This is a genomic window from Microbacterium sp. TS-1, assembly GCF_000509385.1.
In the GTDB taxonomy this organism is placed as follows: Bacteria; Actinomycetota; Actinomycetes; order Actinomycetales; family Microbacteriaceae; genus Microbacterium; species Microbacterium arborescens.
In genome coordinates this window covers 446,517-559,536 of sequence record NZ_BASQ01000002.1, presented here as the reverse complement: position 1 = coordinate 559,536, position 113,020 = coordinate 446,517, and the positions used below count along the sequence as shown (strand labels likewise).

General features: G+C 69.4%; 104 protein-coding genes (2 of these 104 only partly in view). 52 read left to right on the top strand and 52 right to left on the bottom strand.

The genetic code is table 11. The annotated features are described in order from the left end of the window. Together MTS1_RS15320 and MTS1_RS15315 are read right to left on the bottom strand one after the other, a co-directional pair. Nucleotides 1–642 carry the beginning of an amidohydrolase family protein gene (locus MTS1_RS15320; protein WP_023955590.1) on the bottom strand. 951 nt of this gene lie to the left of the window's left edge, so only the first 642 of its 1,593 coding nucleotides appear in the window; it begins with the start codon at nt 640–642; the stop codon falls past the left edge of the window. Beyond that, entirely contained in the window at nt 639–2,018 is a 1,380-nt protein-coding gene (locus MTS1_RS15315) for an MFS transporter (protein ID WP_023955588.1), read from the bottom strand. The genes MTS1_RS15320 and MTS1_RS15315 overlap by 4 nt, the downstream gene beginning before the upstream one ends. Nucleotides 2,019–2,202: 184 nt before the next feature. On the opposite strand from MTS1_RS15315, the gene MTS1_RS15310 reads away from it, so the two are divergent. Then, entirely contained in the window at nt 2,203–2,886 is a 684-nt protein-coding gene (locus MTS1_RS15310) for a transcriptional regulator (protein ID WP_023955586.1), read from the top strand. A gap of 14 nt (nt 2,887–2,900) precedes the next feature. On the opposite strand, the gene MTS1_RS15305 is transcribed toward MTS1_RS15310, so the two are convergent. The 3 genes from MTS1_RS15305 to MTS1_RS15295 are packed head-to-tail and all read right to left on the bottom strand — an operon-like array spanning nt 2,901 to nt 5,673. Next, the gene (locus tag MTS1_RS15305) at nt 2,901–4,121 is read right to left on the bottom strand and encodes a putative amino acid aldolase or racemase (protein ID WP_023955584.1); all 1,221 of its coding nucleotides are present in this window, start codon (nt 4,119–4,121) and stop codon (nt 2,901–2,903) included. After that, nucleotides 4,118–4,738: a bifunctional 4-hydroxy-2-oxoglutarate aldolase/2-dehydro-3-deoxy-phosphogluconate aldolase gene (locus MTS1_RS15300; protein ID WP_023955582.1), complete on the bottom strand. Its 621-nt coding sequence runs from the start codon at nt 4,736–4,738 to the stop codon at nt 4,118–4,120. The genes MTS1_RS15305 and MTS1_RS15300 overlap by 4 nt, the downstream gene beginning before the upstream one ends. Continuing rightward, nucleotides 4,735–5,673 (bottom strand): sugar kinase, encoded by a 939-nt coding sequence (locus tag MTS1_RS15295; protein ID WP_023955580.1) that lies wholly within the window; start codon nt 5,671–5,673, stop codon nt 4,735–4,737. The genes MTS1_RS15300 and MTS1_RS15295 overlap by 4 nt, the downstream gene beginning before the upstream one ends. Nucleotides 5,674–5,849: 176 nt before the next feature. Between MTS1_RS15295 and MTS1_RS15290 the strand changes: the two genes are divergently transcribed. Genes MTS1_RS15290 through MTS1_RS15280 form a run of 3 tightly spaced genes read left to right on the top strand, consistent with a single transcriptional unit; the run spans nt 5,850 to nt 8,472 of the window. Then, nucleotides 5,850–6,791: an ABC transporter ATP-binding protein gene (locus MTS1_RS15290; RefSeq protein ID WP_023955578.1), complete on the top strand. Its 942-nt coding sequence runs from the start codon at nt 5,850–5,852 to the stop codon at nt 6,789–6,791. After that, nucleotides 6,788–7,648, top strand: coding sequence for an ABC transporter permease (locus tag MTS1_RS15285; protein ID WP_023955576.1), 861 nt, complete (start codon nt 6,788–6,790; stop codon nt 7,646–7,648). The genes MTS1_RS15290 and MTS1_RS15285 overlap by 4 nt, the downstream gene beginning before the upstream one ends. Further along, nucleotides 7,645–8,472: an ABC transporter permease gene (locus MTS1_RS15280; protein ID WP_036305956.1), complete on the top strand. Its 828-nt coding sequence runs from the start codon at nt 7,645–7,647 to the stop codon at nt 8,470–8,472. The genes MTS1_RS15285 and MTS1_RS15280 overlap by 4 nt, the downstream gene beginning before the upstream one ends. 22 nt (nt 8,473–8,494) lie before the next feature. On the opposite strand, the gene MTS1_RS15275 is transcribed toward MTS1_RS15280, so the two are convergent. The 9 genes from MTS1_RS15275 to MTS1_RS15235 form a co-directional block, all read right to left on the bottom strand. Next, entirely contained in the window at nt 8,495–9,475 is a 981-nt protein-coding gene (locus tag MTS1_RS15275; protein ID WP_023955572.1) for an NADP-dependent oxidoreductase, read from the bottom strand. 123 nt (nt 9,476–9,598) lie between these two features. Continuing rightward, nucleotides 9,599–11,041, bottom strand: coding sequence for an MFS transporter (locus tag MTS1_RS15270; RefSeq protein WP_023955570.1), 1,443 nt, complete (start codon nt 11,039–11,041; stop codon nt 9,599–9,601). A gap of 222 nt (nt 11,042–11,263) precedes the next feature. After that, entirely contained in the window at nt 11,264–11,614 is a 351-nt protein-coding gene (locus MTS1_RS15265; RefSeq protein ID WP_023955568.1) for a hypothetical protein, read from the bottom strand. Between the two features lie 40 nt (nt 11,615–11,654). Then, nucleotides 11,655–12,128, bottom strand: a complete 474-nt coding sequence (ribH, locus tag MTS1_RS15260; protein WP_023955566.1) for a 6,7-dimethyl-8-ribityllumazine synthase — start codon at nt 12,126–12,128, stop codon at nt 11,655–11,657. Then, nucleotides 12,125–13,444 (bottom strand): bifunctional 3,4-dihydroxy-2-butanone-4-phosphate synthase/GTP cyclohydrolase II, encoded by a 1,320-nt coding sequence (locus MTS1_RS15255; protein WP_023955564.1) that lies wholly within the window; start codon nt 13,442–13,444, stop codon nt 12,125–12,127. Before MTS1_RS15255 ends, ribH begins: the two co-directional genes overlap by 4 nt. Further along, on the bottom strand, nt 13,441–14,073 hold the full coding sequence (locus MTS1_RS15250) for a riboflavin synthase (RefSeq protein ID WP_023955562.1): 633 nt from the start codon (nt 14,071–14,073) through the stop codon (nt 13,441–13,443). The genes MTS1_RS15255 and MTS1_RS15250 overlap by 4 nt, the downstream gene beginning before the upstream one ends. Beyond that, entirely contained in the window at nt 14,073–15,155 is a 1,083-nt protein-coding gene (ribD, locus tag MTS1_RS15245) for a bifunctional diaminohydroxyphosphoribosylaminopyrimidine deaminase/5-amino-6-(5-phosphoribosylamino)uracil reductase RibD (protein WP_023955560.1), read from the bottom strand. The genes MTS1_RS15250 and ribD overlap by 1 nt, the downstream gene beginning before the upstream one ends. A 260-nt stretch (nt 15,156–15,415) precedes the next feature. Then, complete coding sequence (locus MTS1_RS15240; RefSeq protein ID WP_023955558.1) at nt 15,416–16,279, bottom strand: Fpg/Nei family DNA glycosylase; 864 nt, start codon at nt 16,277–16,279, stop codon at nt 15,416–15,418. 69 nt (nt 16,280–16,348) lie between these two features. Beyond that, nucleotides 16,349–16,912 carry a GNAT family N-acetyltransferase gene (locus tag MTS1_RS15235; RefSeq protein WP_023955556.1) on the bottom strand — a complete coding sequence of 188 codons (564 nt, stop codon included), beginning with the start codon at nt 16,910–16,912 and terminating at the stop codon, nt 16,349–16,351. A 388-nt stretch (nt 16,913–17,300) separates the two neighbouring features. Between MTS1_RS15235 and MTS1_RS15230 the strand changes: the two genes are divergently transcribed. Beyond that, nucleotides 17,301–18,182 carry an endonuclease domain-containing protein gene (locus MTS1_RS15230; protein WP_052007920.1) on the top strand — a complete coding sequence of 294 codons (882 nt, stop codon included), beginning with the start codon at nt 17,301–17,303 and terminating at the stop codon, nt 18,180–18,182. 180 nt (nt 18,183–18,362) lie between these two features. Here the strand turns inward: MTS1_RS15230 and MTS1_RS15225 are convergent, their stop codons facing one another. The 8 genes from MTS1_RS15225 to sdhC form a co-directional block, all read right to left on the bottom strand. After that, a complete protein-coding gene (locus MTS1_RS15225) occupies nt 18,363–18,893 on the bottom strand; it encodes a hypothetical protein (RefSeq protein ID WP_023955552.1) in 531 nt (176 codons plus the stop codon). Then, nucleotides 18,886–19,890: a tryptophan--tRNA ligase gene (gene trpS / locus MTS1_RS15220; RefSeq protein ID WP_023955550.1), complete on the bottom strand. Its 1,005-nt coding sequence runs from the start codon at nt 19,888–19,890 to the stop codon at nt 18,886–18,888. The genes MTS1_RS15225 and trpS overlap by 8 nt, the downstream gene beginning before the upstream one ends. A 75-nt stretch (nt 19,891–19,965) precedes the next feature. Then, nucleotides 19,966–20,835, bottom strand: coding sequence for an exodeoxyribonuclease III (locus MTS1_RS15215; RefSeq protein WP_023955548.1), 870 nt, complete (start codon nt 20,833–20,835; stop codon nt 19,966–19,968). 3 nt (nt 20,836–20,838) lie between these two features. Then, on the bottom strand, nt 20,839–21,999 hold the full coding sequence (locus MTS1_RS15210) for a YihY/virulence factor BrkB family protein (protein ID WP_023955546.1): 1,161 nt from the start codon (nt 21,997–21,999) through the stop codon (nt 20,839–20,841). A 57-nt stretch (nt 22,000–22,056) separates the two neighbouring features. Then, on the bottom strand, nt 22,057–22,827 hold the full coding sequence (locus MTS1_RS15205) for a succinate dehydrogenase iron-sulfur subunit (protein ID WP_023955544.1): 771 nt from the start codon (nt 22,825–22,827) through the stop codon (nt 22,057–22,059). Continuing rightward, a complete protein-coding gene (gene sdhA / locus MTS1_RS15200; RefSeq protein WP_023955542.1) occupies nt 22,827–24,653 on the bottom strand; it encodes a succinate dehydrogenase flavoprotein subunit in 1,827 nt (608 codons plus the stop codon). Before sdhA ends, MTS1_RS15205 begins: the two co-directional genes overlap by 1 nt. 46 nt (nt 24,654–24,699) lie before the next feature. Next, complete coding sequence (locus MTS1_RS15195; protein ID WP_023955540.1) at nt 24,700–25,143, bottom strand: succinate dehydrogenase hydrophobic membrane anchor subunit; 444 nt, start codon at nt 25,141–25,143, stop codon at nt 24,700–24,702. After that, complete coding sequence (gene sdhC / locus MTS1_RS15190; protein ID WP_023955538.1) at nt 25,143–25,577, bottom strand: succinate dehydrogenase, cytochrome b556 subunit; 435 nt, start codon at nt 25,575–25,577, stop codon at nt 25,143–25,145. Before sdhC ends, MTS1_RS15195 begins: the two co-directional genes overlap by 1 nt. A 189-nt stretch (nt 25,578–25,766) precedes the next feature. On the opposite strand from sdhC, the gene MTS1_RS15185 reads away from it, so the two are divergent. The 9 genes from MTS1_RS15185 (at nt 25,767) to MTS1_RS15145 (ending at nt 36,329) form a co-directional block, all read left to right on the top strand. Then, nucleotides 25,767–26,882, top strand: coding sequence for a mannose-1-phosphate guanylyltransferase (locus tag MTS1_RS15185; RefSeq protein WP_023955536.1), 1,116 nt, complete (start codon nt 25,767–25,769; stop codon nt 26,880–26,882). Between the two features lie 127 nt (nt 26,883–27,009). Continuing rightward, entirely contained in the window at nt 27,010–28,122 is a 1,113-nt protein-coding gene (locus MTS1_RS15180) for a BMP family protein (RefSeq protein WP_023955534.1), read from the top strand. Between the two features lie 85 nt (nt 28,123–28,207). Beyond that, nucleotides 28,208–29,722, top strand: a complete 1,515-nt coding sequence (locus MTS1_RS15175) for an ABC transporter ATP-binding protein (RefSeq protein ID WP_023955532.1) — start codon at nt 28,208–28,210, stop codon at nt 29,720–29,722. After that, nucleotides 29,719–31,053 (top strand): ABC transporter permease, encoded by a 1,335-nt coding sequence (locus MTS1_RS15170; RefSeq protein ID WP_023955530.1) that lies wholly within the window; start codon nt 29,719–29,721, stop codon nt 31,051–31,053. Before MTS1_RS15175 ends, MTS1_RS15170 begins: the two co-directional genes overlap by 4 nt. Beyond that, nucleotides 31,053–32,330, top strand: coding sequence for an ABC transporter permease (locus MTS1_RS15165; protein WP_023955528.1), 1,278 nt, complete (start codon nt 31,053–31,055; stop codon nt 32,328–32,330). Before MTS1_RS15170 ends, MTS1_RS15165 begins: the two co-directional genes overlap by 1 nt. A 7-nt stretch (nt 32,331–32,337) precedes the next feature. Next, nucleotides 32,338–32,739 (top strand): cytidine deaminase, encoded by a 402-nt coding sequence (locus MTS1_RS15160; RefSeq protein WP_023955526.1) that lies wholly within the window; start codon nt 32,338–32,340, stop codon nt 32,737–32,739. After that, nucleotides 32,736–34,046: a thymidine phosphorylase gene (locus tag MTS1_RS15155; RefSeq protein WP_023955524.1), complete on the top strand. Its 1,311-nt coding sequence runs from the start codon at nt 32,736–32,738 to the stop codon at nt 34,044–34,046. The genes MTS1_RS15160 and MTS1_RS15155 overlap by 4 nt, the downstream gene beginning before the upstream one ends. 92 nt (nt 34,047–34,138) lie before the next feature. After that, on the top strand, nt 34,139–35,254 hold the full coding sequence (locus MTS1_RS15150) for an adenosine deaminase (RefSeq protein ID WP_023955523.1): 1,116 nt from the start codon (nt 34,139–34,141) through the stop codon (nt 35,252–35,254). A gap of 166 nt (nt 35,255–35,420) precedes the next feature. Then, on the top strand, nt 35,421–36,329 hold the full coding sequence (locus MTS1_RS15145) for a hypothetical protein (protein ID WP_023955522.1): 909 nt from the start codon (nt 35,421–35,423) through the stop codon (nt 36,327–36,329). Nucleotides 36,330–36,419: 90 nt separating this feature from the next. Here MTS1_RS15145 and MTS1_RS15140 read toward each other — a convergent pair whose 3' ends face one another. From MTS1_RS15140 to MTS1_RS15110, 7 genes are all read right to left on the bottom strand, one after another. Next, a complete protein-coding gene (locus MTS1_RS15140; protein ID WP_052007918.1) occupies nt 36,420–37,223 on the bottom strand; it encodes an alpha/beta hydrolase in 804 nt (267 codons plus the stop codon). Then, nucleotides 37,220–38,386, bottom strand: a complete 1,167-nt coding sequence (locus MTS1_RS15135) for a mannitol-1-phosphate 5-dehydrogenase (RefSeq protein ID WP_023955520.1) — start codon at nt 38,384–38,386, stop codon at nt 37,220–37,222. Before MTS1_RS15135 ends, MTS1_RS15140 begins: the two co-directional genes overlap by 4 nt. Next, the gene (locus MTS1_RS15130; RefSeq protein WP_023955519.1) at nt 38,383–38,820 is read right to left on the bottom strand and encodes a PTS sugar transporter subunit IIA; all 438 of its coding nucleotides are present in this window, start codon (nt 38,818–38,820) and stop codon (nt 38,383–38,385) included. The genes MTS1_RS15135 and MTS1_RS15130 overlap by 4 nt, the downstream gene beginning before the upstream one ends. An 86-nt stretch (nt 38,821–38,906) precedes the next feature. After that, nucleotides 38,907–40,556, bottom strand: coding sequence for a PTS mannitol transporter subunit IICB (locus MTS1_RS15125; protein WP_023955518.1), 1,650 nt, complete (start codon nt 40,554–40,556; stop codon nt 38,907–38,909). A 47-nt stretch (nt 40,557–40,603) separates the two neighbouring features. Further along, nucleotides 40,604–42,259: a phosphoenolpyruvate--protein phosphotransferase gene (gene ptsP, locus MTS1_RS15120; RefSeq protein WP_023955517.1), complete on the bottom strand. Its 1,656-nt coding sequence runs from the start codon at nt 42,257–42,259 to the stop codon at nt 40,604–40,606. A 50-nt stretch (nt 42,260–42,309) separates the two neighbouring features. After that, nucleotides 42,310–42,582: an HPr family phosphocarrier protein gene (locus tag MTS1_RS15115; RefSeq protein ID WP_023955516.1), complete on the bottom strand. Its 273-nt coding sequence runs from the start codon at nt 42,580–42,582 to the stop codon at nt 42,310–42,312. After that, nucleotides 42,579–42,932, bottom strand: coding sequence for a PTS sugar transporter subunit IIB (locus tag MTS1_RS15110; RefSeq protein WP_023955515.1), 354 nt, complete (start codon nt 42,930–42,932; stop codon nt 42,579–42,581). Before MTS1_RS15110 ends, MTS1_RS15115 begins: the two co-directional genes overlap by 4 nt. 107 nt (nt 42,933–43,039) lie before the next feature. Between MTS1_RS15110 and MTS1_RS15105 the strand changes: the two genes are divergently transcribed. Beyond that, nucleotides 43,040–44,959, top strand: a complete 1,920-nt coding sequence (locus MTS1_RS15105; protein ID WP_023955514.1) for a transcription antiterminator — start codon at nt 43,040–43,042, stop codon at nt 44,957–44,959. Nucleotides 44,960–44,969: 10 nt separating this feature from the next. Here MTS1_RS15105 and MTS1_RS15100 read toward each other — a convergent pair whose 3' ends face one another. From MTS1_RS15100 to MTS1_RS15090, 3 genes are all read right to left on the bottom strand, one after another. Continuing rightward, nucleotides 44,970–45,539 (bottom strand): GNAT family N-acetyltransferase, encoded by a 570-nt coding sequence (locus MTS1_RS15100; RefSeq protein ID WP_023955513.1) that lies wholly within the window; start codon nt 45,537–45,539, stop codon nt 44,970–44,972. A 149-nt stretch (nt 45,540–45,688) separates the two neighbouring features. Beyond that, the gene (locus MTS1_RS15095; RefSeq protein WP_036306178.1) at nt 45,689–47,389 is read right to left on the bottom strand and encodes a phospho-sugar mutase; all 1,701 of its coding nucleotides are present in this window, start codon (nt 47,387–47,389) and stop codon (nt 45,689–45,691) included. A 26-nt stretch (nt 47,390–47,415) separates the two neighbouring features. Then, nucleotides 47,416–48,249 (bottom strand): purine-nucleoside phosphorylase, encoded by an 834-nt coding sequence (locus tag MTS1_RS15090; protein WP_023955510.1) that lies wholly within the window; start codon nt 48,247–48,249, stop codon nt 47,416–47,418. 68 nt (nt 48,250–48,317) lie between these two features. Here MTS1_RS15090 and MTS1_RS15085 point away from each other — a divergent pair, with 68 nt between their 5' ends. Beyond that, the gene (locus tag MTS1_RS15085) at nt 48,318–49,781 is read left to right on the top strand and encodes an NAD(P)H-quinone dehydrogenase (RefSeq protein WP_023955508.1); all 1,464 of its coding nucleotides are present in this window, start codon (nt 48,318–48,320) and stop codon (nt 49,779–49,781) included. 108 nt (nt 49,782–49,889) lie between these two features. On the opposite strand, the gene MTS1_RS15080 is transcribed toward MTS1_RS15085, so the two are convergent. From MTS1_RS15080 to MTS1_RS15070, 3 genes are all read right to left on the bottom strand, one after another. After that, nucleotides 49,890–50,342, bottom strand: a complete 453-nt coding sequence (locus MTS1_RS15080; RefSeq protein ID WP_023955506.1) for a hypothetical protein — start codon at nt 50,340–50,342, stop codon at nt 49,890–49,892. Between the two features lie 16 nt (nt 50,343–50,358). Next, entirely contained in the window at nt 50,359–52,125 is a 1,767-nt protein-coding gene (locus MTS1_RS15075) for a biotin carboxylase N-terminal domain-containing protein (protein ID WP_023955504.1), read from the bottom strand. A 98-nt stretch (nt 52,126–52,223) separates the two neighbouring features. After that, the gene (locus MTS1_RS15070) at nt 52,224–52,880 is read right to left on the bottom strand and encodes a nucleoside triphosphate pyrophosphatase (RefSeq protein ID WP_023955502.1); all 657 of its coding nucleotides are present in this window, start codon (nt 52,878–52,880) and stop codon (nt 52,224–52,226) included. A 44-nt stretch (nt 52,881–52,924) separates the two neighbouring features. Here MTS1_RS15070 and MTS1_RS15065 point away from each other — a divergent pair, with 44 nt between their 5' ends. The 4 genes from MTS1_RS15065 to MTS1_RS15050 are packed head-to-tail and all read left to right on the top strand — an operon-like array spanning nt 52,925 to nt 57,187. Then, nucleotides 52,925–54,220, top strand: a complete 1,296-nt coding sequence (locus MTS1_RS15065) for a class I SAM-dependent RNA methyltransferase (RefSeq protein WP_023955500.1) — start codon at nt 52,925–52,927, stop codon at nt 54,218–54,220. 9 nt (nt 54,221–54,229) lie between these two features. Beyond that, a complete protein-coding gene (locus MTS1_RS15060; RefSeq protein WP_023955498.1) occupies nt 54,230–54,886 on the top strand; it encodes a response regulator transcription factor in 657 nt (218 codons plus the stop codon). After that, nucleotides 54,876–56,114 carry a sensor histidine kinase gene (locus MTS1_RS15055; RefSeq protein WP_023955496.1) on the top strand — a complete coding sequence of 413 codons (1,239 nt, stop codon included), beginning with the start codon at nt 54,876–54,878 and terminating at the stop codon, nt 56,112–56,114. Before MTS1_RS15060 ends, MTS1_RS15055 begins: the two co-directional genes overlap by 11 nt. Next, nucleotides 56,111–57,187: a hypothetical protein gene (locus MTS1_RS15050; RefSeq protein ID WP_023955494.1), complete on the top strand. Its 1,077-nt coding sequence runs from the start codon at nt 56,111–56,113 to the stop codon at nt 57,185–57,187. The genes MTS1_RS15055 and MTS1_RS15050 overlap by 4 nt, the downstream gene beginning before the upstream one ends. A gap of 220 nt (nt 57,188–57,407) precedes the next feature. Here the strand turns inward: MTS1_RS15050 and MTS1_RS15045 are convergent, their stop codons facing one another. Together MTS1_RS15045 and MTS1_RS15040 are read right to left on the bottom strand one after the other, a co-directional pair. Further along, nucleotides 57,408–57,659: an acyl-CoA carboxylase subunit epsilon gene (locus tag MTS1_RS15045; protein WP_023955492.1), complete on the bottom strand. Its 252-nt coding sequence runs from the start codon at nt 57,657–57,659 to the stop codon at nt 57,408–57,410. Further along, a complete protein-coding gene (locus MTS1_RS15040) occupies nt 57,656–59,245 on the bottom strand; it encodes an acyl-CoA carboxylase subunit beta (RefSeq protein WP_023955490.1) in 1,590 nt (529 codons plus the stop codon). The genes MTS1_RS15045 and MTS1_RS15040 overlap by 4 nt, the downstream gene beginning before the upstream one ends. 129 nt (nt 59,246–59,374) lie before the next feature. Here MTS1_RS15040 and MTS1_RS15035 point away from each other — a divergent pair, with 129 nt between their 5' ends. The 10 genes from MTS1_RS15035 to MTS1_RS14985 all read left to right on the top strand — a co-directional run bounded on the left by MTS1_RS15035 (nt 59,375) and on the right by MTS1_RS14985 (nt 71,518). Then, the gene (locus MTS1_RS15035) at nt 59,375–60,163 is read left to right on the top strand and encodes a biotin--[acetyl-CoA-carboxylase] ligase (RefSeq protein WP_023955487.1); all 789 of its coding nucleotides are present in this window, start codon (nt 59,375–59,377) and stop codon (nt 60,161–60,163) included. Nucleotides 60,164–60,225: 62 nt separating this feature from the next. Further along, a complete protein-coding gene (locus MTS1_RS15030) occupies nt 60,226–60,780 on the top strand; it encodes a PH domain-containing protein (protein WP_023955485.1) in 555 nt (184 codons plus the stop codon). A gap of 74 nt (nt 60,781–60,854) precedes the next feature. Beyond that, the gene (locus MTS1_RS15025) at nt 60,855–61,982 is read left to right on the top strand and encodes a 5-(carboxyamino)imidazole ribonucleotide synthase (protein ID WP_023955483.1); all 1,128 of its coding nucleotides are present in this window, start codon (nt 60,855–60,857) and stop codon (nt 61,980–61,982) included. Nucleotides 61,983–62,093: 111 nt separating this feature from the next. Continuing rightward, nucleotides 62,094–62,561 carry a 5-(carboxyamino)imidazole ribonucleotide mutase gene (gene purE, locus MTS1_RS15020; RefSeq protein ID WP_023955481.1) on the top strand — a complete coding sequence of 156 codons (468 nt, stop codon included), beginning with the start codon at nt 62,094–62,096 and terminating at the stop codon, nt 62,559–62,561. Next, the gene (locus tag MTS1_RS15015) at nt 62,558–64,000 is read left to right on the top strand and encodes an LCP family protein (RefSeq protein ID WP_023955479.1); all 1,443 of its coding nucleotides are present in this window, start codon (nt 62,558–62,560) and stop codon (nt 63,998–64,000) included. Before purE ends, MTS1_RS15015 begins: the two co-directional genes overlap by 4 nt. A 3-nt stretch (nt 64,001–64,003) precedes the next feature. Beyond that, nucleotides 64,004–65,089 carry a glycosyltransferase gene (locus MTS1_RS15010; RefSeq protein WP_023955477.1) on the top strand — a complete coding sequence of 362 codons (1,086 nt, stop codon included), beginning with the start codon at nt 64,004–64,006 and terminating at the stop codon, nt 65,087–65,089. A gap of 250 nt (nt 65,090–65,339) precedes the next feature. Beyond that, nucleotides 65,340–67,823, top strand: a complete 2,484-nt coding sequence (locus tag MTS1_RS16200; RefSeq protein ID WP_023955475.1) for an FG-GAP-like repeat-containing protein — start codon at nt 65,340–65,342, stop codon at nt 67,821–67,823. A gap of 86 nt (nt 67,824–67,909) precedes the next feature. Beyond that, on the top strand, nt 67,910–68,812 hold the full coding sequence (locus MTS1_RS14995) for an ABC transporter permease (RefSeq protein ID WP_036305948.1): 903 nt from the start codon (nt 67,910–67,912) through the stop codon (nt 68,810–68,812). Beyond that, nucleotides 68,809–69,546, top strand: a complete 738-nt coding sequence (locus tag MTS1_RS14990; protein WP_023955471.1) for an ABC transporter ATP-binding protein — start codon at nt 68,809–68,811, stop codon at nt 69,544–69,546. Before MTS1_RS14995 ends, MTS1_RS14990 begins: the two co-directional genes overlap by 4 nt. Nucleotide 69,547: 1 nt before the next feature. Further along, a complete protein-coding gene (locus MTS1_RS14985) occupies nt 69,548–71,518 on the top strand; it encodes a DUF6541 family protein (RefSeq protein WP_023955469.1) in 1,971 nt (656 codons plus the stop codon). On the opposite strand, the gene MTS1_RS14980 is transcribed toward MTS1_RS14985, so the two are convergent. Further along, the gene (locus MTS1_RS14980) at nt 71,515–71,982 is read right to left on the bottom strand and encodes a DUF2304 domain-containing protein (protein ID WP_023955467.1); all 468 of its coding nucleotides are present in this window, start codon (nt 71,980–71,982) and stop codon (nt 71,515–71,517) included. The two genes, MTS1_RS14985 and MTS1_RS14980, sit on opposite strands and share 4 nt — an antisense overlap. A gap of 2 nt (nt 71,983–71,984) precedes the next feature. Beyond that, entirely contained in the window at nt 71,985–72,683 is a 699-nt protein-coding gene (locus MTS1_RS14975; RefSeq protein WP_023955465.1) for a glycosyltransferase family 2 protein, read from the bottom strand. A 56-nt stretch (nt 72,684–72,739) separates the two neighbouring features. Here MTS1_RS14975 and MTS1_RS14970 point away from each other — a divergent pair, with 56 nt between their 5' ends. Genes MTS1_RS14970 through MTS1_RS14950 form a run of 5 tightly spaced genes read left to right on the top strand, consistent with a single transcriptional unit; the run spans nt 72,740 to nt 78,461 of the window. Beyond that, nucleotides 72,740–73,918 (top strand): glycosyltransferase, encoded by a 1,179-nt coding sequence (locus MTS1_RS14970; RefSeq protein ID WP_023955463.1) that lies wholly within the window; start codon nt 72,740–72,742, stop codon nt 73,916–73,918. 47 nt (nt 73,919–73,965) lie between these two features. Continuing rightward, nucleotides 73,966–74,571 carry an acyltransferase gene (locus tag MTS1_RS14965; RefSeq protein WP_023955461.1) on the top strand — a complete coding sequence of 202 codons (606 nt, stop codon included), beginning with the start codon at nt 73,966–73,968 and terminating at the stop codon, nt 74,569–74,571. Beyond that, complete coding sequence (locus tag MTS1_RS14960; RefSeq protein ID WP_023955460.1) at nt 74,568–75,668, top strand: DegT/DnrJ/EryC1/StrS aminotransferase family protein; 1,101 nt, start codon at nt 74,568–74,570, stop codon at nt 75,666–75,668. Before MTS1_RS14965 ends, MTS1_RS14960 begins: the two co-directional genes overlap by 4 nt. Beyond that, the gene (locus tag MTS1_RS14955) at nt 75,665–76,648 is read left to right on the top strand and encodes a Gfo/Idh/MocA family protein (RefSeq protein WP_023955458.1); all 984 of its coding nucleotides are present in this window, start codon (nt 75,665–75,667) and stop codon (nt 76,646–76,648) included. The genes MTS1_RS14960 and MTS1_RS14955 overlap by 4 nt, the downstream gene beginning before the upstream one ends. Beyond that, on the top strand, nt 76,611–78,461 hold the full coding sequence (locus MTS1_RS14950) for an ABC transporter ATP-binding protein (RefSeq protein WP_233494955.1): 1,851 nt from the start codon (nt 76,611–76,613) through the stop codon (nt 78,459–78,461). The genes MTS1_RS14955 and MTS1_RS14950 overlap by 38 nt, the downstream gene beginning before the upstream one ends. Here the strand turns inward: MTS1_RS14950 and MTS1_RS14945 are convergent, their stop codons facing one another. Continuing rightward, the gene (locus MTS1_RS14945; RefSeq protein ID WP_144083425.1) at nt 78,462–79,382 is read right to left on the bottom strand and encodes a glycosyltransferase family 4 protein; all 921 of its coding nucleotides are present in this window, start codon (nt 79,380–79,382) and stop codon (nt 78,462–78,464) included. A 118-nt stretch (nt 79,383–79,500) separates the two neighbouring features. Here MTS1_RS14945 and MTS1_RS14940 point away from each other — a divergent pair, with 118 nt between their 5' ends. The 3 genes from MTS1_RS14940 to MTS1_RS14930 are packed head-to-tail and all read left to right on the top strand — an operon-like array spanning nt 79,501 to nt 83,076. Further along, nucleotides 79,501–80,574 (top strand): glycosyltransferase family 4 protein, encoded by a 1,074-nt coding sequence (locus MTS1_RS14940; protein ID WP_158497472.1) that lies wholly within the window; start codon nt 79,501–79,503, stop codon nt 80,572–80,574. Continuing rightward, nucleotides 80,567–81,745, top strand: coding sequence for a glycosyltransferase (locus MTS1_RS16195; protein ID WP_158497471.1), 1,179 nt, complete (start codon nt 80,567–80,569; stop codon nt 81,743–81,745). The genes MTS1_RS14940 and MTS1_RS16195 overlap by 8 nt, the downstream gene beginning before the upstream one ends. 29 nt (nt 81,746–81,774) lie before the next feature. Then, nucleotides 81,775–83,076 carry a nucleotide sugar dehydrogenase gene (locus MTS1_RS14930; RefSeq protein WP_023955448.1) on the top strand — a complete coding sequence of 434 codons (1,302 nt, stop codon included), beginning with the start codon at nt 81,775–81,777 and terminating at the stop codon, nt 83,074–83,076. Nucleotides 83,077–83,088: 12 nt separating this feature from the next. On the opposite strand, the gene MTS1_RS14925 is transcribed toward MTS1_RS14930, so the two are convergent. Genes MTS1_RS14925 through rfbA form a run of 3 tightly spaced genes read right to left on the bottom strand, consistent with a single transcriptional unit; the run spans nt 83,089 to nt 86,382 of the window. Further along, on the bottom strand, nt 83,089–84,510 hold the full coding sequence (locus MTS1_RS14925; protein WP_023955446.1) for a bifunctional dTDP-4-dehydrorhamnose 3,5-epimerase family protein/NAD(P)-dependent oxidoreductase: 1,422 nt from the start codon (nt 84,508–84,510) through the stop codon (nt 83,089–83,091). 4 nt (nt 84,511–84,514) lie between these two features. Next, on the bottom strand, nt 84,515–85,513 hold the full coding sequence (gene rfbB, locus MTS1_RS14920) for a dTDP-glucose 4,6-dehydratase (RefSeq protein WP_023955444.1): 999 nt from the start codon (nt 85,511–85,513) through the stop codon (nt 84,515–84,517). Continuing rightward, nucleotides 85,513–86,382 (bottom strand): glucose-1-phosphate thymidylyltransferase RfbA, encoded by an 870-nt coding sequence (rfbA, locus tag MTS1_RS14915; protein WP_023955442.1) that lies wholly within the window; start codon nt 86,380–86,382, stop codon nt 85,513–85,515. The genes rfbB and rfbA overlap by 1 nt, the downstream gene beginning before the upstream one ends. Between rfbA and MTS1_RS14910 the strand changes: the two genes are divergently transcribed. The 4 genes from MTS1_RS14910 to MTS1_RS14895 are packed head-to-tail and all read left to right on the top strand — an operon-like array spanning nt 86,306 to nt 90,837. After that, nucleotides 86,306–88,444, top strand: coding sequence for a DUF6541 family protein (locus MTS1_RS14910; RefSeq protein WP_338036765.1), 2,139 nt, complete (start codon nt 86,306–86,308; stop codon nt 88,442–88,444). The genes rfbA and MTS1_RS14910 overlap by 77 nt on opposite strands. A gap of 24 nt (nt 88,445–88,468) precedes the next feature. Continuing rightward, nucleotides 88,469–89,203 carry a glycosyltransferase family 2 protein gene (locus MTS1_RS14905; RefSeq protein ID WP_023955437.1) on the top strand — a complete coding sequence of 245 codons (735 nt, stop codon included), beginning with the start codon at nt 88,469–88,471 and terminating at the stop codon, nt 89,201–89,203. A gap of 1 nt (nt 89,204) precedes the next feature. Then, nucleotides 89,205–89,600 carry a DUF2304 domain-containing protein gene (locus MTS1_RS14900; protein ID WP_023955435.1) on the top strand — a complete coding sequence of 132 codons (396 nt, stop codon included), beginning with the start codon at nt 89,205–89,207 and terminating at the stop codon, nt 89,598–89,600. Continuing rightward, nucleotides 89,587–90,837: a hypothetical protein gene (locus MTS1_RS14895; protein ID WP_144083423.1), complete on the top strand. Its 1,251-nt coding sequence runs from the start codon at nt 89,587–89,589 to the stop codon at nt 90,835–90,837. Before MTS1_RS14900 ends, MTS1_RS14895 begins: the two co-directional genes overlap by 14 nt. Here MTS1_RS14895 and MTS1_RS14890 read toward each other — a convergent pair. Together MTS1_RS14890 and MTS1_RS14885 are read right to left on the bottom strand one after the other, a co-directional pair. After that, nucleotides 90,819–91,877: a glycosyltransferase family 1 protein gene (locus tag MTS1_RS14890; RefSeq protein WP_267879195.1), complete on the bottom strand. Its 1,059-nt coding sequence runs from the start codon at nt 91,875–91,877 to the stop codon at nt 90,819–90,821. The genes MTS1_RS14895 and MTS1_RS14890 overlap by 19 nt on opposite strands. Nucleotides 91,878–91,971: 94 nt before the next feature. Then, nucleotides 91,972–92,862 carry a glycosyltransferase gene (locus tag MTS1_RS14885; protein WP_023955429.1) on the bottom strand — a complete coding sequence of 297 codons (891 nt, stop codon included), beginning with the start codon at nt 92,860–92,862 and terminating at the stop codon, nt 91,972–91,974. Between the two features lie 90 nt (nt 92,863–92,952). On the opposite strand from MTS1_RS14885, the gene glf reads away from it, so the two are divergent. From glf to MTS1_RS14865, 4 genes are read left to right on the top strand one after another with little or no spacing between them, the layout of a single operon-like run. Then, a complete protein-coding gene (glf, locus tag MTS1_RS14880; protein ID WP_023955427.1) occupies nt 92,953–94,089 on the top strand; it encodes a UDP-galactopyranose mutase in 1,137 nt (378 codons plus the stop codon). Continuing rightward, nucleotides 94,086–96,110, top strand: a complete 2,025-nt coding sequence (locus tag MTS1_RS14875) for an acyltransferase family protein (RefSeq protein ID WP_052007910.1) — start codon at nt 94,086–94,088, stop codon at nt 96,108–96,110. The genes glf and MTS1_RS14875 overlap by 4 nt, the downstream gene beginning before the upstream one ends. 24 nt (nt 96,111–96,134) lie before the next feature. Next, complete coding sequence (locus MTS1_RS14870; protein WP_023955423.1) at nt 96,135–96,926, top strand: ABC transporter permease; 792 nt, start codon at nt 96,135–96,137, stop codon at nt 96,924–96,926. Next, on the top strand, nt 96,926–97,669 hold the full coding sequence (locus MTS1_RS14865; protein WP_023955421.1) for an ABC transporter ATP-binding protein: 744 nt from the start codon (nt 96,926–96,928) through the stop codon (nt 97,667–97,669). The genes MTS1_RS14870 and MTS1_RS14865 overlap by 1 nt, the downstream gene beginning before the upstream one ends. Here the strand turns inward: MTS1_RS14865 and MTS1_RS14860 are convergent. Next, entirely contained in the window at nt 97,666–99,582 is a 1,917-nt protein-coding gene (locus MTS1_RS14860) for a glycosyltransferase (RefSeq protein WP_023955419.1), read from the bottom strand. The genes MTS1_RS14865 and MTS1_RS14860 overlap by 4 nt on opposite strands. Nucleotides 99,583–99,674: 92 nt before the next feature. Here MTS1_RS14860 and galE point away from each other — a divergent pair, with 92 nt between their 5' ends. Beyond that, nucleotides 99,675–100,670 carry a UDP-glucose 4-epimerase GalE gene (gene galE, locus MTS1_RS14855; protein ID WP_023955417.1) on the top strand — a complete coding sequence of 332 codons (996 nt, stop codon included), beginning with the start codon at nt 99,675–99,677 and terminating at the stop codon, nt 100,668–100,670. Between the two features lie 4 nt (nt 100,671–100,674). Here the strand turns inward: galE and MTS1_RS14850 are convergent, their stop codons facing one another. The 4 genes from MTS1_RS14850 to MTS1_RS14835 all read right to left on the bottom strand — a co-directional run bounded on the left by MTS1_RS14850 (nt 100,675) and on the right by MTS1_RS14835 (nt 105,909). Next, nucleotides 100,675–101,646 (bottom strand): glycosyltransferase, encoded by a 972-nt coding sequence (locus MTS1_RS14850; protein WP_023955415.1) that lies wholly within the window; start codon nt 101,644–101,646, stop codon nt 100,675–100,677. A 10-nt stretch (nt 101,647–101,656) separates the two neighbouring features. Next, a complete protein-coding gene (locus tag MTS1_RS14845) occupies nt 101,657–103,003 on the bottom strand; it encodes an O-antigen ligase (protein ID WP_023955413.1) in 1,347 nt (448 codons plus the stop codon). Further along, on the bottom strand, nt 103,000–104,334 hold the full coding sequence (locus MTS1_RS14840; protein WP_158497470.1) for an O-antigen ligase: 1,335 nt from the start codon (nt 104,332–104,334) through the stop codon (nt 103,000–103,002). Before MTS1_RS14840 ends, MTS1_RS14845 begins: the two co-directional genes overlap by 4 nt. Nucleotides 104,335–104,484: 150 nt before the next feature. Further along, nucleotides 104,485–105,909, bottom strand: coding sequence for an O-antigen ligase (locus MTS1_RS14835; protein ID WP_023955409.1), 1,425 nt, complete (start codon nt 105,907–105,909; stop codon nt 104,485–104,487). Between the two features lie 71 nt (nt 105,910–105,980). Between MTS1_RS14835 and manA the strand changes: the two genes are divergently transcribed. The 4 genes from manA to MTS1_RS14815 all read left to right on the top strand — a co-directional run bounded on the left by manA (nt 105,981) and on the right by MTS1_RS14815 (nt 111,936). Continuing rightward, nucleotides 105,981–107,153 carry a mannose-6-phosphate isomerase, class I gene (gene manA, locus MTS1_RS14830; protein WP_023955407.1) on the top strand — a complete coding sequence of 391 codons (1,173 nt, stop codon included), beginning with the start codon at nt 105,981–105,983 and terminating at the stop codon, nt 107,151–107,153. Nucleotides 107,154–107,297: 144 nt separating this feature from the next. After that, nucleotides 107,298–107,618, top strand: a complete 321-nt coding sequence (locus MTS1_RS14825; RefSeq protein WP_023955405.1) for a WhiB family transcriptional regulator — start codon at nt 107,298–107,300, stop codon at nt 107,616–107,618. Between the two features lie 89 nt (nt 107,619–107,707). Beyond that, nucleotides 107,708–110,548 (top strand): glycosyltransferase family 2 protein, encoded by a 2,841-nt coding sequence (locus MTS1_RS14820; RefSeq protein ID WP_023955403.1) that lies wholly within the window; start codon nt 107,708–107,710, stop codon nt 110,546–110,548. Beyond that, nucleotides 110,545–111,936: a DUF5719 family protein gene (locus MTS1_RS14815; protein ID WP_023955401.1), complete on the top strand. Its 1,392-nt coding sequence runs from the start codon at nt 110,545–110,547 to the stop codon at nt 111,934–111,936. Before MTS1_RS14820 ends, MTS1_RS14815 begins: the two co-directional genes overlap by 4 nt. A gap of 8 nt (nt 111,937–111,944) precedes the next feature. On the opposite strand, the gene MTS1_RS14810 is transcribed toward MTS1_RS14815, so the two are convergent. Further along, entirely contained in the window at nt 111,945–112,385 is a 441-nt protein-coding gene (locus MTS1_RS14810; RefSeq protein ID WP_023955399.1) for a metallopeptidase family protein, read from the bottom strand. A gap of 80 nt (nt 112,386–112,465) precedes the next feature. On the opposite strand from MTS1_RS14810, the gene MTS1_RS14805 reads away from it, so the two are divergent. Then, complete coding sequence (locus MTS1_RS14805; RefSeq protein ID WP_036305938.1) at nt 112,466–112,672, top strand: DUF3499 family protein; 207 nt, start codon at nt 112,466–112,468, stop codon at nt 112,670–112,672. Here the strand turns inward: MTS1_RS14805 and MTS1_RS14800 are convergent. After that, nucleotides 112,644–113,020, bottom strand: the 3' end of a protein-coding gene (locus tag MTS1_RS14800) for an RDD family protein (protein ID WP_023955395.1). It continues 484 nt past the right edge of the window; 377 of the gene's 861 nt are visible here — the last part of the coding sequence; its start codon lies beyond the right edge, outside the window — the gene reads right to left on this strand; it ends in the stop codon at nt 112,644–112,646. The two genes, MTS1_RS14805 and MTS1_RS14800, sit on opposite strands and share 29 nt — an antisense overlap.

Here is a 113,020-nt window from a genome sequence, read left to right as displayed (position 1 = left end):
CGGAAGCCGGTGCTCGGACAGCGGCGCGCACAGGGCGGCGATCTCATCGGTGCTCGCGAACAGTCCCGGCACGTAGTCCAGGCCCGTCGACAGCCCGACCGCGCCCTCGGAGATGCCCTCGGCGACGAGCGCCACCATCCGCGCCCGCTCGTCGTCGGACGCGGGGCGGTCGCTGTCGCCCATGACCTCGTGGCGCACGGTGCCGGCAGGCACGAGGTACGCCACCCGCAGCGGGATCGCCCCGTCGTACGACGCGAGGAGCCCCGCGACACCACCGCCGCGGTAGCGCGGGTGGGGCCCGTTGATCGCCGCGAAGTAGCGGCTCGCGTGGCGGCCGTCGCCGGGTGCGAACGAGATGCCGTCCTGACCGCCGATCACCGACGTCACACCCTGGCGGAGGAGCGCGAGCTGCACGTCCCGGTCGAAGACGGCACCCTCCGCGTGCGAGTGCGCGTCGACGAAGCCGGGCATCACGACGCGTCCGCCGGCGTCGAGCACCTCGAGGTCGTCACGCTCCGCGAAGGATGCGCCGGGCGCCGTCACCGCTCGGATGCGCTCCCCGTCGACGAGGACGTCGGCGGGGACGGGCTCTGCGCCCGATCCGTCGACGACGACCCCGCCGGTGATGAGCAGACCGGTCATGCTGCGGTGTTCCGGGGTGCGTGGATCCGCCCGGCGTCGGCGGTGTCGGGGCGGATCGTCGCCGTCATGGTGGCGATGGCGCCGATGACGCAGATGACGGCGGCGTAGATCACGACCGGCCAGATGGCGCCGCTGGCCCAGCCGACGAGCGCCGTTGCGATCAGCGGCGCCAGTCCGCCGCCCAGGGTGTTGGAGAGCTGGTACCCGATGTTGACGCCGGTCGTGCGCTGCTCGACGTCGAACATCTCGGTGAGCATCGTCGACAGGGTGGCCTGCATCGCGACACCGGGGATCACGAAGCCGATGATCATGCCCAGCCAGATGAGCCAGGGCATGTGCGTGCCGTAGAGCATGAACGTGGGCCAGATCAGCAGGGCGAAGCCGAGGCAGCCGGCGACGTAGACGGTGCGACGGCCGATCCGGTCCGAGAGCGCGCCGTAGGCCGGGGCGACGAACACCTGCAGGAGCCCGACGATCATGGTCCCGATGAACCCGACCTGCGCCGCCGTGCCCGACGAGACCATGAACGACAGGCCGTAGGTCAGCACGATGTAACCCGCGATGGACTGCGGAAGGCCGATGAGGATGCCGAGCAGGGTGTTCTTCGGGTGACGGAAGACCTCGATCAGGGGAGAGCGGGGCTTGAGCCCCTGGGCGCGCACGGTGCGGGTGTGCTCGGCGAACTCGTCGGACTCTTCGAGCTTGCGGCGCAGCAGGATCGCGATGACCGCGAGGACGAGCGCGAACACGAACGGGATGCGCCATCCCCACGTCATGAAGAACGAGTCGGGGGTGAGGCCCAGGGCGGCCATCGCGCCGGCCGACGCGACGTTCGCGATGCCGGCTCCGGTGATGAGGAAGGCGCCGAAGAAGCCGCGTCGTCCCACCGGGGCGTGCTCGACGACCATGGTGGCCGCCCCGCCCATCTCGCCGCCGACGAACAGACCCTGCAGCGACCGCATCGTGATCAGCAGGATGGGAGCTGCCGCGCCGATCATCGCGTCCGGCGGGATCAGGCCGATCGCGGCGGTCGTCAGGCCCATGCCGATGACGGTGATGAGGAGGGTGATCTTGCGGCCCATGCGGTCGCCGATGTACCCGAAGACGATGCCGCCGAGCGGGCGGAACAGGAAGCCGACCGCGAAGGTCGCGAACGATGAGAGCTGGGCGATGAAGGGGTCGTTCGCCGAGAAGAACACCGCGGGGAACACGGCGGCGGCCGCGAGACCGTACAGGTAGTAGTCGAAATACTCCATCAGAGTGCCGATGGATCCGCCGGCGATGGCTCGCCGCTGCGCCTTCGTCAGGGGCTGTCCGGCGGTGCGGGTGCGGGTCGCGCCGCTGCGGGGCGGTGCGGTCGGTGTCGTGTTCACCATGTTCTCCTCGGTATGACCGCAACGTCGCGGCTGGCCTGCATCGGGGTGGAGCTTCCCGGATACGAATCTCGGGCGTCGAAACGCTAGCACGATGCTTACTGCGATTCTATGTGGTTAGCAGAAATTATTAATACACGCGTAACGACCGTGACACAATGGGCGCACGACAGACGGGAGATCCACCGTGAACAAGCTCCTCCCCGCCGAAGGAGCGGTCTTCGCCGACATCGAGGACGCCCATCGGACGCTCGCGCCGCTCATGACCGCCATCGCCGCGGCCGTCGGCGACCACTGCGAGGTCGTGCTGCACAACCTCACCGCGGGCGACCTCGAGCACTCGGTGTACGCGATCGTCAACGGGCATGTGAGCGGGCGCGGTGTCGGCGGCCCGTCGACGAACCTCGGGCTCGAGGTGCTCCACGACGAGACCGCCGATCACAACGCGTTCGGATACCGGGCGCGCACGCACGACGGCCGCGACCTGCTCAGCTCGTCGGTGTACTACCGCAATCCCGAGGGGCGCATCATCGCGGCCTTCTGCATCAACATCGACCTCACGCCCATGCAGCGCGCCGCAGACCTCGTGGCGTCGTTGGTGCCCGCGCCCCGCGCCGCTGCCGACGCGGCTCCCCAGGAGCTCGTCGGACAGGACGTCTCGAGCGTCCTCGACGAGATGATCACCGACGCCATCGCCATGGTCGGCAAGTCGCCCTCGTCGATGTCGAAGGCGGATCGCATCGAGGTGCTGCGTCTGCTCGAGACCCGCGGTGCGTTCCACATCAAGCGCGCAGCCGACAAGGTGTCGTCGCGTCTCGGCGTCTCGCGTGTCACCGTGTACGGCTACCTCGACGAGGTGCGTCGCGGCTGACGCCGCCGCCGCGCTCAGAAATACGTCTCGACGGCCTCCGTCACCGCCGCCGCGCCGTCGGTGACCGGGACGAGTCGCCATTTGTCGAACGCCGTGCAGGGATGCGACAGCCCGAGCCGCACCACCTCGCCCACCTGGATGCGCTGTTCACCCGTCCAGCGGAGGAAAGCGTGCTGATCGTTCATCGCGCTGATCTCGGCTCGCAGCGGCCGTTCCGGGGCGCCCAGTTCGCCGGCGATGCCGAGGGGTACCGGCAGGCCCTCGTCGAAGGGCAGATCGCGCTTCCCGCCGTCGAGGAGGGCGAGGCCGGGCTCGGGCTGCGAGACCACGCGCGCGTAGGCGAACATCGCGGTGCGCAGCGGGATGTCGTCGTCTCGCACGCGGTCGGGGTCGAGAGGCGAGATCGACCGGTAGAAGCCGCTGTCGTGCGCGAGGTACGCGCCGGAGCGCAGGATCGCGCGCGCGTCCGGCATCCCGCCGATGCCCTCGGCGACGAGGTCGAAGAACGCGCTGCCGCCCGCTGTCACCCAGGGCACCTCGGGCATGAGCGGACGCACGCGCTCGACGAGGTCGCGCATGCGCGAGCAGAAGGCGCGGACGGCCGCGAGGGCGACCTCCGAGCGGTCGTGGGCGAGAGCGCCTTCGTACCCCGCGATTCCGCGCAGGGTGAGCCGGTCGGATGCGGCGATCGCCTCGGCCGTCGCGATCGCCGAGGCGTCGTCTCGGGCGCCCGTGCGTCCGTGCGCTGCGCCGATCTCGGTGAGGACGCCCCAGCGCGCGCCCGCCGGCAGCTCCGCGGTCATCCGGGCGACGACCTCGCGCGAGTCGGCCCAGCTGACCACCTCCTGATCCGGGTGCTCGTCGAGCCAGTCCGCGATGCGGCGCAACAGGGCCCCGTCCGTGCACGCGTTCGCGATCTGCACGGTCGGCACGCCGGCGCGCAGCGCCACTTCTGCCTGCCATCCGGTGGCGACGGTGATGCCGGTCGCCCCGGCCGCGAGCTGACGCCGCCACAGCTCCGGCGCCATCGTCGTCTTGCCGTGCGGCATCAGCTCGAGGCCCCGGCGCTGCGCCCAGGCGGCCATCGTGTCGATGTTGTGCTGCAGGGCGGGGCCGTCGAGCACGAACAGCGGGGTCGAGAACGAGCTGAGGGGAGTGTCGAGGTCGTCGATCGGGCGGCCGTCGAGGCCGGCCGGGAACGACTTGTCGCGCCACGAGACCGTGCGGGCGCTCACTTGTTCATCACCTCGGCGAGACGCGCCAGTTCGGCAGCATCTGCGAGGGCGGATCCGACGGCTACGACGCGCGCGCCTCCGTCGAGGAATGCCGGCGCGTTTCGCGCATCCATCCCGCCGGTCGCGACGAAGGACACGTCGGGGAAGGGGCCGCGCATCATGGTGAACCACGACGGGCCGAGCGCGGCCGCGGGGAACGCCTTCAGCCAGCGCAGACCGGCGCGTCGCGCCTGGTGGATCTCAGACGCTGTCGCGACTCCCGGAAGCGACGGCATCCCCGCGTTCTCGCTGGCTCGCACCACCTCGAGGTCCCAGCCGGGGCTCACGGTGAACGTCGCGCCGGCCGACGCGGCGTCGCGCACGGTCCGCGCGTCGACGATCGTTCCCGCTCCCACCTGCTTGCCGCGGGCGCGGCCCGCCTCGACGACGGCGGTCAGCGCATCGAGGTCGACGGCGGTCTGGATCGGCACCTCGACCGCGTCGATACCGAGGTCCCAGGCGGTCTCGGCCAGCTGCAGGCTGCGCTCGACGCCCATCCCGCGGAGGATCGCCATGATGGGTGAGCCCGCGAACGCGTGGTCGAACCACGAGCCGGCGGTGTCTGCGAGGGTGTTCATGCTCGTCCTCTCGACGATGGTGACGGATCGGGCTGGGGAACGTCGGATGTAGCCGCGAGAGCGCGGGCGGCGGTCGCGTGTCCGTTCTCGAGGCGGCGCCGGGCATCGCCGCCGCGGATCAGCTCGCCGAGCCATCCCGCCGCGAACGCGTCTCCGGCTCCCACGGCCTCGACGACCTCGACGCGGTGGGCGGGCACGGTGACGACGTCGACCGGTCCGAACTCCGTCGCCTCGACGTCGGCGTCTTTCACGACGAGGTGCGGGACGTGCGGGAGATGCGAGCGGATGTCGGCCGCCGTGCTCGTGCCCCACAGCCGTTCGGCCTCGTCCCGGCCGACGAAGACCGCGTCGGCGCGCGCCGCGGCGTCGGCGATCGTTCGCGCGGCCGCCTCCGCATCGGGCCACAGGGCGGGTCGATGGTTCACGTCGAAGCTGACTCGAACGTCGTGCGAGCGCGCGGCGTCGATGGCGGCGTGGACGAGATCGCGGCACGAGGGGGAGAGGGCGAGCGTGATGCCCGTCAGATGGACGGTGTCGACCGTGGACCAGTCCACGACATCGAGCGCCGCGGGCGACAGGCGGGATGCCGCTGAGCCGGCGCGGTAGTAGTGGACGCCGTGGCCGGGGTCCTTGATGTAGACGCCGGTCGGTGCGCCGTCGTCGATGACCACGCCGTCCGTGCTCACACCGTGGCTCTCGATCCGACGCCGGATGCGGCGTCCCAGCGGGTCGTCGCCGAGGGCGCTGAACCATCGGGCGCTCAGCCCGGCGGCGGCGAGGTGGCAGGCGAGGTTCGACTCCGCGCCGCCCGCCTCCAGGCGGAAGTCGTAGGCGGACTCGAGCGGCTCGGCTCGCGCCGGGGCGACGAGAGCCATCGTCTCGCCGATGCTCAGCACGTCGATCGCCCGAGACCGCGGGTTCGCCGGTTCGCTCACGCGACCCCCCTTCCGCGGGCGGGCCCGCTTCACGTTGGTTTGACTCTTCCGCGGGCGGGCCCGCTTCACGATGGTTTAACTCGAATTATGCGGGGTTGACGAAAATCTTGCAAGAGTGGTCCGCTGGTGGTCTCCGGCGCCCCGGCGATGTCCGGCCGCATCGCTAGTGTTGTCGCGTGCCAGAATCCGTCATCTCCGCTCGTGGGCTGCGCAAGACCTATGCCGTGAAGGGCAAGCCCGACTTCGTCGCCGTCGACGACCTGTCGTTCGAGGTGGCGCCGGGCGAGTCCTTCGGGCTGCTCGGCCCGAACGGTGCCGGCAAGTCGACGACGATGAAGATGATCGGTGCGGTGTCCACCCGCAGCGGCGGCGACCTGGAGATCCTCGGGCTCGATCCCGATCGATACGGACCCGAGATCCGGTCGCGGCTCGGCGTCGTGCCCCAGCAGGACAACCTCGACGGCGAGTTGAACGCCCGCGAGAACCTCTACATCTACGGGCGGTACTTCGGCCTGCCGGGCAAGGTGTGCCACGAGAAGGCCGACGAGCTCCTCGCCTTCGCGCAGCTCGAGGACAAGGCGAAGAACAAGGTCGACCAGCTCTCGGGCGGCATGAAGCGGCGCCTCACGATCGCGCGCGGTCTCATCAACGATCCGCGCATCCTGCTGCTCGACGAGCCGACGACGGGCCTCGACCCCCAGGCCCGCCACGTGCTGTGGGACCGGCTGTTCCGGCTGAAGGAGCGCGGCACGACGCTCGTGCTCACGACGCACTACATGGACGAGGCCGAGCAGCTGTGCGACCGGCTCATCGTCGTCGACAAGGGGCGGATCATGGCCGAGGGCACCCCGGCCTCCCTCATCCGCGAGCACTCGAGTCGCGAAGTGCTCGAGGTGCGGTTCGGCTCCGACCGCAACGAGTCCGCAGCGGTGCAGCTGCGAGGCATCGGCGACCGCGTCGAGGTGCTTCCCGACCGCATCCTCGTCTATGCGCACGACGGCGAGGCCGCCCTCGAGCGCGTGTCCGCAGCCGGCCTCACGCCGCTCACGAGCCTCGTGCGCCGCTCGAGCCTCGAAGACGTCTTCCTGCGCCTGACCGGACGGTCGCTGATCGAATGAGCACGCGAACCGCGCACCCCACACTCGACGAGCTGCGCGCCGAGGCGCTCGCCGGCGGTCGCAGGCCCCGGCGCTACGGCACCTGGTACGTCGCCGAGCACATGATCCGCGCCATGCGCGCCTACGGCTGGACGATCGTGGTCGGCGCCGTCGGGCAGCCGATCATGTATCTGCTCGGGCTCGCGGTAGGCCTCGCGGCCCTCATCACCGCGCCGATCTCCTCCCACGGGCAGGAGGTCGGGTATCTGCCGTTCGTCGCGCCGGCGCTGCTCGTCACCGCCGCGATCGCGGTGGCCTCCGAAGAGATGACCTATCCGGTGATGGCGGGCTTCAAATGGCGCCGCTACTTCTACGGATTCAACGCGTCGGCACTGTCGAGCCCCCAGATCGCGAACGGCGTCATCATCGGTGCCACGGCGCGGATGATCGTCGCCGTCTCCGCGTACTACCTCTTCATCTGGCTCCTGCCGTTCGGGGCGGTGCCGAATCCCGCCACGGGGTGGCTGTCGATCCTCGCGGGCGTTGCGGCCGGTATCGCCTTCGGCATCCCGCTCATGGCGTACGCCGGGTCGATCCAGGACGACAAGGGGCAGTTCGCTCTCGTGCAGCGGTTCATCTTCATGCCGATGTTCCTGTTCTCGGGCACGTTCTACCCCGTCGAGACCCTGCCGATCGGCCTGCAGTGGATCGCGTGGATCTCGCCCTTGTGGCACGGCGCCGAGCTGGGGCGCGCGGCGACCTACGGGGCCGACATCGGTGCCGGGATGATCGCCGTGCACGTGCTCTACCTGCTCGCGCTCGCCGCCGTCGGGTACCTCTGGGGCCGGCGCGTCTTCACCGAGAGGCTCGCGAAATGAGCGCCATGATCGAGCGGGGTGCACCGGCGGGACGGCGCGGCGGCGTGCGGGCGCTGTGGGCGGGCAACCCCGGCGCAGTCGTGCAGCGCGGTCTCATCGCGGCGCGCTCGTCGAGCTGGATCGTCGTGCTCTCGGGCTTCTTCGAGCCCGTGTTCTATCTCGCGTCTCTGGGCATCGGGCTCGGGGCCCTCATCGGCGAGGTCGAGACCTCGTCGGGCGCTGCGGTCCCGTACGCCGCCTACATCGCTCCCGCGCTCCTCGCGGTCTCGGCGATGAACGGCGCCGTGTACGACTCGACGTGGAACGTCTTCTTCAAGCTCAACTACGGCAAGCTCTACGAGGGCATGCTGTCGACCTCGCTGGGCCCGCTCGACGTCGCCCTCGGCGAGATCCTCTACGCGCTGCTGCGCGGTCTGGTCTACGCCACCGGATTCATGATCATCATGCAGGTGCTCGGCCTCAATCTCGCGTGGACCGCCGTGCTCGCGCTCCCGGCGGTGCTGCTCATCGCCTTCGGGTTCGCGAGCGTCGGAATGGCGGTCACGAGCTATATGAAGACGTTCCAGCACATGGACTGGATCAACTTCGTGCTGCTGCCGATGTTCCTGTTCTCGGCGACGTTCTACCCGATCACGGTCTATCCCGAGTGGGTGCAGGTGATCGTGCAGGCGCTGCCGCTGTGGCACGGTGTCGAGCTGATCCGCGGCCTGACGACCGGCATTCTCTCCGCCGGAATGCTGTGGCACGTGCTCTACTTCGTCGTCATGATCGCGCTCGGTCTCGTCTTCACCACGAAGCGGTTACGCGCCCTGTTCCTCGGCTGACCGTGCCCGGGCGCGATCGGCGCTACGACTCGATGACCTCGCGGGCCTTGCGGATCCGCCGAGGGTTCACGGGGTGCGTGGCGAGCACGACCTTGCCCCGGGAATGCAGCTTCTGAAGGTCGTCGTACGCCTCGGCGACATCGGCGAGCGGGTAGAAGCCCGACACGAGCGGAGAGACCACCCGCTTCTCGGCGAGCTCGACGACCTTTCGCAGTTGCGCCGTGCCGTGGGCGACGGCGTCGGGGCTGTCGGAGAGCAGGGCCACCTCGCGATCGCGACGATCGGCGCTCGACCGGAACCGTCCCGCGGGCACGCCGAGAGCCTCCGCTATCTCGTGCCCGTCCTGCCCGAAGTTGTCGATGAACGCTGTCACGCCCCCGGGTGCGATGGCGCGGATTCGCTCGACGATCCCCTCGCCGTAGCGAACCGGCTTCACGCCGAGCTGGCGCAGATAGTCGAAGTTGCGCTCGCCGCACGTGCCGATGACGCGCGCGCCGCGGTGCATGGCGATCTGCGCCTCGATGCTGCCGACGCCACCGGCCGCCGCCGAGATGACGACGGTGTCGTCGGCGCCGATCTTCAGCTCGTCGAGGATGTCGAGGGCCGTGGTGCCCGCGAGATACAGCCCGCCTGCTGTCTCGAAGGTCACGGCGCGAGGCTTGCGCACCAGCCGGTCCACCGCGACCGTGACATGGCTCGCATGCGCACCCGACCGCAGATGACCGACGACATCGGTGCCGACGGGGAACCCGCTGGTGCCCGGGCCCGCAGCGATGACGGTGCCTGCGAAGCAGCTGCCCGAGCGGCGCGGATAGGGATCGTCCCACTCCTTCTCGGCACCGGAGCGCACGAACCCGTCGATGTGGTTGAGCCCCATCGTGATGACCTCGACCGTCACCTCGCCGGCGGCGGGTTCTGGCAGCGGTCGCTTCACCAGACGCAGGACCTCAGGACCTCCGGGCGCGTCGTATTCGACGACCGCTGCCTCGGTGACTTTTCTCATGGCACCCTCCTGACCTGAATGTGAATCAGACAGTAGACCGCGCATCCGGGGGCGGGGAGAGCTTGACAAAGACGGATGCCGCGAGCCCGAAGGCCCGCGGCATCCGTTCGTCCGGAGTCGGGATCAGCGCGTGGCTGCCGCGTCGCCGATGTTGGTGTCGTACTCGGAGTCCTTGGTCTCCTTCGACAGCCACAGGGCGATGAAGGTGAGCACGGCGGATGCCGTCAGGTACACGCCGACGAGCCACGTCGATCCGCCCGCGAGCGCCCACAGGGTCGTCGCGATGCTGGGGGCGACGGCCGCGCCGAGGATCGACGCCACGTTGTACGAGATGGCCGAGCCGGTGTACCGCACGTTGGTCGGGAACAGCTCGGGGAGGAGCGCCCCCATCGGACCGAACGTCGCGCCCATGAGCATGAAGCCGAGTACGAGGAACGCCTGGACGAGCGCGCCGGTGAACTTCGGGTCGAGCTGCGGCGCGAGGAACACCGCGAACAGCAGGCCGAACACGGCGATGACCCCGGTGACCCACAGCAGCAGCTTGCGGCGGCCGATCGCGTCGGCGACGGGGCCCGACAGCAGCGTGAAGATGCCGAAGAAGATGACGCCGACGATCTGCATGATGACGAAGTCGGTGAACCCGAACCCAAGGCCCGGGACGTAGGCCGCGGCATCGAACGTCGCTCCCGACGCCTCGGCGGTCGCCTGCGCGGCCTCGAGGGTCGGCTTGGTGCCGTACGCGAGGGTGAAGCTCGTCATGAGGTAGAAGAGCACGTAGGTCGCGAGCATGATGAACGTGCCGAGGATCAGCGCGCGCCAGTGGCCGCGGATGACGGATCCGAGCGGGAACTTGCGGATGGCGCCGGTCTTCTCCGCCTTGGCGAACGTCTCGCTCTCGACGAGCTTGAGACGCACCCACAGGCCGACGATGACCATGACCGCCGAGAACAGGAACGGCACACGCCAGCCCCAGGCGAGGAACTCCTCGGAGCGCTGAGCCGGGCCGTCGGGGTGGGGCAGCGCGAAGTAGATCACGAGGAAGACCGAGTTCGCGATGATGAACCCGATCGGAGCGCCCAGCTGGGGGAAGGTTCCGTACCAGGCGCGCTTGCCCTTCGGGGCGTTCTCGGTGGCCACGAGTGCCGCTCCCGACCATTCGCCGCCGAGGGCGAAGCCCTGAGCGAGGCGCAGCACGAGAAGCAGCAGGGCCGCCCACCAGCCGATGTCGTTGAAGGTGGGGAGGCATCCGATGAGGATCGTCGCGATGCCCATCGTCAGGAGCGACGCGACGAGGGTCGCCTTGCGGCCGAACTTGTCGCCGAAGTGACCGAAGACGACGGCGCCGATGGGGCGGGCGATCATCGCCGCGCCGAAGACCGCGAACGAGGCCAGGAGCGACGCGGTGTCGTCGTCGCTCGGGAAGAAGAGGATCGGGAAGACCAGGACGGCCGCGGTCGCGTAGACGTAGAAGTCGTAGAACTCGATCGTGGTGCCGACGAGGCTGGCGGTGATGACGCGGGAACGGGGGTTCGCGGGCGCGGCGGGGGCCGCGGTGGCGGATGACATGTGCGGTGTGATGCCTGTCTGGGAGAACGGGTGAGCGCCCTCGTGGGAGCGTGCCGGTGGGCGGACGTCCGAGGCGGGGTGGTGCGGCGGACGCTCGACGCGGGGATCACCGGCGGCGTCGACGGTGTCGGCGACGCACGATCGTCCATTCTACGGCGGATGCCGCGACCCGGCGTCCGAGTCGCGGCATCCGCCGTGCGTGGTGGGCCGGGGCCCGCGTCGTCAGCGCCAGAGCACCGCGATCGCGACGTTGGCCACCGTGCCGATTCCGATCAGCCAGAAGATGGCGGCGGGAACCGACCGGGTGCGCTTCTGGCGGGCCGAGCCGATGCCCAGCAGCGCACCGATCACGAGCAGGATGACGAGCTTGACGGCGATCTTCGTGTAGTTGAACTCGTGGTCGGTTCCCCACGGTGCTGCCAGGGCGAGCCCGGCGACACCGGCGACGAGGAGGCCGTAGCTCATGACCCGCGTGATGCGGCGGGCACCGAGGGCTTCGACGAGCCAGGCGCCGAAGAGCGTGGCGAAACCGATGAGGTGGACGACGAGGACGATTCCGCGGAGCGTTTCCATACCCTCAGCCTAGCTGAAGGTGTGGGGTTCCGACACGGTGTCAGCCGCGAAGCGTACGCAGCGTCAGCGCGGTGCGCAGCGCGGCATCCGCGGCCTCGGCACCCTTGTCCTCCTTCGAGCCGGGCAGACCCGCCCGGTCGATGCCCTGCTGCTCGTCGTCGAGGGTGAGCACGCCGAAACCGACCGGCTTGCCCGTGTCGATCGCGACGCGCGTCAGCCCGTCGGTGGCCGCCGACGACACGAAGTCGAAGTGCGGTGTGCCGCCGCGGATGATGACGCCGAGGGCGACGACGGCATCCGCTCCGGAATCCAGCGCGGCCTTCGCCACCACCGGAAGCTCGAAGGATCCCGGCACGCGCACGAGGCGCCAGGCCGCACCCGACTCCTCGAGCACGCGCTCGGCGCCGGCGATGAGGCCGTCGGTGATGACGTCGTGCCACTGGCCGGCGACGACGACGACCTTCAGGTCGCTCGCGTCGATCTGCTGGCGTTCGGGGGCGCCGTGTCCGCTCATGCGATGTTCTCCGAGTTCTGTCGGGGGTCGGTGGTCTCGTCCGCGGTGGCTGCGGCCGTGCCGCGGGCGAGCGCCGCGCTCAGCTCGGCGTCGTCGATGATGTGCCCCATGCGGTCGCGCTTCGTGGCGAGATACTGGTGGTTGTTGGCGCCCACGCCGACGAGCAGGGGAACCTGCTCGGCGATGTCGAGGCCGAGCGCGCGCAGCTGCGACACCTTGTCCGAGTTGTTCGTCAGCAGCCGGATGCTGCCCACGCCCAGGTCCGCGAGGATGCCGGCCGCCGCCGCGTAATCGCGGGCGTCGGCGGGGAGCCCCAGTGCGAGGTTCGCATCGAGGGTGTCGAGCCCGCGCTCCTGCAGCTGGTAGGCCCGGAGCTTGTTGATGAGGCCGATGCCGCGACCCTCGTGCCCGCGCATGTAGATGACGATCCCGCCGTCGCGGTCGATCGCGTCGAGAGCGGCATCCAGCTGCGGTCCGCACTCGCACTTGAGCGAGCCGAACGCCTCGCCCGTGAGGCACTCGGAGTGAACGCGCACGAGCGGGGCGGCCTCGGTCAGGTCGCCCGAGACGACCGCGATGTGGTCGGTCCCGGTGACGCGATCTTTGTAGGCGAGGAACCGGAACGCGCCGTGCGAGGTCGGCACCTGCGCCTCGGCCCGCAGGCTCACGCGGCGCCGGTTCGATGCGGCACCGCCGGCGGGACGCGGGTCGGTCTCGTCGAGGTGTGCGATGAGCTGCTCGATCGTGATGACCGGGATGCCGTCGCGCTCACCGAGCTCGAGCAGACCCGGCATCCGCATCATCGAACCGTCATCGGCCACGATCTCGGCGATCGCGCCGACCGGCTCGAGACCGGCGAGCTGCATGAGCTCGACCGCGGCTTCGGTGTGACCGCTGCGCTCGCGCACGCCGCCCTCGACGGCGCGCAGGGGGAGGATGTGGCCGGGGCGGATGACGCTGCCCGGCGTCGACGCGGGATCGGCCAGCACCGTGAGGGTGCGGGCCCGGTCGGCGGCGCTGATGCCGGTGGTCACGCCCTCGGCAGCGTCGACCGAGACGGTGTAGGCGGTGCCCCGAGCGTCCTCGTTCGTCTCGACCATCGGGGGGAGGTCGAGGCGATCGGCCCACTCGGCGGGCATCGGAGCGCAGATGAAGCCGCTCGAGTGACGGACCGTCCATGCGATCCACTCGGGCGTGGCGAGGGCGGCCGACAGGATGACGTCGCCCTCGTTCTCGCGGTTCTCATCGTCGGCGACGATGATCGGCTTTCCGGCCCGCAGCGCGTCGAGCGCTTCGGAGAGGGGAGAAAGGCTCATCGGGAGCCTCCTTCGTTCGAAAGGGTGGTGAATGCCAGCAGCCGCTGGACGTGTCGGGCGAGGATGTCGGTCTCGAGGTTGACCGCGTCGCCGGCGATCCGGTCGCCGAGCGTCGTCGCGGCGAGGGTCTCGGGGATCAGGGAGACCTCGAGCCACGCCTCCGGCACGATCGCGGCGCTGACGTCGCTGACGGTCAGCGAGACGCCGTCGACCGTGATCGAGCCCTTGTCGACGACGAGCGGGGCGAGATCTGCGGGCACCGAGATGCGCAGGACGCGCCACTGCTCGCCGGGACGCACTTCCAGGACGCGGCCGAGGCCGTCGACATGTCCCTGCACGATGTGCCCGCCCAGGCGGGTGTGCGCCGCGAGCGCGCGCTCGAGGTTCACGGCCCGGCCCGGCTCGATCCCGGTGAGGCTCGACACGTCGAGGGTCTGGCGCATCACGTCCGCCGTGAACCAGTCGTCGCCCTGATCGACCACCGTGAGGCAGACGCCGCTGACGGCGATGGAGTCGCCGTGGCCGGCATCCGACACCGCCTTCGGCGCACGCACGGTGATCCGCACGCCGTCACCCGACGGCTCGACGGCGACGACCTCGCCGATCTCTTCGATGATTCCGGTGAACATCAGGCGTCTCCTTCGGACGGGGATGTCGGGGGCACGGGGGAGGCGATCACCAGCAGGTCGTCGCCGAGAGTCTCGATCGAGCTCACGCGCAGACGTCGCTGGTCGGCGATCGTCTCGACGCCGAGCGAACGCAGCGCCGGGCGGTCGTCGCCGGCTGCGCCGGAGCCGATGAGCGTCGGAGCGATGTAGGCCAGGATCTCGTCGGCGAGTCCGGCACGCACGAACGCGCTCGCGATGGTCGGGCCGCCCTCGACGAACACGCGCTGCACACCGAGTTCGCGCAGCTCCGCCATCAGCGAGGGCTCGTTGGAGCTCTCGCCGCCCAGGTTCTCGCCGTCGCGGTGCAGGAACGGCAGCGGATGACGGCGAACGAGCGCGTCGTCGGGCACGGCACGCTGGCCGAGGATGACGGGCATCGGCTGCCGGTCGTGCAGGCTGCCGTCCGGTCGCCGGGCGGTCAGAGCGGGGTCGTCCGAGAAGAGCGTGCCGGTGCCCACGACGATGGCATCGGCCTCGCTCCGGCGGCGGTGCACGTCTGCGCGCGCGGCGGGGCCGGTGATCCACTGGCTCGTGCCGTCGGCGGCCGCGGCGCGACCGTCGAGCGACTGCGCCCACTTCACGGTGACGTGCGGACGACCGAGGCGTTGCACGGTCAGCCAGTCATGGATGAGGGCTCGGCCCTCGTCGGCGAGCACTCCGTCGACGACGTCGACCCCGCCATCACGCAGGCGCTGCGCCCCGCCGGCCGAGGCGTCGCCCGGGTCGGACGCCGAGTAGACCACACGCGCGACGCCGGCCTCGATGAGCGCGAGCGCGCACGGGCCCGTGCGGCCGGTGTGGTTGCAGGGCTCGAGGCTCACGACGGCGGTGGCGCCGCGGGCGGCCCCCGCGGGCAGCTGAGAGAGGGCGTCGACCTCGGCGTGCGGAGTGCCCGCGCCGCGATGCCAGCCCTCCGCGAGCACCGAGCCGTCGGGCGCCAGGAGCACGGCGCCGACCTGGGGGTTCAGCCCGCGCGGACCGTTGCCGGCGAGCTCGAAGGCACGACGCATCGCGGCGATCTCGCGGTCGGTGGTGCCCGGCATCCTTCGTCCTTCGGTCAGTCTCCGGGGACGCGGGTGGGCGCGCGCAGCGCGAACGCTGCCGTGCTTCCTCTCATCCGGACTAGCGACTCGCGTCGCATCACCGTCGGTCCCGGAATTCCACCGGATCAACCTCTCGGCCCGAGGGCCTCGAGGGTCGCGGACTCTCACCGCCGGTTCGGATTCTCACCGACCCCGGAGCACGTTCAATACTCCGATCGTACTCAACGCGCGGACGCTCGCGGCATTCCCGACTTCCGCCGTCACTTGAGCAGGCGTGAGAGCCGGCGATCGGCGAGCAGCTTGCCGCCGGTCTGACACGTCGGGCAGTACTCGAGGCTGTTGTCGGCGAAGAAGACGCTGCGCACCTCGTCGCCGCACACCGGGCACGCTTCGCCGCGGCGGCCGTGGACCCGCATCCCGCGGCGCTTCGCGTCCTTCAGATCGGCGGGCGGCTTGCCGGATGCCGCGGCGACGGCTTCGGCCAGCGTCTCGCTGAGCGCCGTATAGAGCCGGTCGATCTCGGCGTCGTCGAGGTTCGCCGCCAGTGCGTACGGAGACAACTTCGCGACGTGGAGGATCTCGTCGGAATAGGCATTGCCGATTCCGGCGACGATCGACTGATCGCGCAGCACGCCCTTGATCTGCGTGCGGCGGCCCGCCAGCAGGCTCGCGAGGGCGTCGCGGTCGAACGAGGGATCCAGCGGGTCGGTACCGAGTCGTGCGATGCCCGGCACCTCGGCCGGATCGCGGACGACGTAGACCGCGAGCGACTTCTTCGTGCCGGCCTCGGTCAGATCGAAACCGGAGTCGTCGTCGAACCCGACGCGCAGCGCGATCGGGGTCTTGCCGGGGCGGATGACGGTCGACGGCAGCGCGTCGTACCAGCGCAGCCATCCCGCCTTGGCGAGGTGGAACACGAGGTGCGTGCCGCTGTCGGTGGCGAGGTCGACGAACTTGCCGTGGCGGGCTGCGGCGGCCACGGTCGTGCCCTCGAGGGTCTCGATCGGCGGGTCGTAGGTCTTCAGGGCAGAGATCGCGCTGACACGGGCTTTCGTGATTCGGCGCCCGGCGAGGCGACCGCCGAGGTAATCGACGAGTCCCTGCACTTCCGGCATCTCGGGCATGGCGTCATCCTGGCACGCACCACCCCCACCGGGCACGGGGTTGCGCGCGGCGGCGCTGCCGGTCGGGGTTCAGTCGGTGAGGATCGGCCAGGGCTGCGGGGCGCGGTCGTCGGTGGGCAGGATGCCGGCGATCCAGCCGTCGTGGCGGCCGCGGATGTCGGACAGGCCCTGGCGCAGCATCCCCTCGTACCGGAACCCGAGGCTGCGTGCGGTCCGCGCCGAGGCGATGTTGCCGGCGACAGCCCGCCATTCGATGCGCGCGAGCGCCAGCGGCTCGGCGAACCCGAAGTCGATGACAGCACGGGCGGCCTCGCTCAGGTAGCCGTGCCCGCGCGCCGGCGCGCTCATCCAGAACCCGATCTCCGCGGCACCGCCCGGGCTCACGCGATGGAGGCCGATCATGCCGATCCAGGCGCCCTCTCGGCGGATGCCCCACGTCAGCTCGGACTGTTCGTCCCACCAGCCTGCGGCCTTCGCGACGAAGTCCTCGGCGTGCTCGCGCGTATAGGGAGATGGCAGGGTCGTCCAGCGCGGCACCTCGGGGTCCTGAGCCGCGGTCGTGATGGCATCGACGTCGTCGAGCGTGGGGATCGACAGCTCGAGCCGCGCGGTACGCAGGGTCACCGGTTCCATCCCCCGACCCTACCGAGGTCGGGCCCGGCCCCGGCCCCATGGCTGCGCCGCGAACAGGCTCATCCCGGTGTCGCCGTGCCGAGCGGCCGCAGGCCCCGTCCTCAGCCTGCTGACGGCACGCGCTTCAGCTGATGCGGATGCCGGGGCCGATCAGCCGACATCCCGAGCCGCGATGAAGGACGCCTCGTCGGGCGCGTGCCGAGGGGAGCCCAGCCGTGCCGTCAACAGGCTGGCGGCGCCAGGGTGCCTCTCATCGCGCGGAGTGCGGCGCCTGAGCCTGTCGGCGGCACGGATCAACGACTTCCGCACAGGCGGCGGGCGAGTTCAACTGTTCACAATTGTCTTCCGCGCCGGCCCCGCACGGGACCACGGACGACACCGTGTCGGCATGGACCCTCACGCCTCGTCAGCCTGGCTTCCCTCAGAGATCATGGAGTTGCATTGCTGGTCGACATCCGATCTGCGCGCGGGTGGTCTCCGCAAGCGCGACATCGCGGATGCCGTCGCCGCCGGCCGACTCGTGAGGCCTCGGCGGGGCTCGTACCTCGTCGCCGATGCGCCACCATCCGCCGCCGCCGCAGTATCGCTCGGCGGCCGTCTGACCTGTGTGAGCCTGTTGCGCCTCCTCGGGGTGTTCGTCCTCGAGCCCAGCGGGCCGCACGTGCAGCTGCCGCGCACGGCCTCGCGCGTGCCGACGCCTGAGGTGGGCGCGGGATCGAGGCCGGTGCTGCACTGGACACCTCCCGTCGCTCCGCGCCCCAGATGGTTCGTCTGCTCGAGCATCATCGACGCGCTGGTCCGCGCGGTGCAGTGCCAGTCACCCCGAGCTGCTGTCGCCACGCTCGACAGCGCGCTCCACCTCAGGCTTCTCAATGCCGCGGATCTCGACACGGTCTTCGCCGCGCTGCCCCTCCGATACCGCCCTCTCCGGCGTCTGATCGACGCGCGAGCCGAATCCGGACCGGAGACGCTCATGCGGCTCCTCCTGCGCGGAATCGCCAAGACGGTCGAGATACAGGTGCGCATCCCTGGAGTGGGACGAGTCGATCTGCTGGTCGATGGATGGCTGATCGTGGAGTGCGACAGCGATGCTCATCATTCTGGGCTCGACGCGCGGCGACGAGACGGCGCCCGCGATCTCGCGGCCGCAGCCCTGGGGTACCTGACTCTGCGCCCGATGGCGTCGGACATCATGTGGCGCCCGGATCGCGTCCTCGAAGCCGTGCGCGGCGGCCTCAACCGCGGAATTCGGCCGGTTTCCGCGCGCTGACGCTCGCCGGGCGGATTGCCAGTGTTTTGTGCGTGCCGTGCGCAGGCTGAAACGGCTGGCGGCGGGCTGTCGAGGCGTGGAGCGCGCGCTAAGCCTGTTGACGGAACAGGGATGCGGCGAAGACGGCGTTGTCGGTCCGCTGGCGCCTGACCCGCCAGTGAGGACGCGGCCGAGGCGGGATCAGACCGACGGGTTCTGCGAGATGTAGACCGCCATCGCGGCGAGGTTCGACAGTGGGGCCATGGCACCGTTGCGGGGCGCGTCGAAGACCATCGCCTCGACGCCGGCCTCGGCGTAGGACGCGACCCAGGCCGCCGCCGAGGGAAGCGGCACGGCGAGCAGGCGCGACGCCTCCTCCTCGGGCAGGCCGAAGCCGAGCGCGGCTTCATGCGCCCGGTCGGCTGTGGAGAACGCGAAGATCACCGCGCCTTCGTCGGAGCGCAGGGCGAAGGGAGTGGGCTCGTCGTCGGAGCCTCGGGCGATGAAGAGCCAGCGGTCGAGCGCGAAGGCGGCACGCCAGAGCCGCTCCTGCACCGCGGCGTCGGCGGGGGCGGCCTTCGACGCGGCCGCAGCCTCGTCGAGCGCCTCGATCAGCGCGGGCGCGGGCTCGGCCGGCATCTGTGCGGGACCGCCCGGCGTCGCGGCATCCGGGCCGCCCTCGGCCGCAGCAGGCAGCTCCGGGTCGCGCTCGGTGGATTCGTTGTCAGACACGACGCAGCAGTCCCAACTTGTCGTAGACGTCACCGAGGGTGCGGTCGGCAACCTCGTCGGCGCGCGAAGCGTTCGACGCGAGCACCCGGTCGAGCTCGGCGGGGTCGTCGAGCAGCTCGAGGGCCCGCTCGCGGACCGGTCCGAACTCGGAGACGACGACCTCGGCCAGGCCCTTCTTGAAGTCGCCGTAGCCGCGACCGGCGTACTCGTCCTCGATCGAGGGGATCTGACGGCCGGTCAGTGCTGCGTAGATGACGAGGAGGTTCGACACGCCGGGCTTGTTCTCGCGGTCGTAGCGCACCGAGCCCTCCGAATCGGTGACGGCGCGCATGATCTTCTTCGCCGACACCTTCGGGTCGTCCAGCAGCCACAGCACACCGGCATCCGACTCGGCCGACTTCGACATCTTCGCGGTCGGGTTCTGCAGGTCGTAGATGCGGGCGGTGTCCTGCTGGATGACGGGCATCGGCACGCGGAACGTCTCGCCGTAGCGCGAGTTGAACCGCTCGGCCAGAGTGCGCGTCAGCTCGACGTGCTGCTTCTGGTCGTCACCGACCGGCACGATGTCGGTCTGGTAGAGCAGGATGTCGGCGGCCATGAGCACGGGGTAGGTGAACAGCCCGACATTGGTGGCGTCGGCGCCGTACCGCTGCGACTTGTCCTTGAACTGCGTCATCCGGCCGGCCTCGCCGAAACCGGTGATGGTCGAGAGCACCCAGGCGAGCTCCGCGTGCGCGCGGACGTGCGACTGCACGTAGAGCGTCGAGCGGGAAGGCTCGATACCCGCCGCGATGTACTGGGCCGCGGTACGCCGGGTCTTCGCGCGCAGCTCAGCCGGGTCGTTCGGCTGGGTCAGGGCGTGCAGATCGACGACGGAGAAGAATGCGTCGTAGGTGTCCTGCAGGTCGCGCCACTGCATGAGAGCCCCGATGTAGTTGCCGATCTGGAGCGAATCGGCGGACGGCTGCATTCCGGAGTACAGGCGGGGCTTGGTCACCAGAGAAGTCTACGGGCGTCCTCCCCAGCCCTGTCGCCCCCAGCCCTGTCGTCCCGGTCGCCCCCGGTCGTGGGGTCAGCCCGGGAAGACGTAGTCCGCCACGACGGGGGCGTGATCGCTCCACCGGGTGTCCCACGACGGCGCGCGCACGACGTGGTAGTCGGCGACTCGCTCCGCGAGCTGCGGTGTGGCGAGGTGGTAGTCGATGCGCCACCCGGTGTCGGTGTCGAACGCCTTTCCGCGGTTGGACCACCACGTGTAGGGGCCGTCGACCTCGCCGGCGAAGGTACGGCCCACATCGACCCATCCGAGACCCGTGCCCCGTTCACCGTCGACGGTGTCGATCTCGACGCCCGCGGGGGCGGTGAACCGGTCGAAATACGCGCGCTCGCGCGGAAGGAAGCCCGCCTTCTTGCGGTTGCCGCGCCAGTTGCGGATGTCGAACTCGCGGTGCCCGACGTTCAGGTCGCCGGTGATGACGGCGAGCTCGCCGAGCTGCGGCATCCGCTTCTCCATCGCATCGAGGAAGGCGTACTTCGCGACCTGCTTCTCGGTGTCGGCCTCGCCGGTGAAGACGTACGCGCTGACGACCGTGAGGTGTTCTCCCGCGACCTCGATGTCGGCCTCGACCCAGCGACCCTTGGAGTCGAGGTCGTCGTCGCCGAGTTCGATGCGCCACACGTCGAGGGGCTCGCGGGCGGCGATCGCGACGCCCGCGCGCCCCTTGGCGAGCGCCTCGTCCGAGACGAAGTGCCAGCCCGGCAGCGCCGCCGCGAGATCGGAGGCCTGGGCGCGGACCTCTTGGAGGGTCAGGATGTCGACGTCGGCGGTCTCGAGCCACTCGTGCATGCCCTTGCGAGCGGCGGCGCGGATGCCGTTGACGTTGACGGAAGCGATGCGAAGACGGCGTGACACGTCTGCCAGCGTAATCGCGACCGCCGACATGGCTCAGCGAGCGGCCCGCTCCTCCGCATCGAGGCGTCGGAGCAGCTCGCGAGCCCGATTCACGTCACGCCGCGCGGGAACGCGCTTCCACCACCCGGCCTCGGCGAGAGCATGCTCGGCGTCGCGCAGCTGCGCCTCGGCCACCACGCGCAGGGCCCGTCGCTCGTCGGCGCGGCGCTCCTCCTCGGTCTTGACCTCGAGCGGGATGTCGTCATCAGCGGCCGACACCGCGACCCATGAGGACGCGACGAGGATGACGATTCCGGCGAGGCGCAGCCAGAGGAGGAACCCGATGAGCACCGAGAACGTCGCGAGGAGCGGGTTCGTGGGGGAGTAGACGGCGAGGAAGCCCGCACCCAGCTGCAGGACGCTCAGCGCGGTGCCGCCGAAGATCGATCCGGGGATGATCTTCCGCCACGGCAGCGCGGTGCCGGTGAGGAATCGGATGAGCGCCGTGAGGGCGGCGGCGTTGATGACGATCGCGACCAGCACCGACGCGAGCCGGCTCAGCACGTCGATCGTCGTCGACTCGTAGGGGATCTCGAAGAGGTCGAACAGTTGCCGGACGATGCCACCGGCGACGAGGCCGAGCGCGGCGCCGAGCACGAGCACGAGGCCGAACAGCAGGGCGGCGCCGAAGTCGCGCAGCTTCAGGAGCACGTAGTTGCGCGTGTCGAAGGGGAGCCCGAAGATGTCGCGCACGGCGCGGCGGGTGAACGTCACGAAGCCGATCGCCGTCCAGATCGCGACCGCAAGCGCGACGGCACCCGTCACCGCCAGGACGCTGCCGCTGTTGCGGGCGATGTCGGCGACGTCGCTCGGCGAGACGGGACCGCTGCCGGAGATCAGGCCCGGGATGTAGCTGTTGACGACGTCGATCAGGGCGTCGATCGCCATCGACGAGCCGCCGAGCCAGAGGCCGACGACGGCGAACGCCGTGTAGATCGTGGCGAAGAGGGCGAAAAGCGACTGATAGCTGATGCTCGCCGCGAGGAGGAAGCCGTTGTGGCGCAGGAAGTGGCGCCAGACGCGGATCGGGAACCAGCCGAGCGTGCGACGGGTGATCGTCGTCGCACGCTCGATGGGCTGGTCGAGGCGCTCGCGCAATCGGGACGAGTCCCACCGTTCGCGAAGCGCATCTGTCGCCGAGGGGTCGGGATCCACGCCTTCGAATCTACCCGCGGGGGACGGTCAGCTGCTCGGGCACGGGGCCCGCCCGGCTTAACGACCGCGCAGAACCGCCTGCTTGACCTCGGCGATCGCCTTGGTGACCTCGATGCCGCGCGGGCATGCCTCGGTGCAGTTGAAGGTCGTGCGGCAGCGCCACACGCCCTCCTTGTCGTTGAGGATGTCGAGACGAACGTCGCCGGCGTCATCGCGCGAGTCGAAGATGAAGCGGTGCGCGTTGACGATCGCGGCGGGGCCGAAGTACTGGCCGTCGGTCCAGAACACGGGGCACGACGAGGTGCACGCGGCGCACAGGATGCACTTGGTGGTGTCGTCGAAGATCTCGCGGTCGGCGATCGACTGGATGCGCTCCTTGCCGGCCTCGGGCTTCGAGTTGGCGATGAGGAACGGCTGCACCTCGCGGTAGGAGGCGAAGAACGGCTCCATGTCGACGACGAGGTCCTTCTCCAGCGGCAGGCCCTTGATCGCCTCGACGTAGATCGGCTGCGAGATGTCGAGGTCCTTGATGAGCGTCTTGCAGGCCAGGCGGTTGCGGCCGTTGATGCGCATCGCGTCCGAGCCGCAGATGCCGTGGGCGCAGGAGCGCCGGAAGGTCAGCGATCCGTCGACGTCCCACTTGATCTTGTGCAGGGCGTCGAGCACACGGTCGGTCGAGTAGAGCTCGACGTCGTAGTCGACCCACCTCGGCTCGCTGTCGACCTCGGGGTCGAAGCGCCGGATGATGAAGGTGACCAGGAACGACTGGATGCCGGTGTCGTTCGCCGCCTCGGCAGGGGCCGCGGCATCGGTTTCGACGATCGTCATCAGTACTTCCTCTCCAGCGGCGGGTACCGCAGTTCGCCGGCCTCGTTCTTGGTGAACACGACGGGCTTCCAGTCGAGCCGGATGTGGTCCTCGGCGTGCGACGAGTGGGGGTCGCCCGAGAGGTAGGCCATCGTGTGCTTCATGTAGTTCTCGTCGTCACGCGTCGGGAAGTCGTCGCGCATGTGTCCGCCACGGCTCTCCTTGCGGTTGCGCGCGGCGACCACGACGACCTCGGCGATGTCGAGCAGGAAGCCCAGCTCGACCGCCTCGAGCAGGTCGGTGTTGAACCGCTTGCCCTTGTCGTCGACGTGGATGTTCTTGAACCGCTCGCGCAGGTCGGCGATGACGTCCATGACGTGCAGGAGCGACTCCTCGGTGCGGAACACCTGCGCGCCCTTGTCCATCTCGTCCTGGAGCGTCTTGCGCAGGACGGCGATGCGCTCGGTGCCGGGGTTGTTGCGCACGCCCTCGATGAGCTCGCGGACCTCCTTGGCGGGGTCCTCGGGCAGCGGCACGAAGTCGGCGGTCTTGACGTACTCGACGGCGTTGCGGCCGGCGCGCTTGCCGAAGACGTTGATGTCGAGCAGCGAGTTGGTGCCGAGGCGGTTCGAGCCGTGCACCGAGACGCACGCGCACTCGCCGGCGGCGTAGAGGCCCGGGACGACGGTGGTGTTGTCCGCGAGGACCTCGGCCTTGACGTTGGTGGGGATGCCGCCCATCGCATAGTGCGCGGTGGGCATGACGGGAACGGGCTCGACGACCGGGTCGACACCCAGGTAGGTGCGGGCGAACTCGGTGATGTCGGGGAGCTTGGTCTCGAGGACCTCGGCGCCCAGGTGCGTGCAGTCCAGCAGCACGTAGTCGCGGTGCGGTCCGGCGCCGCGGCCCTCGGCGACCTCCTGCTGCATGCACCGCGAGACGATGTCGCGGGGAGCGAGGTCCTTGATGGTGGGGGCGTAGCGCTCCATGAATCGCTCGCCCGACGCGTTGCGCAGAATCGCGCCCTCACCGCGCGCGCCTTCGGTGAGAAGGATGCCGAGACCGGCGAGGCCGGTCGGGTGGAACTGGAAGAACTCCATGTCCTCGAGCGGCAGGCCCTTGCGCCAGACGATGCCGACGCCATCGCCCGTGAGGGTGTGGGCGTTGGAGGTCGTCTTGTAGATCTTGCCGAAGCCGCCGGTGGCGAAGACGACGGCCTTCGAGTGGAAGACGTGCAGGTCGCCGGTTGCCAGGTCGTAGGCGACGACGCCCGCGGTCTGGGTCGAGCCGTCGGGGGCGGTCACCGTGATGAGGTCGAGCACGTAGTACTCGTTGAAGAAGTTGATGCCGAGCTTGACGCAGTTCTGGAACAGCGTCTGCAGGATCATGTGGCCGGTGCGGTCGGCGGCATAGCAGGCGCGGCGGACCGGGGACTTGCCGTGGTCGGCGGTGTGGCCGCCGAATCGGCGCTGGTCGATCTTGCCGTCGGGCGTGCGGTTGAAGGGCAGGCCCATGTTCTCGAGGTCGATGACCGCGTCGATGGCCTCCTTCGCGAGGATCTCGGCCGCGTCCTGGTCGACGAGGTAGTCGCCGCCTTTGACGGTGTCGAAGGTGTGCCACTCCCACGAGTCCTCTTCGACGTTGGCGAGCGCCGCCGCCATGCCGCCCTGTGCCGCACCGGTGTGCGAGCGGGTCGGGTAGAGCTTCGAGATCACCGCGGTGCGGGCGCCCGGACCGGCTTCGATCGCCGCCCGCATGCCGGCGCCGCCGGCGCCGACGATGACGATGTCGAACTGGTGGTAGTGGATGCCGTCCTTGACGACGACCTCTTCGGTCTGGGTGCTCACGGGGCGAGCCTTTCGTTGCTGTGATTCACGTCGTCGGAGCGCAGGGTCAGCCCTGGCAGGTCTCCCAGAGCATGCTGTCCGCCGTCACTCCGAGGCAGGGGTCGAAGGTGAACACGACCAGGGTGCCGAGCAGGATCAGCAGGCCGGCCGAGAGCCAGATGGCCCAGACGAGGACCTTCCGCGCCGTTGCACCGGTGACGTAGTCGTTCACGATCGTGCGCATACCGTTCGCGCCGTGGATCAGGGCGAGCCACAGCATGAGGACGTCCCACCACTGCCAGAACGGGCTGGCGAACTTGCCCGCCACGAACGCGAAGTCGATGCCCTTGATGCCCTCGCCGAGCATCAGGTTGACGAAGAGGTGGCCGAAGATCAGGACGACCAGCAGCACGCCGGAGGCGCGCATGTAGACCCAGCCCCACTTCTCGAGGTTGGCGCCCTTCTTGCGGACCTGCGGGCTGCGGGGAGCGGCAAGGGTGTCGGCGGTCATCAGTGACCCCCTCCAATCTCGGAGAGAACGATGGGCACGTGACGGGCAGCGAAGCCGATGATCGTGACGGCCCAGACAGCCAGCACGCCCCACCACAGCTGACGCTGATGACGCGTGGCCCACGGCCACAGGTCGACCGCGATGATGCGCAGGCCGTTGAAGGCGTGGTACACGATCGCGGCGACGAGGGCGACCTCGCCGAGACCCATGATCGGGTTCTTGTAGGTGCCGATGACGGCGTCGTAGGCCTCGGGCGACACGCGGATCAGCGCGGTGTCGAGCACGTGGACCAAGAGGAAGAAGAAGATGGCCACGCCGGTGATGCGGTGAAGCACCCACGACCACATGCCCTCGTTGCCGCGGTACAGCGTGCCGCGCGGGGTCTTTGAGGTGGTCTGGGCTACCGACGGTGTGACGCGTGCTGGTGCAGACACGGTCGTCCTCCCTGGATCGAACACGGTTCGTGGGGGCGATCGATGCCCCGGTGGGGTGGTTGACCCCCGGCGTCACATGGGCGCACAACGATTCTAGGCCGGGAAAATGACGCGGGGCGACGAAGGGCACCCTAAAGAAACGGGGTTCTTGCGCCGGGGCGAGGGCCGGGGCCCCGGTACGCTCGGAGGATGGTCGACGAGATCCCGGACTTCTACGCCGTCATCCCCGCCGGAGGGGTGGGCAGCAGGCTGTGGCCGCTGTCGCGTGCCGACGCGCCGAAGTTCCTGCACGACCTCACGGGGTCGGGGCACTCGCTGCTGCGCGACACGTGGGACCGGCTCGCGCCGCTCTCCGGTCCCGACCGCATCGCCGTCGTCACCGGTCGCGCGCACCGCGCGGCCGTCGAGGCTCAGCTTCCCGGCATCCCCGACAAGAACGTCTTCCTCGAGTCGGAGCCGCGCGACTCCGCGGCCGCGATCGGTCTGGCTGCCGCGATCCTGCACCGACGGCATCCCGACGTCATCGTCGGCTCGTTCGCCGCCGACCACGTCATCCGCGGCAGCCGGGTGTTCGAGTTCGCGGTCCGCGACGCGGTCGAGGTCGCGCGCGAGGGCTACATCTGCACGATCGGGATCACCCCCTCCGAGCCCGCGGTCGGCTTCGGCTACATCAAGCGCGGGGGCGAACTCATCGTCGAGGGCGCCCGTGACGCCTCCCTCGTCGAGCGATTCGTCGAGAAACCCGATCTCGAGACCGCACGTGCCTACGTCTCCGACCGGTCGTATCTGTGGAACGCGGGCATGTTCATCTCGCGCGCCGACGTCCTGCTGGCCGAGATCGAGGCCAACAGCCCCGAGCTGCACGCGGGGCTGCTCGAGCTCGCCGAGGCCTGGGACGATCGCGACCGGCGCGGGCCCGCCGTCGACCGCATCTGGCCGAAGCTGAAGAAGATCGCGATCGACTACGTCGTCGCCGAGCCGGCTGCCGAGAAGGGCAAGCTCGCCGTGGTTCCCGGGCACTTCGACTGGGACGACGTCGGCGACTTCGCGAGCCTCGCGAAGCTCAACTCCAACGGGCGCAAGAACGACCTCGCGATCCTGGGAGAGAACGCGCGCATCCTGTCGGACGCCGCCAGCGGGATCGTCGTCAGCCACACCTCGCGCGTCATCAGCCTCATCGGCGTCAAGGACATCGTCGTCGTCGACACCCCCGACGCGCTTCTGGTGACTACGAGCGAGAACGCCCAGCGGGTCAAGCACGTCGTCGACGCCCTCAAGCTGACGGGCCGCGGCGACGTTCTGTGACGCGCACATTGCGTCTTTGTAACCATTCGCGGGGCGCGGTGCGTCCGGCGTGCAAGCCGGGCGAAACAGTAGGTAACTTCATTCCAGCCGCCGCGAAGTCCGCGGCGCCTTCAATGTGGAGGCTGCATTGACACTCTCGACCCCTCAGAAGCTCGTCGGCATCACAGCTGCCGCGGGCCTTCTCGTCGCCCTCGCCGGTTGCGGAGCCGCACCCGATGAGGCCGGCGGATCCGCCGCACCCGAGGCGGGCTCGGACTTCACCCCCTGCCTCGTCTCCGACGAGGGCGGCTGGAACGACCGTTCGTTCAACCAGTCGGCCAAGGAAGGCATGGATCGCGCGGCCAAGGAGCTCGGCGTGGAATCGATCGAGGTCGAGTCCACCACCGAGAACGACTACGGCCCCAACCTCGAGACGCTCGTCTCGGAGGGCTGCGACCTCATCGTCGCCGTCGGGTACAAGCTCGCCCCGGCCACCGTCGCGTCGGCCACGGCGAACCCCGACATCGACTACGCGATCATCGACGACTACGCCGACACCGACTTCGACGGCAAGACCGACGCGCCGAACATCAAGCCGCTGGTGTTCAACACCGCGGAGGCCGCCTACCTCGGTGGCTACGCGGCGGCCTCGTGGTCGGCCGAGGCAGGCGTCAACAAGGTCGGCACGTTCGGTGGCGACAAGTTCAACTCGGTCACCGTCTTCATGGACGGCTTCCAGCTGGGCGTCGAGAAGTACAACGAGGACAAGGGCGCGAACGTCGGCGTCGTCGGCTGGGACATCACCGCTCAGGACGGCAACTTCACCGGCGGCTTCACCGCCAACGACACCGCCAAGCAGGTCGCCCAGGGCATCCTCGACCAGGGTGTCGACGTGATCCTGCCCGTCGGCGGCCCGATCTACCAGAGCGCCGCGCAGGCGATCCGCGAGGGCAACCGCGATGTCGTGATGCTCGGTGTCGACAGCGACCTCGCCGTCTCGGACGACACCGTCGCCGACCTGACGCTCGTGTCGATCCAGAAGGCGATCGACGTCGCCGTCTACGACGCCACCGTCGCCGCCCAGAGCGGTGACTTCACGACCGACCCGTACGTCGGCACGCTGAAGAACGAGGGCGTCAAGCTGTCGAGCTTCCACGACTTCGAGTCGCGTCTGCCGGCCGGTCTCGCCGACGAGCTGACCGCCCTGCAGGAGGCTATCGTCGCCGGTGACATCACCGTGGACTCGCCGAACTCTCCGTGAGCTCATGAGTCGTCGGGGCCGGGGAACGAAAGTTCCCCGGCCCCGACCGCTGTCCACCCACCATCCGTCGCATAGATTGGCCGACATGAAGCTCGAACTCCGGGGCATCACCAAGCGCTTCGGCACCCTGGTCGCCAACGATCACATCGACCTCGTCGTCCGGCCGGGCGAAATCCACGCTCTCCTCGGGGAGAACGGCGCCGGCAAGTCGACCCTCATGAACGTCCTCTACGGCCTCTATCAGGCCGACGAGGGCCACATCCTCCTCGACGACGTCGTCCAGGACTTCCGCGGGCCCGGCGACGCCATGAGCGCCGGCATCGGCATGGTGCACCAGCACTTCATGCTCGTGCCGGTCTTCACCGTCGCCGAGAACGTCATGCTCGGTCACGAGAACACCAAGGGCCTCGGCGTCCTCGACCTCGCCGCCGCTCGTGCGCACGTGCGCGCCGTCGCCGACCGCTTCGGCTTCCAGATCGACCCCGACGCCGTCGTCGGCGATCTGCCCGTCGGCGTGCAGCAGCGCGTCGAGATCATCAAGGCCCTCTCGCGCGAGGCGAAGGTCCTCGTGTTCGACGAGCCCACCGCCGTGCTCACTCCGCAGGAGACCGACGAGCTCATGGCGATCATGCGCCAGCTGCGCGACGAGGGCACCTCGATCGTCTTCATCACCCACAAGCTGCGCGAGGTCCGCGAGGTCGCGGACCGCATCACCGTCATCCGCCTGGGCAAGGTCGTCGGCGAGGCCTCGCCGACCGCGAGCAACGCCGAGCTGGCTGCGCTCATGGTCGGCCGCCCCGTCGAGATGGTCGTCGCCAAGGGCGCCCCGAACGTGGGGGAGGGGGGACTCGTCCTCGACGGCATCCGCGTCGTCACGCCGTCGGGCATCGTCGTGGTGGACGACGTCGACCTGCAGGTGCGCTCGGGCGAAGTCGTCGCCGTCGCCGGCGTGCAGGGCAACGGCCAGACCGAGATCGTCGAAGCGATCCTCGGGCTGCTGCCGATCGACCACGGCTCGATCCGCCTCGACGGCGACGAGCTGGGCGGCCGCAGCGTCCGCGCGATCCTTGACCGCGGTGTCGGATTCGTGCCCGAGGACCGCAAGGAGGACGGGCTCGTCGGAGCCTTCTCCGTTCAGGAGAACCTCATCCTCGACCGCTCCGACGACCGCGCCTTCAGCCGCGCGGGCACGATCGACCGCCGGGCGCTCGAAGCGTTCGCCCGCGAGCGCATCACCGAGTACGACATCCGTACGCAGGGCCCCGACACCCCGGTCGGCACCCTGTCGGGCGGTAACCAGCAGAAGGTCGTCATCGCGCGCGAGATGGCCCGTCCGCTGCGTCTGCTCGTCGCGGCGCAGCCCACGCGCGGCGTCGACGTCGGCAGTATCGAATTCATCCACAAGCGCATCATCGAGGCCCGTGACTCCGGTGTCGCCGTCCTCGTCGTCTCGACCGAGCTCGACGAGGTGGTCGCCCTGGCCGACCGCATCGCGGTGATGTACCGCGGTCGCATCGTCGGCGTCGTCCCGGCGACGACGCCGCGCGACGTGCTCGGCCTGATGATGGCCGGCGAGGTCCCCGAGGAGTCAGCAGCATGACCACCCCCACCCCCGGTCCCGGTCCCGACGTGCCCGTCGAGCCCGCGGACTCGCAGCTGCCGCCCGTCGGCGGCCCCCTGACGGGGAAGCCCGAGGTGGCTCCGCCGCCGACGACGAACCGCGTCATCACCGAGGTGATGCGCAGCAGTGCCGTCATCACCCTGCTCGCCATCGTGCTCGCGCTCATCGTCGGCGGAATCATGATGGCCGTCACCGACGAGCGCGTGGCAGCGGCATCCGGGTACTTCTTCGCGCGTCCGGGAGACACCTTCGTCGCGATCTGGCAGTCGGTGTCGGGCGGTTACGACGCGCTGTTCCGCGGCGCCGTCTTCAACTCGCGCGTCGACGACTTCGCGACGCAGATTCGTCCGCTGACGAACACCCTCGGCTTCGCGGCCCCCTTGATCGCCGCCGGGCTCGGCGTCGCGCTGGCCTTCCGCGCCGGTCTGTTCAACATCGGCGGCCGCGGCCAGATCCTCATCGGTGCCGCCTTCGCGGCGCTCGTGACGTTCAACCTCGATCTGCCGATGTTCATCCACCTGCCGTTGACGCTGATCGCCGGCATCGTGGGCGGCGCGCTGTGGGGCGGGCTCGTCGGCCTGCTGAAGGCGCGGACCGGTGCGCACGAGGTGATCCTCACGATCATGCTCAACTACATCGCCTACTACCTCGTCAGCTGGATGGTGCGCACCCCCGCGCTCCTGCAGCAGCCCGGGACGACGCAGTCGATCTCGCTGCGCACCCCGGACTCCGCGCAGTTCCCCGAGCTGCTCGGTCCGCAGTACCCGCTGCTGGACTGGGGATTCGTCGTCGTCATCATCGCGACGATCGTCGTGTGGTGGGTGATCGAGCGCTCGAGCCTCGGCCTGCGTCTGCGTGCCGTGGGCGAGAACCCGCACGCCGCTCGCGCCGCCGGCATCTCCGTCGAGCGCATGTACATCTACGCGATGCTCTTCGCCGGCGGACTCGCGGGCCTCGCCGCCATGAACCAGGTGCAGGGCCAGGTCACCACCGGCTTCACCGGCTCGATCGACGCGGGTATCGGGTTCGACGCGATCACGGTCGCCCTGCTCGGGCGTTCGCGTCCGTGGGGCGTCTTCGCCGCCGGCATCCTGCTCGGCGCGCTCAAGGCGGGCAGCTTCACGATGCAGGGTTCCGAGGGCATCCCCGTCGAGATCGTGCTCGTGGTGCAGGCGCTCATCGTCCTGTTCATCGCGGCGCCGCCGCTCGTGCGGACGATCTTCTTCCTTCCCAAGACCGAAGCTGAGAAGCGCGCGTCGGGCCGCACGAAGAACTCGTCGCGCCGCGCAGCTGTGAAGGCGGGTGCCTGATGGCAACGACCGATCTGACCTCCGCCGCCGCGGCTCCCGCCGCGGTGAAGGTCCGCCACCTCAAGCCGGCGATCGCCCTGGGCGTGGCGACGCTGCTGCTGGCGCTGCTGTTCGCCCTGGTCCCGCGAGGCGGCACGAGCACGTTCCGCCTCGCCGACGGCGGCTCGACCATCCCCATCCCCGACGTCGCGCTGCCGACCGGGCCGACCAGCTGGACGCTGCTCGTCCTGATGGCCGTCATCACGGCGGTCGCGGCGTGGGACGCCCTCTCGTACCGCCGTCCGCGCACCTGGCTGGTGGCGGTGGCCGGATTCGTGGGTGTGTTCGCCTTCCTCGTATGGGCGGCAGCGGAGGGCCTCGTTCCCGTCATCGGTCTGCTGTTCGGCGCGGTGTCGCTGTCGGTGCCGCTCATCTTCGGCGCCCTCGGCGGTGTCATCGGTGAACGCGTCGGCGTCGTGAACGTCGCCATCGAGGGCCAGTTCCTGCTCGGCGCGTTCGGCGCCGTCGTCGTCGGCAGCATCACCGGCAACCCGTTCATCGGACTGATCGCCGCCATGGTCGGCGGTGTCCTGGTGAGCCTGGTGCTCGCGGTCTTCTCGATCCGCTACCTCGTCGACCAGGTCATCGTCGGTGTCGTGCTCAACGTGCTCGTCACGGGCCTCACCGGCTTCCTCTTCGGTGCGCTCCTCGCGCCGAACGAGGCGACCCTCAACCGGGCGACGACGTTCCAGCGCCTGCCGATCCCGCTGCTCAGCGACATCCCCGTGATCGGACCCGTGCTGTTTAACCAGACGTTCATCGTCTACCTGATGTACGTCACGGTCGGCCTCGTCGCGTGGGGTCTGTACCGCACCCGCTGGGGCCTGCGTCTGCGCGCCGTCGGCGAGCACCCGCAAGCGGCGGACACCGTCGGCATCAAGGTGAACCCGACCCGCTTCTGGAACGTCAGCCTCGCCGGAGCGATCGCCGGAGCCGGTGGCGCGTACTTCACGCTGGTTTCGGTGCCGACCTTCACCAAGGAGATGACCGCGGGCCTCGGCTTCATCGCCCTCGCCGCCGTCATCTTCGGACGCTGGGACCCGATCCGCGCCACTCTCGCGGCGCTGCTCTTCGGCTTCGCGACGAACCTGCAGAACCTGCTGACGGTGCTGCGTACGCCGATCCCCAGCGAGTTCATGCTCATGCTGCCGTACCTCGTGACGATCCTCGCGGTCGCCGGGTTCGCGGGGCACATCCGTGGGCCGGCCGCCGCCGGCAAGCCGTATATCAAGGGGTGACGCTGCTGTGACAGACATCGATTGGGACGAGCTGCGCGCCGTCGCGACCGAAGCCATGACGCGCGCGTATGCGCCGTACTCGCGCTACCGGGTGGGCGCGGCAGCGCTCGTCAGCGACGGTCGCATCGTCTCGGGATGCAACGTCGAGAACGCGTCGTACGGCGTCGGGCTGTGCGCCGAGTGCGCCCTCGTCGGCGACCTGCACATGTCGGGCGGCGGACAGCTCGTCGCCTTCGTGTGCGTCAACAACGACGGTCAGACGATCATGCCGTGCGGCCGGTGCCGCCAGCTGCTGAACGAGTTCGCCCTGCCCGGAATGCTGCTCGAGACCGTCTCGGGCATCCGCACGATCGACGAGGTGCTGCCCGACGCGTTCGGGCCCCGCGACCTCGAGGAGGCCGCCCGATGAGCGCCGAGTCCACCGCATCCGCTGTCGAGGCGTTCGACGCCGTCGACGTCATCCGCACCAAGCGTGACGGCGGCGCCGTCCCCGAGGACGCGCTCCGCTGGATGATCGACGCCTACACGCGCGAGTACGTGGCCGACTCGCAGATGGCGGCGTTCGCCATGGCGGTGCTGCTCAACGGCATGGAGCGCGACGAGATCCGCGTCATGACCGACGCGATGATCGCCTCGGGTGAGCGGATGAGCTTCGCCGGTCTCGGCAAGCGCACGGTCGACAAGCACTCCACCGGCGGTGTCGGCGACAAGATCACACTGCCCCTCGCTCCGCTCGTCGCCGCGTTCGGCGTCGCCGTGCCGCAGCTGTCGGGCCGCGGCCTCGGTCACACCGGGGGCACGCTCGACAAGCTCGAGTCGATCCCCGGCTGGCGCGCCGCGCTGTCGAACGACGAGATGTTCGCGCAGCTGCGCGACGTCGGCGCCGTCATCTGCGCCGCCGGCTCGGGCCTCGCGCCCGCGGACAAGCGGCTGTACGCGCTCCGCGACGTCACCGGCACGGTCGAGGCGATCCCGCTCATCGCCTCGAGCATCATGTCGAAGAAGATCGCCGAGGGCACCGAGTCGCTCGTGCTCGATGTGAAGTTCGGCTCCGGCGCCTTCATGAAGGACGTCGACAAGGCGCGCGAGCTCGCCCGCACGATGGTCGCGCTCGGCGCCGACTCGGGCGTTGCGACGACCGCGCTCCTCACCGACATGAACGCGCCGCTGGGCCTCGCGATCGGAAACGCGAACGAGGTGCGCGAATCGGTCGAGGTGCTCGCCGGTGGAGGACCCGCCGACGTCGTCGAGCTGACCGTCGCCCTCGCGCGTGAGATGCTCGCGCTGGCCGGACAGCCCGATGCCGACGTCGAAGCTGCCCTCGCCGACGGCCGAGCGATGGATGTCTGGCGCCGCATGATCCAGGCGCAGGGCGGCGACCCGGATGCCGCGCTCCCGACGCCCCGCGAGACGCACACGATCACCGCGCCGACCGCCGGTGTCGTCTCACGCCTCGAGGCGCTGCCGTTCGGCATCGCGGCCTGGCGCCTCGGTGCCGGTCGTGCCCGTGCGCAGGACCCGGTGATCCACGCGGCGGGCATCGACCTGCACGTCAAGCCGGGCGACGCGGTGGCCGCCGGTCAGCCGCTGTTCACCCTGCTGGCCGATGATGGTGCCCGGTTCGACCGTGCTCTCGACGCGCTGCACGGCGCGTGGGAGATCGACGACGACGCTCCGCCCGCGGGGCCGCTCGTCCTCGAGCGCATCACGGCCTGAGCCGGGCAGCATCCGTTCGTCGGGTGCCGACCACCGTCCCGTTCCATCCACCCGCCCGACCCACCCGCCCGTTCCGTCCGGAGGAGCCCGCCATGCCGATCGAACAGCACGCCGACGCCACACTGCAGGGCGTCTCGGTCCGGTCGCTGCCCAAGGTCTCGCTGCACGACCACCTCGACGGGGGCGTGCGCCCCGCGACGATCGTCGAGCTGGCGGACGAGCTCGGGACCGACCTGCCCGAGACCGACGCCGACGACCTCGCCGACTGGTTCGAGGAGCAGAGCGACTCCGGGTCGCTCGTCGACTACATCAAGACGTTCGAGGTCACCCTCGCGGTCATGCAGACCCGCGACGGCCTGCGCCGCATCGCGCGCGAGTTCGTGACCGACCTCGCCGCCGACGGCGTGGTCTACGGCGAGGTGCGCTGGGCGCCCGAACAGCACCTGCGCGGCGGACTGTCGCTGCAGGACGCCGTCGACGCCGTGCAGGAGGGCATCGAGGAGGGCGAGGATGCCGCCGAGGCGAAGGGTCACGACATCCGCGTCGGTCAGATCCTCTCGGCGATGCGTCAGGCCGATCGCTCGCTCGAGATCGCGCGTCTGGCCGTCGACAACCGCGGTCGCGGCGTCGCGGGGTTCGACATCGCGGGGCCCGAGGACGGCTTCCTTCCCGCCCAGCACCGCGACGCGTTCGACTACCTCGCGTCGGAGTTCTTCCCGGTGACGGTGCACGCGGGCGAGGCCGCGGGGCTCGACTCGATCCGGTCGGCGCTCATCGACGGCCGGGCGCAGCGCCTCGGCCACGGTGTCCGCATCGCGTCGGACCTCAACGTCGTCTCGCGTGAGGGCGAAGAGGTGCTCGTGCAGTTCGGCGACCTCGCCCGGTGGGTGCGCGACCGCGAGATCCCGCTCGAGCTGTCGCCCTCGTCGAACCTGCAGACCGGTGCCATCGCCGGATGGGGCACGCAGTGGGAGGACCACCCCTTCGATCTGCTGTACCAGCTGGGCTTCTCGGTCACCGTGAACGTCGACAACCGCACGCAGAGTCGCACCTCGCTCACGCGCGAGCTCGCGACCCTGGCGCAGACGTTCGACTACGACCTCGACGACCTGCAGGCCTTCCAGCTCAACGCCGCAGCCGGGGCCTTCCTCTCGGTCGAGGAGCGCGAGGAGCTCATCGAGGTCATCGCCGAGGGCTTCGGCTCCTGACCCCGCCCTGATTTCCGCGAGGTCCCAGTTGGGCCGGGTTTCAGAGTCTGATTCCCGGCCGAACTGGGACCTCGCGGTTCCTGCCCAGGGGCGGTGAGCGCCGGGATGCTCACAGACGCGGCGGCGGGGGAGCCGCTGAAGCGACGATGAGGTCCAGGCTGTCGGGATGCGTCGACCCCAGCCCCTTCCTGAGCCGCTGCGCGGCGTGCCGTTCTCGGTCGGTGCCGCACGCGTGATGGGTGTGACGGCGGGACGACTCGACGCGAGTGATCTCGAGATCCCGTTTCGCGGCGTCCGGATACCGCGTGGCGCCAGCCCTCCGGATATCGCCGAGCGGTGCGCCCAGTATGCGCCGAGGCTGCGGCCATGGCAGTTCTTCAGCCACGACACCGCACTCGCCCGATTCGGGGCGCCGCTCCCGCTCAGGAGCGATCCGCTCGTCCTGCACGTGTCGGCCCATCGGCCGAACCGAGAGCCGCGAGCCGAGGGGGTGGTCGGGCACCGCCTGGGCGAACGCTCACCGGCGGTGTGGGCTGTCGGCGGCATCCCGTTCGAGCATCCCGCTCGTGCGTGGCGTCATGTCGGGGCGGCTTGGCAGCACGACGACCTCGTCGCGGCCGGTGACTACATCGTCGGCCGCGGCGGGCTCGTGACGCTCGACCAGCTGGTGGACGAAGTCGAGCTGCACGCGACGCGCGGGCGCAGCCGGCTCATCCGTGCGCTGTCCGACATCCGGCCCGGTTCGGAATCGTCGGAGGAGACGCGTCTGCGTCTGGTCCTTCAGCGGGCGGGGCTCCCCGAGCCGGAGCTGAATCCGGAGTTGCGACAGGCATCGGGCGTCTTCATCGCACGGCTCGACCTCGCCTATCGGCGATGGCGGGTGGCCGTCGAGTACGACGGGCGCCAGCATGCCTTCGACGACGCCCAATTCGCGCGAGACGCCGACCGCTGGCACGCGATCCGCGCGAGCGGCTGGGAGCACGTGCGGATCCTGCGCCACCACCTGCGTGGTGACGGCCGACGGGCGGTCGATATGGTCCGGTCTGCTCTTCTCCGCGCTGGCTGGCGTCCCTGACCCCCGAGGCGTCACCGAGGTCCCACTTGAGCCGGGTATAGCCGCCGAGTTCCCGGCCGAACTGGGACCTCGGCGCCCCGGCACGCCGGGTCAGCGGGGGAGAGACCCCACGAGGTCCGACAGCGCCGCGGTGACCTCGGCGCGCATGTCGGGAGCGGAGATGGCGGGGGTGCCGTCGCCGGCCTGGGGGCCGTAGTCGCCGAAGGATGCGTGGCTGGCGCCGGTGATCTCGACGAAGGCGGCATCCTCGGGGAGGAGGTGGCGGTTGTCATCGACCTTCTGCGGGGTCGTCAGACCGTCCTCCGAGCCCGACAGGCTGAGCACGGGCAGCCCCGACGCCGACAGGTCGGTGGCGCAATACGACGCGAACAGCACGAGTCCGTCGGCATCCTCCGCCAGCTGGCAGGCACGCACACCCCCGAGCGAGTGCCCACCGACCAGCCACGTGTCCACGCTCGGAACGAGGTCGGTGAACGACGACAGCGGGCGGGGATCGAAGAACGCGAGGTTGAGCCACGGCCGCGTGATCACCACGGTCACCTCGTCCTCCGCTACGACGTCGGCGAGGATCGCGGCGTATGCCTCGGCCTGCACCTTCGCGCCCGGGATGAACACGAGCCCGACGTCGCTCGGCCCGGCGGCGGGCTCGAGCACGACGCTGCCCTCGACCTCGGACATGACGATGCGCTCATCGGCGTGGACGGCGTCGAGCGGGCCCGCCTCGGCGTCCATGACTCCTACCTGGCTCCAGACCAGGATGCCGATGACACCCGCCGCGACGACCCCGATGAGGGACAGGGCGACGATGACGACGATCCGTCGTGCCCGAGACCGCCGGCGCGGGCGCCCGGGCTCGTCACCGGCCGCCCGCACCGCCGCAGCGTCTCGGCTCATCGAGCGTCGGAGCCGATCGCCGCCTGACGTTCGGCGACCACGCGCTCGACCCGTGCGTACAACGGGTGCGAAGGCTCGAGCCCGGTCACGGATGCGGTGAAGGATGCCGCGTCCTCGGCGCGCAGGCGCTGCTGCAGCTCGACCGACTGCGGGTCCTCCGGGTCGTCGAACGCGAGCGCCGCCCCGATCGCCGCGACCAGCGCGTCGACCGGCAGGCCGGCCTCGGCGGCCTCCGCGGCGGGACCCACGAAGCGCTCATGCCGCGAGAGCTTGCGGAGGGGTTGCCGCCCCACGCGTCCGACCGTGTCGGGCAGCTCGGGGTTGGCGAAGCGCCGCAGGATCGTGGCGCGGTAGTCCGCGAGCTCGCCGGCGTCGAGACCGTGCTTGTGGACGAGGAGGGCCGAGGTCTCTTCGAGCGCGGCCGAGACGCTCGCGGCGATCTCCGGCACGGCGAGGGCTTCGGCCACGGTCGGGGTACCGGCCTGCGCGCCGAAATAGGCGGTCGTGGCGTGACCGGTGTTGACCGTGAAGAGCTTGCGCTCGATGTACGGCTCGAGGTTCTCGACGAAGTGCGCGCCGGGGATGTTCGGCAGCTCGCCGCCGAACGGACCGGACTCGATCGCCCACTCGTAGAACGGCTCGACCGTGACGTCCACGCCGGCGCCGGCCGGCTGAGCGGGCACGATGCGGTCGACGGCGGTGTTGGCGAAGATCGCTCGGCCCGAGACGGCTTCCCAGGCATCGCCGGCCTGTGCGCGGATCTCGTCGCGCAGCAGGTCGGTGGCACCGATCGCGTTCTCGCACGCCATGACGGCCAGCGGAGGTGCGGCGGGATCGCGCAGGGCGAGGCCGGCGAGGATATGGGGCGCGATGAACTTCAGCACGGTGGGGCCGACGGCGGTCGTGACGACGTCTGCTGCCGCGACGGCATCTGCCACGGCCTGCGGGTCCTCCGCGCTGTTGAGGGCACGGAAGCCGGTGACGGTGCGGTCGACGCCGCCCTCGCCGACCTCGTGCACCGTGTACTCGGAGGCGGCGTTGATGGCATCGACGAGGGGCGCGGCGACGTCGGAGAAGACGAGCTCGTAGCCGCCTTCGCTCAGGAGCAGACCGACGAAGCCACGGCCGATGTTGCCGGCCCCGAAGTGGACCGCGGTGCTCACTGGTTCACCGATGCGAGCAGCGCGTAGAGCTCGTCGGGGGTCTGCGCCGCCTTGAGGCGAGCGACGTCGTCCTCCTCGGAGAAGAGCAGAGCGATCTGAGACAGGATGTCGAGGTGCTCGTCGCCCTTGCCGGCGATGCCGACGACGAAGGAGACCGGCTCGCCGCCCCAGTCGACGCCGCCGTCGTAGCGGACGAACGACAGTGCCGAGTCGAGGATCGCATCCTTGGTCTCGTTGGTGCCGTGGGGGATCGCGAGCTCGTTGCCCATGTACGTCGACACGGTCTGCTCGCGCTGCTGCATGGCGTCGAAGTACGCGGAGGTCACGGCGCCGGCGGACTCGAGCAGGTCGGCGGCCTCCTTCATCGCCTCCTCGCGGGTGGCGCTTCCGGAGTGGATGCGGATCTGACCGATGTTCAGGACCTCACGTGCCATGTCTGTCTCCTTCGAATGGTGTTGCTGGGGGATGACCCGGGGCCGGGGCGGATGGACCGCCCCGGCCCCGGGTCTGGGTTTCGAGCCTACGCGTCGGCGTCGTGCTGCTTGCGGACCATCTCGACGACCTCGTCGTACTTCGGCGAGTTCATGAAGTTGTCCACCGACACGTGCACCGCGTCGGGTGTGCGCTGGCGCGCGCGGTCGGTGAGCTGGTTCTGCGTGACGACGAGATCCGCCGATCCGTCAAGGTTGGCGATCGCTTTGTTGACGACCGTGACGCCCTCGACGCCCGCCTTCTTGAACTTGTTGCGCAGGACGCTCGCACCCATCGCCGACGAGCCCATTCCCGCGTCGCACGCGAACACGATCGATCCGATCGGCTTGGTCGCCGTAGCGGTGGCGGAGCCCGCCGCGGCGTCCTCGGCGGCGGTGGCCACCTCGGCATCACGACCACCGGCGCGGCGCAGTGAATCCATCGCAGCGGAGGACTTGCCCTTGTTGGCCTCGGTCTGAGCGATCGCGGCCTCGAAGTCCGAGCCCTCGGCTGCGAGGTCGCGCTTGCGGGTGGCCCGCAGGATGACCGCCGAGACGATGAACGTCACGGTCGCGGCCAGGACGACGGACAGCAGAACCACGATCAGGTTGCCCACACCGCCGGGGAGGGCGGCGGCGACGACCGCGATGATGCTCCCCGGGGCCGCCGGGAACGCGAGGCCACCGCCGAGCAGCATGTTGGTGGTGACACCGGTGGCGCCACCGGCGATGAGGGCGAGGATGAGCATCGGCTTGCTCAGTGCGTACGGGAAGTAGATCTCGTGGATGCCACCGACGAACTGGATCACCGCGGCACCCGGGGCCGAGGCCTTGGCGGCGCCGACACCGAAGAAGGTGAAGGCCAGCAGCAGGCCGATGCCGGGACCGGGGTTCGCCTCGATCAGGAAGAGGATCGAGCGACCGAACTCCTCGCTCTGCTGCACGCCCAGCGGCGTGAACACACCATGGTTGATGGCGTTGTTGAGGAAGAGCACCTTCGCCGGCTCGACGATGATCGAGACGAAGGGCAGCAGGTTCAGGCTGACGAGCCAGTCGACCGCCGCGCCGAGACCCTGGCTGATGACCCGGAAGAACGGGCCGAAGGCGAAGAACCCGACCACTGCGAGGATCATCGACAGGATTCCCGCGGAGAAGTTGTTGACGAGCATCTCGAAGCCCGGCTTGATCTTGCCGTCCCAGATGCGGTCCATGTACTTCACGGCCAGGGCGGCGAGGGGACCCATGATCATGGCGCCGAGGAACATCGGGATGTTCGTGCCCGCGATGACGCCGACCGTGGCGATCGTCGCCACAACGCCGCCGCGCTCGCCGTAGACCATGCGGCCCGCAGTGTTCGCGATGAGCAGGGGCAGCAGGTAGGTGATCATCGGGCTGACGAGGCCGACGTACGCCATCACGTTGGTGCCGTCGCTCTCCGCCAGCGTCGTCATGGCGCCCTGCCAGCCGATCGCCTCGAGGTTGCCGGAGCCGCCGATGATGTCGGCGACCGGGTACCAGTGGATGCCGAAGGGGCTGTCGGCACCGAGGAACCCGGCGGGGATGAACAGCATGGTGATGAAGCCCCACGCGATGAAGGCCGCGATATTGGGCATGATCATGCCCGACAGGAAGGTCCCGAATCGCTGGACGGCGACGCGGGCCCCTCCCGTCTTCCTATCGACTGTTGACGTCGTTGTCATTTCTGGTTCTCCTTCTGGTGCGGTGTGTGGTGCGAGTGCGGTGCTGATCAGATGCCGGCGGCGGTCTGCGCGGCGGCACGTGCCGAGGCCGCGTCCGTCGCGGTCAGGGCGGCTTCGGCGATGCGGCGTGCGTCGTCGAGGGTGTGGTGGAGCAGGGTGGCGCGGACGTCGGCGAGCGCGGTGGGCGCCATCGACAGGCTCGTGGCGCCGAGGCCCACGAGCACGACGGCCAGCAGCGGGTCGGCCGCGGCCTCGCCGCAGATGCCCACGGGCTTGCCGTTGGCCTGGCCCGCCTTGCCGGTCTCGTGAATGAGGCGCAGCACGGCCGGGTGCCAGGGGTCCTGGAACGACGACACCGAACCGAGCAGGCGGTCGGCGGCGAGCGTGTACTGGGTGAGGTCGTTGGTGCCGATCGAGGCGAAGTCGGCGACCTTGAGGACGTGGTCGGCCAGCAGCGCCGACGACGGCACCTCGACCATGACGCCTGCGGTCTTGATGCCGTACTCGCGGGCGATCCCGACGAAGTACTCCGTCTCCTCGACGGTCGAAACCATGGGGGCCATGACCCACAGGTCGGCCTCGGTCGCGGCATCCGCTTCGGCGAGGGCGGTGAGCTGTTCGCGCAGGATGTCCTCGCTGGCGCGCAGGGCGCGGAGACCGCGGAGACCGAGCGCGGGGTTCTCCTCGTGCGCGTCGTTGAGGAACGCGAGCGGCTTGTCGGCACCGGCATCCAGGGCGCGGACGACGACCTTCTGGCCCGGGAACGCCTGCAGCAGCTTCGTGTAGGCCTCGCGCTGCTGGGCGACGGTCGGTGCCTGCGCCGAGCTGAGGAAGAGGAACTCGGTGCGGAAGAGACCGACACCCTCGGCGCCGAGCTCGACGGCCTGCGCCGCGCCCTCCGGCTTGCCGAGATTGGCCAGCAGGGGGATCGCGGTGCCGTCGGCGAGGGCTCCGGGCGTGATCGGGGCGGATGCTGCCGACTTGCGCTCGTCGGCGCGGTTCTGAGCCTGTGCGAGCTCGTCCTCGCTCGGGTCGGTGGTGACGACGCCCTTGGCGGCGTCGACGATGACGGTCTCACCGTCGGAGAGGCCGGCCGCCTCGGTGACGCCGACGACCGCGACGATGGACTTCTCTCGCGCGAGGATCGCGGTGTGCGAGGTCGGTCCGCCCTCGGAGGTGACGAGCGCGAGGACCATGTCGAGATCGAGCAGCGCGGTGTCGGCAGGGGCGAGGTCCTTGGCCACGAGCACGAAGGGGTGTCCCGGCTCGGGGACGCCCGGGGCCGGGACGCCGCGCAGGTGCGCGATGACGCGCTGCGCGACGTCGTCGAGGTCTGCGGCGCGCTCGCCGAGATAGCCGCCCATCGCGGACAGCTGGTCGCGGAACGAGGCGAAGGCGTCGTAGACGGCGAACTCGCCGGTCTTGCCCGCCTGCAGTCGCGTCGCGACCTCGGCCTCGAGGCTCGGGTCCTCGGCCATCATGGCCTGGGCCTCGAGCACGTCGCGGGCGGCGCCGCCCGCCTGCGCACCGCGCTGTTCGAGTTCACGTGCGACCGCGGCGACGGCATCCTTCACGCGCGCCGTCTCCTCATCGAGGGGCAGCTGCGACTTCTCGTCCTTCGGCGCGGGAAGCGGCTCCGCCATCCGTGCGATCGGTCCCTGCGCGACTCCCAGGCCGATGCCCACTCCGCGAAGCTCACTCATTGCTCGATCTCCTTCGTATCGTCCGTGTTCGTATCGATGGTCGTTCGTGGTCACTCGTCGTGATCGGTGGCGAGCAGGTCGGCGAGCTCGTCCAGGACGCTCTCGGCGCTGTCGCCGTCGGCCGTGAGGGTGACGTAATCGCCGTACTCGACGCCGAGCGCGATGACTCCGAGGATGCTCGCGGCGTTCACGGGAGAGCCCGAGCCCTTCGCGATCGTGACGTTGGCACCCGACTGCTTGACCGCCTGGGCGAACAGCTTCGCGGGACGGGCGTGGAGCCCGTTGGACGATCCGATGCGGACGGTACGCGATGCCTCGCTCATGAGGAGGTCCTCTCCGTTGAAGGGATGTCGGTGCTGGAACGTGTCGTGGTTGTGGCCGGAGCGGTGATCAGCGCGAGCGTCCGGCTCCCATCGAGATCTCGGAAGATGTCGGCGGGCATCAGGATGACGCGCGTTCCGCGGGCAGCCGCGGCCTCGGTGATCCGGTCCAGCTTCGGGATGAGCTGGGGGCCGACGAGGACGATGTCCGCCGCGTCGAGATCGATCGGCAGTGACTGCTCGGTTCCGGCGGTGGCGGTGATGTCCAGGCCGCGCGCTTGCGCCGCGTGGCGCACTCGCTGTGCGACGAAAGTACTCGACGCACCCGCGCCGCATACGACCAGGATCCTCATCGACCCGCCTCCTCCTCTCCCCATTGTTGTGAGCGGTCTCAGAGGCGACAAGGCCTTCCTGCTTCCGCAGGGGCGGAAGCTCAGCCGGGCCATGATGGAATGGGAACGTGACCAGGAGCCGGCAGGACCGCGTCCTCGCGATTCTCGCGCGCGACGGCGACTGGGTGACCGCAGCCGCGCTCGCCGATGCGATCGGCGTCACGCCTCGCTCGATCCGCAGCTACGTCACCGCCCTCAACGCCCGGGTTCCCGACGGCGTCGTGGTCGAGTCCGGGCCGCAGGGTTACCGCGCGGGCCCCGACAGCTCGGGGGCCGTGCACGTGGGCGACGCCGGCACGCCACGCGATCGGCTGCACCGCCTGGTGCGCTCACTGCTGGACTCTCCCGACGGGATCGACGTCTTCGAGACCGCCGAGGCCTTCTTCGTCAGCCCCGCCACGATCGACGCCGACCTCGGCCGGGTGCGCGGGCTCCTCGGCGGCACCGAGCTCAGCCTCGAGCGCACATCGTCGCGGGCACGTCTGCGCGGTACCGAGATGGCCCAGCGCCGGCTCCTCAGCCGACTGGCGCACGAGGAGACCGACGACGGCTCGTTCGATCTCGACAGCCTCCGCCGGACTCTCGGCGAACGCTCGGTCGGCGCGGTGGCCTTCGGTCCCTTCAAAGACGACCTGGTCTCGGAGCTGACCGAGCTCGGCTACTTCGTCAACGAGTTCGGCATCGGGGATGTCGTCATGCACATCGCCATCGCCGCCGATCGCATCACGCGGGGCCGGGCGCTCGAGGTGGCGGAGGCCGACGATGCCGCGTTCCGAGCTGAGGTCGGCGACATCCTCGACCGCCTCACGCGCCGGCACCTGGGCGTCGTCCTCGGGTCGGGTGACCGCCAGCATCTCGCCGCACTCGTGCTCACGCGCGTCGTAGCCCCGGGGGCGACCGAGCCGGCGGCGCTCATCCGCGAGCGCATCGACGCCGATGTCGCGACCGCGGTGCGCGACGTCGTGCGGCGGGCAGCCGCGGAGTTCCTCGTCGACATCGACCAGGAGGACTTCGTGCTGCGGCTGTCGCTGCACGTGCAGAACCTCAAGCATCGGGCGCGAGAGCAGGCGTGGTCGCGCAACCCTCTCACGCGATCGCTCAAGACGACGTATCCGATGATCTTCGAGGTCGCCGTCTACATCGCCGACGCCCTGCGCGGCCTGCTCGGCATCCCGCTCCTCGATGACGAGATCGCCTACATCGCGATGCACGTCGGCGGGCGGCTCGAACGCAGCCGGCTCTCGGCGCAGGCGCTGACGGCGACGATCGTGTGCCCCGGCTACTACGAGCTGCACGAGCTGCTGCGCTCGAGCGTCGACCGGTCGCTGGGCCAGGCGCTGGACGTCGTCGGCGTCGAGACGCGCGTCGACCCGGACTGGGCATCCATCGACACCGACCTCATCCTGTCGACCATCGCCCCGCCCGTCGGGAGTGACCGGATCGTCCACATCCAGCCGTTCCTCACCGACGCCGACATCGATCGGGTGCAGACCGCCGCCGCGCGGCTCCGCCGGGCCCGGCGCCTGGCCCGCCTGCGCGCCGAGCTGGAGCGCTACTTCGACCCGTCCGCCTTCATCCGCGGGCTCGACGGCGAGGGGGGAGAAGAGGGCGTCATCCGGCAGCTGGGCTCGCTGCTCGTCGGTCAGGGCGTCATCGACGACGACTACATCGAGCGCACGATCGAGCGCGAGCGGCTGTCGTCCACGGCCTTCACCGACGCGCTCGCCGTTCCGCACGCCATCGGGATGACCGCGACGCGGACGGCGATCTCGCTCGGGATCGCCGACCCGTCTATCGCATGGGGCGACGGCCGCGTGCAGGTCGTGGCGATGGTCGCGTTCTCCGAGTCGGATCGTGCGGCCTTCCAGACGGTGTTCGAGCAGTTGGTCGAGGTGTTCAGCGAGCGCGAGAGCGTGCAGCGGATCGTGCGGCGCGGCACGACCTTCAGCGCCTTCCTCGATGAGCTCGTGGCGGTCGTCGACGGCTGATCGCGCGCACTCAGCGGGCGAGTCGGGCTTCGAGCCCCAGCTTCACCGCGGGCCACTCGTGCGGGAGCACCGAGTACACGACCGTGTCGCGGAGCGTCCCGCGCGGCCCCAACCGGTGGTTGCGGAGCACCCCGTCCTGCTTGGCGCCGAGGCGTTCGATCGCCGCGCGTGACTGGCGGTTGTGCCAAGACGTGCGGAACTCGACCGCGATGGCGTCGCAGCTCTCGAACGCGTGGCCGAGCAGCAGGCGCTTCGCAGCGGTGTTGACCGCGGTCCGCTGCACCGCAGGGGAGAGCCAGGTGTGCCCGATCTCGACCCGGCGGTTGGGTTGATCGATGTTGCAGAACGTCGTCATCCCGACCGCGATGTCGTCCCGCAGCACGGCGAACGGGTTCATGTGGCCCTCATCGCGCCAGGCGAGGCGCTGGGCGATGTCGGCCGGTACCGAAGCGGGCACCGAGGTGTACCAGGCGTATTCCAGCCCGGCCGTGGCGCGGGCGAGGTCGTCGGCATGATCGACGTCGAGCGGCACGAGCCGTACGTGATCGTCAGCGAGCTCCACAGGTTCCGTCAGCAGCACTCCCGAAGCCTAGCGGCGCGGATGCGCGATACAGACGTCGGACGGGTGGTGCTGGTGGGGTGCCCAGGGTCCCTCGAGGCGGCATCAGCCCCGCGCGTCCGACGAATGTATCGCCAGAAGCGCGGGACCATGCAGGCCGGAGGGGGGTGTCAGTCGATGGCCGCGAGCAGGTCGCGCACACCGGTCTCGAGCGCGGCGAGCCGCGATGCCGCATCGGCGGCCGAGTCTCCGCGAACGTCGAGGTACAGCTTGAGCTTCGGCTCGGTGCCGCTCGGGCGGACCAGGATGCGCGCGTCGCCCTCGAGCCACAGGCGCAGGATGTCACCGAGGGGCGGGCCCGACACCGGAGCGGCGAGATCCTCGAACGACACGACCGCGGCGTCGCCGATGCGGGTCGGCGGCGCGGAGCGCAGCGCGGTGGTGATGCGCCCGATGACCGCGAGATCGTCGACGCGGACCGACACCTGCCCGCTTGCGAAACTGCCGAACTCGGCGTCGAAGTCGGCGAGGAGGTCGCCCAGCGTCCGGCCCTGTTCCCGTGCCTCGGCGGCGAGGCCGAGGATGGCGATGGCGGCGGAGATGCCGTCCTTGTCCTTCACGGTCTCGGGGTTCACCAGGTAGCCGAGCGCCTCTTCGAACCCGAAGACGAGGCCGGGGGCGCGCGAGATCCACTTGAAACCGGTGAGGGTGGCGTGGAAGTCGAGGCCGTAGCGCTCCGCGACGACCTGGAGCGCAGGCGACGAAACGAGCGAGCAGGCGAGCGAGGCGCCGTCGGCGACACCGCCCTCCGCGGCTCGACGCGCCGCGCGCCAGCCGAGCAGCAGACCGATCTGGTTGCCGGTCAGCCGCAGCCAGCCGCCCTCGGTGGCGGCATCCGGGATCGCGACCGCGAGGCGATCGGCGTCGGGGTCGTTCGCGAGGATGAACTCCGCGTCGTTCGCGCGGGCGGTCTCGAGTGCCAGATCCATCGCGCCCGGTTCCTCGGGGTTGGGGAAGGCGACCGTGGGGAACCGGCCGTCCGGCTCGGCCTGCTCGGCGACCGGGACGGGATGCGGGTACCCCGCAGCGTCGAGGATGCGCAGCATCGTCTCGGTTCCGACACCGTGCATGGCCGTGTAGACCCAGCGCATCCCGTTCGCGCCTGCGGGAGCCGGCGCGACGGTCGCCGTCGCGGCGACGTACGCCTCGACGACCGCGTCGTCGGCGGTCTCGTACTGCTCGGAACGGGCAAGGGCTGAGATGTCGCCGGCATCCGCCACCCGCTGGATGTGCGCGGCGATCTCGCCGTCGGCGGGCGGAACGATCTGCGAGCCGTCGTCGGCCCCGCCGAGGTACACCTTGTAGCCGTTGTCGTCGGGCGGGTTGTGGCTCGCCGTGACCATGACACCGGCGTCGGCGCCGAGATGGCGCACGGCGAACGCCAGGACCGGCGTCGGAAGGAGCCGGGGCAGCAGGATGGCGCGCAGCCCTGCGCCCGCGAAGATCTCGGCCGAGTCTCGCGCAAAGCGCGCCGAGCCCCGACGGCCGTCGTAACCGATGACCACGACGGGCGGAGCATCGGGCCCGGCCTTCTCGAGCAGGTAGGCGGCGAGTCCTGCCGCTGCCTGCGTGACGAGGACGCGGTTCATGCGGTTGCTGCCGGCGCCGAGCCGGCCGCGGAGTCCCGCGGTGCCGAAGGCCAGGCGCGTGCCGAAGCGGTCGACGAGATCGGCCGCGGCTGCGGCATCCCCCGACTCGGCCGCGGCGATGACGGCCGTCAGCTCGTCACGGGTCTCGGGGTCGGGATCCTGAGCGAGCCAGGCTCGCGCCGCGTCCCACGGGACCGCCGGCGTCGTCGCGTCGACGGTCACGCCCGTGGCGGGCTCGTCCGCGCCGGTCACAGCGCCTCGATCACGCGGGCGAGGAGCGCCGAGATCACCGGCTCGGCCTCGCGACCGGCCTCGATCACCTCGGCGTGGCTGAGCGGGGTCTCCTGGATGCCGGCGGCGAGGTTGGTGATGAGCGAGAAGCCGAGGATCTCCATGCCGGCCTCGCGGGCGGCGATGGCCTCGAGCGCCGTCGACATGCCCACGATGTCGCCGCCGAGCGTGCGAGCCATTCGGACCTCGGCCGGTGTCTCGTAGTGCGGGCCGCGGAACTGGGTGTACACGCCCTCGTCGAGCGTGGGGTCGATCGAGCGGGCGATGTCGCGCAGTCGCGACGAGTAGAGGTCGGTGAGATCGACGAAGGTGGCGCCCTCGAGCGGCGAGTCCGCGGTGAGGTTCAGGTGATCGCTGATGAGCACCGGCTGGCCGGGTCGCCACGTCGGCTTGATACCGCCGGCACCATTGGTCAGCACCATGATCTTCGCGCCCGTGGCGGCGGCGGTGCGCACGCTGTGCACGACCCGGCGAACGCCGTGCCCCTCGTAGTAGTGGGTGCGGGCGCCGATGACGAGGATGCGCTTGCCCTCGGGGGTGAGGATGCTGCGGATCGTCCCGACGTGCCCCTCGAGCGCCGGCTTGCTGAAGCCGGTGACGTCGGTGGCCGGGATGGTCGCCGTGGTCTCGCCGATGAGCTCGGCCGCGCGACCCCAGCCGCTGCCGAGGGTGAGCGCGATGTCGTGGCGCTCGACGCCGCTGATACGGGCGATGTCGGCCGCCGCCTCGCGGGCCACATCGAGCGGGTCGACAGCGGGATCGTCGAGCGGGTGCGCGGAGGAGTCAAGCATCCCCCCACTCTAAGACTCGCGACCCGTCGGACGCAGGTGTGCGCGACCGACTCTGCGGCTGAGGAAGAATGGAGACCATGTCGCCTCTCAGCTTCGAGCGCACCCAAAGCGTCGCCGTCCTCGGTGGCGGCCCCGGCGGATACGAGGCGGCGCTGGCCGCCGCCCAGCAGGGTGCGGAGGTGACGCTGGTCGAACGCGCCGGCGTGGGCGGCTCGGCCGTCATCACCGACGTCGTCCCCTCGAAGTCGCTGATCGCCACGGCCGATGCCGCGGTGGCCATCGCCGGGGCATCCGATCTCGGCGTCCAGCTGTTCGCGCGGTCGGACTCCGGCACCCCCCTCAAGCCCGAGATCGCGATCAACCTGGCGGCGGTCAACCGCCGACTGCTGTCCCTCGCGCGCCAGCAGTCCGACGACATGCGCGCGCAGCTGGTCGAAGCGGGCGTGCGCATCATCTCCGGTCACGGCCGCCTCGACGGCACTCACGCCCTGATCGCGGCGACCGGCCCCGGTGGCACCGACTTCGACCGCGTGGAGGCCGACACCCTGGTCGTCTCGGTGGGCGCGTCGCCGCGCGAGCTGCCCAGTGCGAAGCCCGACGGGGAGCGCATCCTCACCTGGACGCAGCTCTACGACATGAAGTCCCTGCCCGAGCACCTCATCGTCGTGGGATCCGGCGTGACGGGAGCGGAGTTCGCGTCGGCCTACATGAACCTCGGGGCGAAGGTGACGCTGATCTCCAGCCGCGACCAGGTGCTTCCGGGCGAGGACGTCGACGCGGCGGCCGTCATCGAGAAGGTCTTCAAGCGCGGCGGGATGACGGTGCTGTCGAAGTCTCGCGCCGAGAAGGTCGAGCGCACCGAGAACGGCGTCGTCGCGACCCTCTCGGACGGGCGCACGGTCGAGGGGAGCCACTGCCTCATGGCGGTCGGCTCGATCCCCAACACCGCCGGCATCGGTCTCGAAGAGGCCGGTGTCCAGCTCACCGACTCGGGTCACATCCAGGTCAACCGCGTTGCGCGCACGTCCGTGCCGAACATCTACGCCGCGGGCGACTGCACCACTTTCGTACCGCTCGCCTCGGTCGCCGCGATGCAGGGGCGCCAGGCCGTCTTCCACGCGCTCGGCGACACCGTCATCCCGCTCGAGCGCCGTCGCATCACCGCGAACATCTTCACCGCGCCCGAGATCGCGACAGTGGGCCAGCAGCAGAAGGACATCGAGTCGGGTCTCGTGAACGGGTACGTTCACAAGCTCCCGCTCGCCGCGAACCCGCGCGCCAAGATGATGGGCGTCAAGGACGGCTTCGTGAAGATCATCGCGCGCGAGGGGTCGGGCACCGTCATCGGCGGCGTCATCGTCGCCCCGCGCGCGTCGGAGCTGATCTACCCGATCGCGATCGCCGTCGAGCGTCGGCTCACGGTCGACCAGGTCTCGCGGGTCTTCGCGGTGTACCCCTCGCTCACCGGCAGCATCACGGATGCCGCGCGTGCGATGCACCTGGTGCAGCGCGACGAGGACCCGCTGTCCTGAGCCGCGCGCGCGAGCGTCGGAGAATCGCGCGAAAATCGGAGTGATCCTGGCGATCGCTCCGATTTCGCGCCTCTCTCCGACGCGCACGCGCGACGATGCGTCGCCGTGTCACCTCACATCGGCGTAGTAGCGCGTCTCCGGTTCGGCGCGGACGGCAATCCTGACGGCTGTGGTGCGGGTGGCGTCGACGAGCTCGAGAGAGTGCGGCTTCTCGTCGCAATCGATGCTCGTCTCCACGCCGCGCGAGCCGGACGTCGTCGAAGCCTCCACGGACACCGTCGCGGTGTGACCGCCGAAACACCGCACCTCGACCGCACTCGCCGGAGCCGGCTCGGCGAGCGTCAGGATAACGCCTGCGCTCCGGTCACTGGAGTTCTCGAACGGCATCGTGCGACCGCTCGCCGCGCCGATGCCGACATCCGCGCCGGCTGGTTTGGCCGCGACCGAGGCGAGCCACGCGTCCGCCGCCGCGAGGTCGACCGTGTCGGAAGCGCAGGCGCTCAGCCCGAGAGCGAGCCCCAGCAGACAGACGACGGGAAGAACACGTACAGGGTGGTGCATGCCCCCACCCTAGGGCTCAGGAGATCGTGAGCAGGGGGTGACCCGCGCCGACCGTGGTGCCGGGTGTCGCGTCGATCGCGCCGACCACGCCGTCCTTGTGCGCCTGGATGGGCTGCTCCATCTTCATCGCCTCGAGGACGACCACGAGGTCGCCCTTGACGACCTGCTGGCCGGCCTCGACGGCGACCTTGACGACCGTCGCCTGCATCGGCGACTTCACGGCGTCTCCGGATGCCGCAGCGCTGGCGCTCGCGGCGTGCGATCGGCGCGACGGCGGTACCTGAGCGGGACGGCCGACCGCGACCGGCGGCGATGCGACGCGATCGGGGAGGCTCACCTCGAGGCGCTTGCCGGCGACCTCCACGACCACCGTGTGGCGGCCGCTCGGTTCTGCGGGAGCCTCCAGTTCGCCGTCCCAGGCCGGGATGTCGTTGACGAACTCGGTCTCGATCCATCGCGTGAACACGCCGAACGTGCCGTCCTCCGCCGTGAAGGCGGGCTCGCGCACGACCCGGCGGTGGAAGGGAAGCACGGTGGGCATGCCGGCGACCTCGAACTCGTCGAGTGCCCGGCGCGACCGCTCGAGAGCCTCCTCGCGGGTGCGGCCCGTCACGATGATCTTGCCGAGCATCGAGTCGAAGGCGCCCGAGACCGAGTCGCCGGCCGTGACACCGGAGTCAAGACGGATGCCGGGACCGCCGAACGTCTTGAAGACGTGGATGCGGCCCGGCTGCGGCAGGAAGTTGCGCCCGGGGTCCTCGCCGTTGATGCGGAACTCGATCGAGTGGCCGACCGGGGCCGGGTCGTCGTAGTCGAGCGTGCCGCCCTCGGCGATGCGGAACTGCTCGCGGACGAGGTCGATGCCGGTGACCTCTTCGGACACGGGGTGCTCGACCTGCAGGCGGGTGTTGACCTCGAGGAACGAGATCGTTCCGTCGGCGCCGATGAGGAACTCGCAGGTTCCGGCCCCGACATAGCCGACCTCGCGCAGGATGGCCTTCGAGGCGGAGTAGAGGATGTCGTTCTGCTCGGCCGTGAGGAAGGGCGCGGGCGCCTCTTCGACGAGCTTCTGGTGGCGTCGCTGCAGCGAGCAGTCTCGCGTGGAGACGACGACGACGTTGCCGGCGGCGTCGGCGAGGCACTGCGTCTCGACATGGCGCGGCTTGTCGAGGTACTTCTCGACGAAGCACTCACCACGGCCGAACGCGGCGATCGCCTCGCGGGTGGCCGACTCGAACAGTTCGGCGACCTCGTCGAGCTCGCGCGCGACCTTCAGGCCACGCCCGCCGCCGCCGTAGGCGGCCTTGATGGCGATGGGCAGGCCGAACTCGTTCGCGAAGGCGATGACCTCGTCGGCCCCGTCGACCGGCCCGGGGGTGCCGGGGGCGAGGGGAGCGCCGACCTTCTCGGCGACGTGCCGGGCGGTGACCTTGTCACCGAGGGCCTCGATCGCCTCGGGGGAGGGGCCGATCCAGGTGAGGCCGGCGCCGATGACGGCGCGGGCGAACTCGGCGTTCTCAGCGAGGAAGCCGTAACCGGGGTGCACGGCGTCGGCGCCGGAGCGGCGAGCGACCGAGAGGATCTTCTCGATGGAGAGGTAGGTCTCGGCGCTCGTCGAGCCCTCGAGGGCGTACGCCTCGTCGGCGAGGCGGGCGTGGAGCGCGTCGCGATCCTGGTCGGCGTAGACGGCGACCGACGCCTTCCCGCTGTCTCGGGCGGCGCGCACGATTCGGACGGCGATCTCGCCGCGGTTCGCGATCAGGACCTTGGCGATCTCAGGCATGAATGCCAGCCTAGCGAGCGCGGGCGCTCGTCTTTTGGATCACTCGCACAAAGTGATCGATTGAACGTGGGCGGATGCCTACGAAACGGGTGTAGCGGTCAGGCCGTGCGGGGCCTGCTCCAGAGGTCGGTCCAGGCCACGTCGAGCTCGCGGACGAGCAGGCGCAGCGTCGACAACGACATCCCCACCACCGTCGAGGGATCGCCCTCGACCCGCGTGATGAAGGCGCCGCCGAGGCTGTCGACGGTGAATGCGCCGGCGACCTGCAGCGGCTCGCCGGTCGCGACGTAGGCCGTGATCTCGTCGGACGAGATGTCGTCGGCGAAGGTGACGGCCGCCTCGGCGACCGCGTGGGCCTCGCGCGGGGCGGCTCCCGGACGAACACGGAAGACGGAGTGCCCGGAGTGGAGGATTCCGGTGCCGCCGCGCATCCGCTCCCACCGCTCGGTCGCGACCGCCGGCCGCAGCGGCTTGCCGAGCACCTCGCCGTCGAAGGCGAACATCGAGTCGCCCCCGATGACGATGCCGTCGAAGTCGGGCTCGTCCCGTGCGAGCGTCGCGACCACGTCGGCCGCCTTGCGCCGAGCGAGCACCAGGACGTGCTCCTCCGGCGGCAGGACCCGGCCCTCCGCGGCCTCGAGCGCGGCGACGACGGCCTCCTCATCGACCTCGGGCGCCCGGGTGGCCGGTTCGATGCCGGCCTGACGCAGGAGCATGAGACGAGCGGGGGAGGTCGAGGCCAGGCACACGCGCATGCCGTTCACGCTACCCGCGGGCGCGCGTGTGCGAGCATCGTGGGATGCAGTCCGGCGACCTTCTCGATCTCGACGTCACCGACGTCGCCCACGGCGGCGTCTTCGTCGCCCGTCACGAAGGCCGCGTCGTCTTCGTCCCCGACGCGATCCCCGGAGAGAGGGTGCGTGCGCGGCTGACCGACACCGCGAAGTCGTCCTTCTGGCGTGCCGACGCGCTCGAGGTGCTCGAGGCGTCGCCGCATCGGCGACCTCACGTCTGGTCTCCGGCCGACATCGGCACCGCCCCGGAGAGCCGGCCGGGCGGAGCGGACTTCGGGCACATCGAGCTCACGCACCAGCGCGAGCTCAAGCAGCGCGTCCTGCGTGATGCGCTGCAGCGCTTCGGCGGCGTCGACAGCGACGTCGTGGTGGCGAGCGCCGGTGCCGACGAGACCGCCGACGGCACCGGATGGCGTACGCGCGTCAGCCTGCACGTCGATGACGAGGGACGCATCGGACCGTTCGCGGCACGGTCTCACCGCGTCGTCGAGGTCGACGATCTGCCGCTGGCCACGCCCGCGATCGCCGAAGCGGTCACGGGCGGTCGCTCCGCCGCGCCCGGCCGCCTCGATCTCGTTCAGCCCGCCGACGGGCGCGTGCGCGCTCTTCCTCGGCCCGAGACCCCCCGCCGACGGGGTCGAGGCGGACCGCGGCCGACCGTGGACCCGGCTCTGCGCGAGGTCGTGACCGAGCGGGTCGGTGACCGGGACTTCCGCGTGGACGCCGGCGGCTTCTGGCAGGTGCACCGGCTCGCGCCGGTGGCGCTGCGGGATGCGGTCCACGGCGGGCTGCGCGCGGCGGGGCGCGACACGGTCGATCCCGACGCGTGGCACCTCGATCTGTACGGCGGCGTCGGCCTGCTCGCCGCATCCGTCGCCGAGCTCGGTGGTCCCGCTACCCGCATCACGAGCGTCGAGTCCGATCCGCGTGCCACCGACCATGCCGGCGAGAACCTGGCCGAGTGGGTGGGGGCGCGCGCGGAGACGGGTCGCGTCGACCGCTGGCTGCTGCGGACCGAGCAGACGGCTTCGAACGCCGAGCGCGCCCGGTTGCGCGCCGGAGTGACGGTGCTCGACCCGCCGCGATCGGGAGCCGGACGTGAGGTCGTCGACTCCCTGCTGCGGCTGCGCCCCGGGACGCTCGTCTACGTCGCGTGCGATCCGGTCGCGCTCGCGCGCGATCTCGGCATGCTCCGCGCGGGCGGCTACACACCCGTGTCGCTGCAGGGGCTGGACCTGTTCCCCAACTCGCACCACATGGAGGCGGTCGCGGTACTCACCGACGAGGGTCCACTGTCCTAGGCTGAGCGCATGACACGGGTGGCACTCATCGACGATCACGAGTCGGTCCGACTCGGGCTCGCCGCCGCCTGTTCCCGTGCCGGAGTCGGCGAGGTCGTCTTCACCGGCAGCACCGTCGCCGAGTACCTGCGATGGCGCAAGGACACGGGTGAGACACCCGCGGATGTTGTCGTCCTCGACCTCATGCTCGGTGACGGCGCGACGGTGTCCGAGAACGTCGCGCAACTCGTGTGGAACGGCTCGCAGGTGATCATCCACAGCGTCGCTGACCGTCCGGTCGCGGTGCGCGAGGCGCTCTCGGCCGGAGCGCTCGGCATCATCAGCAAGTCGGCGCGCGCCGACGACGTCGTCTCGGCGATCCGGACGGTCGCGCGCGGCGAGCACCTCGACAACGTCGAGTGGGCGAGTGCCGTCGACGGCGACCGTGCGTTCGCCGATGCCCAGCTCTCTGCGCGGGAGCGCGACGTTCTGCGCCTGTACGCCGCGGGCCTTCCGCTCAAGGCCGTGGCCGAGCGCCTGGGGATCGCGTATTCCACCGCCAAGGAGAACATCACCCGCGTTCGGGTGAAGTACGTCGAGGTCGGTCGTCCCGCGCCCACCAAGGTCGATCTTCTCCGCCGTGCGATGGAAGACGGTCTCGTCGCCGAAGCCTCCGATGCCCGCTGAGCCCGCGGGCGCCGGCATCCCGCGTCCCCGCCGGCCCGCGGAGTTCCGCGAGGCGCTGGCGCAGACGCAACGATTCACGCAGTCGCGCATCGACCGCATCCTGGGCATCGTCGTCGGGGCGGGAAGCGCCGTCATCGGCATCCAGGCGCTCGTGGGCGCCCTGAGCGCCCCGGTCGGGCACTCGACGTGGAACACGGCGCTGCTGATCGCCGTCCTCGGCTCGCTCCTGCTGATGTGCGTCTCGCTCATCACATCGCGCGGCGTCCGCGTCTTCACCGGCATCTTCGCCGGCGTCTTCCCGATCGCGACGTTGCTCTGGCCGCTCGCAGCCCGTACCCCCGCGACGGTGGACGAGCAGCCCTGGCTGTGGTTCCTCATCAACGTCGGGACGGTCGCCGCGGTCTTCTGCATGCCGCTCGCGGGGCAGATCGTGTGGGCTTTCCTGCTCCCGTTGCTGTACGGCGCGATGCGGCTGACCTTGCTGCCGCTCACGCCGGCTACCGTGCTGGACGTCGCGCTGGACTCGGCGTTCGCGATCATCCTCGCGAGCGTCCTGATCGTCGTGGGGTGGATTCTGCGCTCCCTCGCCGCCAGCATCGACAGCGGGCGCGAGGGGGCCGTCCGCTCCTTCGCGCAGGCGGCGGCCGCCGATGCGGTCGAGAAGGAACGCGTCGCTGTGGCGGCCCTCATGCACGACAGCGTCCTGGCGGCCCTCATCGCGGCCGAACGCGCCGAGACCGACCGCGAGCGCACTCTCGCGGTCTCCATGGCCCGCGACGCGCTCACCCGTCTCGCCAATGTCGATCAGGAGGCGGGCGAGGGGCCGGATGCGCCATTGGCGGCCGCGACCCTCGGCGAGGAGCTCGATGCAGCCGTGCGGCGATTGCACCCGGCTGCCGCGGTGATCCAGGATGTCCGGCCCGACGCCCGGCCGGTCCCGGGTCGCGTCGCGCGGGCGCTGCAGCTCGCGGCCGCCCAGGCGGTCACCAACTCGGTCGAACACGCCGGCGCGGCGAACCTGCGGGTGTCGTTCCGCGCAGACGGGGCAGGTTTGAGCATCGAGGTCCGAGACGACGGCCCCGGCTTCGAGGCGGCTCGCGTCGCCGAGGACCGGCTCGGCATCCGAGCCTCGATCATCGCGCGTGTCGCCGCGGTGGCAGGCGTGGCCACGGTCGATTCCGACGGGTCGGGGACGACCGTGTCGATCAGCTGGCGGGAGCGCTCATGAACCGTTCGGTGCGCTGGGTGCTCTCGGCGCTCGGGGTCGCGTTCACGGCCTATCTGGCGGTGGGCGGGATGATCTGGACCCGGCCGGTCGACGTGCCCGCCGTCTTGATCCTGAATCTCGTCGTCTACCTTGCCGTCACCGGCATGTGCATCTTCTGGCCGACGCGGCCCATGGGCGTTCCCTCTCGCCCTGGCGCCGATGCCCCGGCGGTCAGCGCCGTGACGGCGGGGATGAGCCGTCCGGCGCCGCTGCCGCTGTGGATCGCGCTGCTCGCCCTCGCCGTGACGGTCGTGATCCCGTCCGCAACGTGGTGGGCCGCGGGGGAGGCGGGGCGGCTGCAGCCTTTCGCGACCTGGAGTCTCGGCGGCCTCGGGGCGCTGATGGCGATCCTCGTGGTCCGCCGGCGATCGATCGTCGCGTGGTCGGGGATCGCGATGCTCTTCCTGCAGTCGGTGATCTGGATCGGACCCGAGCCCACCCTCTCTCTCGGCGCCGTCGGCTCGGCGCTCTGGGTGGGCGGTGCCCAGGTCATCGTGCTCCTGATCGACCGCGCGGCCGTCGAGACCGCGCAGCTGACCGCGCTCCAGCGCGAGGCGTCGGAGTGGCTGGCGACCCAGGAGGGACGCCGACGGGAGCGACGGGTGCGCGTGCAGCGCGCGCTCGCCGTGGCCGGGCCGGTGCTCTCGCGAACCATCAAGGCCGACGGCGACCTCGATGACGACGAGCGGCTGCAAGCCAGGCTCGCCGAGGGGCGCCTGCGCGATGAGCTGCGGGGGCCGCGTCTGCTGGATGACGCCGTGCGCCGCGTCCTGGAGGACGTCCGCCGGGCCGGCTCCCACGTGACGTTCCTCGACGAGGGCGGCCTCGACGGTCTCGATGACCGGGAGCTCGCCGGCATCCGGGCCGAGCTCGCCGAGGTGCTCGAGGGCGTCCGGTCGGAGCGCCTCTACATCCGTACCTCGACGCATCCCGACACGGCAGTCACAGTGGTCGGGCGGTCGCGCCACGACGACGGGTCCGACGAGACGGTGGACCTCTGGCGAGAGATCGCCCGCCCGCGTCCGCGTCCTTGACGTGCCGTGAGGTGCTGGGGGCGAGGGGCGGCGAAGCCGCCCGCCCCTCGCCATGCGAGTGGTTACCCGAAAACCGACTCGCAGCAGTCACCGGCATGACGCCGAGGTGACCGAACGCAGTAGCGTTCCAGCACATCAAGTCTGCGAGAGTGTGCCGGATCTGTCTGTAGGTATTTCGGGGGACAAAACCGCGGCCGCGCGGACCGGGCCGGCCGACGCGTCAGCCGGTGAACCGGCCCCAGCCGAAGCCGCGGCGCAGCGGCGTCCGCAGCGCGCGCGCCGAGCGCCGCCACGCCGATTCGGGTGCCGGCTCGGGGGCGACAGCCTCGGCGGCCTCCTGGGCGTACGACTCGCTCACGACCGCGATGACGGCGGCGAGCTCCTCGGGCGTCGGGGCGCCGCGGCGCACCTCGATGCGCAGGGGGCGCTCGGTGTGCGCCGCCTCGTCTCGAGCGTCTTCGGGGCCGGTCACAGGGGGATGTTCCCGTGCTTCTTCGCGGGCAGCTCGGCGCGCTTGCCGCGCAGCGCGCGCAGCGACTTCGCGATGTAGACGCGCGTCTGCGCGGGCTCGATGATGCCGTCGAGCTCACCGCGTTCGGCGGCGAGGAACGGGGATGCGACGTTGTAGGTGTACTCGGAGGCCAGGCGGGACCGCACGGCGGCGACATCCTCGCCCGCCTCCTCGGCACGCTTGATCTCGCCGCGGTACAGGATGTTCACGGCGCCCTGCCCGCCCATGACGGCGATCTCGGCGGTGGGCCAGGCGACATTGACGTCGGCGCCCAGCTGCTTCGAGCCCATCACGATGTACGCGCCGCCGTAGGCCTTGCGCAGGATGACGGTCACGAGCGGGACGGTCGCCTCGGCGTAGGCGTAGAGCAGCTTGGCGCCGCGGCGGATGACTCCGGTCCACTCCTGGTCGGTGCCCGGGAGGTAGCCCGGAACGTCGACGAGCGTGACGATCGGCACCGAGAAGGCGTCGCAGAAGCGCACGAAGCGGCTCGCCTTCTCGCCTGCGTCGATGTTCAGCGTTCCCGCCATCTGCGAGGGCTGGTTGGCGATGATGCCGACGGTGCGACCCTCCACCCGACCGAACCCGACGACGATGTTGGGAGCGAAGAGCGGCTGCACCTCGAGGAAGTCGCCCTCGTCAACGATGCCCGCGATCACCTGGTGGATGTCGTACGGCTGGTTGGGCGAGTCCGGGATGACGGCGTTGAGGGTGCGGTCGTCGTCGGTGGTCTCCCACTCGAAGCCGGTCTCGTAGACCGGGGCGTCCGACATGTTGTTGTCGGGCAGGAAGCTCAGCAGCGAACGCGCGTAGTCGATCGCGTCGTCCTCGTCCTCGGCCAGGTAGTGCGCGACGCCCGAACGGGTGTTGTGGGTGTGCGCGCCGCCGAGCTCCTCCATACCCACGTCCTCGCCCGTGACCGTCTTGATGACGTCGGGACCGGTGACGAACATCTGGCTCGTCTTGTCGACCATGATGACGAAGTCGGTGAGGGCGGGGGAGTAGACCGCGCCGCCCGCGGCGGGCCCCATGATGAGCGAGATCTGGGGGATGACGCCGGATGCCGCGGTGTTCAGGCGGAAGATCTCGCCGTACTTGCCGAGAGCGACGACGCCCTCCTGGATGCGCGCGCCGCCCGAGTCGAGGATGCCGATGATCGGCATCCCGCCGCGCAGGGCCAGCTCCATGACCTTGATGATCTTCTCGCCCGCCGATTCGCCGAGCGACCCGCCGAACGTGGTGAAGTCCTGGGAGTAGACCGCGACGGTGCGGCCGTGAATGGTTCCGACTCCTGAGACGACCGAGTCGCCGTACGGGCGGGAGCGATCCATGCCGAACGCCGTGGTGCGGTGGCGCACGTACTCGTCGAGCTCGACGAACGATCCCGGGTCGACGAGCATCTCGATGCGCTCGCGCGCGGTGAGCTTGCCCTTCTTGTGCTGCTTCTCGCGTGCCACGGTCTCGGCGTCGACGACGGCCGTCTGGTAGCGGGCGCGGAGGTCGGCGATCTTGCCGGCGGTCGTGGACAGGTCGGGCTGGTCGGTCACGCGTTCCACCCTATCCAGCGACGCCCCGCAGCCGTTGGAGCACACCCACAACGACGGCGCGGATCACCTGTGGAAACCCTCGGGCGCAACCCCTCGCCGCGTTCGGATCCGACGTCGTAGGGTGACGCCATGAGCATCCCCGAGAACGGATATCCCCGCGCGGCGGCGGTCTCGCCCCGCGTGCACGTTGTCGACCACACCGATTCGACGAACGCCCATCTCCGTCGCGACGTCGAGGCCGACCCCGATGCCCATCCGCACCTCTCGGTCCTCCTGACCACCGACCAGCGCGCCGGTCGCGGCCGCCTCGACCGCAGCTGGACGGCTCCGGCCGGCACCGCGCTCGCGATCTCGGTGCTGCTGCGCGTGGGGGCCGTGCCCGTGCATTCGCGCGGCTGGATCCCGCTGGTCGCCGGTCTCGCCATGAGCGACGCGGTCTCCGCACAGCTGCGCGACCGCCGGGTGGGCGTGAAGTGGCCGAACGACGTCCTCGTCGACGGGCGGAAGATCAGCGGCATCCTCGCCGAGGTCCTTCCGGGGGAGGACGGGGACGTCATCCTCGGCGCCGGCGTCAACACCACCATGGCCGAGGTCGATCTGCCGGTCGCGACGGCGACGTCGTTCGCGGCGCTCGGCGCTCCCGTCGACGAGGACCGGCTGCTCGCGGACTATCTCACGGGCCTGCGCGATCACATCGCGCACCTCGCGGTGTCGGGCGCGGACGAGTCGTTGCGCGAGCGCGTCGCTGCGGCCTGCGTCACGATCGGCGAGGACGTCGTCGTCTCGCTCCCCGGCGGCGAGACGCTGACGGGAACGGCGGAGCGCCTCGACGGGGACGGTCGCCTGGTCGTGCGCACCGGTGCGGTCGAGAGCGTCGTCGGAGCCGGCGACGTCGTGCACGTGCGCGGAGTCGGCTGAGCCCTGGCGGCATCCGGGCGTGCCGCCGCCGCGTTGTCGTACCCGCGCGTCATGATGGTGCTGTGACTCAGCCCGCAGCCTCGTTCGGCCGACCCGTCGCGCCTGCGCTCGGTGCCGCCGCTCCCGAGCTGCGCGTCGCGCGGTTGCGCCCGCACGCGGGACCCCTGCTGTGGCCAGCGCTGCTGCTGATCGTTGTGGCGGGCGTGACGGGGTACTTCACCGACAACCTCCCCGAGCCCTTCACCGACGTCATGCTCTGGTCGGCCGCGGGCCTCGTGGTCGTGCTCCTCGTGGTGCTGCCCTACCTGCGCTGGCTCGCGCACTCCTACACGATCACGACCCGCCGGGTCATCGAGACCTCGGGACTCATCGTCCGTCGCCGCGCCGAGCTCAGCCACATCCGCGGTTACGGCATCGACGAATCGCGCGGTCCGCTGCAACGTCTCAACGGCACGGGCACTCTGACGCTCTCGAACGGCGTCGACCCCTCGATGCGGCTGCGGAGCATCCCGGCCGTCGCGCTCGTCCACGAGGTGCTCGCCGATCAGGTCGAGGTGAGCCAGATCCTCGCGCATCGCGACTCCCACAGCATGCCCGTCGTCGGCTCCGATTCCTGAGCGCCTGAGTCCGATCGCGCGTGCGGCCGGCTGGCGGGGTGCGCGATGATGGATGCGAACCCGGAGGAGGCGCTATGTCGTTGCGAGTAGGAATCGTCGGCGGAGGGCAGCTGGCCCGCATGATGATCGCGCCGGCGGTCGAGCTGGGCATCGACGTGCGCGTGCTGGCCGAGGAGGCCGGGATGTCCGCCGCGATCGCGGCGACCGCAACGGGCGACTACCGCGACCTCGACACGGTGCGCGCGTTCGCGCGCGACGTCGACGTCATCACCTTCGATCACGAGCACGTTCCGCAGCACGTGCTGCGGGCCCTCGTCGAGGAGGGCGTCGCGGTCCACCCCGGCCCCCACGCGCTCTTCTACGCGCAGGACAAGCTGCGCATGCGCGCTCGACTCGCCGAACTCGGGATGCCGCAGCCCGAGTGGGCCGCGATCTCGGATGCCGCCGGCCTGCAGGCGTTCCTCGACGACAACGGCGGGCGCGCGGTCGTGAAGACCCCGCGCGGCGGCTACGACGGCAAGGGCGTGCGGGTCGTCGGTGCCGCCGAGGAAGCCGCCGACTGGCTCGCCGCGCTCGAGCCGGGCGGACAGCTCCTCGTCGAGGAGCTCGTGGAGTTCACGCGCGAACTCGCCCAGCAGGTCGCCCGGCGGCCCTCCGGAGCGTGGCGTTCGTACCCCGTGGTCGAGACCGTGCAGCGCGACGGCGTGTGCGCCGAGGTCATCGCCCCGGCTCCGCGCGCGGGCCAGCGCCTGATCGAGGTCGCCGAGAACATCGGCGTCGCGATCGCAGAGGGGCTGGGGGTGACGGGCATGCTCGCCGTCGAACTCTTCGAGACGGCCGACGAGCGTCTGCTCGTCAACGAGTTGGCGATGCGCCCTCACAACAGCGGCCACTGGAGTCAGGACGGTGCCGTCACGGGGCAGTTCGAGCAGCATCTGCGCGCCGTGCTCGACCTGCCGCTCGGCGACACGTCTCCTCGAGCGCCGTGGTCGGTCATGATCAACATCCTGGGCGGTCCGGTCTCCGATTCGCTCGCCGCCCGCATCCCCGCCGCGCTCGACGCCCACCCCGGAGCGAAGGTGCACACCTATGGCAAGTCGCCGCGGCCGGGTCGCAAGGTCGGGCACGTGAACCTCTCCGGCGACGACCTCGACGCCGTCGTGGGCGACGCCCGCGTGGTGGCCGCTCACTTCGACGACTGAGCCCGGCGGGGCACCGCGCCGCTCCGGGATTTCCTCAGGTCGCACACCTAACCTGGGTCGGTGACATCCTCGCCGCTGCATTCATCGGACGCCCCGCTCGTGGGAGTCGTCATGGGTTCGGACTCCGATTGGCGCGTCATGAGCGACGCATCGCAGGCGCTCACAGATCTCGGCGTCGCCCACGAGGTCGAAGTCGTCTCCGCTCACCGCACCCCCGACAAGCTGCTGCGCTACGGCCGTGAGGCGCGACAGCGCGGTCTGCGCGTCATCGTCGCCGGAGCCGGCGGAGCGGCGCACCTTCCGGGGATGCTGGCGTCGCTGACGCCGCTGCCGGTCGTCGGCGTCCCCGTCCAGCTCGCGACCCTCGACGGACTCGATTCGCTGCTGAGCATCGTGCAGATGCCGGGCGGCATCCCGGTCGCCACCGTCTCGATCAACGGCGCGAAGAACGCCGGCCTGCTCGCCGCGCGCATCATCGGAGCCGGGGATCCGGCACTCGCGGACCGGCTGGAGGAGTACGCACGCGGGCTCGAGCAGCAGGTCGAAGAGAAGAACCGTCGCCTCAAGGACTCCCTGTGAGCGTCAGCGCCCCGCCGCGCAGCTCCGCGCGGCCGCCTCGCTCGAACCTCATCGAGGAACGTCCGCTCCGGCATCCCGACACCTCGTCGCCCGAGGTCATGGGTCGCCGCGGCTGGTGGCTCGTCGTGCTCAACTTCCTGCTGCCCGGGTCGGCCCAAGTGCTCGCGGGCAACCGGCGCCTGGGGCGGTTCGGTCTCGCGGCGACGATCACGATGTGGGTCCTCGCGCTTCTGACCGTGCTGACCGGACTGCTGTGGCGTCCGCTGCTCCTCTCGCTCGCCACCAACTGGTTCGTGCTGGTGATCGTCCAGGCCGTCATCGCGTTCTACGCGGTGCTGTGGCTCGTGCTGACGGTCGACACGCTGCGGCTCGTGCGGCTCGTGCGGGCGGGAACCGTCGCCCGCATCGGCGTACCGCTCCTGGCCATCGTGCTCGCCGTCGCGTCGACCTCGGCGGCGGCCTGGACATTCGATCGGGTCAACTCCGTGCGAGAGACGCTCAGCACCGTCTTCGGCGCGAGCGGGCCGAGCGTTCCGCCGTCGGACGGCTACTACAACATCCTCCTGCTCGGTGCCGACAGCGGCGAGGGGCGTGACTCCATGCGCTTCGACTCGATCTCCGTCGTGTCCGTGAACGCGGAGACCGGGGCGACCACGATCACCGGCGTCCCGCGCGACATGGGACACTTCCCGTTCGCCCCGGGGCCGATGAAGGATCTCTACCCGGACATCCACGAGGGACGCCTCGACCCCGACTGCGGGTGGAGCAGCGGCATCAACCAGCTGCAGACCGAGGTCGAGATCTGCCGTGACGGCAACGCTCTCTACCCGGATGCGAAGAACAACGGCTCGTCGCCGGGTGTGGAAGCGACCAAGGACGCCGTCGAAGGCATCCTCGGCATCACCATCCCGTACTACGTCTTCATCGACATGAAGGGCTTCGCCGACCTCGTCGACGCCCTCGGCGGTGTCGACATCAACGTCGTCGAGCGCCTGCCCAAGGGCGGTGGCCCGCGGTATGAGGGGCAGAGCGCCGAGGACTGGGCCGAGGGGTGGATCGAGGCCGGACAGCAGCACATGGACGGCGACACCGCGCAGTGGTACGCCCGGTCGCGCTACACGACGAGCGACTTCGACCGGATGCGCCGCCAGCGCGAGCTGCAGCAGGCGATCCTCGCCCAGATGACCCCGCAGAACGTACTCGACCGGTTCACCGAGATCGCCGACGCCGGCCAGGTGCTCGTGCAGACCGACATCCCCGCCGATCTGCTGCCTTTCCTCGCCGACATCGCCATCAAGGCCAAGGAGCAGCCGGTCACCACGATCGAACTCACCCCGGCGAACGGCATCGAGGAGGCCGACCCCGATTGGGCCCTCGTCCAGCAGATGGTGCAGGACGCACTCCACCCGCAGACCCCGACCCCCGAGCCGGAGGGCTGAACGATGAGCACGGTTCTCCGGGTCGTCCTCGACCAGCTGATCGACGTCGTCGACGCCGACTCCGCCGAGGCATCCCTCGAGGTGGCGCGCGCGCTCATCGAGACCGCGCCCGCCCGGTGCGAGGTCGCCGCCGTCGTTCCTTCGGATGCCGTCGACGCCGCCGCCGCGGTCGACGGCCTGGCGCAGACCATCCGGGCCCCGTTCCCGCGGACCGGCCTGCTGGCCTCCTGGCCGATGGGGATCTCGGGAGGCGTCGCGGGTGGGCTGATGCACGCGCCGACCCTGCTCGCGCCGCTCGTGAAGCACGACCGCGCACACGACAACGACCAGACGGTCGTGACGCTCTGGGACCTCGCCGTGTGGGACGCCCCCGCGCTCTTCCCGCGGGCGACTCTGCTGGCTCATCGTGCCCTGCTCAAGCGTGCCGAGAAGCACGCGGATGCCGTCGTCGTCCCCGCGCACGCGACGGCGCATCGCCTCGCCGAGATCGCGCCCAAGCTCAGCGGCCGGATCCGCGTCATCCCGGGTGCCGCCCCCGCGCAGTTCCGCGTGCCGACCGACGCCGTCGGGCGGCGTCGTGAACTCGGTGTGCCCGACCGGGTCGCCGTCGTCGCGGGCGGCAGCGAGGAGCAGCTGCGCGCCGTGCTGGCCTCGATCGCGGGGGAGCAGACCTCCAGCGTCGTCGTCTTCGACGCGCCCGCCGACGTCGCCGGGGCGATCGCCGAGTCGGGCATCGACCGCGACCGCGTCATCGTGCCGGGCGGGCTCGACTCCGCCGACCGCGCCGCCGTGCTCGACGCGGCCGTGCTGCTGATCGCGCTCTCCGACGGATCGGGTTTCCCCTGGCGGGCCGTCGAGGCGATGGTGCTGGGCATCCCCGTCGTGGCGTGCGATTCACCCGTCCATCGCGAGGTGCTCCTGGACGGTGCGCGCATCGCCCCGTTCGACGAGCTGCGGGATGCCGCGGGCGAGGTGCTGGCGTCGCCGGAGGAGCTCCATCGGTGGGCCGTGCGCGCCGGGGACCGCGGCCGCGCGTTCTCGTGGCGCGATCACGCCGAGCGCGTCTGGGCGCTCCACGCCGAGCTGTGAAGGACTATCTGAGCGAGAACGTCCGATTCCGTTTCGCAGGTCGAACAACATCGGTCACACTGTTCACATGAGTCGAAGGTGGAGCAACCTGACGCGGCGATTGCTTTCGCCTCTCGTCGCTGTCGCAGTGACCGCAGGAATGCTGGTGAGTATCGGTGTCACTGCCCCTGCGGCGGCTCAGCCGAGTCAGTGGGCGGACGGCGCCGTCTCGGCGGGTGCGTCGGGTCGATCTGCGCCGACGGCTGTCGACATGTCGCAGTTCCGTGCCGGCAACATCATCTCGGATGCCATCTTCTACAACGCCGCCACGATGAACGAGGGTCAGATCCAGGACTTCCTCAACTCGCAGGTGACCGCGTGCAGGTCTGGCTACGTCTGCCTCAAGGACAAGACCGATCAGACGCGGTGGATCGCAGCCGATCCGATGTGCAACAGCTATCAAGGCGGCGGTGTCGAGAGCGCCGCGCGCATCATCATGAAGGTCGCCCAGGCCTGCGGCATCAATCCGCAGGTCCTGATCGTGATGCTCCAAAAAGAGCAGAGGTTGGTCACAGACACGTACCCGTACGACTCGCAATACCGCATTGCGATGGGACAGGGATGCCCCGATACCTCGGGCTGCGACTCGGCGTACTATGGCTTCTTCAACCAGGTGTACGGGGCAGCGCGCCAGCTTCGCCGCTACGAGAACCCTCCGGGCACCAGCAACTTCTTCACCTGGTACGCTCCCGGCCGCACCTGGAACATCCTGTACCACCCCCCGGCCTTGGTGAACGGCCAGTGGGTCGATCAGTGCGGATCGTCGCCGGTGTACATCGAAAACAAGGCGACGTCAGCGCTGTATTACTACACGCCCTATCAGCCCAACGCCGCGTCGCTCCGCGCGGTCTCCGGCGAGGGTGACGGATGCTCGTCATACGGCAACCGCAACTTCTTCCGTTTCTTCCAGCAGTGGTTCGGCGGCACCCAGCCCGACGTGTGTGCGCCCCCGCGAACGGAGGACGTGGCGGCAGCGGCGGGCATCTATCTCGTGACGGCCGAGGCGCTCAATGCTCGCCGCGCTCCCGACGAGCGGTGCAGCGCAGGCGCTGTCACGCTCTCTCGGGGGGAGATGGTGCTGCGTCTGGGAACGTACGGCGACTGGGTCCGTGTCGATGCGCACGGGCGGATCGCGTGGGTTCACTCACGCTTCATCGATACCGTGAATTCTCTACCGGAGCCGAGCCTGGACGTCGACGGCACGACTCACATGTACGCGGCCGGAACGGACGGCACGATCTGGGCCTACCCATACACGGCTCCTGCTCGGTGGGGTGCACCGGTTGCGCTGGCGCAGGGCACCGGCGTGCGGTCGATCCTGGGTATCGGCGACTTCGATCGGGACGGGCACCGCGACCTGGTCGGCGTCGATGCCAGGGGCGATCTCTGGCTCTATCGGGGTGACGGGGCGACGCTCGGAACTCCGAAACGCATCCCCGGCGATTGGCGTTCGGCCCGGCTGTTGTCCGCTGCCGGTGACGTGGACGGGAACGGCATCCAGGACCTCATCGGTGTTCAGGACTCGTCCCTCATGCTGTGGCGCGGCGACGGTGCGGGGGGCTTCCACGACCCGGAACGCGTAGGCCGCGGCTGGGGGAACATCACCGCCCTCGTCGGCGGGGCGGATTTCACGGGCGACGGCAACCTGGACCTCATCGCTCGCGATAACGCTGGAGTTCTGCGCCTGTACCCGGGTAACGGCAGTGGCGGATGGGGCGCAGCCATCGATCTCGGCCGGGGCTGGTCCGCGATGGCGGCCTTCGCTGCGGTGGGGGACTTCACCGGTGACGGCAAAGCCGACCTTCTGGCGCGGCACAACGATGGAGCACTTCACCTCTATCGAGGCACGGGGAGCGGGCTGGCCTATGTCGCCCCCGTTGGCACCGGCTGGGGCCGCATGATCGCGCTCGCCGGCCCCGGGGCGCCGGTCGCGAAGACGCCGTACGTCCGTGACATCGATGGAGACGGCAATGCCGACGTCCTCGCTGTCGCTTCCACGGATCTCACCCTGTACCGCGGGGACGGACGGGGAGGTTGGTCGGGGTCGACGAGCCTCACCCGCGACTGGCCTGCGGGCGGCACGCTCGTGAACATGGGCGACTTCTCGGGATCCGGTCGCGCCGACGTCGCGCGCATCGACCCTAACGGTCGTCTTGTCCTCCTTCCAGGATCACGGAACGGCTCTCTGGGTGCTGCTCGCGTCATCGGAACCGGTTGGGCGGGATTCACGGCCGTCGTCGGCGGCATCGACTTCGACGGTGACGGTCACGTCGATGTCATCGCGCGCGACGCCCAGGGGCGGTTGTGGCTTTACCGCGGCAATGGTGCCGGAGGGTGGTCGGGAAGCGCACAGCAGATCGGACGCGGCTGGGGTGGGTTCGTCGACCTGATACACGTCGGCAACTTCAGCGGCGAAGGCAGTGCTGACGTGCTCGCCCGTGGGGTCGACGGTCGGCTCTGGCTGTATCCCGTAGCGGGCGACGGCGCCTGGGGAGCGGCTCGGGTCGTCGGTACCGGGTGGTCCGGCATGACGGCCCTGGTCGGGGTCGGCGATTTCGATGGCGACGGAAATCCGGATCTCATCGCCCGGACGGCGGCAGGCGGACTGCTCCTTTACCAAGGCAACGGCGCTGGCGGTTGGGCCGGCTCTCGCCAGATCGGCCGCGGTTGGGCCGGCTTCGAACAGCTCGGGTGAGAGCCGCCGTGGGCGAGCGCACAGCCCGCTGCGGCTATGATGAACCGGTTGCGGACGCCCCCGCGCAGAGACCCGAATAGCGAAACGTGACCGATACATCTTCCCTTTTCGCCGCTGTTCCACGAAGCGAGTTCGCCCGGCCCGGTTCCGGGCGAGGGCTTCTCGACGTGGTGCGCTGGCACTATCTGCTGAGGCTGCTGATCCGGACGGGCGTGACCACTCGTTACCGGAACTCTGTCCTTGGCTGGACCTGGTCGTACGTGCGCCCCGCTGCGCAGTTCCTCGTCTTCTGGGTCGTGCTGGGGCTCTTCCTCAGCCTTGAGCGCGGCATCCCGAACTATGCCGTCTATCTCTTCTCAGGGATCATCGTCATCAACCTCTTCTCGGAGGCCTACAAGAACGCGACGACCTCGATCGTGGGCAATGCGCCCCTGGTGCGCAAGGTCTACCTGCCTCGGCAGCTGTTTGCGATCTCCGCAGCAGCCGTCGCTTTCGTCCATTTCCTCCCGCAGCTCGCCCTGCTGCTGATCGTGTGCGGCTTCCTCGGTCTGTTCGCGCAGGCATCGGCGCTGTCCGCGTTGGCCGTGGTCGCGGCTGTGGCCATCATCCTCATCTTCGCGCTCGGACTCGGGCTTCTCTTCGGCGCGATCAACGTCCGTTTCCGTGATGCCGAGAACGTTGTCGAGCTGCTCCTGCTGCTTGCTACCTGGGCGTCGCCGGTCCTGTACTTCTGGACGATGGTCCGCGATGCGCTCACGACGCTCGGGCTGCCCTCGTGGCTGCTTGAGGTGTATCTGCTCAACCCCATCACCCAGGCCGTCCAGCTGTTCCACTACGCGTTCTGGTTCCCGATCAGCGACAGTGCGCTCGAAATGCCGCCCGCTCTCGGGATCAACACGCTCTGGGCATTCGTGATCTCCTTCACGTTCCTCTTCCTCGGACAGAGTGTTTTCCGCCGGCTCGAGGGAAGGTTCGCGCAAGACCTATGACCACCACAGCCACACGCCGGCCGAGCATCATCATCGACGGCGTCAAGAAGACCTTCCTGCTCAATCACGCATTCTCCCTGAAGGACAGCGTCGTCTCGTGGCTCCGCGGCCGGAAGACGACGAGCGTCTTCCACGCGCTGCGCGGGGTCGACATCGTCATCGATGAGGGCGAGTCGGTCGCGATCCTCGGGTACAACGGGTCGGGCAAATCAACGCTCCTCAAGCTCATCTCCGGCGTCATGCAGCCCGACGGCGGAGAGGTCCTCACGCGAGGACGCGTCGCGGGTCTGATCGAGGTCGGTGCAGGTTTCCACCCCGAGCTCTCGGGCCGTGAGAACGTGTTCCTCAACGCGGCGATCCTCGGCATGAGCCGGAAGGAGATTGAGGCGCGATACGACGACATCGTCGCCTTCAGCGAGATCGGCGAGTTCATCGACCAGGAGGTCAAGCACTACTCGTCGGGCATGTTCATGCGGCTCGCTTTCTCCGTCGCGATCCACGTCGAGCTCGATGTACTGCTGGTCGACGAGATCTTGTCGGTCGGCGATGCCCCGTTCCGGGAGAAGTGCCGGCTGAAGTTCGCCGAACTGATCGAGCAGCGCAAGACGTTGGTGGTCGTGTCGCACGATATGGAGATGGTGCGCGAGCTCTGCAGCCGTGGCGTCGTCATCCAGAAGGGCGAGGTCGTGTTCGACGGGCCGGTCGAGGAAGCGATCGCCCAGATCGGCGACTAGCGTGACCGAATGGCTGGCGAGCAGCCCGGCGTACATCGTTGCGGCGATCGTCGTCCTGCTGCCCGGGCTGGGGATGGGAGCGATACTGCGGCTCCGGTCGGTGGCGCTGTGGGCGCTCGCCCCTGCACTCACAGTGGTCATGGCCGTGGGCTCGGCTCTCGTGCTCGATCTGATCGGCGTGCCGTGGTCGCCCGTCAGCGCGCTCGTCGCGTTCGCCGGCCTTCTGCTCTCGGTCTGGGGCATTCGTCGGGCTCTGCCCTGGCCGGGTCTCCACGGGGCCGGCCCTCGGCGTGGCGCGGATACAGCCATCATCCTGGCCGGGCTTGTCCTGGGGGGTCTGCTCCTGAGCATCCGGTTTGTCAGCGAGTTCGGCACGCCTGCCGCCATCTCGCAGACGAATGATGCGGCCTTTCACCTGAGCGCGGTGCGCTTCGCTATCGAGTCCGGCGTCGCCTCGCCGCTTGGTATCACCGAGGTCATCGGCGCCCGCGGTTTCTACCCGTCCGCCTGGCATACGCTTGCAGCCCTGATCCCGCCGCTGACCGGCGCGTCCATCCCCCTCGCAGCGAATGCCCTCACGTTCGTCATCGGCGTCGTGGTCTGGCCTCTCGGAGTCGCCTTCCTCGCCTTCCGCGTGGCCGGCCCCGTCGCAGCCGGTGCTGCGGCAGCGCTCGCGGGTTCGGTCATCGCATTCCCGCTCGGGCTCGTGCAGTGGGGCGTCCTGTATCCGCAGCTGCTCGCCGGCGCGCTCCTTCCCGCCGCTATCGCGACGATCATCCCCGCGCGCGTTCCGAAGCAGATCGTCGGCCATACCAGCGCGGCCGACCGGCGCGCATCGGTTGGCGCAGCGGTAGGCGGGATCGCTGTCGTCTTGCTGCCGCTCGGTGCCGTCCTGGTGTCGCAGCCCTCGACCGCGCTCGCGTGGGGGGTTGCCGCTCTCGCGTCGCTGCTGTGGTCGTTGCCGGGACACTTCGCCCGGAGCGGGCGCAGCGGGCTGAACGGATTGGTCGCAGCCGTCGCGGCGGCCGGCGTGCTGTGCTGGGTGTGGTGGTATTTCGGCGTCAGCGTCTCCGCCGCTTGGGAGCCGCACACCGGCATCCGCTCAGCAGGCCTCGAGGTCGTCGCGAACAGCTTCCTGGGTTACCCAGCGGCTTTGGCCGTCAGCATCGCGATGCTGGCGGGCATGGTGGCAGGCATGGCCGCGAGCTCATGGCGGATCCGTGCGATCGCCACCGCGTGGGCGGTGAGCGCCGGGCTCTACGTCGTCGCCGCTGCGGTGGGGTCGGATCGGTTACGAGCGGCGTTGGTGGGGCCGTGGTACGAGGACCCGTACCGGCTCGCCGCCATCGTGCCCGTCTTCGGGCTCGTGCTCGCCGGTGCGGGAGTCGCCGCTGTGTCGGACCGGGTCTCGATACTCGCGCAGCGCCGGAGCAGCGGGCGTTCCCCGCTCGCGCTCGTGACCGGCGCAGTCGTGCTGCTGGTGTGCGTCCCCGTGATCGTCCAGACCGTCGCGATGCCCCGCGTCGAGCGGCGAGACGTGTTCGCCGGCGACACCGATCCGCATGCCTACGAGGTATCGGCGACCTCGTTCGTGTCGAAGGACGAGCTCACCCTGCTCGAACGTCTCGACGATGTCCTCCCCGAGGACGCCGTCGTGATCGCCAACCCGAGCACGGGAGCGTCATTCGGTTACGCGCTGAGCGGGCGAGATGTGATTCCGCGCACGTGGGCGCCTCCGTCCTCCGAACAGTACTGGTTGCTCGCCGAGAATCTGCGCAACGTCAGTGACGACCCAGCTGTCTGCGGCGCGCTCGCCGCGTTCGGGGCGGAGTATCTGCTCGACTTCGGGCCCGGGGAGTGGTATCCGGGACGGTGGATGATGCCGGGCTTCGCAGAGATCGACGAACGGCCGGGGTTCGAGCTGGTCGACCGCGAGGGAGACGCGTCGCTCTGGCGTGTCATCGCCTGTTAGGCGGTAGGTCCTTCGCCGCGGTCGTCGTCGAGGGCGGTTCGGTTCTGCAGCGCGGGAAACTCGGGGGCGGGCCCCGCCGAGCTGTCCGGAGGCGATCCGGGCGCCCCTTCCCCGTCCGTGTGGAGCTGCCGCGCCTCGGCCAGCAGCGCCTCTTGGATGGCGAAGCGGCGCGCGAGCCGGGTGAGTTGACGCTGCAAGCCGGCGTTAGCTCGGTACTGCGCGTAGACGAACGCGAGGAAGACGACGACGAGCGCGTACAGGAGCAGGTCCGTACCGCGTCCGACGCCCATGAGCTGTGCGACCCAGGTCAGCCACTGCGGGAAGAGCACGGACAGGATCGCCACGAGGGCGAACGCGGCGAAGAGCATACGGCGCAAGGCTTGATGGGTGTCGCTTCCGGGCTTGCGCAGGAGGAGGAATCCCAGGACGAGGATCGACCCGATCAGCAGGATCTGGATACCCATGATCACTTCACCACCAGGTCCACGAGGATGTTGACGGCGTTGAGCAGGCTCTGCCCTTTCGCCTTCGAGTAGTCGGTGTATCGCAGCTCCACAGGATGTTCGGCGTGCGGGAGACCCGTGCGATTGAGCTGCAGGACGATCTCTGTCGCATGCGCCATGCGGTCCTGTTGCAGATCGACACGCGCGGCGGCATCGCGCCGCAGCACGCGCAATCCGTTGTGGGCATCGGTGAGGCGGGTGCCGGTCGTCATGTTCGTGACCCAGACCGCGGTCTTCAGCACCACCTTTTTGGCCCATCCGGGCCGCGTACGGTCATCCAGGAACCGCGAACCGAAGACAATGGCCAGATTCTCCTCGTCCGCTCGACGGACCATGGCTACTGCGTCCTCGACCCGGTGCTGCCCGTCGGCGTCGAAGGTGACGAGGTACTCCGCCTGCGGGTGCGAGAGAGCGAACTCGATTCCCGTCTGCAGCGCCGCGCCCTGCCCCAGATTGACCGGATGCCGCACGACGGTGGCTCCGGCGGCGACGGCAGCAGCGACCGAGTCGTCGCGGGAGCCGTCGTCGACGCAGACGACGTGATGGAAGTGCGCGGTGAGCTCGCGGACCACATCCCCGATGACCGTCATCTCGTTATAGAGGGGAACCACCACCCAGGTGATGGCGTCGACACGATCGACGGCGGGGGTAGCGGGGGACACGGTCTCATTCTCGCAGACGCGGGCGCGAGGGTCGGGGCGGTTAGGATCGAGAGGTCATGCGCATTCAGATCGTCTCACGAATCTATGCGCCGGAGCCCGCGGCAGCGAGTCTGCGGCTATCGCTCCTCGTCCGAGAACTCCACGAGCGTGGACACCATGTCGAAGTTCTCACCAGTCGCGCACCGCGGTCCGCGACGACGCTACGTCCCGCGGGACGGGTGCGTCGCTGGCCGGTGCTCCGGGATCGTTCCGGGCAGGTGCGCGGTTACCTGCCCTACCTGAGTTTTGACATCCCCGCCTTCTTCCGCGTGCTGCTCGGCCCGCGAGCGGATGTCGCGGTCGTGGAGCCTCCGCCGACCACCGGGACCGTCGTGCGCGTCGCTTGCGCCATCCGTCGGGTCCCGTACGTCTACTACGCGGCCGACCTCGTTTCCGTCGCGGCCGAGGCGACGAGCGCGCCGCGAATCGTGGTGCGGTTGGTGCGCGCCCTCGAGGCATGGTCGCTCGGCGGAGCGCGCGCGGTGCTCGCGGTGACCGAGGGCGTCGCGACGACCGTGCGTGCCCTGAGCCCCGGCGCGCGCGTGACCGCTGTGGGCCACGGTGTCGATGACGAGACCTTCAACCCGGCGGTGGCGCCCGAGCCCGCCGCTCACGTCGTCTACATCGGCACCGCCAGTGAGTGGCACGGCGCGGGCGTGTTCATCGACGCGCTGGCGATCGCCCGTGCTCGGGGACACGCGATCACCGCTCTCTTCGTCGGTCAGGGCGGTGAATGGGATGAGCTGAAGGAGCGCACTCGGCAGCTCGGCCTCGACGATCTCGTGCGCTTCCGCGACCAGGTGCCGGCTCCCGTGGCGGCTCGATTGATCCGAGGAGCGCGCGCGGCACTTGCCTCGATCCGAGAAGGTGGCGGTTACGATTTCGCCGTGCCGACGAAGGCGTACGCCGCACTCGCGGTGGGCACGCCCGTCATCTACGCCGGTCCGGATCCCGTGCGCTCGCTCGTCATCGACAACGATCTGGGCGCCGGCACCGCATGGGATGTCGAGCCGGTCGCCGCCGCTCTGATCGAGACGGCGTCGGCCGAGCCCTCTGCAGAGCGCCGCGCCGGAGTGGCGGCCTGGGCGGCGCGTAACCTCTCCGGACGCGCCGTCGCCCGCCGGGCAGCCGACGCGACGCTCGCCGCCGTTGACAGCCCCAGATTTGCACGGGGCCGTCGCGGCCGGGCTCGTTAGGATGGAAACGGTGTGCGCCCTCTCTCGGTGCGCACGGGAAGTTTGAGATGATCCATTCACATGACACCCGCGTGGTGGACTCGGCGGACGTCGCCGGTGATGTCTCGCTGGGGGCGGGTACTGCGGTGTGGCACTTGGCCCAGATTCGGGAGGGCGCGCGCATCGGGCGCCGTTGCGTCATCGGCCGAGGCGCCTATATCGGCTCCGGGGTGACAATCGGTGACAACTGCAAGATCCAGAACCTCGCGCTCGTCTACGAACCGGCGCGCCTGGCCGACGGTGTGTTCATCGGCCCGGCCGCGGTCCTGACGAACGACACATACCCCCGCGCTATCACCCCCGAGGGCGAGCTGAAGAGCGCGGACGATTGGACCCCCGTCGGCGTTGAGATCGAGCACGGCGCGTCCATCGGTGCGGGTGCGACCTGCGTTGCTCCCGTGCGGATCGGCCGCTGGGCCATGGTGTCAGCCGGAGCGGTCGTCGTGCGCGACGTCCCGGATCATGCGCTGGTCGCGGGAGTTCCGGCCAAGCGCATCGGCTGGGTGGGGAAGAGCGGGATGCGCCTCGAACAAGCGGAGGAGGGGGTGTGGGTCTGCCCGAGCACGGGTGAGCGCTACACCGAATCCGCCGGAACGCTGAAGGAGTCGCGATGACTGAAATGATCCCGCCTGCTCGCCCCATCGTCGGCGACGAGGAGCGCGCCGCCGTCGACCGCGTGCTCCGCTCGGGCATGATCGCTCAGGGTCCCGAGGTGGCGGCGTTCGAGCAGGAGTTCGCGGCGCACTTCGTCGAGTCGCGGCCCGTGGTCGCCGTGAACTCGGGTACTTCGGGCCTGCACCTCGGACTCCTCGCGGCCGGGATCGGACCAGGCGACGAAGTGATCGTCCCCTCGTTCACCTTCGCGGCCACGGCGAATTCCGTGGCGCTCACCGGAGCGTCGCCCGTATTCGCCGACATCGAGCCCGACACCTTCTCACTCGACCCCGCGGCGGTCGAAGGCGCTATCACGCCGCGGACCCGCGGCATCCTTCCGGTCCACCTGTACGGGCACCCGGCTCGGATGGGCGAGCTGGCCGACATCGCGACGCGCCACGACATCGCCCTCTTCGAGGATGCTGCGCAGGCCCACGGCGCGGCGCTCGGGGACCGCCCCGTCGGCACGTTCGGGGCGTTCGCGATGTTCTCGCTCTACCCGACGAAGAACATGACGAGCGGCGAGGGCGGCATGGTCTCGACCGTCAACGAGGAATTCGCCCGCCGCGTGCGTCTTCTGCGCAACCAGGGGATGGAGCGCCAGTACGAGAACGAGGTCGTAGGGTTCAACGCTCGGATGACCGACATCCATGCGGCCATCGGGCGGGTGCAGCTGACCAAGGTCGAGGCGTGGACCGAGACGCGCCGGGCCAATGCCCGGTTCCTCGACAACAACCTCCGCGGTGTCGTCGTCCCGCCGGTGGCCGAGGGTGCCCGCCACGTATACCACCAGTACACGATCCGAGTGCCTGAGGACCGTGACGGTTTCGTCCGGGCGCTCCGGGACGAGCACCACGTCGGATCGGGCGTCTACTATCCGATCCCGAATCACCGTCTGCCCTCGCTCGCGTCGTTCGCACCAGGCCTGGAGCTCCCCGAGACGGAGCGCGCCGCAGCGGAGGTCATCTCGCTGCCGGTGCACCCGTCGCTGAGCGACGATGATCTGGAGCGCATCGTCTCGGCGGTCAATGCGGTGGCATCGGCGGGTGCCGCATGACGCTGCGAGCGGGGCTGCTCGGCGTGGGCATGATGGGACGCCATCACGCCCGCGTCCTCCGAGAGATCGACGGCGTCGAGCTGGCCGCGATCGCGGATCCCGCGGGCGATCCGTTCGGCGTCGCCGGCTCATTGCCCGTGCTCGACGACGTCGACGCATTGATCGCCGCGGGGATCGATATGGCGGTGGTGGCGGTCCCGACCCGGTTCCACGAGGACGCCGCGTTGCGCCTGAGCGCGGCGGGCGTGCACACCCTCGTCGAGAAACCGATCGCCGACACGGTCGAGGCTGGAGCGCGGATGGTCGAAGCCTTCGACGCCGCCGGCCTCGTCGGCGCGGTCGGCCACATCGAGCGGTTCAACCCTGCGCTGCAGGAGATGCGGCGTCGTCTTCGCGAGGGCGAGCTCGGTCAGGTCTACCAGATCCAGACTCGTCGTCAGGGGCCTTTCCCGGCCCGTATCGCCGATGTCGGGGTCACCAAGGATCTCGCTTCGCACGACATCGACCTGACCGCGTGGGTCGGCGACAGCACCTATGAACGCGTCTTCGCCCAAACCGCGCACCGCAGCGGCCGCGAGCACGAAGACATGATCGCGATCACCGGGCGACTGGCGTCCGGTGTCATCGTGAACCACCTGGTCAACTGGCTCTCGCCGATGAAAGAGCGAGTCACCGTCGTGACGGGGGAGCGCGGCGCCTTCGTCGCTGACACTGCGACGGGCGATCTCACTTTCTATGCCAACGGGACTATCCCTCTCGAGTGGGAATCAGTGTCGAGTTTTCGAGGTGTGTCGGAGGGCGACGTCGTCCGGTTCGCGTTCCCGAAGCGGGAGCCCCTGCGCGTCGAGCACGAGGCTTTCCGCGATGCGGTACTGGGACGGTCCAACGACATCGTGACGATGGCCGACGGGCTGCGCACCCTATCCGTCGTCGAGTCAGCGCTTGCTGCCGCTGCGACTGGGAAGGCGGCCGTACTCTGACTGCTCAGTCGGTGGCGCAGGCCGGGAGGGGCGCGTGAAGGAACTCTGGTCTTCGTTACGCGAGCTCCTCAGCTTGCTTCCCGCCAACGCGCGTGGCTTCCTTGCGCGTTACGCTCTCAGTTCGTCGGCATTGGCGCTGATCGACATCGTCGCCCTGGGGCTGCTCGCACTCGTGCTTGGTTCCTTCGCAGTCGGGCGTCCGGTGACACTTCCGATCTTCGGGGAGATGCCCTCGTCGGCAGTCATCTGGCTTCTCATCGGCGCTTGCGCGCTTATGGTCGTGAAGTCGTTGATCGCCCTGGCGCAGCAGTGGTTTGTGACTCGGCGGATGGCCGAGTTCGAGTTGACCATCGGCAACAGGCTCTTCGAGGCGTACATCCGGGCTCCCTGGCTCGAACGGCTGAAGCGCAATTCCTCCGAGCTGGTGCGAATGGCGGATGTCGGCATCGCCAACACGACGTCCGGTCTCCTGCTTCCCGCCGCCTCGCTCCCCTCGCAGGTCGTGACGTTCCTGTCCGTTCTGCTGGTGCTCGTCGTGTCGCAGCCGCTGATCGCCGCCGTCACACTCGCCTATCTCGGGCTCGTCGCGGCGCTCCTCTACGGCTGGGTATCGCGTCGCGCCGTGCGCAACGGACGCATCAACCGCGACTACTCGTTCAAGACCGCTCAGCTCATGACCGAGATGGTGCAGGCTTTGAAGGAGATCACGCTGCGCGACAAAGCGGAAGAGGTCGCCGCTCTGGTGAGTGCCAATCGGGCCGAGGCAGTGCGTGCCCGCGCCACCATCGGCTTCCTCGGTGCCATCCCGCGATTCGTCGTGGATTCAGCAATCATCTTGGGTTTTCTCCTGATCGGAGGCGTGGGCTACTGGACCGGGGGGATCGAGACCGCCTTCACGTCTATCGCGCTCTTCGGCCTGGCGAGCTTCCGCATGGTGCCGTCGATGCTGCAGTTCCAGGGGGTGATGACCTCCACGGCGTCGACCATGCCTCATGCCCGCGCGGTTATGCGGGACATCCGTGCGGCGGATGCGTACGTCCGTGACGCGGAATCCATCGGATACGGTTCTCTTGCGCCGCAGCCGCAGAAGCTCGTCCTGAGCGGGGTGTCCTTCACATACCCGGGGAGCGCGCTGCCCGCGCTGAAGGAGATCGACGTGGAGATCCCTTTCGGCGGACACGTCGCTTTCGTCGGTGCATCCGGCGCGGGAAAATCGACGATGGTGGATCTGCTCCTGGGACTCATCACCCCGACGACGGGCTCTATCCGTGTCGATGACCAGGATCTCGGAGAGGTTCTCGGTACGTGGCGCTCACGCGTGGGGTATGTCCCGCAGGACGTGGCTCTCTTCGATGGAACGATCGGTCAGAACGTCGCTCTGACGTGGAGCACGGAATATGACCGGGCCGCTGCCGCGTCCGCCCTCGACCGAGCCCAGCTGGGACCGTTCCTCGAGGCGCGAGAGGGCGGGCTCGATGCGCGAATCGGCGAACGCGGACTCGCGCTCTCCGGCGGCCAGCGGCAACGTCTCGGCATCGCCCGGGCACTCTATCCCGAGCCGGTAGTCCTGGTGTTGGACGAGGCGACCTCGGCTCTCGACACGACGACCGAAGACGCTGTCACCGCAGCGATGGAGCGTCTGCGAGGGTCTGTGACCGTGGTGACGGTCGCGCATAGGCTCGCGACGGTGCGTCGCGCCGACCTGGTGTGCTTCTTCGCCGACGGCCGACTCGTCGCACGCGGCACATTCGACGAGGTGGTCCGCCAGGCTCCAGACTTCGCCGCTCAGGCGCGGCTCGCGGGCTTGACCTGATCAGCTGTCGCTCGTGACCCGCCGGTAGATCTCGTCGAGCTGAGGCAGATACCGGTGAGCGGTATGCCAGGTGCGCGCCCAGTTCGCCACGTCGAGTCGATGCGAGGCGGCGGCGGGGTCTTCGAGGTCTGCGAGGAGCTGTTCCGTCACCTCGTCCGGTGAGCCTTCCCGGATCGGAAGGGGGCGTCCGTCCGGTCCGGGTAGGTGCGTTCCCACCGCGGAGAGCGGAACGCCGATGGCCATCGCCTCGACCTCTGACACGCTCAGGATCGAGCTCGACTGCCCCAGTGCCGCAGACGCGTGAGACAAGAAATCCAGGAAGTCCGGGTGCGACATCCGTGGCTGAAGCTTCACGCCGATGGCGGCGGCCTCAGCGGCGCCGGGACCCCAGTTCAAGCCTCGCACTTCGATACCCGCTGAGATGAGGCCGCGAGCCACGGCGAGCATCTCGACATGGCCTTTCACCTCTTCCCAACGGGAGACCACCGCGACATATGGTTGCGGACGCCAGTCGGGCAGCTGATGCGGGTCGACGAAGATGGGAAGGTACTCCGCGTCGCTCCGTGCGGTTGTGGCGTTCTCGAGGAGATCGGGGGTCGAATAATAGACGTGTGAAGCACCGTCGATGAACCGCTGAATCTTGTCGTGCTCAGCGGAGGATGCCCAGCGGGTTCGGATGTCCGTACCGTGCAAGTGAAGAACGTACGGGCGAGACGGTACGAACCACGGAGTCAGCCGGCTCGCCGTTGTCGCGAAGTGGGCGTGCACGACCTGCGCCCAAGCGACATTGACGTCGATACGGGCGAAGGTCGCGGCTTGTGCCAGCTTCGTGGGCTTCCGGTGGCCCGCGCGCACCGGAGCCCACGCCTGCTCCGGCGGCATGAAGCGCCAAGAGCGCCCGGTCTCGCGTGCAGCGGTCACGATGTGCCGTCCGACGAAAGCACAGTCGTTAAGGTGCAGAACGCGCGAGGAGCCAGGCATCCCACCATGCTATGCGGGTAGCCGGTGGCAGGCGCTTTGCCACTGTTATCCTCGGGTGGTGCGCGTGCGAGTGGTGACGTCTTGGTACCCGACACGACGCAACCCTGGTGCCGGCTCCTTCATCGCGCGGGATGTTCAGGCGCTTTCTCGAGAACACGACATTCAGGTGCTGCATCTCGTCGGGAAGGGCCTCGATGACGGACGGCGGTCCTTCATGGATGGCGCTGCACGCGTGCACCGAATTCCCGTCGATGTTCGTTCACCTCGCGGGTGGGCTTCTGTGCAACGCCGCCTCGGCGCCATCGACGCTGGCGTCGACATCGTGCACACCATGGCGGCACCTGCCGCGATGCCGTTTGCGCTGCGTGCCCCTCGGACGCCTTGGGTGCATACGGAGCACTGGAGCGCCGTTCCGCGTCTCGTCGACGAGGGGCCGGCGATCTGCCGCGCCGCTCTGAAGGTGCTCTTTCGTGGTCCGGATGAGGTCGTGGCGGTCGGAGATCATCTGGCCGAGCGCATCAGAGCAGTGCGCAAGCGTCCGGTGTCGGTTGTCGGCAACATCGTCGATCCCTTGCCCGACCCGCGCGTAGAGCGCAGAGGGCGGCGAGACACGACCATCCGCGTCGTCGTCGTCGCCTCGCTCGTCGAACGTAAGGGATGGCGGATCGCGATCGACGCGATCCGCAGCCTGCGCGACCGAGGCGTCTGCGTGGAGCTCGACTGGATCGGTGACGGTCCCGACCGGGCGCAGTTCCTGTCGGAGTCCGCGGACGTGGTGCGCCGCGCGCCGGGCCACCAAGACCGCTCCGCCGTCGCCCGGGCGCTGGCGGATGCGGATGTCTTCCTCCTGCCTTCCGACGGCGAGACGTTCTCACTGGCGACGGTGGAGGCGCTCTCGATGGGAACGCCCGCCGTCGTGACCGGGCCGGGAGAGCACAACGCCTTCGTCACCTCGGCCGTGGGGGAGATCGTGTCCCGAGACGCCGCAGCGATAGCGCCGGCGATCCTCCGGGCAGCAAGACGCGACCGCGCCAGAGTGCGCGAGCACGGGCGCGCGCTGTGCGCTCGTTTCAGTGAGGATGTCTTCCTGCGGGCATACCGTGAGATCTATGAGAGGCATGCCGGTGACTGAGCGAACCGTAGACATCATCATCGCCGTCCACGATGTCAGGCGGAACATCCGGCGGGCCGTGGGGTCGGTGCTCAGCGACGACGATTCATCGATCCGTGTGCTGATCGTGTGCCACAACCTGCCGGAGACGGATGTGAGGGCTGAGCTCGCCGACGTGATCGGGCGGGCACCTGAACGGGTGCGGTTTCTTCAGCTGGACGACGGAATCCCGAGTCCGTCGGGTCCCTTCAACCTCGGACTTGCGGCCTCGGATGCGGACTACGTGGGCATCATGGGCTCGGACGACGAATTGGATCCCGGCGCGGCGGCTCAGTGGCGAGCCACCGCGGAGCGCTTCCGAGCTGACGCCGTCATCGCCAAAGTCGTGCGCGGCGACAGGCGTGCGCTCGTCCGCTCACCGGCGAAGCGCGTCTGGAAGTCAGGGGTCCTCGACTTCGCGAAGGACCGCTTGCCGTACCGCAGTGCGCCACTCGGACTCATGCGGCGAGATGCTGTGGAACGCTTGCAACTGCGACTCATGGACGGTGCCCGCAGCGGCGGCGATCTGCCGTTCGTCACTCGGTTGTGGGCGCTCGGACGCGTCGTGCCGGCGGCCGGAGTCGCGGCGTACATCGAGCACGCCGACGCGCCAGTACGCGTCACGTGGGATCCCAAACCGGTGCGGCAGGAGCTCTCCGCCATCCGTGAGGTGCTGGGGAGCGGGTTCATCCGCTCCCTGGTTCCGGGCTACCGTGACGCGCTCGCTACCAAGCTCCTGCGCCGCAACCTCATGGACACCCTCCGCATCCGCGACGGCGGGCGGGGGTTCACTCGCGATGACGTGCATGCCTTCCGGGAAGTGGTCGACATGATCGAGTCGATCTCGCCCCGCAGCCTCGGCTACATCGCATCGATCCACCGGCTCACCGTCGACGAGCTGCGCCGAGACGAGCCCGATTTCGAGACCGTGCACCGGTTGAGCGAGCAGATGGCGAATCCTCGGCAGTGGGGGATGGTTCGGCCAGCGAGGTTGACAGCCTTCCTCCATGCGCAAGCGCAGCCGCGGTACGTTGCGGCATCCGCTTTGATCAAGGTCGGGGCTTCCCGCTTCCTGCCGCTGGCAAGGAACACGGCCGTCGGTGTTGGCCTGATGCTCGTGACAATCCTCGCGCTGACCCTCCGCCGGAGGTAGGACCACTAGCCCGCTTGTAGACTGAGCTAATGCGCATCGCCGTGATAGCCCTGGGAAAAATCGGGCTGCCCCTCGCCGTTCAGTTCGCCGAGTCGGGCCACGAGGTCATTGGGGTCGACGTCAACGCCGGAACGGTCGCGTCCATCAACGCGGGCGTCGAGCCGTTCCCCGGTGAAGCTCACCTGCAGGAGAAACTGGAGCGTTTGGTCGCAGACGGGCGCCTGCGGGCCACCGTTGATTATGCCGAAGCCGTCCCTTCGGCGGATGCCGTGGTCCTCGTCGTGCCGTTGTTCGTCGACGACAGCACGTGGGAGCCCGATTTCGCATGGATGGACGCGGCCACGCGGTCTCTTGCGCAGCACCTCACTCCTGACACCCTCGTCTCCTACGAGACGACCCTCCCGGTGGGCACGACGCGGAACCGGTGGAAGCCACTCCTCGAGGAGGGCTCTGGCCTCACCGAGGGCGAGGACTTCCACCTCGTCTTCTCCCCTGAGCGAGTGCTGACCGGTCGCGTCTTCTCCGACCTGCGCCGCTATCCCAAGCTCATCGGCGGTCTGTCGGAGGCCGGCGCGGCACGCGCTCGTGAGTTCTACGAGGCGGTGTTGCAGTTTGACGAGCGCCCGGACCTGCCCCGTCCCAACGGGGTGTGGGATCTCGGCAGCGCCGAGGCTGCAGAGATGGCGAAGCTCGCAGAGACGACGTACCGCGACGTGAACATCGGTCTTGCGAACCAGTTCGCGCTCTTCGCGGGCGAGCAGGGTATCGATGTCTACCAGGTCATCGAGGCATGCAACTCACAGCCGTACAGCCACATTCACCGGCCCGGAATCGCTGTAGGCGGACATTGCATCCCGGTCTACCCGCGCCTCTACCTCTCAACGGACCGCGATGCCGACATCGTGCGCACTGCGCGGCTGCTCAACGCCTCCATGCCCGAACGTCTGGTCTCGCGGGCGGAAGACATGTTGGGCTCCCTCGACGGGCTGCGCGTCGTCGTCCTGGGCGCGGCTTATCGCGGCGGCGTGAAGGAAACCGCCTTCTCAGGCGTCTTCCCGACTGTGCAGGCCCTGCAGCAGCGCGGCGCCCTCGTCACGGTGGATGACCCGCTTTACGACGATGAGGAGCTCGCTCAGCTCGGTCTCACGCCTCATTCGCCGGGCGCGCCGGTCGACATGGCCATCCTTCAGACGGACCACGCTGAGTACCGCCAGCTCTCGACGCGCGACCTTCCCGGCATCCGGTTGCTGGTGGACGGTCGGAACGCGACCGACCCGGCTCGATGGGCGGGCGTGCCGCGCATCGTGATCGGCGCCGCGTCGACCGCATGAGCGGAGAGCTCGTCAACCGTTCGAGAGAAAGCCAGCGGCTGTTCGGCTGTTCGCGGGCGGGATGAGTCCCCGGGCCGTGGAGCGATCAAGATCGAGAGTGCTGTTCCTCGGGCGCGGCGCGACGGGCCCAGGTGATCCGGAAAAGTAGTCGTCGGTTGAGACGGGCGAGACGCGATCCGGATGCGCGTCGCAAGCCACGAACACCTCGCGGGCTACGTCGAACCAGCTCAGCGCGTCGCCGCTCGACGACAGGTTGTAGACGCCGTACTCAGCACCCGTCTCGAGGAGGTGCCGGATGCCGCGCGCGATGTCATCGGTGAACGTCAGGCGCCCGATCTGGTCGTCGACGACCTTGGGGTCGATACCCCGCTCGGCGAGCGAGGCCATCGTGCGCACGAAGTTGTTGCCGTCGCCGATCACCCAGCTGGTGCGGACGATGTAATGACGGGGAACGACCGATACGACGGCATCCCCGGCGGCCTTCGTCTGCCCGTAGACGCCGAGGGGTGACACGGGATCGTTCTCGGTGTAGGCGCCGTCCTTCGTTCCATCGAACACGTAGTCGCTCGAGACGTGGACGAGAGTGATGCCGTTCACCGTCGCGATGCGCGCCAGCGCGGCGACCGCGGTGACGTTGGCCGCCCAGGCGTCGACGCGCCCCTCGGGGGTCTCGGCGAGGTCGACCTTGGTGTACGCGGCAGCGTTGATGATCGTGCTGTAGTCGCGCCACCGACGCGCGGAGACCAGGTCGGGCGACGTCAGGTCGAGCTCGTCCCGTCCCGCGTACTCCATCCAGGGGTGATCGCCGAACTCGGCGCGCAGTGCCCGGCCGAGCTGGCCGTTCGCTCCGGTCACCAGGATGCGCTTGGGCGGCATCGGAACCACATCGGAAAGACGCGGGTGGTTCTTGTCCTTCTCACTGATCTCGACCTGATCGAGCGGGATCGGCCACTCGATCGCGGCGGTCTCGTCGGCAAGATTCAGGAAGGTGTAGGTCGCATCGGGCGACCAGTGGTCGTTCACGAGGTACGTGTAAGCGGTGTCGGGCTCGAGCGTCTGATACGAGTTCCCGACGCCGCGCGGGACGAAGATCGCTCGCGAGGGGTCGAGCTCAGCGGTGTAGACGGCCCCGAAGGTCGGCCCCTCGCGAAGGTCGACCCAAGCGCCGAAGATGCGGCCCGTGGCGACGGACACATACTTGTCCCAGGGTTCGGCGTGGATGCCGCGGGTCGTGCCCACCGCGTCGTTGAACGAGATGTTGTTCTGCACCGGGCCGAAGTCGGGCAGGTCGATGCCGGCAGCGGTCATCTTCTCGCGCTGCCAGTTCTCCTTGAACCAGCCCCGTGAGTCGCCGTGCACGGGCAGATCGAGGACGATCAGCCCCGGGATGGGGGTCTCGGTGACCGTGAGCGTCTTTCCGAACTCGATGGGCACGGGGTCACTGGCCTTTCGAGGCGTAGAAGGCTTCGACGCCGTCTTTTGCGGGCGCCCACCAGTCCTCGTTGTCGCGGTACCAGTCGATGGTGGCTTTCAGGCCGGCTTCGAAGTCTTGGTAGCGGGGTGTCCAGCCGAGTTCGGTGCGGAGCTTGGTGGAGTCGATCGCGTAGCGGAGGTCGTGTCCGGGGCGGTCGGTGACGTGGTCGTACGCGTCGGTGGGGTTGCCGGTAAGGGCGAGGATGAGCTCGACGACGGTCTTGTTGTCCTTCTCGCCGTCGGCGCCGATGAGGTACGTCTCGCCGATGACGCCGCGGTCGAGGATCGTCAGCACGGCGGAGGAGTGGTCGTCGGCGTGGATCCAGTCGCGGACGTTCTCGCCCTTGCCGTAGAGCTTGGGGCGGATGCCGCGCAGGACGTTGGTGATCTGGCGGGGGATGAACTTCTCGACGTGCTGGTAGGGGCCGTAGTTGTTCGAGCAGTTGCTGATCGTCGCTTTCACCCCGAACGAACGCACCCATGCGCGCACGAGCAGGTCGGAACCGGCCTTGGTGCTGCTGTAGGGCGAGGACGGGTTGTACGGGGTGGATTCGGTGAACCGTGCCGGGTCGTCGAGTTCGAGGTCGCCGTACACCTCGTCGGTGGAGATGTGGTGGAAGCGTTTGTCGTGCTTGCGCGCTGCCTCGAGCAGCGTGTACGTGCCGACGATGTTCGTGTCGAGGAAGGGGCGGGGGTCGTGGAGGGAGTTGTCGTTGTGCGACTCGGCCGCGTAGTGCACGACCGCGTCGACCTGCCCGAACAGCTCGTCCACGAGCGCGGCGTCGGCGATGTCGCCCTGCACCAGCCGCACCCGGTCCTCGGGCAGGCCCGCCAGGGATGCGGCGTTGCCCGCATAGGTGAGCTTGTCGAGCACGACCACCGAGTGGTCGGTGTTGCCGACGACGTGGTGAACGAAATTCGAACCGATGAACCCGGCACCGCCGGTCACGAGAAGCGTTCCCATCAGCGTCCCCTCTCCAAAATCTCCAACAGATATGTGCCGTACCCGGACTTCACGAGCTTCGTCGCGCGCTCGCGCAGCTCATCGTCGGTGAGGAACCCCTGCCGCCATGCGACCTCCTCGGGAACGCCGATGCGCAGACCCGTCCGCCGCTCCATCGTCCGGACGTAATCGGCAGCGTCGGTCATCTGGTCGAAGGTGCCCGTGTCGAGCCAGGCAGTGCCGCGGGGAAGGACCTCGACCTGCAGCTTGCCCCGTTCGAGGTAGGCGCTGTTGATGTCGGTGATCTCGTACTCGCCGCGGGGCGAGGGCTCGAGGTTGCGGGCGATGTCGATCACATCGTTGTCGTAGAAGTACAGACCCGGCACCGCGTAGTTGCTTTTGGGTGCGGCGGGCTTCTCCTCCAACGACACAGCACGCCCGGTGCCGTCGAACTCGACGACACCGTACGCCGCCGGTTCCGCCACCCAGTACGCGAAGACAGCGCCGCCGTCGACGTCCGCGTAGCGCTTGAGCTGCGAACCGAGGCCGGGGCCATACAGGAGGTTGTCGCCGAGGACGAGGGCGACCTTCTCTCCGCCGATGAAATCCGCGCCGATCGTGAACGCTTGCGCCAGCCCGTCCGGGGAGGGCTGCTGCGCGAACGTCAGCGAGATCCCGAGCTGCGACCCGTCTCCCAGCAGCCGCTCGAAGAACGGCGCATCATGCGGTGTCGTGATGATCAGGATGTCGCGGATCCCCGCGAGCATCAGCGTCGACAACGGGTAGTAGACCATCGGCTTGTCGTACACCGGGATGAGCTGCTTCGAGACGCCCAAGGTGATCGGATGCAGCCGCGTGCCTGAGCCGCCGGCGAGAATGATGCCCTTCACCCGACCATCGTGGCATAGGTGCCCTGAGCCCCAGAGCTCACAGAATGCCGAAGGTATCATCTGGGAGGTAATCGCAGTCGAGAGGCACCACGTTTTGAGTTTCCTAGCCTTGATCCCTCCCGTCCTCGCGGGTCTCTTCGTGCTCTGGGCAGTGGGTGGCTTCCTCTCCTGGTCCGTGGGGTTGCGCGGCTTCTGGGCCGTCGCCGCAGCCCCGGCGTTTGCGACGACCCTCATCTCGGGCACCGCCGTTGTGGCGTCGTGGGTCGGCGTGCCTTTCTCAGTGCTTCCGGTCGTGGTCATGACGGGCATCGTCGGAGCAGCTATCGTCGCCAGTCGCCGCATGCTGCGCGCGCGGGCCGCGGACGTGCGTCCCTCTGCGCATGATGCGAGCTCTCCCGGCCGCCGCGCCGCGACGATGACCGTCGTCGCGGTCGCTGTCGCCGTCGTCGTGCTCTCGATACGGGTGATGCAGATCGTCCAGGCGCCGGAGAACATCTCGCAGACGTTCGACAACATCTTCCACCTCAACGGAGTGCGGTACGTCCTTACCGAGAACGATGCGTCCTCGCTCCGTCTGGGTTACATGACCAGCCCTGACGGCTCGTTGCCGTTCTACCCCGCTGCGTGGCATGGTCTGGTCGCGCTGACGGTACAGATCAGCGGCGCATCGATCCCGGTCAGCGTCACTGCGACGACCCTGATCATCAGCGCCGTCATCTGGCCCATCTCAGCGGTGGGCCTGGTCCGGACGCTCTTCGGCCCGGCCGCGCGCTACAGCGTGGCCGCTGCGCTGATCGCGGCGTCGCTGCCGGGGTTTCCGATTCTCCTGATGGACTACGGCGTGCTCTATCCGCTGCAGCTCAGTCTGGCTCTCTTGCCCGTCGCGCTCGCGGCGACCGTCAGGGCGCTGGGCATCGTCAGCGGGGGCCCGCCATTCGAATGGGGCTGGTGGGTGCTCATCCTCGTCGGCGTCCTGCCCGGTCTGACACTCGCGCACCCGGGGGGTTTCGTCGCCTGGATGGTCTTGTCATGCCCAGCCGTGGCGGTGGCGGTCGTCCGTCGTGCGCGTCGTAGCACGACCCCGGCGGGACGCGCTGGCGTGGTCGCCCTGGCGGTGGCCTACGTGGGTGTGTGCATCCTCCTGCTCAACATCCTGCGGCCCCCGGAGGAGGCTCGCGGGTGGCCCTTGCAGATGAGGATGCGTGACGCCGTCTTCCAGGGGGCGACGATCTCGATGTGGTACCTGCTCCCCGCTGTCGTTGCCGCGCTGTGCGTCGTCGCGGGCATCGTCTGGGCGTTCGTGGACCGAACCGCGCCAACCATCGTCGCCCTGGCGATGTACCTCGTGGGCTTCGGACTGTTCTTCACGGTCGCGTCTCTGCCATGGGCAGACGTCCGCGACCTGCTGACGGGCAGCTGGTACAACAATCTGCCGCGTTTGGTCGCGGTCTTCAGTGTCGCTCTCCTCCCGCTCGCCGCGTTCGGTGCGGCCCGTTCCTGGACGGCCGTGGGCCGTGTGCTCGACGGGCGCCGTGCGGCCCCCACGCTCCGTCCACTGCTGGCTCTCGCCGCTTCCGCTGCGCTTCTGCTCGGCCTACAGATGGATGGCGCGATGAACCGCGCCGTCGAGTGGGCGTCGCCGCTCTATCGCGTGGACGACTCGTCGCCGCTTCTGTCATCAGATGAGTACGCCCTTCTCGAGCGTCTGCCCGAGGAGGTCCCGCCGGGCGTGGCGGTCGCGGGAAGCGTCTGGACGGGGGCATCCCTCGCCTCGGCGTTGGCGGATCGTCCGGTGCTGATGCCGCACACGCTGATGCAGATATCGGAGGAGGTCGCGACGATCAACGACGGGCTGCGGGACGCGGAGCCCGGCGACCCCGTCTGCCAAGCGCTGGAGGCCCTCGACGTCGGATTCGTGCTCGACTTCGGGAGCCGTGAGATACACGGCGGACAGCACGACTTCCCGGGCTTGGACGACCTCGCGGATTCGTCTGCGGTCAAGCTCGTCGATGAAGAGGGAGATGCTCGTCTCTACCAGGTCGTCGCCTGCGGACGGTCCTGAGGGTGTCGGTAGACTGGGTGGACTATGACGGTTGAATCCGAGTCCGTGCTGGTCATCGTGCCCGCATGGAATGAGCAGCACAACGTCGGAGACACCGTTCGCGAGATCCGCGAGGCGGATGCCAAATATCACGTGGCAGTGATCGACGACGGTTCCATCGACCGCACTGGTGAGGTCGCACGCGCGGCCGGCGCCACAGTTCTGACGCTCCCTTTCAACCTCGGCGTCGGCGGCGCCATGAGAGCCGGCTTCACTTATGCGCAGCGGCAGGGTTTCCAACGCGCCATCCAGGTGGACGCTGACGGTCAGCACAATCCGGCAGACATCGCGCGAGTGCTCGAGGGGCTCGAGAAGGCCGACATATCCATCGGCGCGCGTTTCAGCGATGTCGGCGACTACGAGGTACGCGGCCCGCGCAAGTGGGCGATGCGATTCCTCGCGAGCGTCCTCTCCCGCGTGGCCAAGACCCGGTTGACGGACGTCACGAGCGGTTTCCGTGCTGCCAACGCGCGAGCGATCGATCAGTACGTCCGCTACTATCCCGCCGAGTATCTCGGGGACACCCTCGATTCTCTCGTGGCGGCCTGCCACGCGGGACTCACAGTCACGCAGGTGCCGGTTGCCATGCGCCCCCGCCGTCACGGTAAGCCGAGTCAGGGCCCCGTCGGCTCGGCCGTCTACCTGCTGCGCTCTGTGTTCGCGCTGCAGCTCGCGATCATGCGCAGGCCGGGTATGACCAATCCGGAACAGGAGGCCTGACATGATCGTCATCTTCGGGATCGCTCTGGCCATCGTGATCGTGATCGTGGTCACGTGGATGCTGCTCACACGCCGGCTCCGCGAGAAGTACGCCGCGCTCTGGCTTGTGATCGCCCTCGCGGTGCTTATTCTCGGAATCTTCCCTCAGCTGCTCGACGGTTTGACGAATCTCCTCGGCGTTCAAGTGCCGGCAAACCTCCTTTTCGCCATGGCGATCGTGCTCCTCCTCGGCGTCTCTTTGCATCTGTCCTGGGAGCTTTCTCAGGCTGAGGACGAGATCCGTCGAACGGCCGAAGAGGTCGCCATCCTGCGCGCCCAGCTCGAGACGGTCGATCACCGTTTGGATCGCCTCGATGGACGCGGGAGCGGGGCTCCCGTCAGCGATGACCGAGCCTGAGGTACCTGCGACGGCGCGTTCCGGCCTCACGCTGATCCTCGCTGCGACTGTCATCGCCGGCGCGGCGGGCTATGGGATCCAGGCCGTCGTCCCGGCGCTGAGCTCGCGGGACGACTACATCACCTTCGGCATCGCATGGTCGGCGATGTTTCTGATCGCCGCCGGTGTAGCGGGTGTGCAGCAGGAGATTACCCGTGCGGCATCTCCGCGTGGAAAAGCGCCGTCGGCGACTCGTGCGCTGACGCGGTTCTCGCTCGGCGCGGCCGGTGTCTTCGTCGCTCTCGTACTGGGGTCCTCGTTCTTCTGGGCGCCGAGCGCCTTCGGCGCGCGTGCCGCGGAGTTCGTTCCGAGCATCCTCGTCGGCACCGCGGCCTACACGTTCGTCGCGGTGCTGAGCGGCGTCTTCTACGGCGCTCGCCGGTGGCGCTCCGCGGCCGGAATGACAGTGGCGGACTCGCTCCTGCGTCTCGTCGCAGTCTTCGCCGTCATGCTGATGGGGCTTTCCGGCGCCGCGTACGCCTGGGCGATAGCGCTACCCTTCGCAGCTGCGTTCGTGCTTCTGTGGTTCCTCGACGGGCGCCGTGCCGTGCAGTCCGTACGTATCGACGGCTCCGTCATGCAGCTGGGACGTCACAGCGTGAGCACCGTCGGCGCGGCGCTGGCTACGGGCGTCATGATCAGCGGGCTTCCACTCGTACTCGGCGTCACCTCGTCCGGTTTGGGGGCACGCGATCTCGCGGCGCTGATCCTGGTCATAACGCTCACTCGCGCGCCGCTCGTGATTCCGCTGATGGCTCTCCAGAGCTACCTCGTCGTCACCTTTCGCGATCGTCCCGACCTCGCCGCTCGTCGCACGCTGGCATGGGGGGCCGTCCTGATCGTGGTGACTGTTCTTCTGTCCGCGGCCAGCGTCGTCGTGGGGCCGTGGGTGATCGAGCTGCTCTACCAGGGCAGATACAGCCTGGCGCCCGCCATGTACAGCCTCGTGATCGCGAGCGCAGGCCTGACCGCACTGCTATGCCTGACCGGGCCTGCGGCCCTGGCCCGAGGGCGTCATCGTCTCTACGTGGCGGGGTGGGGTGTGTCGTCCCTCGTCCTGCTCCTGGGCCTCGGGGTCGTACCCTCTCAGGTGGGCGCGACGGTCAGCGTGATAGCCGCCGCACCCGTCATCGGCGTCGCCATCCACCTGTGGGCGCTTCGCGGTGCCCCGGTTCCGGTTCAGACCGCGGGCGACTGACGCCCGAGCGCTCGGTCGAACGATTGCAGGGTTGCTGAGGCGCTGCGGACCCAGGTGAACTCGCCCGCGCGCGCCCTTCCCGCCTCTGACATCCCAGCTTGGATGTCAGGGTCGCCGCTGACCCGGGTCATCAGTTCGGCGAGCCCCGCATGGTCATCTGGCGAGAAATAGAGCGCAGCCTCCCCACCGACGTACCGATGGACGCGGATGTCGCTCAGCAGGACGGGGATCCCCTGCGCCATCGCCTCGAGCGTGGGGAGAGAGAATCCTTCCGCGCGCGACGGGATCGCCAGGGCCGCGGCGGTCGCATAGAGGCGCGCCACCTCCTCGTCGTCGACCCAGCCGCGAAGCTCGACATCGGCGGTAACACCGAGGCGCTGGACGAGGGGGGCGAGGGGGTCCTCTCCGCGGCCGCCGGTGATCACGATCCGGGGCCGGCGGGGCTCATCGATCAGCGCCACGGCGTGAATCAGCGCCTCCCAGTTCTTGTGTGGACGCCGGTTTCCCATAGCGATGATCAGCGGGCGTCCCTCGGGGACAGGGCGTCGCGGCGTCGCGCGAGGAGGCGGCCCGGCCAGCGGGATGACGTCGAGTCGGTCGGAGGGGACGGAAAGGTACTTCTGAATCTCATCTGCCGACGCAGGACTGATGGTGATCACTCGCTCGGCGTTACGAGCAGCAACCTTCTCCATCCACTTCACGGGGCCGGTGTAAAGCGGAGTCGACATGTACTCGGGGTGGCTCCAGTAGAGCATGTCGTGAATGGTGAGGACGGTGGGCATCGTCGTCTTGCGTGGTCCGAGCGATGCCGGCGCGTGTACGAGGTCCGCGCCATGCGCCTTCGCGGCGCGGCCGACGGCCATCAGTTCGCCTCGGGCCCACGCGAATCGGTTCTCGCCGCTGATACCGGAGTCGATGACCTCGCCCGGGAACCACGACATGTCGAGTCTCGCGCCCTCCGAACTCGCGAACGCGATGAACTCGAAGTCGCGCCTCATTCCACCGATGGCCCGGTACAGCTCGCGGGCGTATGTCTCCATACCTCCCTTGGTGCCGGTGTAAGACAGGAGATCGACGAGGACGAGGGGCATGACAGGTCAGGTTAGCAAGCTGGTCTCTGCCCGCGGAATCGCGTCAGGGGGCCAGCACGTGTGCCAGCGTCGAGCGCGTCCCCGCCGCGGTACCCTTCGCCACGACGGCCGGCAGCGCTGCGACGGCGTGCAGTCGTGAGATGAACCGAAGCTTGGCGACGCGGCGTGTGCGGAGCCACCCCTGCTTTCCGGCGAGATCGGCGGCGAGGCGGTAGTACTCCCGCTCGACGCGGAATCGTTCGCCGTCGAGAAGCGCCCGCTGCGACGCAGACGCATCGTGGCGGCGGTACTGGAACGCGGGCGCTGGATTGTATGCAAGAGTCCCCCCCGCGAAAGCTATGTCCATGAGCAGGCCCAGATCCTGGATCACGGGGAGGCCGTCGCGGAAGTCGATGCGGCGCAGCGTCTCGGCGCGGAATGTCAGGGAGGGCCAGTACAGCCAGTCGCCGCGGATGAGGCTCGTCGCCATGTGCTCCGACGCGAGCACAGCGATGCCGCGAGATGTGCGGGGCGCCAGGAGTCGTTGCTTGACACGATCCACGAGTGGGAAAGCGAGCTCGCCGTTCTCGTCGATGACATCCACGCCCGGCTGGATCACGTCGGCATGGGGTACGGCATCGATGGTGCGGGTCACCACGTCCACGTACGTCGGTAGAAGCAGATCGTCGCACCCGAGGATCGAGAGGTGAGTCCCGGTGGCGCGCCGCACCGATTCGCGGAAGTTCTCCGTGATGCCCAGATTCTTCTCATTGCGGACGTAGGAGATCCGGTCATCGGTCTCATGCGCGAAGTGCTGGGCCACCGAGGGGTCCGGGTAACAGTCATCGATGATCGTGAGACGCCAGTCCGGGTTGTTCTGCGCCCGGACGGAGTCGACGGTCTGGTAGAGGAGCGCGGGGTCTCCCCAGAAGGGGATGAAGATCTCGAGAGTCATGACTCGTCCAGGTTACGGAACGCGGCGCCGATAGACTCGTTCTCCGGCTGGATCCTCTGCCATCACTTGCCCGCCCTACGAAAGCGCCTCATGGATCTCCTCATCGTCGGTTCCGGATTCTTCGGTCTCACCATCGCCGAGCGTGCCGCGGCATCCGGTCGCAAGGTGACGGTCATCGACCGACGTCACCACATCGGCGGCAACGCCTACACCGAGAACGAGCCGACTACCGGCATCGAGGTCCACAAGTACGGGGCCCACCTGTTCCACACCTCGAACGCTACGGTGTGGGAGTACGTCAACCGCTTCACGCAGTTCACGAACTACGTCCACCGCGTCTACACGACCCACAAGGGCGTCGTGTACCCGCTTCCGATCAACCTCGGAACGATCAACCAGTTCTTCCAGGCGGCGTACACGCCCGGTGAGGCACGCAACCTCATCCAGGAGCTCGCGGGCGAGTTCGACCCGAAGCAGGCGAACAACCTCGAGGAACGCGCCATCGGTCTGATCGGCCGTCCGCTGTACGAGGCGTTCATCCGGGACTACACCGCGAAGCAGTGGCAGACCGATCCGAAGGAGCTTCCGGCCGAGATCATCTCGCGCCTGCCGGTCCGCTACACCTACGACAACCGCTACTTCAACGACACCTGGGAAGGCCTTCCGGTCGACGGCTACACCGCCTGGCTCGAGCGCATGGCCGACCACGCGAACATCGAGGTAAAGCTGAGCACCGACTTCTTCGACGAGTCGCAGCCGCTGAACAAGAAGGCGACCGTCGGCCAGGTGCCGATCGTCTACACCGGCCCCGTCGACCGCTACTTCGACTACACGGAGGGCGAGCTGTCGTGGCGCACCCTCGACTTCGAGCAGGACGTCCTCGACATCCCGGACTTCCAGGGCACGAGCGTGATGAACTACGCCGACGCCGATGCGCCGTACACCCGCATCCACGAGTTCAAGCACTTCCACCCGGAGCGCGCCGACCGGTACCCGACGGACAAGACGGTCATCGTGCGGGAGTACTCGCGCTTCGCGACCCGCGCCGACGAGCCGTACTATCCGGTGAACACGGCCGAGGATCGCGCCGGGCTGCTGGCATACCGCGATCTCGCCAAGGGGGAGCAGGACGTCCTCTTCGGCGGCCGCCTGGGCACCTACCAGTACCTCGACATGCACATGGCCATCGGCTCGGCGCTGTCGATGTGGAACAACCAGCTGGCGTGACCGCGGTCGACGCTCCGTCGCCGACGACGCGGAGAGCCGCCTCCGCTGCGAACAGGCGGCGACGCGACATCGATGGACTACGGGCCTTCGCGATCGTCCTGGTCGTCGTGTACCACGTATGGCTCGGGCGGGTCTCGGGCGGCGTCGACGTCTTCCTTCTCATCTCGGCGTACTTTCTGACCGCGTCGTTCGTGGCGCGATCAACATCGCTCGCACCGATCGATCTGCTGAGATTCTGGGCGCGTCGCTTCGCGCGCCTCCTGCCAGCCGCGGCGGTGACGATCCTCGGAGTACTGCTGTTCACCTTCGTCGTCCTGCCTGGTTCGCAATGGCGTCAGATCTGGACCGAAGCGTGGTCGTCGTTGTTCTATGTCCAGAACCGCGCACTGACGGCGTCCGCCGTGGACTACTACGCCAGGACGTCGATCTTCCCGAGTGCTCTGCAGCACTTCTGGTCCCTCTCGGTCCAGGGCCAGGTGTTCATCCTCTGGCCCGTTCTCGTCCTGCTCGCTGTCGTCGTCGCGCGGTGGATCCGCCGTCCGGTGCGCCCGATTCTCATCGCCGGCTTCGGGCTGACCTTCTGCGTCTCACTCGCATACTCGGTGCACCTGACGGCGTCGGACCAGCAGGCTGCCTATTTCAGCGTGCCGGCCCGGCTGTGGGAGTTCGCGCTTGGCTCACTGGCCGCTCTCCTGCTTCCGCGGGTCCGGCTGCCACGGTCGTGGGCCGGCGTCGTGGGCTGGATCGGGATCGGCGCGCTCATTGCCTGCGGCATCGTCCTCGACGTGGGTGCGGGCTTTCCGGGTGTCGCCGCGTTGTGGCCCACACTGGCGGCCGTCCTCATCATCGTCGCGGGGCAGTCGCGGCGCCCCGGTTCCGCTTCGCGGTGGCTCGGTTCCCGTCCGATGGTCTGGATCGGCGGAATCGCTTACGCGCTCTATCTCGTGCATTGGCCGATTCTTGTGGCGTACATGACCCTCACCGACGCGACGACCGTGGACGCCGTCGGCGGGCTCGTCGTCATCGTCGCCTCCGTTGCCGCTGCTGTGCTCCTCGCTTACGGCGTGGAGCGACCCCTCGCCCGCCTGCTGACCAGTGGGCGGCGAAGCCTCGCCGTCATCGGCGCAGCGGTTCTCGCCGTCGCCCTCCCTCTGGGTACCTGGCAGGCGGGTGAGAGCATCCGGGTCGCCTCGTACGATCCGCAGGAGAACCCCGGTGCACACGTGCTGATGCCGTGGCTCGGCGTGACGGCCGTCGAGGGGGCTCCGGTCCGGCCGGTCAGCACGCGGTTGAGCGAGGAATGGGTCGCGCTCGACGGCCCCTGCACGGATGCGATCCGGCCTGCCGGCGCGCTGGCCGCAGCGACGTGCGTTCAGACGGGCACGAACCCGGACGCGCCCCTGTTCCTCGTGGTCGGGGACTCCCACGCGCAGCAGTGGATGGGGGCGATCCTCCCGGTCCTGGAGGACGCCGGGTGGAACATCGTCGCTCTGCTGCGAGGGGGATGCTCGTTCGCGCCTGATGAGGACGCGAACGATGAATGTGCCCAGTGGCGTGAGGAAGCCCGGGCGTATGCCGAAAGCCAGCCCGCGGACGTCGTCATGCTGATGGGCACGAAAGCGTCGCCGTCGTCGCCCGGGGAACGTCGGCCCCTCGGCCTCGAACGCCCGGTCACCAGTATCGCCGCCAGCGGCTCCCAGGTGCTGCTCGTGCGCGACAACCCCCGCTACGACTTCGACATGTACGGATGCCTCGAGGCTTCGGCGTCCGTCTCCGACTGCGCCATGCCGGTTGACGCCGTGATGAGCCCGGAGAACCCGGCCCTCGGACTCACCGAGGCGGGCAGCGTCTACGTGCTCGATCTGTCCGAGTACCTGTGCCCGGATGGAGTGTGTCTGCCTGCCATCGGGAACGTCGCCGTCTACATCGACGACAATCACTTGACTGCGTCGTACGCGCAGTCGCTCGCCCCCGCGGTACTCGCCGCATTCCGAGGGATGCCCGGTGTTCCGCTCGGGTGAAGTGGGCGCCGTAGGATCGAACGCGTGAGTCCCGCCGTCGTCGGCGCCCCCGGATCGCCGCGGCGCTACTTCCACTCTCTGTGGCTGCTGTCGGCGCGCGACCTGCGGGTGCGGTACTCCACGAGCGCGCTCGGGTACCTGTGGTCGGTCCTCGATCCCCTCGTCATGAGCGGAATCTACTGGTTCGTCTTCACGCAGGTCTTCCATCGGGATGTCGGCGAGAACCCGTACATCGTCTTTCTCATCACCGCTCTGCTGCCCTGGGTGTGGTTCAACTCGGCGGTCACCGACTTCACGCGCGCCTTCAACAAGGACGCGCGACTGGTGCGGTCGACCTCCATCCCTCGCTCGATCTGGGTGGGACGCATCGTTCTGAGCAAGGGCATCGAGTTCCTCTTCTCGCTCCCGGTGCTCGCGATGTTCGCGATCTTCGGCGGTGCGACGGTGAACCCGGCTCTTCTGCTGTTCCCGGTGGCCGTCGTGCTGCAGGTGATCCTGCTGCTGGGATTGGGGCTCATCGTCGCCCCGCTCTGCGTCCTCTGGGGCGATCTGGAGCGCACCACGCGGCTCGTCCTCCGTGCGCTCTTCTACGCGTCGCCGATCATCTACGGCGTGGCCGACCTGCCCGGCGTCTTCAAGGAACTCGGGGCGTTCAATCCGCTGGCCGGTATCTTCACGCTCTACCGCGTGGGGTTCTTCCCCGATCAATGGGACACGCTGTCGGTGATCGTCGGCGCCGTCACCAGCATCCTGATCTTCGGGCTCGGCCTCCTCGTGTTCTCACGCCTCGAGCGTCCGGTGCTGAAGGAGCTGTGATGACGGGACTCGCGATCGAGGTGCGCGACCTCGGCGTCCGTTTCCGCCGCAACCGGCGCGGGCGACGCAACGTCAAGGATCTGTTCGGCGGTGCGTCCCGCCGCAGCAGACCGGGCGAGTTCTGGGCGCTTCGGGATGTCTCGTTCTCGGTCGAGCCGGGCGAGTCGATCGGCGTCGTCGGGCGCAACGGGCAGGGCAAGTCCACGCTCCTCAAGCTCGTCGCCGGCGTCCTGCTGCCGGATGAGGGGCGCGTCGAGGTGCACGGCGGCGTCGCACCGCTGATCGAGATCACGGGCGGCTTCGTGGGCGACCTCACCGTGCGGGAGAACGTCCGCCTCACAGCCGGTTTGCACGGGATGTCGAAGGCCGAGGTCAACCGCCGATTCGATGACATCATCCAGTTCGCCGAGATCGCGGACTTCGTCGATACCCCGTACAAGCATCTCTCGAACGGTATGAAGGTACGCCTGGCGTTCTCCGTGGTGTCGCAGCTCGACGAACCGATCCTCCTCGTCGACGAGGTGCTCGCGGTCGGCGACCGGGCATTCCGCGCCAAGTGCTACAAGCGCATCGACGAGCTGCTCGCCGAGGGGCGGACGCTGTTCTTCGTCAGCCACAACGAGAAGGACCTGCGACGTTTCTGCACGCGCGGCCTGTACCTCGACAAGGGCGCTCTGGTCCTCGACGGGCCGATCGGCGACGTGCTCGACCGGTACAACGCGGACCACAACGGCGGGGTTTAGTCCCGCGCGTCGCGCCCGAAGATCTTCTCCCAGTTGGATGCAGACGTGATTTCGGGGAGCGCGCCTCGATACTCGGCGGCCAGACGAGCCCAATTGCGCCGAAGCCGAGCGTGCAAGCGGATGCTGTCTACGAGGAGCCCTCGGAATCGCGCCCGGTCCCGGGTGTAGACGTTCTTGCCGGAGCCATCGGCCGCGCTCACGAGAGCGCTGTCGTAGCGGGGCACGCGCCACCAGTTGGCGTCACCCTTTCCGAACTCCACCTCGGGCTGCGAAACATTCTCCGGGCGCGGCTCATGGAACCAGTGCGCCACGACCGTGCTCAGCGTGAACCACCGAAGGGCCAGGCCCTTCGGGCTGTCGAAGACATTGCGACGGTATCGGCGGAAGACCTGCCGGCCCCGTCGCGAGCGCAGCGGAACACCTGTTTCACGGTGAATGACGGTCTCGGGGAACCGCGCCGCGAGTGCCCGCGCATCAGGCATCGCGGTGGCGATGTTCTCCCCCATATGGCGCGGTCCGCGCAAAACGTCGCGGAGTGCTCGGTTGCGGAGTGCGACCGGGTAGTACTGCATCATCAGGAGATGCTTGAGGTCGACCCGTCTGCTGTGACGGAGCAGAGTGCCGCCGCCGGCGGAACGCGAGTGCAGGAGCGCTGCGACGATGCGGTTGCGAGCGTGGAAGTACGCCTGCCAGTCGATGGAGTCGTCCTTGCCCGCCCATGAGACATGCCAGAGTGCAACGCCCGGGAGGGAGACCGTCGGATAACCGGCATCGCGTGCCCGCACGCAGTACTCGGCGTCGTCCCACTTGATGAATGCTGGAAGAGCCAACCCGATCTCTCGCAGGATCTCCTTGGGGATCAGACACATCCACCAGCCGTTGTAATCCGCATCCAGCCGCATGTGGAGGATGGGCGACTGGCGAAGATTCGTGACCGAGAAGTCGTGAGGCATCTTCTCTTGGAAAAGATTCCGCCACATGAACGGCTTGTCGTCGACGACCTCCGCCCACGCGTGCAGCTTCGGTCGATCGAGCAGGTCGAACATGTGCGCCCCGACGATCGTGGGCGTCGTCGAGTATCGGCCGAAGATGATGGATCGCCGCAAAGACTCCGGTTCGAGGCGCACATCGTCGTCCAGCAGCTGGACGAAGTCGCTCTCCGGGCGATCGAGGGTTTCCAACATCGCACGCGCGAAACCGCCGGATCCACCCAGATTCGGCTGAGCGATCAGCTGCAGGGTCTCCCCGAGCGCGGCTGAAGCCTCGTCGAAGCCAGCCTCCTCGGAGACGAGCTGGGTGCCCTGGTCGACGAGGAAGATCCGGTCGATCAGCTCGACGACGTCAGGGGAAGCGGCCAGCGCGCTGAGCGTCTGTACGCAGTAATCCGGCTTGTTGTAGGTCGTGATGCCGAGCGAGGCCTTCCCTCGTCGAACCGGCGCATCCGCGGTCGTCCACTCGCCGCCCTGGAACTGCGCGGCCTCCTCGTCTGCGACGATGTCGAACCAGATCCAGCCGCCATCGCTGTACTGATCGAGTGTGAGATGGAAGTCGCTCGCAACAGAGCCGACCACCTCTCGCGTCTCGAGGCGCTGCTTGACGCCGCCGCCGTTCGAACGGTACACGAGGATCGTGGCCGGTCCCGAGGTGCGGACGGTAAGGGTCACCTCGCGTACGGCGGTCCAGTGCTGCCAGTACGAGGCGGGAAAGGCGTTGAAGTACGTGCCGAACGAGACGCGCCGACCGGGAACGATGCGAGCGGTGCGCCGATCGATGATGTTCGCGAGCTGCGCACGAGACGAGACGCGCACGGCTTCCTCGTCGATCTCCGTCCATGTCTCGGGGTCGACGTAGAGCGGAATCAAATCGGGATCCCGTTCGAGCGGAAGCACGACATTCTGCAGAACGTGAGGCAAGGCAACTCCGAACGACGAGGGTGGGGACGACCTCGTGAGCCTACCCTGCCAGGCTCTGAGGCATCCTCTGCCGACACCGGTAGGATCGTTCGATGCGGCTCGATGCTCCGAAAGTGCTCATCACAGGTGGGGCCGGGTATATCGGTGCAACCGTCGCGACCGCCTGCATCGATGCCGGGTTCGTGCCGATCGTCATCGACGATCTGTCGACGGGCTCGGCGCAGCACGTCGCCGCCCGCACTTTCTACCGCGGCGATATCGCTGACGACGCGCTCGTCGATCGGGTGCTCGACGAGCATGGAGACATCCACGCGGTCATTCACTGCGCCGCACGCGTCATCGTGCCCGAATCGGTCGCGGATCCTCTGACCTATTACGCCTCGAACGTGGCTTCCAGCGTCGCACTGCTGCAGCGGTTGAGCGACCGCGGTATCCGACGGGTCATATTCAGCTCGTCCGCTTCCGTATACGCAGAGGTGGAGGGGGGCGTGACGGAGGATGCTCCGCTGCACCCGGCCAGCCCGTACGCTCGCACGAAGGCGATGACGGAGCAGATTCTCGCGGATGCCGCCACAGCGGGCCAGATCCGCGCGATCAGCCTGCGCTACTTCAACCCGGTAGGGGTCGATCCGCGCCTGCGCACCGGCCCGACCTCGCGTTACCCCTCACACGTTCTCGGTCGCATCATGGCAGCCGCCGATGCGGGATCCGCTTTCACGATCAACGGCCGCGATTGGCCGACCCGCGATGGGTCGGGGTTGCGCGACTTCATTCACGTATGGGACCTCGCCCGGGCCCACGTTCATGCCGTTCGTCGGTTCGATGACGTCGTCGGTGCCGATTTGCCTTCGGCGGTCCTGAACATCGGCACGGGAACGGGAACGACCGTTCGCGAGCTCGTGAACGCCTTCATACGCGTCACCGGCGTGGATGTGGACATCCGCGTGGGAGCAAGGCGGCCCGGCGACTCCGCGGGGTCGTACGCCATCGTGGACCGCGCGCATCAGCTGCTGGACTGGCGAGCGGAACGAACCGTCGATGACGCGATTGCGGACGCGTGGGCGTGGAACCTCGCGCAGTCTCGGTAGTTCGTCAGGGACGGGCCGGCTGATCCATCAGCGGCTGCATCGGCTGCCAGGTACGGTCGCGCGAGATGCGCCGGCCGTCGCGGAGGCCGCGGAAGAGGTTGGACGTGCCGCGCACGGTGCGCTCGACGAGGAAGAGTCGGATGAGCTCCTTGCCGAAGGTCAGCGTCGTCCCGAGACCGAACAGCACCGGGTTGTACACGCCCTTGGTCCGGTAGTACTGCTTGATGTGCGCGCGGTTGCGCATGATGTAGTACCGGTAGGCGTTGCTCGAGGCGTTCATGTGCCGGATGCCCATGTCCCACTGGCGGATCTCACGCGTGCGGCGCAGGACGAACTCGTCGACGATGACCGAGGTCGTGATGCGGGAGGCGAGCCAGCCGTAGAGCTGGTCGTCCCAGTAGATGAAGAAGCGCGGATCGGGCAGGCCGATGCGGGCCACGATGTCGCGGTGGATGAACATCCCCTCGAAGCAACCGGAGTTCATCTCCTTGTATCCCGACTCGCCGAACCCGGCGGGGGCGAAGGGGATCGGGATGCCCATGCGCTCGGCGATGCGGTACTGCCAGTAGAACTCGCTGCCGTCGTAGTCGTACCGGCGGCCCTGGATGCTGCGGAAGCGCGGCGCCCAGCGACCCATCTTGGCGAGCCCGTCGGGAAGCACCTCGACGTCGTCATCCATGAGCCAGATCCACTCGGAGCCCAGCTCGTACGCCACGCGCACGCCCTCGCTGAATCCGCCGGACCCGCCCGTGTTCGTCTCGAGTCGCCGGTACTCCAGCTGGGTCCCCAGCCGATCGCGGAACGACTCGACGACGGATGTCGTGTCGTCGGTCGACGCGTTGTCGACGATCACCACGCGCCCGGGCTTCGGATCCATCCGGACGATGCTCTCGAGCAGCCGCGACAGGAGCGCGGAGCGGTTGAAAGTGACGATGGCGATGCTCGCCGATGTCGGGTCGAAAACCTGCGCGCTCACCGGCCCGATCCTACCGTGCGATGCCGTGCGTTCCCGTCGAGGTGTCGTCGGGCAGTCCGCTCGCGGGCGATGCCGGCCGCGCGGCTTCCCGGATGTTCTCCCGCCAGGACCTCGATTGCCCGGCGCGCAGGGCGCAGAGGACGAGCATCAGCCAGCCGTACCCGTGGAGAGGGAAGCTCTCGAACAGGGCATCGACGAGCACCGTCACGAGGATGAGCGGCGTCCAGGCGTAGAGGATCGACCGACGCTCGCTCGCGACGAGCCAGGCGCGTCCCAAAGCCAGGCCGGCGAACGCGATGAAGATGAGAAGACCGACCCACCCGAGCTGCAGGACGACGTCCACGTAGGCGTTCAACGCCGAGGTGTGACGATCCCCGAGCGCGAAGTTGATCGCGTTGAAGGGGAAGTCAGTCCGCGACCACGTGCCGAACCAGCCCCACCCGCGCACGGGCTCGACCCGGACGAACGAAGCGATCTGGTCCCAGAGCTCGGCGCGGATCGAGAAGTCGGTGCCCGCTCCGATCCAGGCGATGATGCGTTCGCGGAAGAGGTACCCGACCAGCGCACCGACGACGACGGTCGCGCCGAGGATGGACTGCACCGTCCGCCGCAGCCCGCGGCGTGTGCGTCGGACGAGGCCGAGCGCCGCCGTCGCGATCCCCGTGGCGACGGCGAGGACGAGAACGGTGGGGGAGTCCGAGAGCGCGGCGAGGAGCGCGGCCAGCACCGCCGAGAAGAGCGAGACGCCGGTGCGCACCGACACCGTCCGCCATTCGATGTAAAAGGTGATCAACGCCAGGACCGCGATGAAGCCGAGCGAGTTGCGGGTGCCGAAGATGCCCTGGACCGGTCCGAGAGCGGCGATGTCGCCTTCGATGCCGAGGAAGGTGAACGGCATGTCGAAGAACACGCCCGAGAGCAGCTCGAGCGCCAGCGACAGCACCAGGAGCACGCGGAACACGTCGGCCAGCGCGCGGACCGTCTGCAGCGTGTCGCGTGTGTTCGCGATGACGACGGCGAGGAACGCGATCGACGCGAGCGAGAGCCATCCGGCGAGGGTGCCTGAGGTGTCGGTGGTCCAGGTGACGCTGGCCAGCGCCCAGCCCAGGAAGATCACGAGGGTCGATGGGATCAGCCGCACGAGGGTGAATTCGCGACGGCGGACCAGGAGCACGGCCGCCCCGACCACGCACAGCCCCGCGATCACGGTGAGCCAGGTGACCCGGCCCGCCGTCCGCTCGACGAGGTGCTGCGCGAAGACCGCGGCGATCGCGGTGTGTGCGAATGCCTGCGCGAAGGCGGCCGAGTCGAGGGTGCGGACGATCCACGAGGTGGACAGCGCCGGCGGAGTCTTCACGCCGCGCCTTCCACGGGCGCGCCGCGCTCGATCGGGGCCCCGCCTTCGAGCGGCCACGCGGCGGCCAGCGTCGATCGACGTCGCACGGGCGTGCCGCGCACGGAAGCGGGGGCCTGCTTGATCGCGAAGGCGAGCATGACGAGCAGGAACCAGCCCCAATTGAGCAGCGGCGACGACTCGGTGATGCTCTGGACGAGCAGGATCGTCGCGACGAGCGCGGGGATGAGCAGCAGACGCGACCGGGGCTCCCGTGCGTCGCCGGGACGGGGGATGCGGCCGAGCGCGAGGAACCACGCACGCCAGGTGAACGCGCCGAGGGCGACGGCGAAGAGGAGCACCCCGACGATGCCCAGCTGCATCGCGACGTCGAACCAGGTGCTGTGCGCCTGCATCACCGTGACGCCCCGGTCGACGATCCATCCGTCGAAGAACGGGTCGGTGGGCACCCACGGCACGGAGTAACCCCAGCCGATGATCGGGCTCTCCGCGAAGCGCTCGCCCACGGTCGCCCAGATCTCCTTGCGACCGCTCAGATCGGAGGAGCGCCCCAGCATCTCGAAGAGGGCTTCTCGCGCGATCCACAGCGACGTGATGAGGGCGAGGCCTGTGACGGTGAAGACGATGTAGAGGACGCGGCGCGTCCGTGCCGTTCGCGCGCGCCGCATGAGCAGCACCACGACGATGACGATCGCGATCGCGATCGCACACATCGCCGCCGTCGCGGATGAGCCGCGCCAGAAGCAGAACGCGGCCAGCAGCGACCAGACCACGAGCGGTCCGCGCCGGCCGGCGCGGGTGTTGATCTGCAGCCCGAACACGACGAGTCCGAGGAGCGCGATGTAGGCGAGAGAGTTGGCGTTGCCGAAGATCCCCTGGATGCGGTCGTCCGTGAAGAGCTTGTCGCGCGACCAGAACATGATCGGATCGCCGGTGAAGTCGGGCCCCGGGCGGACGAATCCCGGCAGGATCGGTCCCTGCCAGACGAGCGAGACCCAGAGCTCGAAGGCGAGCGAGAGGGCCAGCATCCACTTCACCGCCGCGGCGATCGCCTCGATGATCTGGCGCCCCGTGAGGACGGAGGCGACGAAGATCGCCTGCGCCGTCGTGGCCAGCAGCAGCGCGAGCGTCATCGCGGTCGCGCGCGGCCATTCCGTCCACAGCAGCGAGAGGACCGCCCACGCGACATAGGCCAGGGCGAACCAGGGGAGACGCCGCCACCGTCGGCGGGGCCGCTGGATCAGCCAGATCGCCGCCGACACGGCGGTCGTGACCGCCACGACGACGGCCGAACCGCCGACGCCGACCGCCATGAGCCATGCCGTGCCGGCCATGGACGACGCGATGACCAGCGTGCACCACGCGCGCACGAGCCGAAGGGGGAGGCGCCTGGGGGTCGGGGTCGCCGACGCATCCGTTCCGGATCCCCCACGCGTATGACTGGCCATGATGCTCTCAGAGTAGCCGGAGGCCCCTGAGAGCACTCATGCGTGGCGGAGCGCCTCCCGCTGCTCGGGAAGGCGGTCGCCCTGCTCCGCGTCGAGACGCTGCTCGGCCGGCCCGCGCCCGACGAGCGGGGCCTGCTTGATCTTGAACGCGAACAGGATGATGAGGAACCATCCCCAGTTCAGCAGCGGAGCCGACTCGGCAAGGCCCTGGACGAGCAGGATCGTCGCGACGAGTGAAGGGACGAGGGTCAGCGCGCTGTACGGCCGATCCGCGACGAGGTCCCAGCGGGGTCGGTCGACCGCGAAGAACCACGAGCGCCATACGAAGGCCAGCAGCGCCAGGCCGATGAGGGCGACACCGACGAAGCCGAGCTGCAGGGCGACATCGAGCCACATGTTGTGCGCCTGCATCACGCTCACGCCGTGGTCGACGATCCAGCCGTCGAAGGCAGGGTCAGAGGGCACCCAGGGGGTCGAGTAGCCCCACCCGATCACGGGGCGCTCGGCGATGCGCTCACCGACGGCATCCCAGATCCGCTGCCGGCCCGTCAGGTCGGAGGACCGACCCAGCAGCTCGAAGACCGTGTCGCGGGCGAACCAGGCAGCCCCGCCCCCGATCCCGGCGACCGCCGCGTACATGAGGTAGAACCGTGTGCGCTCACCGGGCCGCCGGGCCGTGCGCATGAGCAGGATCGTCACGAGGACGACCGCCACGGCGAGGGCGCAGAGGAACGCGGTCGCCGACGACGCGCGCCAGAAGAGGAACAGCGCGAGGACGGTCCACAGGCCGAGGAGGAATCGTCGCGGTGCTCCGGAGGCGATCCGCACGATGAAGACGATGATCGCCAGGAGCGCGATGTAGGCGAGGGGGTTGGCGTTTCCGAAGATGCCCTGCAGTCGGCCTCCGTTGAAGAGGTTGTCACGCGACCACAGGGTGATGGCGTGACCCGTGTAGTCCTCGCCCGGTCGCACGAAGCCGGGAAGGATGTCGCCGCGCCAGATCACTGCGACCCACAGCTCGAAGACGATCGAGAGCCCGAGCATCCATTTGAGCGCCGCCGCGACCGCGCGCAGGATCTCGCGCCACGTCAGCACGGCCCCCACGAACATGGCCTGCACCGTCGTCGACACGAGCAGGAGGAGCGTCAGCTCGGTTGCGCCCAGCCACGCAGACCACAGCATCGAAGCCACCGCCCACGCGACATAGGCCAGCGCGAACCACGGCAGCCGGCGCCACTGCACCCGTGGTCGCAGCGACACCCACAGGATCACCGACACGATGCCGGTCCCGACGACGACGACCGCTGCGCCCGCCGAGCCGAAGGCCATCAACCAGCTCGTGCCGGCCATGGAAGCGGCGATGACGAAGACGCACCAGGCGCGGAGCAGGAGGTGGCCCGTGGTCTCGCGCGCGGGAGCCGTGGGCGGCGCCGAGACGGGATGTCGGGAGTAGACGGCCATGGTGCAGACAGGCTACCGCGGCGTCGCGTCTCGGCACCGGGTCTCACGGCCCTGCGTCCTAGGCTGGGTCCGTGCTGATTCCGATCTCGAACATCGCCAGAGACTACGCATGGGGCTCCGAGACGCTCATCGCCGAGCTGCAGGGGCGGGAGCCCTCGGGGGCACCCGAAGCGGAGATCTGGTTCGGCGACCACCCGGGCAGCCCGTCGCGCGTCGACGACGGCACCGGACGTCCGCTGAACCTCGCGCTGTCCGAGGCGGGGATACCGCCTCTTCCGTATCTGCTGAAGATCCTCGCCGCGGCGACGTCGCTGTCGATTCAGGCGCACCCGTCTCGGGAGCAGGCGGCCGTCGGGTTCGCGCGCGAGGAGGCGGCCGGCATCCCCCGGGATGCGGCCGAGCGGCTGTACCGCGACGAGAATCACAAGCCCGAGATCATCGTCGCCCTGTCGGAGAGCTTCCGCGCGCTCGTCGGGCTGCGGCCCGTCGTCGACACGCAGCGTCTGCTCGCGTCGCTGGGCGCAGGCGGCGGTGTCGGCGCGCTGTCGGCCGCTCTCACGCCGACCGACGCCGAGGACGAGCCCGCTGCGCTGCGCCGTGTCATCGGCTGGGCCCTCTCGGGCGAGGCGGCCGATGTCGTGACCGACCTCTCCGCCGCGCTGGAACGCTCGGCGGGCGACGCTGCGGATGCTTCGGACTTCGCGGCCGAGCGCCGCGTCCTCCGCGAGATCGCAGCGGCGTTCCCCGACGATGCCGGCCTCATCGTGGCGACCCTCATGAACCTCGTCGAGCTGCGGCGCGGAGAAGCGCTCTTCGCTCCGGCCGGCGTGCTCCACGCGTATCAGGACGGCCTCGGCGTCGAGCTGATGGCGGCCAGCGACAACGTGCTCCGCGGGGGGCTGACCCCCAAGCACGTCGATGTGCCGGAGCTGCTGCAGGTGGTCAGCACCGCGAGCGGTCCCGCGCCGATCGTCGAGCCGGTCGAGGTCGCGCCCGGGGTCTTCGGCTACGACGTCGGCGTACCGGATTTCCGTCTTGCGCGCGTCGAGACGACCTTCGAAGCGGTTACCGAGATCGCGCTCGCGGGACCGGCCGTCGTGCTCGCGACCGGCGGTGACATCGTCGTCGAAGCGGACGGAGAGCGCGTGGAGCTCGTTCCCGGCACGGCGGCCGTGGTCTCGGCGGCGTCGGTCGCGATCGGCGGCGCGGGGGAGGCGTTCGTCGCTCAGCCGGGCGGCGAGTGAGCCGCGACACGCCGACGAACCGCCGCGAAGCTTAAACATGCGCTTGAGGGTTTACGATCCGCGACTTGACCCGAGGGAATGACACGGGTGTAATTAATGCGAGACACGCGGCTCGCGTGCCGGCCGGCGAGGAGGGGACACGATATGACGGCATACCGTTCGGGCGTTCCCGACAACTGGTTCGTCGACCCGGTCAACCTGGGTGTGCCCGGAGTGCGGCGCGTCGATACCGACGGTGACGACAACGCTCTGGCCTGGCAGACCGATGCACTGTGCGCGCAGACCGATCCCGAGGCGTTCTTCCCCGAGAAGGGCGGCTCGACTCGTGATGCCAAGCGCATCTGCACGTCGTGCGACGTGCGGGGGGAGTGCCTGGAGTACGCCCTGCAGAACGACGAGCGCTTCGGCATCTGGGGCGGTCTCAGCGAACGCGAGCGTCGCAAGCTGAAGCGCCGCGCGGTCTGACGAGGGACGGCGACAGCCTCCACCGATATCGGCGAACCGCCCCGCTGCTGCCGGGGGCGCTCAGAATCGCCGCCTAGGCTTGCTCCGTCATGCCCGCCCGTGTTCACGCGCTCCTGGTCGTGCGTCCCGACGGACGCACACCGGCGGCCTTCCATCTCATGCGCACGCTCGCCGCGCTGCGCGATCAGACGCGCGCCGTCGACGCCCTCACGATCGTGCTCTGCGGCGGCGACCAACGCCTGCGCACTCTCGCCGAGGAGTCGGGCGCGGAAGCGGTGATCTCAGCGCCCGCGCGCACGGGTTTCGCCGCGGCGCTCCGGCTCGCCTCGCGTCGGATCGACGGCGACGCCATCTGGTTGCTGGCTCAAGACGTCGCGCCGGAACCTGAGGCGCTGCAGCGCCTCGCGGCCGCGCTCGAGACGGCCCCGTCCGTCGCCATCGCCGTCCCCAAGCTCGTCGAGTGGGACGACAACACCCGCATCGTCTCGCTCGGACGCTCCATGACCAGGTTCGGCGCCGCCGTCGGGCTCGCCGACGGCGAGCACGACCAGGGGCAGCACGACGGCACGGACGACGTCCTGGGCGGCGACGTGCGCGGGCTCCTCGTCCACACGGCGGCGTGGCGCGAGCTCGAGGGGCTCGACGAGGCGCTCGCCGGTGCCGACGAGGGGCTCGATCTCGGTGTCCGGGTGCGCCTGGCCGGCGGTCGTGTCGTGCTCGCCCCCGGCGCGCGCATCGCCGTGGCCCACGATGGCGTGGCCGGTGCGCCCGCACCGCGCACGACCGCCGCGCGGGCTCGCGCCGTCCACGCCGCCCGTGTCGCGCAGCTGCACCGCAGGCTGGTCTACGCCCCGCCGCCGGCGGTTGTGCTGCACTGGCTCTCGCTCCTCCCGCTCGCGCTCTGGCGCAGCATCCTCCACCTCGTCGGCAAGCGGCCCGCGCGGATCGGCCCGGAATGGTCGGCGGCCGCCGTCGTGATGGTGCGTCTGCCGGCAGTGACCCGGACCCGGCGTCGCATCGCGCGTCACCGGCGTGCATCGTGGTCGCAGCTGGCATCTTTGCGCGTGAGCTCGCGCGTCATGCGTCAGCGGCTCATCGAGGACCAGCCCGCCGGCGACGGTCCCCGCCGCACCGAGCTCGGATTCTTCTCCGGAGGCGGTGCCTGGGCCGTGCTCGCCGCGCTCGTGGTCTCGATCGCGTCGATGCCCGCCGCGCTGAGCTGGCCCTCGATCGGTGGGGGAGCGCTCGCCCCACTCGCCGCCAGCGCCGCGCGCGCCTGGTCGGAAGCGACGGGTGCGCAGCGCCCGCTCGGCTGGGATGCCGTCGGGCCGGCCGACCCGTTCAGCGCGGTCCTCGCCGTGCTCGCATCGTTGTCGCCGGCGGACCCGTCGCGCGCGTTGGTGGTGCTCTGGCTGCTCGCACTTCCACTCGCGGTACTCGGCGGCTGGTTCGCGGCGACCCGCATCACCGAACGCCCGGTTCTGCGCATCGTCGGGGCGGTGACGTGGGCGCTCGCGCCGATGTTCCTCGTGGCTCTGGGCGATGGGCGGCCGGCAGCCGTCATCGTCCACCTCGTGCTGCCGTGGTTGGCCTTCACCGCGGCCGCGGCGCACCGGTCGTGGGGCAACGCCGGCACGGCCTCGATCCTGCTCGCCGTCGTGCTGGCATGTTCGCCCGTGCTCGCGGCCCCCGTCGTGGTCATCTGGGTGTTCGCGGTCGTGCTGTCGATGGTGCTCCGCGGCCGACGTGCGGCGTTCCGGTGGCTCTGGATCATCGTCCCGTCCGTGGCGCTGTCGGCACCGCTCGTGTTCGCGCGGCTGCGCGTCGGCGACCCCTGGTCGCTCCTTGCCGACCCCGGCGTGCCATGGAGCGGCCCGCGGTTCGCCGATGACGTCCTCGGGAGGTTCCTGCTCGCGGCAGGCTTCCCCGCCGACGCGGGCTGGGCCGCCTTCACCGGTGCCGCGGGGCCACTCTGGTGGCTCATCCTGTTCACGGCGCCGCTGCTCGCGCTCACTCTCGCCGCCGCCATGTCGGCTCGGCGATTCGTCGGAATCGTGCTTCTCGCCATCGCGGGGCTCGGTGTGGCGACGGCCTTCGCCGCGGCCGGCGTGGCCGTCGTCATCGACGGCACGACCGCGATCGCGCTGTGGCCGGGAGCGGCGCTCAGCCTCGCCTGGGTCGGAGTCGCCGGCGGTGCCCTGCTGACGCTCGACAGCGTCGTGCCGGCCCGCGTCGTCCGCGCCGCTGCCGCCGGGCTCGCCGTGGCCGGGCTCGTCGTCGCCGCCGTTCCGATGCTGACCTCCCATGCCCGGGAAGCCTCGGTCGTCGGTCGCGGTGCGACCAGCACCCTCCCTGCGTTCGTCGCCGCCGAGGGGGCGAACTCGCCGGGGCTCGGCACGATCGTCCTCACGCCCACCGACGACGGCGTCGCCGTGGATGTCGTGTGGGGCGGCAGTGCGACCCTCGGTGGTCAGTCGACTCTCGTGACCGCGCGCACCGAGCTGACCGATGCGGACCGAGAAGCGGCCCAGGTCGCTGCCGACCTCGTCGCCGATACCGCGAACGACGTCGTCGCGGAGCTGCGAGACCACGGGGTCGCGTTCATCCTGCTCGCGTCGTCCGGGGACGACGAGTCGGCCGCGGCCCGCAGCACGCGGCTCGCGGCGGCGACGGCCCTGGGCGGCCGGGATGGGCTCGACGCCGTCGGGTCGACGGACAGAGGCGAGCTATGGCGCCTGTCGGGCGACATCGCTCCCCGCGCTGAGGCTGCGACGTCGGCTCGCGCCGTCGCGTCGGCCGCATGGAGCGGGATCGCAGCCGTCTTCGCGATCGCCCTCCTCCTGGCGCTGCCGACACGTGGGAGCCGCTCGGCCTCGCGAGCGGCACCGCGCCTCGTGGGCATCCGACCGCTTCGCCGGAGGGACCGATGAACACGCGAACCGCACTCGTGACCCGCCTCGCCGCGGGAGCGGTGGCCGCTGCCGTCGTGGGAGGGGGCGTGATCGTCGCGGCCGCCGCGCCGTGGCCGACCCTCGCCCGCGAGCCCATGTCCCTGGACGTGGTACCCGAGGCCGCGCGCTCGGTCGCGGCGTGCGACGGTCCGCTCCTCGCGCTCGGGCGAGACGCGACGGCGGCGGGGGCGATCACCGCGGCTGCGCCCTCGAGCGTCGTCTCCGCCGCCGACAGCGGCGACCCGACCTCCTACACCCTCGCGACACCCGACCGCGCCGACGAGGGCGCACCGCCGGCGGCGTTCTCGGCGGAGCCCACGGGCGGTGTCCCCACCGATCTCGGCGCCGCATCCTCGGCCTCGCTCGATGACCCGGACCTGCGCGGCCTGGCGGTCTCGGCATGCACCCGGCCCGCGATGGAGTCGTGGCTCGTCGGTGGATCGGCTGCGACGGGCGCGAGCGACCTCGTCCTGCTGACGAACCCGGGGGATGTCGCGGCGACTGTCGACCTGCGCGTGTTCGGCGCCGACGGAGCTCAGGACCCCGTCGCGGGCCGCGACATCGTCGTCGCCGCCCGCTCGCAGCGCGCCATCCCTCTCGCGGCGCTCCGCCGCGGTGAGCAGAGCCCCGTGGTGCAGGTCACGGCACAAGGTGCCCCGGTGCGGGCATCCCTGCAGTCCGCGCTCACGCGCACCCTCATCGCCGGCGGCGTCGACCAGGTGGGGGCGAGCGCCCTTCCCGCGACGCAGCAGGTCATCCCCGCGGTCGACGTCACCGTTGCGCCCGACTCCGTCGCCTCAGCGGGCGGGATGTCGGTACGCCTCATGGCGACGGCCGCCGACACCCTGGCGAGTGTGACGGTGCGCTCCGTCGCTGACGGCAGCGTGGTGTCGCAGCAGGACGCCATCGCGCTCGCCGCGGGACGCCCGCTCGAGCTCGAGGTGACGGGGATGCCCGTCGGCGACTACACCGTGACCGCGACCGCGGCCGATCCGCTCGTGGCGGCGGCGTGGACCTCGACCGATCAGGCGACCCCCGCCGACTTCGCCTGGGCTGTCGGTGCCCCCCTCGTCGACGCGCCGACCCTCGTCGCCGTCGCTCCGGGCCCCGGTCCCACACTGACGCTCACCGCAGACCAGGAGACCGCCGCGACTCTGACGCCCGTGTCCGGCGGGGAGTCGCAGACGGTGCAGCTGGCCGCGGGGCAGTCGCGGACGATCGATGTCGCGGCGGGGACCGTCTACCGCCTCGATCCCGGTCCCGGCGGCATCCGCGGCTCCGTCGGCTTCTCGGGTGCCGGGCAGCTCGGGACCTATCCCGTGACGGGTTCGGCCGCCGCAGCGGCCGAGCTCACCGTGTATCCCTGACCTCTCGGTCAGAGGAAGCGGAACCGGTCGGGCCCGAGGTCCCAGGGATCGCGGTCGAGGTACTCGGCCGCCGCGCGGAAGACGCAGCTCTCGACCATCATCCGGCGGTGCAGATCGTCGTTGCGGTGCAGCCGGTTGAGGCGCTCGATCGGCAGCCGGTACAGCACGATCCGCTTCTCGGCCGCGAAGACCTGCCAACGCGGGATGCCGTCCTCGTCACTGGCCGCGGGCATCCCGGCGACCTCGAAACGGACCTCCCGCAGCTCGGGCCAGGCGCTGCGCAGGAACTCGGCGGCCGTGCCCACCGACAGATCGAATCGCTCGGAGCGGGTCTCGAGGGGCGGAAGCGGCGGCCGGACGACGGGGCTCCTGTCATCGCGGCCGTGACGGCCGTGACGCGACGGCCGGTTCCGCCGGGGCGGCACGGGTCGGGAACGACGCCGGATCATGAGGCCATCCTATGCGCCGCCGGATGAGGCACCGGCGCGGCATCCGCTCACGCAGCGTCCGCGGCGTTACCGTGGACGGGATGCGCGAGAGACTGTGTTCGAAGGTGGGCTGCGCCCGCGAGGCCGTGACGACCCTGACCTTCGACTACGGCGACCAGATGGCTGCGCTCGGCCCGCTGGGCGGCGGAACCGACCCGCACGCGCACGACCTGTGCGCCATCCACACCGAGCGCCTCTCGGTGCCGAAGGGGTGGGTCGTCATCCGTCACGAGACGCTTCGGGTCTGACGGGGAATCCGCGCGGTGTCTCGGGAGCCGCGCCGACGAGGGCACGCGCCCGGTCGTCGATCCGCTGGATCGCGGCGTACTCGCGGTCGCGCCGGACCGCGACCACCGCGCGGACGAGCGTCTCGGGGTCCGTCTGCGGCAGCGGCGAGACGAAGGGCGCGACCTCGCTGGCGATCATCGTCGCGGAGCGCAGTCGTGCCGCCGGTTCCATGCCCTCGGCCGAGCGCGCGAACTGGGATGCTCGTCGGGCGACGCGGTCGGGCAGGCGCGCCACGTCGGCGACGTCCGACCATTCCCGCAGCTCGATCGGGACCGGTCCGGCGGGCGGTGGGAGGCGCGGGGCCCGGG

Excerpts from the sequence above, each read along its gene's own strand:
- MTS1_RS15315 (WP_023955588.1), bottom strand. The coding sequence starts at position 2,018 with ATGGTGAACACGACACCGACCGCACCGCCCCGCAGCGGCGCGACCCGC.
- MTS1_RS15300 (WP_023955582.1), bottom strand. The coding sequence starts at position 4,738 with ATGAACACCCTCGCAGACACCGCCGGCTCGTGGTTCGACCACGCGTTC.
- MTS1_RS15285 (WP_023955576.1), top strand. The coding sequence starts at position 6,788 with ATGAGCACGCGAACCGCGCACCCCACACTCGACGAGCTGCGCGCCGAG.
- MTS1_RS15280 (WP_036305956.1), top strand. The coding sequence starts at position 7,645 with ATGAGCGCCATGATCGAGCGGGGTGCACCGGCGGGACGGCGCGGCGGC.
- MTS1_RS15275 (WP_023955572.1), bottom strand. The coding sequence starts at position 9,475 with ATGAGAAAAGTCACCGAGGCAGCGGTCGTCGAATACGACGCGCCCGGA.
- MTS1_RS15270 (WP_023955570.1), bottom strand. The coding sequence starts at position 11,041 with ATGTCATCCGCCACCGCGGCCCCCGCCGCGCCCGCGAACCCCCGTTCC.
- MTS1_RS15265 (WP_023955568.1), bottom strand. The coding sequence starts at position 11,614 with ATGGAAACGCTCCGCGGAATCGTCCTCGTCGTCCACCTCATCGGTTTC.
- ribH (WP_023955566.1), bottom strand. The coding sequence starts at position 12,128 with ATGAGCGGACACGGCGCCCCCGAACGCCAGCAGATCGACGCGAGCGAC.
- MTS1_RS15255 (WP_023955564.1), bottom strand. The coding sequence starts at position 13,444 with ATGAGCCTTTCTCCCCTCTCCGAAGCGCTCGACGCGCTGCGGGCCGGA.
- MTS1_RS15250 (WP_023955562.1), bottom strand. The coding sequence starts at position 14,073 with ATGTTCACCGGAATCATCGAAGAGATCGGCGAGGTCGTCGCCGTCGAG.
- ribD (WP_023955560.1), bottom strand. The coding sequence starts at position 15,155 with ATGCCGGGCACCACCGACCGCGAGATCGCCGCGATGCGTCGTGCCTTC.
- MTS1_RS15240 (WP_023955558.1), bottom strand. The coding sequence starts at position 16,279 with ATGCCCGAGATGCCGGAAGTGCAGGGACTCGTCGATTACCTCGGCGGT.
- MTS1_RS15235 (WP_023955556.1), bottom strand. The coding sequence starts at position 16,912 with ATGGAACCGGTGACCCTGCGTACCGCGCGGCTCGAGCTGTCGATCCCC.
- MTS1_RS15230 (WP_052007920.1), top strand. The coding sequence starts at position 17,301 with ATGGACCCTCACGCCTCGTCAGCCTGGCTTCCCTCAGAGATCATGGAG.
- MTS1_RS15215 (WP_023955548.1), bottom strand. The coding sequence starts at position 20,835 with ATGTCGGCGGTCGCGATTACGCTGGCAGACGTGTCACGCCGTCTTCGC.
- MTS1_RS15205 (WP_023955544.1), bottom strand. The coding sequence starts at position 22,827 with ATGACGATCGTCGAAACCGATGCCGCGGCCCCTGCCGAGGCGGCGAAC.
- MTS1_RS15195 (WP_023955540.1), bottom strand. The coding sequence starts at position 25,143 with ATGACCGCCGACACCCTTGCCGCTCCCCGCAGCCCGCAGGTCCGCAAG.
- MTS1_RS15185 (WP_023955536.1), top strand. The coding sequence starts at position 25,767 with ATGGTCGACGAGATCCCGGACTTCTACGCCGTCATCCCCGCCGGAGGG.
- MTS1_RS15175 (WP_023955532.1), top strand. The coding sequence starts at position 28,208 with ATGAAGCTCGAACTCCGGGGCATCACCAAGCGCTTCGGCACCCTGGTC.
- MTS1_RS15170 (WP_023955530.1), top strand. The coding sequence starts at position 29,719 with ATGACCACCCCCACCCCCGGTCCCGGTCCCGACGTGCCCGTCGAGCCC.
- MTS1_RS15165 (WP_023955528.1), top strand. The coding sequence starts at position 31,053 with ATGGCAACGACCGATCTGACCTCCGCCGCCGCGGCTCCCGCCGCGGTG.
- MTS1_RS15155 (WP_023955524.1), top strand. The coding sequence starts at position 32,736 with ATGAGCGCCGAGTCCACCGCATCCGCTGTCGAGGCGTTCGACGCCGTC.
- MTS1_RS15150 (WP_023955523.1), top strand. The coding sequence starts at position 34,139 with ATGCCGATCGAACAGCACGCCGACGCCACACTGCAGGGCGTCTCGGTC.
- MTS1_RS15145 (WP_023955522.1), top strand. The coding sequence starts at position 35,421 with ATGCGTCGACCCCAGCCCCTTCCTGAGCCGCTGCGCGGCGTGCCGTTC.
- MTS1_RS15140 (WP_052007918.1), bottom strand. The coding sequence starts at position 37,223 with ATGAGCCGAGACGCTGCGGCGGTGCGGGCGGCCGGTGACGAGCCCGGG.
- MTS1_RS15130 (WP_023955519.1), bottom strand. The coding sequence starts at position 38,820 with ATGGCACGTGAGGTCCTGAACATCGGTCAGATCCGCATCCACTCCGGA.
- MTS1_RS15125 (WP_023955518.1), bottom strand. The coding sequence starts at position 40,556 with ATGACAACGACGTCAACAGTCGATAGGAAGACGGGAGGGGCCCGCGTC.
- ptsP (WP_023955517.1), bottom strand. The coding sequence starts at position 42,259 with ATGAGTGAGCTTCGCGGAGTGGGCATCGGCCTGGGAGTCGCGCAGGGA.
- MTS1_RS15115 (WP_023955516.1), bottom strand. The coding sequence starts at position 42,582 with ATGAGCGAGGCATCGCGTACCGTCCGCATCGGATCGTCCAACGGGCTC.
- MTS1_RS15110 (WP_023955515.1), bottom strand. The coding sequence starts at position 42,932 with ATGAGGATCCTGGTCGTATGCGGCGCGGGTGCGTCGAGTACTTTCGTC.
- MTS1_RS15090 (WP_023955510.1), bottom strand. The coding sequence starts at position 48,249 with ATGCTTGACTCCTCCGCGCACCCGCTCGACGATCCCGCTGTCGACCCG.
- MTS1_RS15085 (WP_023955508.1), top strand. The coding sequence starts at position 48,318 with ATGGAGACCATGTCGCCTCTCAGCTTCGAGCGCACCCAAAGCGTCGCC.
- MTS1_RS15080 (WP_023955506.1), bottom strand. The coding sequence starts at position 50,342 with ATGCACCACCCTGTACGTGTTCTTCCCGTCGTCTGTCTGCTGGGGCTC.
- MTS1_RS15075 (WP_023955504.1), bottom strand. The coding sequence starts at position 52,125 with ATGCCTGAGATCGCCAAGGTCCTGATCGCGAACCGCGGCGAGATCGCC.
- MTS1_RS15070 (WP_023955502.1), bottom strand. The coding sequence starts at position 52,880 with ATGCGCGTGTGCCTGGCCTCGACCTCCCCCGCTCGTCTCATGCTCCTG.
- MTS1_RS15065 (WP_023955500.1), top strand. The coding sequence starts at position 52,925 with ATGCAGTCCGGCGACCTTCTCGATCTCGACGTCACCGACGTCGCCCAC.
- MTS1_RS15060 (WP_023955498.1), top strand. The coding sequence starts at position 54,230 with ATGACACGGGTGGCACTCATCGACGATCACGAGTCGGTCCGACTCGGG.
- MTS1_RS15055 (WP_023955496.1), top strand. The coding sequence starts at position 54,876 with ATGCCCGCTGAGCCCGCGGGCGCCGGCATCCCGCGTCCCCGCCGGCCC.
- MTS1_RS15050 (WP_023955494.1), top strand. The coding sequence starts at position 56,111 with ATGAACCGTTCGGTGCGCTGGGTGCTCTCGGCGCTCGGGGTCGCGTTC.
- MTS1_RS15035 (WP_023955487.1), top strand. The coding sequence starts at position 59,375 with ATGAGCATCCCCGAGAACGGATATCCCCGCGCGGCGGCGGTCTCGCCC.
- MTS1_RS15025 (WP_023955483.1), top strand. The coding sequence starts at position 60,855 with ATGTCGTTGCGAGTAGGAATCGTCGGCGGAGGGCAGCTGGCCCGCATG.
- purE (WP_023955481.1), top strand. The coding sequence starts at position 62,094 with ATGGGTTCGGACTCCGATTGGCGCGTCATGAGCGACGCATCGCAGGCG.
- MTS1_RS15010 (WP_023955477.1), top strand. The coding sequence starts at position 64,004 with ATGAGCACGGTTCTCCGGGTCGTCCTCGACCAGCTGATCGACGTCGTC.
- MTS1_RS16200 (WP_023955475.1), top strand. The coding sequence starts at position 65,340 with ATGTCGCAGTTCCGTGCCGGCAACATCATCTCGGATGCCATCTTCTAC.
- MTS1_RS14990 (WP_023955471.1), top strand. The coding sequence starts at position 68,809 with ATGACCACCACAGCCACACGCCGGCCGAGCATCATCATCGACGGCGTC.
- MTS1_RS14980 (WP_023955467.1), bottom strand. The coding sequence starts at position 71,982 with ATGGGTATCCAGATCCTGCTGATCGGGTCGATCCTCGTCCTGGGATTC.
- MTS1_RS14970 (WP_023955463.1), top strand. The coding sequence starts at position 72,740 with ATGCGCATTCAGATCGTCTCACGAATCTATGCGCCGGAGCCCGCGGCA.
- MTS1_RS14965 (WP_023955461.1), top strand. The coding sequence starts at position 73,966 with ATGATCCATTCACATGACACCCGCGTGGTGGACTCGGCGGACGTCGCC.
- MTS1_RS14960 (WP_023955460.1), top strand. The coding sequence starts at position 74,568 with ATGACTGAAATGATCCCGCCTGCTCGCCCCATCGTCGGCGACGAGGAG.
- MTS1_RS14955 (WP_023955458.1), top strand. The coding sequence starts at position 75,665 with ATGACGCTGCGAGCGGGGCTGCTCGGCGTGGGCATGATGGGACGCCAT.
- MTS1_RS14930 (WP_023955448.1), top strand. The coding sequence starts at position 81,775 with ATGCGCATCGCCGTGATAGCCCTGGGAAAAATCGGGCTGCCCCTCGCC.
- rfbB (WP_023955444.1), bottom strand. The coding sequence starts at position 85,513 with ATGGGAACGCTTCTCGTGACCGGCGGTGCCGGGTTCATCGGTTCGAAT.
- MTS1_RS14910 (WP_338036765.1), top strand. The coding sequence starts at position 86,306 with ATGAGCTGCTTCGAGACGCCCAAGGTGATCGGATGCAGCCGCGTGCCT.
- MTS1_RS14905 (WP_023955437.1), top strand. The coding sequence starts at position 88,469 with ATGACGGTTGAATCCGAGTCCGTGCTGGTCATCGTGCCCGCATGGAAT.
- MTS1_RS14900 (WP_023955435.1), top strand. The coding sequence starts at position 89,205 with ATGATCGTCATCTTCGGGATCGCTCTGGCCATCGTGATCGTGATCGTG.
- MTS1_RS14895 (WP_144083423.1), top strand. The coding sequence starts at position 89,587 with ATGACCGAGCCTGAGGTACCTGCGACGGCGCGTTCCGGCCTCACGCTG.
- MTS1_RS14890 (WP_267879195.1), bottom strand. The coding sequence starts at position 91,877 with ATGGAGACATACGCCCGCGAGCTGTACCGGGCCATCGGTGGAATGAGG.
- MTS1_RS14885 (WP_023955429.1), bottom strand. The coding sequence starts at position 92,862 with ATGACTCTCGAGATCTTCATCCCCTTCTGGGGAGACCCCGCGCTCCTC.
- glf (WP_023955427.1), top strand. The coding sequence starts at position 92,953 with ATGGATCTCCTCATCGTCGGTTCCGGATTCTTCGGTCTCACCATCGCC.
- MTS1_RS14865 (WP_023955421.1), top strand. The coding sequence starts at position 96,926 with ATGACGGGACTCGCGATCGAGGTGCGCGACCTCGGCGTCCGTTTCCGC.
- galE (WP_023955417.1), top strand. The coding sequence starts at position 99,675 with ATGCGGCTCGATGCTCCGAAAGTGCTCATCACAGGTGGGGCCGGGTAT.
- MTS1_RS14840 (WP_158497470.1), bottom strand. The coding sequence starts at position 104,334 with ATGGCCGGCACGGCATGGCTCATGGCGGTCGGCGTCGGCGGTTCGGCC.
- MTS1_RS14835 (WP_023955409.1), bottom strand. The coding sequence starts at position 105,909 with ATGGCCGTCTACTCCCGACATCCCGTCTCGGCGCCGCCCACGGCTCCC.
- MTS1_RS14825 (WP_023955405.1), top strand. The coding sequence starts at position 107,298 with ATGACGGCATACCGTTCGGGCGTTCCCGACAACTGGTTCGTCGACCCG.
- MTS1_RS14820 (WP_023955403.1), top strand. The coding sequence starts at position 107,708 with ATGCCCGCCCGTGTTCACGCGCTCCTGGTCGTGCGTCCCGACGGACGC.
- MTS1_RS14815 (WP_023955401.1), top strand. The coding sequence starts at position 110,545 with ATGAACACGCGAACCGCACTCGTGACCCGCCTCGCCGCGGGAGCGGTG.
- MTS1_RS14810 (WP_023955399.1), bottom strand. The coding sequence starts at position 112,385 with ATGATCCGGCGTCGTTCCCGACCCGTGCCGCCCCGGCGGAACCGGCCG.
- MTS1_RS14805 (WP_036305938.1), top strand. The coding sequence starts at position 112,466 with ATGCGCGAGAGACTGTGTTCGAAGGTGGGCTGCGCCCGCGAGGCCGTG.